Here is a 115,343-nt window from a genome sequence, read left to right as displayed (position 1 = left end):
GCGCTCGAAGTATTCGAGCTCCTCTCGGTTAGGCATAAGAAACATCGAGTCCAACACCTTGAGGTACATCAGGCGCAACTGGTGGGGAATGGTGCCTAGAATGCGCCAGTAGACCAGCGCATAAAAGCGCATCTGGAACTGTGCATCCTGGGAATAGCGGGGAAGTGGCTTCTTGCCGGTTTTATAATCCACGACTCGGACCTCGCCGGTTGGGGCGCGGTCCACGCGGTCGATGAAGCCGCGGACGGGGACTCCATTGGGCAGGACCGTGTTGACGTACATCTCTGTTTCTTGGCAATCAAAGCCCTGTGGATTTTCCATCTGGAAATAGCCCTTGAGCAGTTCCCTGGCAGCGACGAAGAAGTCGTAGGTGTCTTCTCCTGGCACGAGCTCTAAAAGCTCCTCGTCTTTGGCGGTCATCTCTGCCCAGGAAGGCTTAATCATCTTCACCGCGGCAGGATAGGTACGCTCGGCGCGCGGTAGCTTGTGCATCTCTTCCAGGACGGCGTGCACGAGCGTTCCTTTGACCTGCGCGATGGTCTTGGGCTCGGGCAACTTGTCAATCGCGCGGAAGCGATAGAGCAACGGGCACTGCTTATAGTCGGAGGCGCGCGAGGGCGACAGGGCGAGTGGGCGGGGTGTAGATGAAGTAGCCATGGTGTATCTAGCCTATCGCCGCGCGATTCGTGGCAAGCTAGGAGGTATGAGTTATACCGCAGATTTCCTAGATTTCATTGCTGCTTCTCCTTCTTCGTACCACGCTGCCGATGAGGCATCCCGCCAGCTGCGTGAGGCGGGATTTGAGGTACAGGATGAGGGAACGCAGTGGTCCGCTGCGCCTGGCGGCCACGTCATGGTGCGCGGCGGCGCGGTAGCGGCGTGGTACGTGCCAGAGGGCGCGGATAAGAATTCTGGTTTCCGCATCGTGGGGTCGCATACGGACTCGCCGGGCTTGGTCCTTAAGCCCACGCCGGACTTTTCCGCAGCCGGCTGGCAGCAGGTGGCAGTGGAGATCTATGGCGGTGCGCTGCTGCATACCTGGTTTGACCGGGAGCTGACCGTGGCCGGGCAGATTGTCACCAGGGACGGCACGCGGCACCTAGTCAATACTGGCCCGGTACTGCGCCTTCCGTCCCTGGCAATTCACCTCTACCGCAAGGACGAGTTCAAGCCGGATCGCCAGCACAACATGCAGCCGGTTTTGAGTGTGGGTGACCCGGAGGCGTCGATCTTGCAGGTAGTGGGGGAGAAGGTAGGCGTCGCCAAGCAGGATATTGCTTCCTTCAACCTGATTACGGCCGATGCTGCTCGCGGCGAAGTCTTTGGCTCCGGCGAGCAGTTCATCGCGGCCGGACGCATGGATAACCTGTCTTCCGTGCATGCCTCGTTGGAGGCGATGAAGAAGGCCGCCGAGAGTTATCGCGGAAACGATATCTTGGTCATGATGGCCTTTGACCATGAAGAGGTGGGCTCCAGCTCGCGCTATGGTGCGGGCGGTCCCATCCTGGCGGATGTACTTACCCGCACGGCGCGGGCGCTGGGGGTCAACGAGGAGGAACGCTTTCAGATGTTCTCCCGCTCGAGCTGTGTCTCGGCCGATGCGGCGCATTCGGTGCACCCAAACTACGTGGGCAAGCACGATCCCACGCACCATCCGATCGTTGGCAAGGGCCCGGTGACCAAGATCAACGGCAATCAGCGCTATGCCTCCGATGCCACCACGGTGGCGCTGTGGGAAGCAGCGTGCGAGAAGGCAGGCGTGCCAGTACAGCGCTTTGTGGGCAATAACGATGTGCCCTGTGGCTCGACCATTGGTCCCATTACGGCGACGCGTCTGGGCATCGACACCGTGGATGTGGGCGTGCCCATGCTGTCCATGCACTCGGCGCGGGAAATGGTGGGCGAGCGGGACCAAGTATGGCTCGCGCAGGCACTTGAGGCATACTTGGTGGGATAGTAACCGCAACCTCGAGGAGTCTTGAGACATGGCTTATTCTGGCCCCTTTGCTTATGGCGACCGCGTGCAGCTTACCGACGCCAAGCGGCGCCACTACACGGTCATTTTGGAAGAAGGAGGCCAGTTCCACTCCCACAAGGGCATCATTAACCATGATGACATCGTGGGTATGGACGAGGGCTCGGTTATTGAGTCCACGCTTGGCTCCTCCTTCCTGCTTTTCCGCCACCTGATGGTGGACCACGTGCTGTCGATGCCGCGCGGTGCCGCGGTGATCTACCCCAAGGATGCGGCGCAGATTTTGGTAGAGGGCGATATCTTCATGGGTGCGCGCGTGCTCGAAGCCGGCGCCGGCTCCGGTGCGCTGTCCATGTCCCTGCTGCGCGCCGTGGGGCCAGAAGGCCATGTGTATTCCTATGAGGTGCGCGATGATCACCTGGAGTATGCGGTAGATAACGTCAAGGAATACTTTGGCGAGCAGCCCGAGTGGTGGTCGCCGCGCCTCGGCGATTTAGGAGATGTCACCGCCGAGGACGTGGGCGGTCCAGTTGACCGCGTAATCCTCGATATGCTCGAGCCCTGGGAGCACCTGGAGACCGTGCGCGATCTTCTCATCCCAGGTGGTGTCTTCATGACTTACGTGGCAACGGTGCCGCAGTTGATGAAGGTCATGGAAGGCATCCGTGAGCTCAAGTGCTTTACCGAGCCCAAGGCCTGGGAATCTCTGGTGCGCGAATGGAAGGTGGAAGGCCTGGCTACCCGCCCGGAGCACCGCATGAATGCGCATACCGCCTTCCTTATCTGGACCCGCCGCCTGGCCGATGGCGTCACTCCGCCGCGCCCGCAGCGCCGCGCCCGCAAGTAGAGCTGGAAATAGGTTCACCTCAGCGCCCAAAATTTAAAGCGCAACTGCCCTCTTTCGCCGACTGGGCCGCGTTAGAGTAGTGGGCATGGATGAAGCCACGGACTATAAGCGGCAGATCAGCCAGCTTGCTGCCCGCAATCAGAAGTTGGCGGGCTTATTAAAGGAATCGCGTGGGAAGCTCGAACAGCTTTTTGTGGAGCTTAACGCGCTGGCTGAGCCGGCATCGACCTACGGCGTTTTCTTAGGCTATTCGCCTACCCACAGCGAGGTAGGAACCACCGCGGAGGTCTACACCAACGGCCGCGTGATGCAGCTTAAGGTTTCGCCCAATGTGGAACCAGGCAGCCTAGTGGCAGGCCAGCAGGTTCGCTTGGGCGATGGCTTCGTAGTGGTGGAAGGGTGCGCACCCGAGCGCACAGGCGAGCTCGCTACCGTGGTAGAGCGCTTAGGAGAACAACGCCTCATCGTGGCAAATTCCTCCGGCGAGGAAAAAGTGGTGCTGCTATCGCAGGCACTGCGCGAGGAAGCCCGCGTGGCAGCAGGCGAAATTGTGCTCGTTGATCCCAAGGCTGCTATCGCGCTGGAAAAGGTGGAAAAGACGGAGGTCTCCCAGCTCTCCCTTGAGGAGGTCCCCGATGTGCGCTACGAGGACATCGGTGGCCTGGACGAACAGATTTCCCAGATTCGCGATTCCGTGGAACTGCCGTTTATCCATCCGGACCTCTATCACCACTACGAGCTACAGCCGCCTAAGGGCGTCCTCCTCTATGGCCCGCCAGGGTGCGGTAAGACGCTCATCGCCAAGGCCGTGGCCCATTCCTTGGCGCAGCAATTGGGCAGCGAGGGCTCGAGCTACTTCCTCAATGTCAAGGGTCCAGAGTTGCTCAATAAGTATGTAGGCGAGACGGAACGCCGCATCCGCCTCATTTTTGAGCGCGCCCGCGAACTAGCCCAGCTCAGCGCTGATCGGCCGGTGGTCATCTTCTTTGATGAGATGGAATCCATCTTCCGCACCCGTGGCTCAGGCGTGTCCTCGGATATGGAAACCACGGTGGTGCCGCAGCTGCTTACGGAACTCGACGGAGTAGAAAGCCTTTCCAATGTGATAGTCATCGGCGCGACCAACCGCGAGGAGCTCATCGATCCCGCCATCATGCGCCCCGGCCGGCTGGATATCAAGATCCGGGTCAACCGCCCGAATAAAGAGGGCGCCCGCGAGATCTTTGCCCGCCACTTTGCAGAATCCGTGCCGCACCAGGGCACGCTAGAGGAACTCATCGGCGCCGCGGTGGATGAGCTCTATGCCGATCGCCCCTTTGTGCAGCTGCACTTTTCCAGCGGCGAGCGCGAGGTATTGCACTACCGGGACTTTGTCTCCGGCGCGATGATTGCCAATATCCTCTCCCGCGCCAAAAAGCTGGCTATTAAGGACGAACTGCAACAGCGCTCGGGCAGTGAGCAGGGGATAGGCGGGCGCCGTGGGGGCATCGCCAAGCAGCATTTGCTCCAGGCCATCGCAGCCGAGCGCGCCGAATCCGAGTATGTGCCTACCTCCACCAACCCGGAGGAGTGGACCAAGATCATCTCCCAAGACCATGCAGGTGCCCGCGTTGAGCGGGTGGAGCTACTGACCGCTAGGAGGAGCGCATGAGCCGCGTTGTAGGTACCGAGACCGAGTACGGAATCGCCACCCCGGAGCTGCCGGAGTATTCGCCCATCATTTCTTCCACGCACGCGGTGGTAGCTTATGCCGCGCTGCACACTGGGGCGCGCTCGCGGTGGGACTTTGCCGAGGAGCACCCGCTGCGTGATTCCCGCGGTTTCGATCTCAAGCGCTACCAGACAGTTCCCGTGGTCGATCCCAACGCCATCGGGGTGGCCAACGTGGTCACGGCCAATGGCGCGCGCTTCTATGTCGACCACGCGCACCCAGAATATTCCGCGCCAGAGTGCACCAATGCCTGGGATGCCACGCTTTACGACGCCGCAGGGGACGCCACGCTCCTGCAATCAGCAGCGGCCGTAGCAGGGCTTACTGAGCAAGGAAAGTCCGTCCTTGCCAACCACGACCCGTGCCCTGCCTTGCGTTTCTACAAAAACAACGTGGACGGCAAGGGCGCGTCTTATGGCTCGCACGAGAACTATCAGTACTCCCGTGCCACGGACTTTGACACCATGGCGCAGGCCCTTATCCCGTTCTTCGTGGCCCGCCAGGTAGTCATCGGTGCTGGGCGTATGGGGCTGGGGGAATTTGGTGAGGAGCCGGGCTTCCAGATCTCTCAGCGCGCTGATTATATTGAGCAGGAAATTTCCCTGGAAACTACGCTTAATCGCGGCATCATCAATACCCGTGACGAGCCGCATGCGGTGCACGCAGACTTTGGGCGTCTCCACGTCATTATCGGAGACGCGAATATGTCGCAGACCTCCACGCTGCTCAAACTGGGCATGACCTCGCTGGTGCTCGACGCGATTGAGCAGGGGGTGGACTTTAGCGATCTCCGCTTGCAGGATGCCGTGGCGGAGGTCCCGCGCGTCAGCCGCGATCTCAGCCTGCAACATCGCCTTGAGCTTGCCGACGCCCGCCAGCTCACCGCCCTAGAAATCCTCGCCGAATACCGCGCTCGCGTCACCCCACGCACCGCCGCAGACCACAAGGTTCTCGCGGCCTGGGACGAGGCAGTCGCGCTTCTTGCGGAAGATCCGATGCAGGCGGCGCACCTTCTGGATTGGGTGGCGAAATATCGCCTGATCAAGGGCTACCTTGACCGCGGTATCGATCCGACAGACCCAAAACTGCGGCTCATTGACCTGCAGTATGCGGAGATTGATCCGGCAAAGTCGCTACACCACGCGCTGGTGCGTAAAGGCCAGATGCGGCAGCTCTTTAGCGCTGCAGAGATTGAAGACGCCGCCAGCACCCCTCCGGAGGATACCCGCGCGTATTTCCGCGGCCGAGTGACGCAGAAATTCGGCGAGGACATCATCGCCGCGAGCTGGCAAAGCCTCACCGTTCGGGTAGGCGAGACAACCGCGGCACCCTGGGCCACGGTTCCGATGGATGAGACCACCGGCCTGACCCGCGCCCAGTGCGAGGAGATCATCGACACCGCACGTACGGTGGAGGATCTCCTCCAGGGACTCTCTGACAGCGGTATCCAGCCCGAGTACCGTAATTGATAACCAAGCAATTAGGCAGAAGCCAAAGAAAGGACTTCCTCCCTATGTCTACTCACCAGTCCCAGGTCACTGGCGGCAATGGCGGCGATGACTCCACCGGCGATGAGGAATTTACCTCTACGCAGCTGAGCATCAACACCACCGGCACCGATGAATTGCTCGATGAGATCGATGGCCTGCTAGAAAACAACGCCGAGGAATTCGTGCGCTCCTATGTCCAAAAGGGCGGGCAGTAAGGGTGAGTGACCAGCGTCCCGTCTTCGCCCGTCGCATCATGGGCATCGAGACGGAATATGGCTTAACCACCAGCGCGGGCCCAGGAGAACGCGCCCTGAGCCCCGATGAAGTGGCGCGCGTGCTTTTCCGGCCCATCGTCCAGGAACATTCTTCCTCTAATATCTTTTCCACCAACGCGAGCCGCCTGTACCTCGACGTCGGATCCCACCCCGAGGTAGCCACCGCCGAATGCGATAGCTTGAGCCAGCTTCTAGCCTATGAATGCGCCGGCGATGCAATAGTCAACCGGCTGGGCGAACAAGCAGAGCAGGCCTTTGCCGCCGAGAGTCACCCGCGCGCGGTGTACCTGTTTAAAAACAACGTGGATTCAGCCGGAAACTCCTTCGGCTGCCACGAAAACTACCTCATCAGCCGCCACATGGTGCTCAAGGATTTGGGGCTGGCGCTCCTTCCGTTCCTTATTACCCGCCAGCTCATTTGCGGCGCCGGCATGGTGCAGCCCGCAAAGGGCGATAAACCCGCCCAATTCCTGCTCTCGCAGCGCGCGGACCAGGTGTGGGAGGGCGTATCTTCGGCCACCACCCGCTCGCGTCCGATCATCAATACCCGTGATGAGCCGCACGGCGATTCCAAACGCTTCCGCCGCATGCACGTCATAGTGGGTGACTCCACTATGGCCGAGCCCACCATGGCGCTAAAGGTTGGCTCCACGCTGCTCATCTTGGAAATGCTGGAGGCAGGATTTGAGTTGCCGGAGTTCGACATCGAAAAACCCATTCACCATATCCGCGCCATCGCGCGCGATATGACGGGTTTGACCGAACTACCACTCGCAGGAGGGGGATCCGTCACCGCGCTCGAGGTCCAACAGCAACTGTGCCAGCGCGCAACCCAATGGTTGGAAGAACGCGAAGACGCCGGAACTCCCACGGCAGAAATGCGGCGCGTGGTGGATCTCTGGCAGCGCACGCTGCACGCCATAGAGACTCAAGACTTCTCCGGAGTGGACCGAGAAATCGACTGGGTCATTAAATTGGGACTGCTCGAGCGCTACCGCGCACGGCTAGGCGGTCACTGGGGACACCCCAAGCTCGCCCAGATTGATATGACCTACCACGATATCCGGCCGAGCCGCGGGCTCTACCATGTCTTGCTGCGCAAGGGCCTTATCGAACGCTGGATCACAGACTCCGAAATCGAACGAGCCATGGTCACAGCGCCTGCCACCACCCGTGCTGCGCTGCGCGGCCAGTTCCTTGCCGCTGCGCGTAGCCTCGGGGCCAACGTCACCGTTGACTGGACGCGCCTCAAGGTCAACCGCCCAGAGCCACGCACCGAGGAGCTCCTAGACCCCTTCGTAGCCGACGATGATCGGGTCGAGGCGTTGCTAGACTATATGCGTCTACACCACAGCTAGAAGCACACGAGCCGCACCAGGGAGACAACACAACACGTGGCAACGCACAACCCCGCGCCGAAACGGCATGATGAGGCGGTAGAAAGACTCACCAACCTCTCTTTCGCGCTACAGGGCGCCGCCAACTCCGGCGGTAGCCCGGACCGCACCGCCGCCTGGATTCGCCGTCATGTAGCAGGATACGGCGATAAATCAGACGAAGCCTTTGCCAAATCGCTGGCACGAGATATCGCAACCCTCCAGCGCGCCGGGGTGCCCATTGTGCATTCCGGTAGCGAAGATGGTGCGCGCTATCGCCTTGACTCGAGCAGCTACCAGCTCCCTCCGGTGGAGTTTTCCCCTGAGGAGGCCATGGTTCTAGGCATTGCAGGAGGCGTGGGTACCACCGGAGGCTTAAGCGATTTTTCCCTGTCGGGTTGGACAAAGATTGCTGCCAGCGGCGCCTCCCGCAACCTTGCAGGCGCACCGGTTTACACGGCGGTTAACGACATCACGCGACTCACCCCAGAAATCATCACCGCGGTGCTCGCTGCGGTGCGCAATCAGCTCCGCATTACGTTTTCCTACCGTGCTAATCCGGCTACTGAGCCGGTCCGCCGCGTGATGGACCCGTGGGGAGTGGTCAACCGCGATAGTCATATCTACATAGTGGGATTCGATGTGGACCGCAACGAACCGCGCGTCTTTCGCGCCCTCCGCGTCTCTGACATCAAACGCTCGCACGATCCCGCGGAGCACCCCAATCCAACTGAAGACCTACAGGTATTGGTAGAGCGTGCACTGCAACGCGGGGAAAAGGTGGATGCACGCCTTGTCATCCCTGAGGGGCAGGCGCGGGAGCTTATGGACGCCGGCAAGCAGCAGCCCGACGGCACGGTGATGCTGCGCAAGGTGGATAAGGACTGGCTCGTACGCACCGCGGCCGGCTATGCCCCAGAGGTACAGGTGCTCGAACCAGTCGGGGTACGCCAAGAGGTCATCTCCCTTTTACGCAGGGTGTCGCAATCGCAGGAGGAAGGCTAGACATGGCTGATGGATCACTAAAGCTTCAGGCGCTCGTGCGCTCTTTGAATCTGATTCCATACTTCAAAAATCACCCAGACAAGACGCCCATGGAAGCGGCCAAAGATTTGGGTATGGATCCTGGCGAATTGAAAGAAGCCCTCGATCGGCTCTTTTGTTCCGGTACTGGGCGCAATACCGAGGATCTCATTGATCTCACCTTCAGTTATCGCGATGGGGTAACCATTCACAACGATCAGGGCTTGAGCCAGGCGCTGCGCCTTACCCCGACGGAAGCCGGTGCTTTGCTCCTTACCCTGGAGTCCTTGCAGGCGATGCCCGGGCTAATCGACGCCCACGCTGTCGAATCCGCCGCCGCTAAGCTGCGCGACATCATGGATGAAAAGACAGTCGCCATCTATGAGTCGCTGTCTACTCCCGCCCCTGAAGAGACTGATATCCAGGCGCTTTTGACTCAAGCCGTCAATGAAAGAAAGCGGGTACGGCTGCGTTACTGGAGCGCTTCCTCAAATGCAGAATCCGAGAGGGTGGTGGACCCAGCCCGCATTTTCATCGTCGATTCCGAGCCTTACTTGGCCGCTTGGGAGGAAGCAAAGCAAGCGCATCGCACCTTCCGCATCGACCGCATTAGTAAGGCTCGCATCGTGGAGGAAAAATCCCAGCCGCATCTGAAAGATCTCGACTTTGATGCCGCATCACCCTTTAATTTGGGCGATGGGGACACCGTGCAACTAGCAATTAACCAAGAATTCACGTGGCTGGCTGAGTATTACGATATGCGCCTGGGTGAAGACTTAGGAAATGGGGAAGTAGCTGCAACGATGCCAATGGGATCAGTGGATTGGCTTATTCGCTTTGCCCTTGGTCAAGCTGATAGGTTGCGGGTAGTGGCTCCTCAATCCGTGGTAAACCTCATTGCGGAGCGAGGAAACACCGCGTTGAGCGGCTATACTCAGTAGCCAGTTACTTGCCCGTTTACTGCGCCTGCCCGCCGGCAGATAAGTTGGCGGTGATGCTTCCCGGCATGCTGGTGCACTAGTTGAAAAGAGGTTTCTCCATGAGCATAGGGCCTATGGAAATTGGCGCAATTGTTCTTGTCATCGTCTTGCTATTCGGTGCAAAGAAGTTGCCGGAATTGGCACGCTCTATTGGCCGTTCCGCGCGCATCTTCAAGTCTGAGGTCAATGAGATGCATTCCGAGGATGCCCAGCGTTCTCAGTCTCAGGCGCAGCTAAACCAGAAGCAGCAGTCCGATGAGGAATTCTGGAACCGACCAGACATGCAGCCGGGCCAGCAGAGCAACACCAATACTCAGCAGTAAACGCCCCTAACCTGTCGTCGCGCGAACACCCCTGCAGCGGCGGATATGCACCCGCAATCCGCGCAGTAGGGAAGTGTTCGCTTCTTTGCGTTGAAAGAGCCACACTGATGTCGTCACAGTCACAGCCTGTACCTGCCCAGAAGGCAAGCAAGAGCGTGAAGGGAAAGCTGCGCTTTTCGCGCAAGCAGAAGAACCCTACCGGGGAGATGACCTTGGTGGAGCACCTGCAGGAGCTGCGCCGCCGCATCATTATTTCCGTGCTAGCGGTTGTCGTCGGGGCCATCATTGGGTTCATTTGGTACCAACGAGCACCATTCGGGCTGTCTCCGTTAGGTGAAATTCTACGAGAGCCGTATTGTGCGCTGCCCCCAGATAAGCGCGCCTCTTTCAGTGCGGACGGCGAGTGCCGACTATTGGCCACCAGCCCGTTTGAAATGCTCCTGTTGCGCCTAAAAGTAGGTGCCTTGGCTGGCACCGTATTGTCCTCTCCGGTGTGGCTGTATCAGGTCTGGGCCTTCGTTGTGCCAGGTCTCCATAAGAACGAGCGCCGCTACACGTTGAGCTTTGTCAGCGCCGCGGTGGGTCTGTTCGTTGCCGGCGCAGTGTTGGCGTACTTCATTTTGTCCGTTGGTCTGGAATTCCTCATGGGAATCGGCGCCGAGTATCAAACAGCGGCCCTGACCGGTGAGCGATATTTCTACTTTCTCCTGGCCCTGCTGCTCATCTTCGGCATCAGCTTTGAAATCCCACTGCTTATCGTGTCCCTGAATCTCATTGGCGTACTCGAATATGAACACGTCAAAGACAAGCGTCGCATCATCATTGTCGTCGTGATGATTTTCGCCGCCTTCGTCACCCCAGGTCAGGATCCTTTCTCGATGGTGGTACTGGCTGGCTCACTGATCTTGCTCATCGAGATCGCATTCCAGTTCTGCCGCCTCCACGACAAGCGCATGCAACGCGAACGCCCCGAGTGGATGGATCTCGATGATGAGACTGCTTCGCCGCTTGGCGCTGCACCACAAGCCGTTGGAGGGCCAACTCCTGTCGAGGCGCCGAGCAGAGTAAGCCCTTCACCGGGACCTTCTCAGCCCGTTTCACATCCAGTACAACAGGCACAGCAGCAGCCGCAGCAGACGTGGACCACCGGTGGCAAGAACGCTCCGTCGACAAGCGGCGGCTTTTTCGACGATGTCCTTTAGGCACGGGTAGCCTGGGGAGTCATGACTGAAACTCATCTGGATTCTTTTACCGCAGCCCTGCCATACCCGTTGGATGAGTTCCAGGTAAAGGGCTGCCAGGCCGTGGAAAACGGTCACGGCGTACTGGTCTGCGCGCCGACTGGCGCCGGCAAAACCATCGTGGGTGAATTTGCGGTTTCCTTGGCACTGAGCCGGGGAACCAAGTGCTTTTATACGACGCCGATTAAAGCCTTGAGCAACCAGAAGTACCACGACTTGGTGGAAGAGCATGGCGAAGAAGCCGTAGGCCTGCTCACCGGTGATGTATCGATCAACTCTGACGCTGAGATCGTCGTCATGACCACAGAGGTGCTGCGCAATATGATTTACGCAGAATCCGCGGCCCTCGATCGCTTGACCCACGTGGTCATGGATGAGATCCACTTTTTGGCTGATGCCTCCCGCGGCGCAGTGTGGGAAGAGGTCATCCTCAACCTCGCGGATCATGTCTCCATCATTGGCCTATCTGCTACCGTGTCCAATTCGGAAGAATTCGGCGATTGGCTTTCTACCGTGCGCGGCGATACCACCGTCATCGTCTCCGAACACCGCCCAGTTCCGCTCGACCAATGGATGATGCTGGGGCGCAAGATTTATCCGCTCTTCGAGCCAGAATCTGGCGGCCAGGTCAACGCCGAGCTAGAGCGTAGGATCCAGCGCCTCGAAGCCGGCGATACGGACGATGGTCGCGCGGACTATAAGTCCAGCAAAGGTTTTCGCGCCCGCGCCCGTCACAAGGGCGGCGGACGCAGCGAATTCCACGGTAAGGGAAGGGGACGCTCCGGCGCCGCCCGGCAGCAGGATCGCTATCGCCCCTTGGGCCGCCCAGAGGTATTGAAGGTATTGCAATCGCAGGACATGCTTCCGGCGATCACCTTCATCTTCTCCCGTGCAGGCTGCGATGGCGCTCTCTATCAGTGCCTGCGCAGCCGCATGGTGCTTACCTCCCAAGAGGAAGCACAGCAGATTAAAGACATTGTCGATGCGGGTGTGGAAGGTATCCCTGAAGAAGATCTGCAGGTCCTAGACTTTAAGCGCTGGCGCGAAGCCCTGTCGCGTGGCTTTGCCGCACACCATGCGGGCATGCTGCCCGCGTTCCGGCACATCGTGGAAGACCTATTCGTACGCGGCCTCGTCCGTGCCGTGTTCGCTACTGAAACGCTTGCTCTCGGCATCAATATGCCGGCGCGCACCGTGGTGCTAGAAAAGCTCATCAAGTTCAATGGTGAGGCGCACGTCGATCTCACCCCAGGCCAGTACACGCAGCTGACTGGCCGGGCAGGACGCCGTGGCATCGATACCTTGGGCAATGCAGTAGTGCAATGGGCCCCCGCCATGGATCCGCGTCAAGTAGCTGGCCTTGCTTCTACCCGTACGTATCCTCTCATTTCCACTTTTGCACCGGGCTACAATATGGCGATCAATTTGCTGGGCATGCTTGGTTTCGAGGAATCTCTCCGCCTTTTGGAAAAGTCCTTCGCACAGTTCCAAGCCGATGGCTCCGTCGTGGAGGAAACTCGCGAGATTGAACGCGCCGAGCATCGCGTGCGAGAACTGCGCAACCAGCTCGATGATGCCGTGGCGTCGCTTGCACCACCTGCTAAAGACGGGGAAGATCCCGCCGAGGTTCTCATGGACTATGTCCGCCTGCGCCGCGAGCTCACAGCGGAAGAAAAGCAATCAAAAATCGATAGTGCCAACCAGCGCAACCAAGAGGTGATTGCGGTACTGGGACGCCTGCAGCTGGGCGATGTTATTGCCATGCCCGGCAAGAAGCGTCCAATTCTCGCCGCGGTTGTTACTCCCGCTAACCAAACCGCGGATCCCCGCCCGTGGATTACCACTGAGTCCGGGTGGTCGGGACGTATCGATGCAGCCGGAATCAATAACCCACCGATCCAAGTCGGTAGCATCAAGATCCCCAAGCCGGTGCGCAAGAATCCGCGCCGCAATACCCGATATGTGCAGGATGTCTTGCACCGCGAACACTTTGACCGTCCTAAGCGCATGAAGTCGCACACCCGCGCCCGGCCTAATAAGCGAGTGGGGCAGTTGCGCGACGCACTGCGTGGTCATCCAGCTCACGATTGGCCGGCTACTGACCGCGAACAGCTGGCGGGCCTGGCGCAAAAGCTTGCACGGCGCGAGCGTGATCGGGACAAGCTGCAATCCAAGGTCAATAAGGCTACGGATACCTTGGGCCGCACCTTCGAGCGCATTGTGGATCTCCTCGCTGAGATGGACTACGTCGAGTTCACCGGGGCTGGCGCGGACCGCACGCCGGTCGTCACCGAAGAAGGCGAACGCCTTGCCAAAATTCACAGCGAATCCGATCTGCTCGTCGCCCAATGCCTCAAGCGCGGAATTTGGGATGAACTCGATCCCGCTGAGCTTGCCGGCGTTGCCTCCCTGTGCTGTTTCGAAAACCGCAAGGCCACCAGTGGGCAACCGGAAGCCGCCACCGAGCGCATGGCTGACGCTATGAATGCCACGTGGCGCGTGTACACCGAACTTACCGCTGATGAGCAGCGCCATCGGCTGCCGCCCACCCGTGAACCAGAGGCCGGATTCGCTTTGGCTGTACACCAATGGGCGGCCGGGGCGCCCTTGGGCTACTGCATGGCTGCGGCCAATGAAGCCGGGGCCGAACTCACCCCGGGTGATTTTGTCCGTTGGTGCCGCCAAGTCATCGACCTGCTGCAACAAGTGGCTAAAACGGGGTACGACGGCGAAATTCAACGCAACGCCCGCCGAGCCATCGACGCGATTCAGCGCGGTGTCGTAGCCATTGGCGCCTAATATCCGCGGCGCGGACGAGTAGACTCTGGGGCATGACTGATACTCAGACTTTTTCCGCTGATGTCTACGCCCAGCGTCTGCACGCCGCACAAAAGGCGGCTGCAGACAAGGGCATCGATCTGCTCCTCATTGGTACGGGACCAGACTTTGCCTACCTCACCGGCTCCTGGGTCTCTTCCCACGAACGCTTGACGGTCTTGGTCGTGCCTCAGCAGGGCAATGCATGGATCGTCGCGCCTAATACCGATATCACCGATATCAAGGCTGCTCCAGTAGGTGAGCTGGATGTAGAGTTGCGTGGCTGGAATGACGGAGAAAATCCTTATGAGCTTGCACTGCGTGGCGCAGGCGACGGACTAGGCAAGGTAGCGCTGGGACAGTCGCTGACGGCAGACCACGTGCTGCGTTTCCAAGATCTGCTTCCACACGCCAGCTATGAACTGGCCACTTACGCACTGGCCGAACTCTTTACCCGCAAGGATGAGGCTGAGATTGCTGAGCTGCGCAAGGCTGGCCATGCCATCGACGCAGTCCACGCGCAGGTTCCGCAGCTTTTGCAGGCCGGTCGCACCGAAGCCGAGGTGGCCCACGAACTGGAAAAGCTCATCCTGCAGGAGCACTCTGTTATCGATTTCGTCATCGTCGGATCGGGCCCGAATGGCGCCAACCCGCACCATAGCTTTTCGGATCGCGTGTTGGCTGAAGGTGAGCCGGTGGTCGTCGATATCGGAGGCACTCTGCCTTCCGGCTACCACTCCGATTGCACCCGCACCTACGTAGTGGGCGGGGATATTTCCACGGCCCCGCAGGATTTCCAGGATGCCTATGCCGTGCTTGCCGACGCCCAAGCTGCCGCCCGCGCCGCAGCCCACCCCGGCAGCACCGCCGCAGACATCGATGCCATCACCCGCCAGGCGATCTCGGCAGCCGGTTGGGGCGACTACTTTGTCCACCGCACCGGACATGGCATCGGCTTGTCCACGCACGAGGAGCCTTTCATCATGGAAGGCAACGATCTCGCCTTGGAAGAGGGCATGGCCTTTTCCATTGAGCCGGGTATTTACTTGGAAGGCAAGTGGGGCATGCGCTTGGAAGACATCGTGGTGCTGACCAACGATGGCTACGAGTCCCTCAACCAAGCTCCGCGTGACGTCCGTTAATGGCTGGCGTACTAATTCTGGGTGGCCGTAGCGATATCGGCGGAGAAATCGCTAGGAGAGTAGCCCCAGGCCAAGACATTGTGCTCGCCGCTCGTGGCACCCACGGTATGGAAGGCGTGGAAGGCCGGCTCCGGGCGGCGGGTGCGCGCAGCGTCCATCTGCTTGATTTCGACGCCGCAGATTTTCCGTCCCACACCGGTGTGGTTGAGCGTGCCATAGAGCTGGCAGGCCCCCTTGAGCTTGCTGTCGTCGCCTTTGGCATCTTGGGCGATCAGCAGCGGGCGGAACGCGATGCTTCCCACGCGGTCGACATCGCCACAATCGATTATGCCGCGCAGATTTCACTGCTTACACTCGTTTCCCAGCGTATGCACCGCGGCCATATCGTCGCCTTTTCCTCGATAGCAGGCTGGCGGGCCCGCCGGGCAAACTACGTGTACGGGTCTACCAAGGCCGGTCTTGATGCCTTCTGTCAGGGGCTGGCGGACAAGCTGCACGGCAGCCAGGTAGGCCTTATTACCGCACGCCCTGGCTTTGTCATCGGCAGCATGACCGAAGGAATGAAGCCGGCGCCGCTTTCCGTGCGTCCGGCAGATGTGGCCGAGGCAGTTGTCGGCTGCATTGACCGCGATGCACGGCGCGGTAAGCCGCGTTCGCGCACCGTGTGGATTCCTCGGGCTCTGCAGGGCCTCGCGTGGGTCATGCGGCTTGTACCGCGCCCAATATGGCGGCACATGCCGCGCTAAACCTTGCGCTCTTTCTACTCTGCGCGCAGCAGGGGAGAGTTGATATCGAAGATAAAACCGCGCGGGGCGAGTACGCGCAGTACCACTTCGGCGTCGCCCTCGGCAATATTGTGAAAGACTAATCCGCCCCACGGGGTGACGGTGATGTCAACCTCTAACTGGCCGATGAGCTGCGCAAACTCAGCAGGGATGGCGCCGCGGTGCACGCCCGCCCCCAGATCTACAACGCCCGCAGGCAAATGATCATCTAACCAGCCAATAGGGCCTGGTTCTGCCAGGGCGGAGGCATCATGCTCTAGGGATTCGGTGCCTTGGAGGGCCTCCTCATAGTGGTGGGCAGCAGCCTGTGGAGTCAGTGGGGCCGAGGGGGCGTCGCCAAGCGGGGAACGCTCAAGGCGCAGGGCACCGTCCCCGTCGATGCTAAGGCTGACTGCTGCTGCGCCGGTCGGTACGTCGTCGTGGGCAATGACGGCAATCCCGGGACCGCCTTCCGCCGCTTCCAGCTCAGCCGCGATGTCCTGGGCCGTGTGCTTGGCCTCCGCCGACAAAGGCGAAGCCAGCACCGGCATCGCCGTGGCGCGCAATCGCAACTCCTGGAGCTGCTGATTGAGCGCCTCCGCATCCTTAATACCGCGCAACTCGATTGCGGAGAACCGGTCGATGTAGACATACCCATCCGCAACAGCACTGGCGCACTGCGCCAAAGTGACCCAATCCTGGGCATGGGTGCTGCCGCCGGCAACGTGGATGCGGATGCACGTGCCGTACTGGGGGTCTTCAAAAAGCGCAGGAGTAAACATGCGCACTAGTTTAACCTGCCGCGGCTGCAGCCTCGCGCATGAGTGTTGCCAGCACTTTATCAGTCTGCCTCGTTAGACTGAGGCCATGCCGTTTATGTATTTTGCTCTCTACATGGTCGCAGAGACCCTGACTTTTTGGGCCGTCTCAAAATGGATCGGCGTTGGCTGGGCGCTTATCGCACTCTTTGTCACCATGTTCTTCGGAATGTCCATCGCTGGCCTTGAAGTGCGCCGCTTGATGGGAAAGCAGGTCGAACGCACAGGGGACGGTACATACGTCGTTCACGCCGGCAATGTGGGCAAGACCGCCAGCAATGTGGGCCTTACCTTGGTAGGCGGCATGTTGCTTTCTTTGCCGGGCTTCTTGACGACGATCCTCGGAGCCCTCTTTATCTTCTCGCCGACCCGCGCCGTCTTGCGCACGGTGCTAGCGGCCTCCTTGTACCGCAAGATCGAAAACATGGGCGTTAAGATCTACGAGGCCACCCCAATGGCACAGCAGCACGACTCTTATGGCGACTTTGGCTCCTTTGGTCGTGGCCAAGCAACACAAAGTGGGCACCCCAGCATGCAGGATGCTGGCCCGCATGAAGTGTTGGATGAGGAAGAGATCCGCCGTTGGAGCGAGAACCTGGATCCAGATGACTTCGGACCCTCCGGTGGCGAGTCCAAGGGCGGAAAGAGCTAGTGGTGCTAACTCTTGCCCGCCTCGTAGTGGCGGGCCTTTCCGGTCTGCTCACGTATGCCGCCATAGAGCCCCGTGGCTGGTGGTGGGCTGCCATTGTGGGCGTGGGCTTGCTGTACGCGAGCTTGCTGCCGTGGGGAACTAGGCACGTTACCGCCCGTGTGGGCGCGCTTCTTGCAGTCGCGCATTCGCTCGTGCTGTACCTGCTGACGCTGCCATGGATCGGCGAATTAGTGGGCAGTGGGCCATACATCGCTTTGGCTATATGGCTTTCGGTATACGCGATTCTACTGGGCATTGGCGGCGCGGCAGTAGCGCGGTGGAAATACGGTTTTATTGCCTTCCCGTTCTTCTACCTCGCGGTGGAGGTGTTGCGTTCTTCGGTACCTTTCGGCGGTTTTTCTTGGGTGAAATTGGCTTGGGGACAAATCGACGGACCGCTAGCCAACCTGGCTCCGTGGGGTGGAACCTCGCTCATTACCGCAGCCACGGTTCTGTGCGGTTGCGGTCTCGCTGCACTGCTGATTCAACGCGGATGGAAAGCCAAAAGCGCCGCATTCTTAGCAGCTATCCTTCCCCTTGCAAGCGCAACGGTGGCAGGTCTGGGAATCAACCGAGACGATTCCACTGTCGGGGAAGCAAAGGTTGCCGCTATCCAAGGAAACGTACCACGCATGGGCCTAGACTTTGCCGGGCAACGCCAAGCGGTCCTTAACAACCACGTGGCTGAGACAAAGAAGCTGGCCGCACGCGACAAGGACATTGACCTAGTCATCTGGCCCGAAAACTCCTCTGATATCAACCCATTCCGTGACGGCAAGGCAGCCTCGGCGATCAGTGGCGCCGTCGATGCGATAGACGCACCTGTTTTGGTTGGCACCGCTACGCGGGATGAGGTGGGAGCCCGCAACACAATGCAGGTCTTTGCTCCCGGGCATACGGTAGGAGACCACCACTATAAGAAGTACCTGCAGCCCTTCGGTGAAACCATGCCCATGCGGGACTTCTTTGCCAAATTTTCTGACTATGTGAATCTAGCCGGTGACTTCAAACCCGGCGACGGCCCAGGCGTTGTCTCCATGGCGGGAGTGCCGGTAGGCGTGGCAACGTGCTACGAGGTCTCCTTCGATAACGCCTTTAGGGAGTCGGTGAAAAATGGTGCACAACTACTGACTACTCCCACCAATAACGCCACCTTTGGCTATTCCGATATGACCTACCAACAATTGGCCATGAGCCGATTGCGCGCCATGGAGACGGACCGAGCCGTGGTGGTGGCGGCGACCTCTGGAGTATCCGCCATTGTTCACCCAGATGGCCACGTTAGCCAGTCCACGGAGATTTTCACGCCGGACGCGTTAGTAGAGCAGTTGCCCTTGCGTAGCGGAGAGACCTTTTCCGTGAGGTTTGGTTCGCCCCTGCAATGGCTCATGGTTATTATTGGAACAGTCTGCGCACTGGTAGCTTTGCGCACAAACCGCCTGCGACGCACCCCGCGCCGCTCCGGCACAGATACATACGTAGGAGCATAAACACTGTGAGCACGCTTGAATCCTCGACCTTGGTCATCATCCCGACCTATAACGAGATCGAAAATCTTCCTCTCATTACTGGACGCGTCCGTGAGGCCGTCCCAGAGGTCCATATCCTCATCGTGGACGATAACTCTCCCGATGGAACTGGTGACAAGGCCGATGAGTTCGCAGCACAGGATGACCACATCCACGTTCTTCACCGCGAGGGCAAGGGCGGTCTGCTAGGCGCTTATATCGCCGGCTTTGAGTGGGGATTGGAGCGCGACTACCAGGTGCTGTGTGAGATGGATGCAGACGGCTCCCATGCGCCGGAACAGCTTCACCTGTTGTTGGAAGAGGTGGACAAGGGCGCGGACCTAGTTATCGGCTCCCGCTACATTCCGGGTGGCGAGACCGTCAACTGGCCGGCTTCTCGTGAGTACCTCTCCCGCTTGGGCAATATTTACATCTCCGTAGCGCTGGGCGCTGGGCTGTCCGATATGACCGCCGGCTACCGTGCGTTCCGCCGCGAGCTGCTCGAGTCCATCGACTTTGATGAGCTGTCCAAGGCCGGCTACATCTTCCAGGTCGATTTGGCCTTCCGTGCCGTCAAGGCTGGCTTTGACGTTCGCGAAGTTCCCATTACCTTCACCGAGCGCGAATATGGCGAGTCCAAGCTGGATGGTTCCTTCGTGAAGGATTCTTTGCTCGAGGTCACCAAGTGGGGCGTTGCTCATCGCGCTGAGCAGCTGCAGGACTTTGGCGGCGCGGTGTCCAAGTTGGTCAACCGTGAAGTCAAGGACGGCTCCATTCATGACCTAGGCGTTCAGGCCCGTAAGGGCGCCGGCTGGGTTTCTGACTTCGCCAGCGAGATTGGCCATCTGGCAAAGCACCAGATTGCGCAGCTGAAGAAGTAGGCGCCACCGCAACGCATAAGGCCCGTACCGTCCCTTAGTCAGACTAGGGAGGTACGGGCCTTTTTGCTGCCGCAGAACTTTAAGAGTTATTTTGCTGCTGCTCCTGCTGTTCCTTCAAGAGGCGAGCTGCGGAACGGCGGCGGGAGCGCAGGTGGTTAATGCGCTCTTCAAGCAGCTCATCGAGCTCCTCGATGGAGCGGCGCTCACGCAGCATATCCCAGTGGGTGCGTGGTGGCTTAGCGGGCTTAGACTCAACGCCTTCACCTTCTACTAGGTGGCCCAGCTTGCCGTTCTTGCACATCCATTCTTCAGGGATTTCAGCATCATCCGCGAAAGGCACCTCATAAATCTCGCCGTCTTCGGTGCGGTACTTCACCATCTGGCGCGGTGCGAGGTCGTGGTCGCGGTCGGTTTCGTAGCTGACTGCGCCCATACGGCTGCCACGGAGTACGCGATCTGCCATGCAACATCATCCTTTTCAAAGAGATCCCTGATTGAGTGCGAAGCAAAACTTCGCCTAAGAGCTACTAATTATAACGAACACCCACGCGTCTTTGTTCCCAGCCCGCCCAAAATGGACTAAAGTGTATCGGGTGATCCGTACAGCTAGTCGTGAACGCAACGTCGGTTCCTGCCAATGGTGTGGGAAGGACATTGACCAAGGCGGTAGGGGACGGCCACGGAAGTTTTGCAGCGCCTCCTGCAAGCAGCGCGCTTATGAGCAGCGAAATAACGTCAGTGGCACGGGGATTCCCGCCAATGCCGTGATCCTTACTCCAGAAAAGGCAGAGAGTTTGCGCGACGGACTTTTTGAACTACGTTGTTCCGCAGAAGATATCAATACCGCCGCGGAGGAAGGCGCTAGTGCGCAGGAGCTTGCCGGTTTGTGCGAAGAGCTTGTTGCCCTGGCGCGACGCCTAGAAGGACTTCGATAGCAGATGAAAAAGCTTTTTTATAACCGCAAGCTCGTCATCACCATCTTTGTGGTGCTGATTGTGTTGCTCACCGCCGTGGCCATTGGCCCGATGGTGTATTCGCTCCTCAAGGGCGCCGGAGTAAAGACCGAACCAGTTTCCGCCGACGGCGCAAAGGCCGCATCAACGGAGCTCGATGGCACCTGGGAGGTAGCCAAGGGACGCGCCAATAACCATACCTCGGTTGGTTTTACCTTTAATGAGGTTCTACCTGCGGAAAAGACCACCACATCGGGTTCAACCACGGAGGTCACCGGCCAGGCGGATATTTCTGATTCCACCCTGAAAACCGCCGCGGTCACTGTTGATATGGACGAGCTGACCACGGACAAGAAGGTCCGCGATCAGAACATGAAGTCCAAGCTCTTTGAGACCCAGCTTTTCCCAGAGGCATCCTTTGAGCTCACCGAGCCAGCCTCGCTTGCCGACGTCCCGGATGACGGCACCATTGGCACAGTCAAGCTCACCGGAGATCTGACTATCAAGGATGAAACGCACGAGATTTCCCAAGACTTCGACGTTCTTCGCGATGGCGATCAGATCGTCATCGGCGGCACCGTGCCAGTTGATCGCCTTGATTATGGCGTGGAGACCCCGGAGATGCTCGCCGCGAAAGTCGAGGAAAAGGGCGAGGTAAATCTCCGCATTTCCTTTGAGAAAAACTAGCGATGGTCAAGCCAGTGAATTCCCGTCAGATTATCCCGTTTATGTGGCTGCGCCTCGTCGTCGTCATCGGCTTTACCATTTTCGTAGCCGTTCAACAGATGTGGGTCATTGTGGCCATCTCGGTTCTTTTGGCGCTGTTGACTATGTGGCAGCTGTGGAGCGCTTACCGTAATTCCTAGTTGAGGCCTTCACGGCGTGGGTAGAGTTCCCCGAATAACGTCAGTGTGACGTTATATAGTGGTGTAGTTGGCACCGCCAGTAGGGCGTATTTTCGCCCAATATCAGGTTTTTCGGTCACCGAACGAAACACCGCCACCAACGGTTGACCCCCTGAATGAAGAAGTCCCGAAAGATAGATGGGGCCCGCTGTAGTAAAACCGAGCCCCAATGAGCTACAGCCGGAATCCATACCTGCGCCTGAGTCTGGCGGTCGGCGGAGGGCGCGACAGGGACCGCGGGGCGTCGCCAAGCAAAGCGTCGTAACATCGCGTGGAGGGTTAAGGGAGCTGAACCGGAAACCAATAGATGGGCCGGGAAGATGTGTAAGCACTCGGGCGCTTATGGTGGCGACGAACGATGACCCTCCCGATATCAGTATTTGTCCGATAATGTACATTATGTCATTTTAACCAGGGGTGGCATTCCCCCTTTTAGCTCCTGACTCCATACATCGATACCTGCACCTCGCTTCTGTCGTTCGCTCCTGACAACACGCGCCCGAATGAAGCTTCCCAGATGTGCCATTCCTTCACGACAATTGGGCTCTCGTCATTTCTCATACGGCGGATGACTTCTTTCTCGGCTAGGCCTCTCGTAGCACATGCGGCCTTAAGCTCTGGATCGAATTCAGCGTTCGACGGATCCGATCCCTGCGCGTGTCCACCGCTAAATACGATATAAACCACTTCCGGATGGTGTTCTACATCCAGTGGACCTTTCCACCCACGCAGGTGTGCCTCTTCAGTCCAACAGGTTACCCCTGAGCGGTCTACACATTGTCCCATCGCTTTTTCTTGAGCGCGCGTCAGCGCAACTCCTGCAAAAGACTCATCATATGAATCGTCATTCCGCGCAAACAATACGAAGAGCCGCGCGGTTCCTTTTCTTCTACTTCTTCGTATCCATGTCCACATCTTCTCACCCGGCTATCGGTTAGTTTTCAACCAAAATGCACACTAGCGCATATAACGGCCAAGCAGGTCTCTATCAGGAGCGATTCCAAGCCGGCGAACGTACCTCATCTCCACAGGGTGCGTAGAATCGACAACATGACGATTCAGCACGTAGTAGATAAGCCTTCCCGCGCAGCTCTCTTCCTCGTCCTTGAAATCAAGGACGGTGGCGAGCAGGCCACTCGCGATATGCTCACGGGGTTTGCCGGACTGTTTAAGTCCGTTAACTTCCGCTACAACGAAGGCGAGCTTTATACCGTAGTCGGCATTGGTGCTTCCATGTGGCCGCGTTTGACCAGCGCGCCTATGCCGGAACGCCTGAAGGAATTTGAGGCAATCGATGCCGCGCATAAGGCCCCGGCCACGCCGGGCGATATTCTTCTCCACTTCCGTGCGAATACCTATGACCTGTGCCATGAGATGGCCCGCCAGGTACTGGATCAGCTGGGCGATGCCGCCAGGGTTATCGATGAGACCCACGGCTTTAAGTACTTGGACCAGCGCGATTTACTAGGCTTTGTGGATGGCACCGCCAATCCCCTCGCCGAAGAGGCCTTAGATACCGTGCTGCTTGGCGACAACGCCGACTACCCTCGTGGCTCCTACGTCACCGTCCAAAAATATATCCACGACCTGGCCAAGTGGAACGAGCTGAGCACCGAGGAGCAAGAAAAGGTCATCGGCCGCACCAAGGCCGACGATATCGAGTTGGATGACGATACCAAGCCCACTAACTCGCACGTCGCCCTCAATGACCTAGAGGAAGATATTTACCGTGAGAACATGGTCTTCGGCTCTTTCGCCGCGGGTGAGATGGGCACTTACTTCATCGGCTATGCCAAGGACCCCGAAAACGTCATGGAACGCCTGCGCAATATGTTCATTGGCAAGCCGGAGGGAAACTACGACCGTATCTTGGACTTCTCCACCGCGCTTACTGGCACCAACTTCTTTGTGCCCAGTGCGGATCTGATGAAGAACTTCGACGAGCTGCCGCCGGCCTAAGGGCCGCCCGCCTTACGGCCGGCCGCCTAACGCCGGCCCCCGCGGTTGCGGTGAGCCAACCCAAATTGCACCGAGTCAATCATCCCGAGCGTCATAAGGGCCTCACGGAGGGCAAATTGGAAGGTCCATAAGCGACGGAAGACTGGGTCGAACCCAGCGGCCGCTGCTTCTCGCAGGTGCCCGTCAAAAAAGGATCGCTGCTGACGCAGGGATTCCAAGTAATGGGTGCCCACGTGGGTTTCGGACACGATGCGCAGGTTAGAGTTCTTATCCACTAGCTGGTGCATCTCCGTGGTGCGCGGATAGTCCAACCCCGGCCACACATAGGCTCGCAAGGCTTGAAGCGAGGCCTTACCGGCCTCCGTCATCGACTCGGTCGCCACGACGGATTGGATTCCCGCCCGCCCATTAGGCGTCAAAAACCGATCGACTGCGCGGATATATTCTTTGCGCTCGCTGGCGCTGAGTTGTTCTACCTTTTCTACAGTGACGATTGCGTCATAGTGCCCGTGCCATTGCTTAGGGTTCGGGACGACACCGGGAATGCGCTCGACATGGATGGAATCGTCTGCCCCCTCTAGTACGAGGGCCTCGCGCATGTGGCTCATTTGGTCCACATCACTGGTCAAAACGTCCACCGTAGCGCGCCGCTTAGTCGCCCGCATCGCCGGCTGCATTCCGGCAGCCGGGTACACCAACAGGTGGGTTCCGGCGCCGGTACGGGTGACGTCAAGCAGCCAATCTGCTGCGCGGCGCTGCGCATCTCCCAGGTCATCCCTGTCCACACTTGTGGGCTCACTCAGCGTCGTGACATCGACGAAGTGGCTCTTCGGCTCCTTGCGGCCGGCCTTGGGGCTATAACTTTCCACCGTTTCCCTTATGGTGGTCGGTACGCCACTGGAGAAAATTCCACCGACATGGCTTAAACCATCACCGGCGTAGAGCCGAACCAATTCCAGCGGCAGCTCCCCTGGCTCCGACTTACCGGCACCTAGCATCTTGGCCTTGGGGAGATAACCCACTCCCAATAGGCGGCCGAGGACCTTTACCAGCTGCGAGGAGGAAGTAACGGTCCACTCTCCTGCCATATAACTTTCCGCAAATCCCAGCCAACCGCTAGCGGCAATGCGCTCAAACAAGGCATCATGCCCCACCTTGAGATCTGGTCCGCCTTCGGCTTCTAGGTCTAGTTCTAGTCCGGCATCATCGCAGGCCTTGGCAAATTCAGCCTCTGCCCGGCGGGCTTTCATTCCAGGCCAACGAGGTGCGGGAACCGTAGCCACATTGGGCCAGGATTCTGCATCGATAGAGCTCAAATGCTCAGGGCGGGTAAAAGTCATAATGCCAGGTGCGCTCCTTGGTGGGCGGAGGAAGTCACTATCCGGAACAACCTTAGTCAGCTTTGTGCGCACCCCGGTTGAGGCGCTCCGGACAGCCGCGCCGGTTCTTCCCACGGAAACCGCAACGCAGCGGCGGAAGTTTATCAGTCATTAAGTATGCGCGTTCTGTTTGAAGTGTTTAGACTGTACGGGTACTAAACATTAGCTTTCTTAAGGAAGGTCGCATTAAATCCATGACTGATACCCCTTATCGCCCCAACGGTGGCCGCCACCACGTCGTCGTGGTTGGCGCCGGCTTCGGTGGTCTCAACACCGTTCAGAAGCTGAAGAACGCCGATGTGGAAATCACCCTCATCGATAAGAAGAACCACCACCTGTTCCAGCCGATGCTGTACCAGGTAGCAACCGGCATGATTTCCGCCGGTGAGGTTGCCCCTTCCACCCGCCAGCTGCTGCGCGATCAGGACAACGTCCACTTCGTTAACGCTGAGGTTACTGATATCAACCTGGCGGATCAGACGGTGACCGCCGAGCAGGACGAATTCTCCCGTACCTACGCTTATGACTCTCTGGTTGTCGCCGCGGGTTCCGGTCAGTCCTACTTTGGCAACGACCACTTCGCTGAATTCGCCCCAGGCATGAAGACCTTGGACGATGCCCTGGAGCTGCGCTCCCGCATCATCTCGGCGTTTGAAAAGGCAGAGCTTACCGACGACCCCGCAGAGCGCGAGCGCCTGCTCACCTTCATCATCGTTGGTGCTGGCCCGACCGGCGTTGAGCTCACCGGCCAGATTGCCGAATTGGCAAACCGTACCCTCAACGATGTCTATTCCAACTACGGCACCACCTCTGCCAAGATTTACCTGCTCGATGGTGCCCCACAGGTACTGCCGCCATTTGGCAAGCGCCTAGGCCGCAAGGCTCAGCGCACCTTGGAAAAGGAAGGCGTACAGGTTCACCTGAACGCCATGGTGACCGATGTAACCGCGGACACCGTCACCTACAAGGACATGAAGACCGAGGAGGAGACCACCCTGACGGGTGCTACCAAGATCTGGTCCGCTGGTGTGGCCGCTTCCCCACTGGGCAAGATGGTTGCAGAGCAGGCCGGCGTCGAGGCAGACCGCGCAGGTCGCGTCTCCGTCAACGAGGACCTGACCGTGGGCGAGCACAATAACGTCTACATGATCGGTGACATGATCTCCCTCAACCGCCTGCCGGGGCTGGCACAGGTTGCTATCCAGGGTGGCGCGCACGTCGCTAAGCTCATCCAGGCCAAGGTGGACGAGGAATCTACCGCAAATGAGAAGGAAGCCTTCGACTACTTTGACAAGGGCTCCATGGCCATCGTCAAGCGCTTCAACGCCGTCGTTAAGCTGGGCAAGACCGAGTTCGGTGGCTTTGCAGGCTGGGTTGCATGGCTCGGCCTGCACCTGACCTACGTTATTGGTCTGCGCAGCCGACTGGCCGTTCTGGTTAACTGGGCAACCAACATCCTCTCCCGCGATCGCGGCAACCTGGAGATCACCACCCAGCAGCGCATCGCACGCAATATCATTAACAAGAACGAGAAGTAATACCTCCTCGCTCACATCGCCGCCCCACCTGCTGGAAAGCAGGCTCTGGGCGGCGATTTTTATTTTCCCTGGCTACCTGTTGCTAGCGCCGGCGATTCCGCTACTGGGGAGCCCGAACGTCGATTTTCGCACATAGTTTCCGTGACCTTTGTTAGGCTGAGACACGCAACATGGGGTGCCGCACACGGTGCGGCTGAGAAATACCCATCGAACCTGCACTCAGTTAGAACTAGCGAAGGGATAGTTGTGGATTATGCTTTTCTGCGCGCACACGACGCTGTGCGCGAGTCCACGCCGCTTATTCAATGTTTGACCAATAAGGTCGTCAGCAACGTCACCGCCAATGCCCTGCTGGCCATCGGGGCTAGCCCGGCAATGGTCGATACGCCAGAGGAATCGCGCGAATTTGCGCAGGTAGCCAGCGGCGTACTCATCAATTGCGGTACGCCCAGCTCAGAGCAATACGGCGGCATGCGCGAGGCCATCACTGGGGCGAACTCCGCGCACACCCCCTGGGTACTTGATCCGGTAGGCGCCGGCGGCCTGAGCCGCCGCACCGACTTCATGCGCGAGGTGCTGCCACTTGGCCCGGGCGCAATTCGTGGCAATGCCTCAGAAATCATTGCCCTCGCAGGAACCGGACGGGGCGGCCGAGGCGTCGAATCTACCGATGGCGTGGAAGCCGCCCTGGATTCGGCAGTAGCACTTTCCAGGGATACCGGCGCTGTCGTGGCCATTTCCGGCCCGCGAGACCTTATCGTCCACGTCGGCGATACAACGCGTGCCGTCTACCTCGAATCAGGGCACCCGATGCTCCAAAACGTCATCGGTACTGGCTGTTCGCTTGGTGCTATCTGCGCCGCATATCTGGCCGCGTGGGAGGATCCTTTCGAAGCGATCATCGCCGCCCACGCGCACGTTGGCGCGGCGGGTAGCTTGGCCGCCGAAAAGCACCACGCCCCCGGCTCCTTTGCCGTTGCATGGCTGGATGCCCTCTACGATGTCCCAACGGCGGATATCGAGGGCCTGGTCAAGCTCACTGACGTGGAGGAGGTTTAAGTGTCTATTGACTGGACGCTCTACCTGGTCACCGATCCAGATCTGGCTGGCGGGCGAGACAACGTGGTCCCCATCGTGCAGGAGGCTGTACGCGGCGGTGTAACCGTTGTCCAGCTCCGGGACAAGGAAGCTAGCGATGAACAGATCGAGCGCACCGCACGCGAGTTGCTTGATGTACTGGGCGATGTCCCACTATTCATCAATGACCGCGTGGAGGTGGCCGCAAAACTCGGCTGCCACCTGCACATTGGGCAGGATGATATGGCCTTTCGCGAGGCCCGAGAGAAACTGGGTGAGGGCCAGCTTATTGGCTTATCCATCGGCAGTAACGAGGAGCTTGCTGCTATAGCGGACGATGCGCGCCCAGATGTCATTGGCATCGGGCCCGTGCATTCGACTGCAACGAAGAAAAACGCCCCGGCCGGCATGGGTACGGCTGCGGCCGCAGCACTCGCTCACGCCGCACGTGAGCGTGGCATCGAATCCGTCGCCATCGGCGGAATCAAGACCCATAATGCGCACGAGCTGGCGGGCAGCGACTTTGCCGGAATTTGCGTAGTCAGCGACATCATGGCGGCCGAGGACCCCGCAGCAGCCGCCGCCCACCTTAAGGAGGCTTTCCATGGCTAAAGGCATCTATCCCCGAGTACTATCCATTGCCGGTACTGATCCCACCGGCGGAGCAGGAATTCAAGCCGACCTGAAATCCATCTCTGCCGCAGGCGGCTACGGCATGAGCGTGGTGACGGCGCTGGTGGCTCAAAACACCCAAGGTGTCCGCAGCGTCCACGTACCACCGGTGGACTTTCTGCAGGAGCAGCTAGACTCCGTCATCGACGATGTGGAGATTGATGCGGTAAAGATTGGCATGCTTGCCGACGCCGCCATTACCGCCAAAGTCGCAGACTTCCTGCGCCGCCTGCCGGACGATGTTCCCGTGGTACTTGATCCGGTCATGGTGGCTACCAGTGGAGATCGTCTGCTGGAAAACGACGCAGAACAGGCCGTGCGCGATCTCTGCTCACAGGTGGACCTCATCACTCCCAACTTGAAGGAATTGGCAGTCCTTACTCACACGAACGAAGCGAGCGACCTAGAAGAGGCCATTGCCACGGCGAAGGAATGGGCGAAGAGTGCTGGTACCGCGGTCGTCGTCAAGGGCGGGCACCTCGATGCTGACATCGCCGACAATGCGGTGGTTAATGCGGATGGGGCTGTGCACCGCGTTGCTTCCAGCCGTGTGGACACGAAGAACACGCATGGAACTGGGTGTTCCCTTTCCTCTGCCCTAGCCACCCGCCTGGGAGCCGGCGATAGTCCCGCGGCAGCTCTGGTTTGGTCCACCCAGTGGCTGCATGAGGCCATTGCCCATGCGGATGCGCTTCACGTGGGCAAGGGACACGGCCCCGTGGACCACCTGCATCGCTCGCAGCGCCTTATGCAGGCGGCGTCTACCCTGCCCCAGCCGTATTTATCCGGCAGTTTGGAAGAACCGGAAAACGTTGACCAGCCGCGCGTTTCCGCGGCCGGCCCGCACACGCAACGCCTGTGGAACCTAGCCGGGGATCACTGGGAGGCCATCAAGGCTCTACCCTTTATTCGAGCTTTGGGCACGGGAGCGTTGGAGAAGGATGCCTTTGGCTTCTACCTCGACCAAGATGCCCAGTACCTGAATGCTTATTCCAAGGCATTGGCTCGCCTCGCCAGCCAAGCCCCAGAAGCGGCACAGCAGCTGCACTGGGCCGAAGGCGCGCATGATTGCTTGGCGGTGGAGGCCGAGCTGCACCGCGGGTGGCTCGAAAGCGATATCACGACCGCAGCCTCCCGGGTAACCAGCGCCTATACGGATTTCCTGATCCGCTCGACGCATACGGATGACTACGTGGTGGGCGCTGCGGCGGTACTGCCCTGCTACTGGTTATATGCAGAGGTAGGCCTCCACCTCGCAGAATTTGATTCCCCCGAACACCCCTATCACTCATGGCTTTCCATGTACGGCGGCGAGGACTTCCTCAACGGGGTTCGCGCTAGCCTCGACATCGTCGAACAAGCCCTCGCCGGGGCGGATGAGCGCACCCGCCTGCGGGCCGAGCGCGCCTATATCACCGCTAGCCACCATGAGGTCGACTTCTTCGACCAAGCCGATAGGCGTTTTTAGGCCAGCAGGTCGGAGCCAGGTCGCGAAAGAACGGCGACCAAGAAGGTGGAATGCTCCGAGAAGAGCTTCATATCCCACGAGGAGAAAGTGAAGTCGACTCGGTAGCCCACCTTCTGCGCCATGTCGAGGAAATCAGCAAATTCCCAGCCACGGCCTTCGCCAAAACCGGTGACGAGGCGACCACCGGGCTTGAGGGAATTATAGATATTGCGCAGGGCGGGCTCGCGACCTTCCTTTGCTAGAAAGCCCATCACATTGCCTGCGGACACGGCGATATCAAAGGGGCCTTCTGGCACCTCTTCCTCGCACAGATCTCCCACGAACCATTGCCCCTCCGGGAAATCGTGCTCAGCGTGCTCGATAAGAATGGGGTCTACATCGACGCCCACCACGCTGTGGCCACGGCGAAGCAGCTCGCCGCCCACGCGGCCGGTGCCACAGCCGGCATCGAGGATGGTGGAGTTGCGTTCCACCATGGCGTCGATAAGCCGGGCCTCGCCATTGATGTCTTTACCCTGTGCGGCAAGCACCTTCCATTTGCGAGCAAAGTTATGGGAGTGCTCGGGATTAGCTTCGGTTACTTCTTTCCACGTAGGCATAGATTCGATTATATTACCCGGCTTCGGTGTAAGATTTACCCGCTGCGTAAAATCGCCGCCTGCCCATTGGGAAAATACCCGCACTACCGCGCAAAGGAGGCTGAAAAGATGCCATCCGTACCTTCACCCTTTAGGGGCCGCAAGAAACCCGAGCCTCCTAGTAAGCCCACTTCCCTGCCGGTACCGCCGGAGCGCGCCATCGAACACTGCCGCGTCTTTGTGGATGGCGAGGCGCTTCCTGGAGAGTATTCCACCAGCTCCGCGCTGGAAGCCATTGAGGAGTACGGCCGCGGATTTATTTGGGTGGGACTGCATGAGCCCTATGAGTCTCAGATGACCAAGGTGGCCTCCCAGTTTGGCATCCACGAACTTATCGTGGAAGACGCCGTTATGGCCCATCAACGCCCGAAACTCGAGCGCTACGATGATCAGCTCTTCGTGGTCGCGCGTTCCGTGAACTACCGCGATCATGATGAGGTCACGGATAAGCGCCAGATCATTTCCACCGGCGAGATCCAGATGATCATGGGCTCCAACTTCATCATCACCGTGCGCCACGGCGCAAAGCTGCCCAACCTGGCTTATACGGTGGAAGATGAGCAGGACTTGGTAGAGCTTGGCCCGGTGGCCATGGCCTGGAAGATCCTGGATATGATGGTGGACCGCTACTCGGAGATTTCCCGTCTTATCAGCATCGAGGTCGATGAGCTGGAAGAAGAAATCTTCACCCCGAACCTCAAATTTGATGTAGACCGCATCTACATGTTCAAGCGTGAGGTGCTGGAGATGAAGCATGCCATTGACCCGCTCTCGGTGGCACTGAAATCCATGGTTTCTGACCACAAGGATTTAATTTCCAAACAATTGCGCTCCTACCTGCGAGATGTCAACGACCATGAGCTCGTGGTCAAGGACCAAGTATCCAGCTTCGATGAGCGCCTTACCTCGCTTATCGACGCCTCGGTAGCCAAGGTAACGATGCAACAGAACTCGGATATGCGCACCATTTCCGCGGTCGTTGGTATGTGGGCCGCGCCTACCCTGGTGGCGGGTATCTACGGTATGAACTTCGACATTATGCCGGAGCTGCACTGGGCGCTGGGATACCCCACGGCGATTATCATTATGATCTTGGTCGTTGTGGGCCTGTGGGCGTGGTTCCGCAAGAACCACTGGCTCTAATCCCTCCGGTACGCTCGTGCATTATGAGCGATATCACTGTTTACGGCGCTACCGGGCTGGTCGGCCAATTGGTGGCGCGCTTCCTTGCCTCGATTAACGCGCCCTCTGTGACTCTGGCCGGCCGGAACCGACCGGTGTTAGCCGCGCTGCGCGATGAACTCAATCCGCACTGGGACATCGCCATCGCCGCCGCCGATGATGCTGACGCTGTGGAGCGCATGGTGGAGGGCACCAAGGTGCTAATTACCGTGGTCGGCCCCTACAGCCTGTATGGCGGCCACGTGGTTGCCGCCTGCGCGCGCCATGGCGTGGACTATGTTGACCTCTGCGGCGAGGTTCCCTTTATTCGCCGCAGCATCGATTCCCACCACGCCACCGCCCAATCCACAGGTGCGCGCATCGTTCACTCCTGCGGCTTTGATTCCGTGCCCTCGGATATTGGCATGCTCAATCTCTACCAGGCGGCAGGAAAGCCGTTTGCACGGGTGCAGATGGTCGTCGACAAGCTCAAAGGCGGAATCTCACCGGGCACCATCGAGTCTTCCCTGCAGGTCTCGCACGCAGCGCACGCGGATAAAGAGGTAGCCCGCAACCTGCACAATCCTTACTCACTGGACCCGGATCCCAAGGCCGGGCCACGCTTAGACGGCCTCCAAAAAGACTTCGAAATTAAAGAGCTCGACGGCGTGGGCTGGGTAGGCCCCTTTTTCATGTCCATGTTCAATACCCGCGTGGTGCGCCGCTCTAACGCTCTGCTGGGGCGCGCGTGGGGCACGCGCCTGTTTTACAAGGAAGCATGGTGGGCAGGCACCGGTCTTTCCGGTCGCGCCCGCGCCTATGGGCTGGCGCTCGCCACCAAGCTACTTTTTGATGGCACTCAGTCGCGCCTGCGCCCACTGGTGGAAAAGGTCCTGCCCACCCCCGGACCTAAGGGCGCGCATTTCCAGGTCAGCCACCACGGCATTACCGAAGATGGCGAACGCTGGCGGGCAACTGTTTCTGCCGAGGGTGACCCAGGATATGAAGTCACCGCAATGATGCTGAGCCAGGCTGCTCTCTGCTTGCTCGATTCGCGCTCCGGTACTAGCCACGCAGGCGGCGTACTCACCCCGGCCACCGGACTTGGAAAGCCCTATCTGCAGCGGCTTTCCGCCCACGGCATGTCTTTTACCGCCGCTCGGGTGGACTAGCGCAGAATCATAGTGCGCAAGGTGGTGCGGGCGATAAGCTCGCGGCCTTGCCGCATCTCGACGCTCCACACGTGGGTGCGGCCGCCTAGCTGCACTGGCGTAGCCACGGCTTCTAACTCGCCCTTTCCTGTGGAGCGAATGAAGTCGCTGGAGTTATTAACGCCGACTGCGGGGGCGTCGGCAGCCGCCACGCTGGCAATGGAGGCCACGGTTTCTGCGATGGAGCAATACAACCCACCGTTGGCTACTCCCCAGGGTTGGTGATGCTCCGGCAGCACCTGCAGTTTCGCACGGGCCTCGCGCGGACCCACGTGGGTGAACTGCAGTCCTAGCAATTCCGCAAGGCCGCCGTTTAAGGCATTGAGAGACACCAGTTCTTCTGCATTGAGCACCCGCGTATGCGCGACGTGGAGCAAGTCATTGAGTTTTTGCGTATCCGACATAGTCCACCAGCCTAACCGTTGGTGCCAGCGCTGCGCTCTAGTGACGTAGGATAGGCAGCATGACTGATAAGAATGAACTTGCTCAGATTGGCGTCGTGGGATTGGCGGTCATGGGCTCTAATTTGGCCCGTAACTTTGCCCGCAACGGCAATACCGTAGCGGTGTATAACCGCAGCCCTGAAAAGACTCATGCACTCATTGAGGCCCACGGCGAGGAAGGCAACTTCGTGCCCTCGGAAACCATCGAGGACTTTGTGGCTTCTTTGGAGCGCCCACGCAAGGCAATCATTATGGTCAAGGCTGGCAAGGCCACCGATGCCGTCATCGATCAGCTGGCCGAGGCCATGGATGAGGGCGATATCATCATCGACGGCGGCAATGCTTTGTTCACTGACACCATTCGCCGCGAGAAGGACGTAGCCGCCCGCGGCAAGCACTTCGTCGGCGCCGGAATCTCCGGCGGCGAGGAGGGCGCGCTCAACGGTCCGGCCATCATGCCTGGCGGCCCCAAGGAATCGTGGGAGACCCTCGGCCCGATTCTTGAGTCCATTGCCGCCAACGTGGACGGCACTCCGTGTGTAACCCACATTGGTGCGGACGGCGCCGGCCACTTTGTCAAGATGGTCCACAATGGTATCGAGTATGCCGATATGCAGGTCATCGGCGAGGCTTATCAGCTGCTGCGCTATGGCGCGGGCATGGAACCGGCCGAAATCGCAGAGGTGTTCCGCGAATGGAACTCCGGCGACCTTGATTCCTACCTCATTGAAATCACCGCCGAGGTTCTGGCCCAAAAGGATCCGGAGACTGGCGCCCCGCTTGTCGACGTCATCGTGGACGCTGCCGGCCAGAAGGGCACCGGCCGCTGGACCGCCATCAACGGCCTAGAGCTCGGCGTTCCGATTACCGGTATTGCCGAATCCGTCTTCGCCCGCGCGCTGTCCTCCTCCACCGCGCAGCGCAGCGCAGCGCAAGAAGGCCAGCTTCCCGCCGGCACCATCAAGGCGCTGGACGTGGACAAGGCAGATTTCATCGAGGATGTGCGCCGCGCGCTCTACGCTGCCAAGCTCATTGCCTACTCCCAGGGCTTTGACGAGATTAAGGCTGGGTCCGAAGAATTCGGTTGGGACGTTGACCCGCGCGATCTAGCAACCATCTGGCGCGGCGGCTGCATCATCCGCGCCAAGTTCTTGGATCGCATCCGCGCAGCCTACGACAATAATGCGGACCTGCCCGCCCTCATTCTCGACCCCTACTTCAAGGGCGAGCTGGAAGACCTCATCGACCCTTGGCGCCGCGTGGTCGTCGCCGCTACCCAGCTGGGACTTCCGGCACCGGTCTTTGCGTCGTCCCTCTCCTACTACGACAGCCTGCGTGCCGAGCGCCTGCCGGCCGCTCTCATCCAGGGCCAGCGAGATTTCTTCGGCGCCCACACCTTCAAGCGCACCGACAAGCCGGGCACCTTCCACATTGAGTGGTCCGGTGACCGCAGCCTGACCCAGACCGACTAGGTTCGCATTGACTTGATTGGGGCCCTTCGGGGCCCCTTTCACTTTTCTAACAGGCGTGTTGATTCGAATGCGGCGATTCGACTCGCTGCCGATAAGATGGGAAAACGATGACTACCTTTGCCGATCTCGGCCTTCCCCAGCGCTTGGTGCACGTTCTGCACAACGAAGGCATTACCGACCCGTTTCCTATTCAAAAAGCCGCGATTCCCGACGCCCTCGCCGGCAAAGACGTACTCGGCCGCGGCCCTACCGGGTCGGGCAAGACCTATACCTTTGGCTTGCCCATACTTGCCCGCCTTGCCGGAACAGGTGCATCCAAGCCTGCTCATCCCCGTGCGCTTATCCTCGCCCCGACCCGTGAGTTGGCCACTCAGATTCACCTGCGCCTTGATGAACCAGCGGCAACGCTGGGTTTAAGAGTGCTCGCTGTCGTGGGCGGGGTAAATATCAATCACCATATCCGCTCCCTCGCCCGCCCCGTTGATGTACTTGTCGCTACCCCCGGCCGTGCCCAGGATCTAATTGACCAGGGCAAGCTGCATTTGGATGCGGTCCAGATTACTGCACTGGATGAAGCCGACCAGATGGCCGATATGGGCTTTTTGCCCCAGGTACGCAAGCTGCTGCGCCTAACTCCGGCTAAAGGCCAGCGCTTGCTGTTTTCGGCGACGCTTGACGGCGACGTCAACAAGCTGGTGGAGCAATTCCTCCACGAACCGGTGGTCCACACCACTGCGCCGGTGCAAGCTGCAGTGGATTCCATGTCCCATCACCTCTTTTTCGTTGGTGATCGCCCCGCCCGCAACGAGGTGGTGCTGCGCATCGCTGCCCGCCAAGGCAAAACCATCATGTTCATGCGCACCAAGCACGGCGTGGACAGGCAGGTCAAGAAGTTGCGGCGCGCTGGCATCAACGCGTACCCGCTGCATGGCGATAAAGGCCAAGGCGCCCGTACCCGCGCAATCGAAGGCTTCGCCGATGGCAGCATCCCAGTCTTGGTCGCCACCGATATTGCCGCCCGCGGCATCGATATTGCGGACGTTTCACTCGTTGTTCACGTCGATCCGCCCGCGGAGCACAAAGCCTATCTCCATCGCGCCGGCCGCACGGCACGCGGCGGTGCTGCGGGTACCGTGATCACTTTGGTCATGGATGAACAACGCAAAGAAGTAGACGCTCTAATTAAGAAAGCCGGGGTCACAGCTACGGAGCACGATATTTCTCACCGTGACAATCCTGCAGGTGCGCCGGTACTTAAGGAAATTTCGGGTGCTCGCAAGCCCAATGGCCCTGCCCTTCCCCCACCCGGGCAGTACTCGCCCCAGAAACCGGCGAAATCTGTCAAGAAGTCCAACTCTCAACGCCGCCGCTCGGGTGGCAACGTCGCCCGCCGCCGACGCCGTTAAGTCAAGGAGGTAAACGCTCATGCGCATCTTGAGCCCTGAGGAATGGAGTGCTCAACAGCATGAACACGAAAAACAAGCCACCGACCGCTTGGAGCGCTTCCGACATCCTGGCAGCTACCACCCTGTTTTCGATTTTCTCTTTGAGTACTACCCCGTACGCCCTTCTCACCTAAAGCGCTGGCACCCAGGTGTAGGAACTGCGCTAACGGGCACTCCTCCGCACGCTGAATGGCGGGATTACCACGCCACCTCAGACGGCATCACCGTCGACATCGGCAGCTTTCTAGAGCGTCGTGGTGACTCGGTTCGGTATATTTCTAACCTGCTTCGGCGTTCCGCTACCAATCCGGCCCACTTTGACTGCTTCGGTCTGCATGAATGGGCAATGGTCTACCACACGGATTCCCCGCGACATTCGCTGCCCTTGCGGCTTGGTGCGGACGGGACCAATCGGGTTGTCGATGAGCACTCAATTAAGTGTTCTCACTATGATGCCTTTCGGTTCTTTACCCCTCCCGCTCGCCCTCTTAACCTCACTGTCCTGCATCGTGAGGATCAGCCCGACAATGACCAGGCAGGCTGCGTACACGTCACAATGGATTTATATAAGTGGGCCTGGAAGCTGGGACCACTGGTTCCAGGCGAACTTTTCCTTGAGTGCCTGGATCTGGCGATTGAAGCGCGCATTCTTGACATGGAGGCGTCCCCTTATGACTGCCGTGATTGGGGACTTGGCGTCGTGCCCATCGAAACACCTGAGGGCAAGGCCGAATACGTCTCGAGGCAAAGAACGCTGGCGCACAAAGCTGAACCACTGCGAGAACGGCTTGTCGCTGTGATAGATCAGGCACTTGCCCCGCTAGAATGAGCCACTAACAACGGCAGTTTGCTTGGGAGGAAAACACCACATGGCACGGCATTCAAACGGGAAAAATAGCTTCGCAGTAGCGGGATGGGTTATTGCGGTGGCTATTATCGCGCTGCTGGCCATAATCGCCCTGGTTACCTTCCTTTTACGCGGCGCGGGCAACGACGACGGCGAAGACTCCGCCGCACCCGCCGCAGTGGAAACCAGCACCGAGGCTGCACCGGAAACCAGCACGGCAGCTGCTTCCAGTGCTTCCACGTCCGATGCGCCCACGAGCTCTTCTTCCTCGAAGAGCTCCGCTCCAGCGACGAGTTCCGCAGCAGCTCCCAAGCCCGACGTGACGATGGCGGCAAATACGCTCCTGCTTTTGGATACCTCCTCGGCCATGGCGCCGATGTACGGCCCTGTGTCCCAAGCCTTGGGCACCACTGCTTCTAACCTAGCCGCGGACGGCGGGGCAGTCTCGTTGTGGAACTACTCCTCTCCTATCTCTGAGACCGCCACGGTTGGCTTCCGCCAAAACCTGGGCTTTGGTGATGGCAACGCAGTATCCGGCACGCTCAGTGGCTTTGGAACTGGCGGTGTTCCGCAAACGCGCAGCGCCGTTGTAGCAGCTGTCGCGAATGCCGCCGATCAAGCCGCTGGAACTGGCGACAAGGCACGCGTAGTCGTAGTAACTACTGGCACCGAGCAGGACATGGATGATGCTCAATTCACGTCCGCTCTTAAAGACGCTGCCTCCAAGGACGTTTCTCTCAGCGTCGTTCATGTCGGTGAAGGCAATGTCGATGCCGCACTGAAGTCCGCGGCTGATAGCTTCACTTCCGTTGATTCCACCGATGAGACCCAGCTTTCGGGAGCAATCAACAAGGCCGTCGGCATTTAACGAGGAACCGATTTTTCCCAGCACCGTACGAAGTCTCGTGCGGTGCTTTAATTTTTTGCCCTTAAAAAGACTAGAGCTCTCATACACAGCCCACCCACGGGCACTCCACCCAATTTAAGCTCAAGGCCGGCACGGGTTCTAAGGCAGAGCTCGACCTCGATCCCGCGAGCCACACAGCGCGGAAAAGGACTGTCTTGCATTGTTGTCTCAAGACGATAGAGATCAAAAATCCACCCTTCTTCCCCGTGAGCTGGGAAGGAGGGTGGATTCTATGTGGTCGAGCTTAGGAGCTCTTGCGCTTGCGACGAGCAGCCAACTCGTCGAGGCCGACCACGTTGTCCTCGGCGAAGTCATCGATGCGCTCCGAAGGGAAGGAAGAAATGGTGCCGGACAGCTCCTTCAAGATGCCCGGAACCGCAATGCCAAAGACGCCCTGGCCGCCAGCGAGCAAGTCAATGACCTCATCGTTGGAACGGCACTCGTACACGGTGGTGCCATCGGAGACAAGGGTCAGCTTTGCCAGGTCATTTACGCCACGATCGCGCAGGGATTCAACTGCCAAACGGATATTCTGCAGGGAGATGCCGGTATCCAGCAGGCGCTTCACGATCTTGAGTACCAGCACATCCTTGAAGGAGTACAGGCGCTGGGAGCCGGAGCCGCGCGCCGTGCGGATGGAAGGGTTGACCAGGTTGGTGCGAGCCCAATAGTCCAGCTGGCGGTAGGTGATGCCGGCTACCTGGCAAGCGATGGGAACGCGGTAGCCCACCTCTTCGTCGGGTCCGACGTCGAAAAGCGATTCCTGTACGTAGGTGGTTTCGGACTGGGAGTCCTCGTTAATGCTCACGTAATTACTCCAATGGGGTTTGTTGGAAGTTCTAAAGATCAATTAAAAGCCAAGCACATACGCCCGTCAAGCGCTGCTTGCTCAACTGTCAAGTACAACTTTAGACTTCTCAAACCCCATTGTCACCATTAGTCACACGCGTGTCATTAATTTTTTTCGTCGTCATCCCCCGAAAGGAAATCCTTTTCGTCCATACCCAAAGACCTCATCATGGCTTCAAAATCTGCATCTGCCTGCGCATTTCCTGACGCCGAGGTCGAGGAATCATTGTTTTCGCTGGTCGATAGATTATCGCCTGCGGCGGGGGTGGAAATTTCCAGGTCGAAGTACTCTTTCACATCCGCATCGCTGGCATAAACGGACACCTGGGCAAGGAGATCTGCTTCGGCTGAAATCGGGACGTTGAAATATTCGGACACTGCAAGTGCGTCGCTTAACCGAGAATCATAAACCTCTCCGTTCGGGGCCTTGATATCTACCATGAAGGTTCCCTGGTGGTAATTGGCAATTTCAATCGCCTCTACCCCGCCGGTTCCTTCCAACACCTCGCTGATCAGATCGTGTGAGGTGGGACGGTTTGGCTGGTGTCCGTCTAAAGCGGCAGCTAGTTGCATGCCTTCAATCGGGGAGATCCACACGGGAATCAACCGGTTCTCTTCCGGCCAGCGCAGCAAAGCGCACACATCGTCTTCGGGGCCGACCTGGTGGATACCGTGGAACTCTAGGGATACATCACTCATAACTACCACTCTCCCACAAAGACGGGAGCGCGTGTGTATTAGGAGTGGTATTCGTCGCGCAGATCCGACTTCACTAGAGTTGCGTGTAAGGACACCACGAGCGCGGTCATTTGCTGGGAGATTTCCTCCGCCTTCTGATGCGCGGTATCAGAGTTGGAGTGCGCCACGGGAGCTGCCGCCTGGGAGATCAGGTCTGCCTGCCGGCGGGCGTTATTGCGCAGGGACTTAAGTTCACGGGAGCCGAAACCAAATGCCTTAAGCGCCACTGCGGCAGAGACAATGGCTACGTCGTCGGTATTGAAAAAGCCGGCGGCATCCGGGCGGATGAGGCCATATTTAACCAAGGAGGCTACATCATCTTCGCTGGCACTAGCTTGGGTAGCTACCTCTACATCGGTCAGACGGGTGACCACAGGCGCCTTAAACTGCTGCGGCGAGAGCAGGGTTTCCGCATTTCCTGCGGAAACGATGGCGGTCACCTGGCCGGAATCCATGGCTTCTAGCTGCTCACGGATAACCTTCAGCGGCGTATAGTTATCGCGCTGAGTGGTGAGAATATACCGCAGCCGGTCCACGTCCTCTTGGGTGAACCGACGGTAGCCCGAGGCCGTGCGCTGTGGACTGATGAGCCCCTCAGATTCAAGGAAGCGAATCTTAGACACCGTGACGTCTGGGAATTGCTGATTCAACGTCTCCAAAACCACGCCAATGGACATGGTCTTAGGCTTCTTAGCTTTAGGGCTGGTGCGGCGTACTGCTGCTGCCGAAGAATCTGCTGCGCTCACTGTGTCTATCTCTTAGAGGGTATGAAAGTTCTTATCGTGCCAAAAGTAGACTACACCGCCCCTCCTAGTAAGGAAGCGCGGCTAGTCTACGTAAAAAATTAGCTCTGGTTAGCAATGAAAACCAAGCGGAACTTGCCAATCTGGATTTCGTCTCCCACCTCGAGCACCTGGGAGTTGCGGGGCTCGCGGTTAACGTAGGTTCCGTTCAGGGATCCCACATCAACTACCTCAAACTTGCCGTCATCATTCTTGCGAAACTCCGCGTGGCGGCGGGACACCGTAACGTCATCGAGGAAGATGTCTGCCTCAGGGTGGCGGCCGGCGGTAGTAGTCGCCTGATCCAGCAAGAAGCGGGCACCCGCGTTCGGGCCACGCTTTACCACGAGGAGGGCCTGACCTTCCGCCAAGTTGTCGGTGCCGGCAGCGGTAGCATCATTGCCATTCGCGCCGTTTTCCATCTCCTTGAGCAGGTCTGCGCGGAATACAGATGTGGTCTCTACCTGTGGTTCCGGGGTTCCGGTGTTCTCGCTCATTGTTACCTCCGGGGATTAGTTACGAGTTACTTATAACAATACTAGCGACTCACGTGAGTCCGTGGCCCCTTCGCGGGGAATAATTTCACCGGAAAATGTTTCCGATGCCGCTCAGCACGGAATTTCCCTTGCCCGCAAGGGGGTTATCGGACACCATGTAGGTCCATGTAGCACTCGGACGAGCGAGGCCGGCGTCATCGAGGTGCGCCCCAGCGGCGTCGATAAGCACCGTGCGGAAAGTCTCCACAGACTTGTCGACGGCCCGCTGAGCCAAGTCCTTAAACTCCCTCACCGCAATGCGGTGGTACTCGTCGATCGGCGTCTCACGTGCGATGGCGCGCAGGTGGATCGACTCGCGCACATCGTCCATAAGCTCCAAGTGGTCGGCCCAGGCCAAGTCCAGGTGATAGAGCATAACTTCGCGCGCGGCCTTAATGCGTGCTTCCTCAGGGACCTCCCGTAGCTCTGCTGCGCGCTCCGGAGCGCGTTGGGATAGTTCCTGCCAGGCTTGATCAGTATCCAATAGTTTGGCTCGGCGCTCATCAATAATAATGCGCTGATCCGCCAGAAGCTGGTTATACTTCCAGGTCTGGGCATGAATTTCGAGTAGTTGGCCCTCGGTCACGCGCTGGCAGTGGGCCACGAAATCGCTCACTCGCTTGGATTCAATGCGCCCGTCTTCTGCTGGTTGGGCACGCACTGTCTCGCCGTCGCCGCCTTGCTGGACTACATCGTCTTCAAGGGAGACGAAGAATAGGGACAGGCCCGGATCACCTTGCCGGCCTGCACGGCCGCGCAATTGGTTATCCAAGCGGGCGGTGCGGTGGCGGGAGGTACCGATAACCGCCAAGCCACCCAGCTCCGCTACTGCATCATGGTCAGCTTCGTTAGCGCCGCCCAACTTAATATCGGTGCCGCGTCCGGCCATCTGGGTAGAGACGGTGACGCGTCCAATATCGCCGGCCTCGGCGACGATCTGTGCCTCCTGCTCATCATTCTTGGCGTTGAGCACATTGACGTCAATGCCGCGCTCGCGCAAGGCATCCGCCAGATCTTCCGACTCAGCTACATCCTGCGTGCCCACGAGGATGGGTTGCCCCGTGGCGTGAATGGTGGCTATTTCCTCCACGATGGCGGCGGATTTATCATCGACTGTCGCGAAAATGCGGTCTTGCTCGTCAAAGCGCTGCAGCGGCTTATTGCGGTCGATCACGGATACATGAAGACCATAGAACTGCCGCAGCTGATCGGTCGCCTCCACCGCGGTACCAGTCATGCCGCACACGAGTGGGTAACGCCGCATAAGTTCTTGCAGCGTGATGGTGTCGAGGATGCGCCCGCCTTCGGAAACCTCTAGGCCTTCCTTGGCTTCTACTGCCGCCTGGAGCCCGTCGGGCCAGCGTTGGAGGTCGGCAACGCGGCCCCGGGAGGCGTCGATAAGCTGCAGCTTGCCATCGACCACGATGTAGTGGATGTCCCGGATGAGCAGGGCCTTGGCATGCAGGGCGAGGTTGACCTTCACCAAGATGGTGCCGATATTCTCCTCCGAATAGAGTGAATCAATGCCCAATTCTTGCTCCACGCGGCGTGCACCAGTCTCGGTCAGCTGAACGGTGCGGCCGTCCTCAGAGATGGAGTAGTCCAGCTTCTCGCGCAGGCGGGAAACCACATTGGTGATGTGCCCGGTGGGGGCCTCACCCGGCCGATTACCGGCCAGCACTAGGGGCACAAGGGCCTCATCCACCAAGACGGAATCGGCTTCATCTACGAGGGCAACGTCGCCAGCGGCCTGCACCGTGTGGGAGCGGTCGGTAATTTGATTATCGCGCAACAAATCAAAGCCCAGTTCGTTGACCGGTGCGTAGATAATATCCTGCGCGTAGGCAGCGCGGCGCTCGTCCGGTGTCATGCCCTCTGTTACCGAGGCAACGTTTAAGCCAAAGAACTCCACGACAGGGCGCATCCATTCGGCGTCGCGGGCGGCGAGATAGTTATTGACGGTGACAACGTGGACGCGTTTGCCAGTCAACGCGAAACCTGTAGCCGCCATGGCGCCCACCAAAGTCTTGCCTTCGCCGGTTGCCATTTGGATGACGTCTCCGGTAAGTAGGCGCAGGACGGCCTGGGACTGGACATTAAAGGGATGCATCCCCAGGGTACGCTCGCACGCTACGGCTAAAGCCGCGAGGAACTGCGCCTTATCTGCAATTTCGCCGCCTGCTACGGCATCGCGTGCGGCTTGGGCTACAGCTGCGTCGTCCTGCTGGCCCAATGCCCGGGCCGCTTCATCGGCTGAACCCACGATGGCCTTGGATTTCTTATCGTTACGTTCGCTTTGCGAGCCCATTGCCTTCCAGAACCAATCGAACGCGCCCATACCTCATCCTCCTTATTTGGATTGCTCTTATCGACTGTAGTCAACCTGGTATGGCTTACGGGTAAAAGGCCCGTTATTGTAGTTCTCATGCAATCCGTCAACGTTAAGCTGCCTTCGAGCCGGGGTACCGAGATGGCCGGAACCATCGACTTCCCGGATTCTCCCCCGATCGCCTATGCCATCTTTGCCCATTGCTTCGCCGGCTCCCGCCACACTCCCGGCGCAGCGCGCACTGCGAAACAGCTCACTGAGTTCGGCATCGCCACTTTGCGTTTCGATTTTCCCGGCCTTGGCCAGTCCGCCGGTGAATTTGGCGATACGACCTTTAGCCAAAACGTTGATGATATCCATGCCGCTGCCGCCTGGCTGGCGGAGAACTACTCTGCCCCGCAATTACTCATGGGCCACTCGCTAGGTGGCGCTGCCGCGTTGAAGGCGGCCACCACCATGAAATCACTCAAGGCGGTAGCCACCATTGGCGCGCCCTTTGATCCTGCCCACTCCGTGCTGCACTATGCGGACAAAATCGGCGAGGTCGACGCCAACGGCGAGGTGGAAGTCATCCTCGGCGGCCGCGGCCTTATCATCTCCCGCAAGTTCCTCGAGGACTTGGCGGATACTAACCCCGAGGAGTACCTGCCCAAGCTCCGCAAGCCACTGATGGTATTGCACTCGCCCATTGACCAAACGGTGGGCATAGACAATGCGCAAAATATTTTTCTGCTCACGCGCTACCCCAAATCCTTGGTTTCCTTGGACAAGGCCGATCATCTGCTCACCAAGCAGGGCACGGCAGCCCGCGCTGCGGATCTCATCGGTGCGTGGTCCGAGCAGTTTATCGTTCCTGACTACCGGCCAGAAGAAGTAGGAACCGACGCCGCAGTTGCGCAGCCGGCCACCGGCACCAAATTCGGCGTGGTCGTCCGCCACAATGACCACAGCCTCAGTGCCGACCGCACGAAGAAGAATGGCGGCAAGGGTAAGGGCTTTACCGCCGAGGGCCTTATTATGTCCGCGCTGGCCACGGCCGCTACCCAAGCAGTCAAGGATGCCGGCAAGAGGCTTGCGCTTGACGACGTCCACGTGAGCATCACCCAAACCGGTCCCGCCAGCTTTGAGCGCCGCATAGAGCTTGCCGGAAGACTGTCAGCGGAAGAAGAGGCTGCCCTGCGCTCTGCCGCGAAGGACACCGATGTGGAGCGCATGCTCGGCAACGTCACCATCGTGGACGTGGACGCGCTCTAATGGCGGCTTTTGATTCCTCGCGCCGCTGCCCCTGCGGCACCGGCCTGACCTACGGCGAGTGCTGCGGTAAGTACCATGCCGGCACCAATGCCCCCACCGCGGAGGCGCTCATGCGCTCGCGCTTTAGTGCCTTTGTTACTGGCGACGAAGCCTATCTCCTCCGTACGTGGGATCCCGATACTCGCCCTGCAATACTCGACTTAGCTGATTCTCCCGTCCGGTTTTATCGCCTCGATATCCTGGACACCCAAGCAGGCGGATTGCTCGATGATTCCGGCGTAGTGGAGTTTGAGGCCTTTTACAAAGGCGCGGCCGTTGGCTCACAACGCGAGCGTTCTTCGTTTCGCCGTGTCGGCGGCGCTTGGGTCTACTCCAGCGGCGAGTTTTAGCGCAGGTTACACCCCAAATTTCACAGTAGAATCCTACTGATGTAATCTAGACAAGTCGCACAGTTCGACGGCGGGCTATGGCGCAGTTTGGTAGCGCACTACACTGGGGGTGTAGGGGTCGCAGGTTCAAATCCTGTTAGCCCGACAAAAAGTTCAGCCGGCACCGTGAAGGTGCCGGCTTTTTCTATTCTGCGTTTACACCGCAAGCAAGATCGCAATTCCTAAAAGAATTAAGACCGCTGGAAACAGTACGCTTTCCCACTTTTCTAGTGCTTCTGCAATGCCCGGCCGCGTGGCCACAAACCGCGCTGCCCACACTAGGGGCGCCACGAGGATTAAGAAGACCACGCAATAGATCGCTACCTCAGCCGGCGTAGAGGTGGTAAACACTGGTACATAGACGCCGATATTGTCGCCACCATTGGCAAAAGTCACCCCGGCTACCGCAAGTGCGCTCAGCCTTTTGCCCGAAACGTCCTCATCGTCGTCTTCACCCCGGAATGCTTGCCACGCTGCCCAGAGGCCCAGAAGCAATGGGATGAGCCCGAAGTAGCGAATCAATTCCTCAGGTAAAACGGCATTAAAGCCCAATCCGACAATGGCAGAGGCCGCTAGTATGCCGAGAAACCCCAAATACTGCCCGGCCAGAATCGCGGGCGCCGTGCCCTTGCGGCCAGCACCACGGGCGAAGAAGAGGGACAACACCACAATGTCATCGATATTGGTGGCCACGAATAGTCCAGCAGCCGCTGCGAGAGTAGTAAGCACTTTCCTACCTTATCGCGTCATGACACTTGTCATGAAAATGTGCTGACAGATCCTATTCATCATTTTTGCTGGCTACGGATACTTTCCAGGTATGAGAACTACAGATCCATCTACCGCACAACCGCTGGCCATAGACGTATCCGGAGTCAGTAAAACCTTTGCCACGAGATCCTTCCATCCCGTCCATGCGCTCAGCGATATTTCCTTCAGCATCGCCCAAGGCGAGATCGTAGGCCTATTAGGCACCAATGGAGCAGGCAAAACCACCCTATTCGATCTCATCCTCGGACTCACCACACCCACCTCCGGCAACATTTCCGTGCTCGGACTCACACCCCACGCTGCGATCCGCGCGGCGCAGATTGGAGCCGTGCTGCAAACCGGTGGCCTGCTACCTGAGCTTACAGTCTTGGACACCCTAAAGATGATTTCCTCTACCTTTCCCCATCCCCTTCCCATCGGAGAAGTTGCCAAACAAGCAGACCTAGACCGGATCCTGCACCGCCCAGTAGGAAAATGCTCTGGTGGCGAGCAACAACGTGTGCGATTCGCCCTCGCTCTTGTGGGCAATCCCCAAGTCTTATTGCTCGATGAGCCGACTGTTGGAATGGATGCTCATACACGCCGTGAATTCTGGTCCGCTATGCGCAGACAAGCAGACCAGGGTCGCACCATTGTCTTCGCTACGCACTTCCTCGAAGAGGCAGACAATTTTGCAGAAAGAATAGTTCTCCTGCATGAAGGAAAACTGCGCGCAGATGCTCAGGCCACAGAACTACGCGAACAGTCAGGCAAGCGCATAGTCGAGGCGAAAATCGACGGCACACCTTTGAATGCGAAAGAGCTACCCGCCGTCGCCGAGTTTTCTTTGTCTGGCGGCTACGCCCGGATGACCACCCGTAACTCCGATGTACTTGCGAATTATCTTCTCAATCACACCTCGGCCCATGACCTGACTATTCGCACACACTCCTTAGAGGACGCATTTCTTGCTTTGACGTCATCCCAGTCCTAACCCGTCTCTCCGTTGGCTACTTCGTGAAAGGAACATGCTATGACTGCACAGTCAGCAAAAACCACTGCGCGCACTTTCGGGTTTACCATCCATAACTTATTGCGCCTTCGCCGAAACCTTACTCCGCTGTTTTTCAGCACGTTCTTGCCGGTATTTTTCTACCTGCTTTTTGGCACCATGATGGATTTTGGTAATGCCTCCTTTAAAGGAGGAAACTTCGCCGCCTTAGAGATGATCAGCATGGCCCTTTACGGCGGCGTAGCAGGTGCCGTGTCTGCCGCTGGCTCCGCTGTGACAGATACCAAGACTGGGTGGGCGCGCCAATTGGCACTCACTCCCCTGCACCCACGGCAGCTTCTGTGGGCAAACCTGATATCCATCGGCTTTCAAGCACTGCTCCCCATCACCGCGGTGTTTATCACCGGTGCCCTGACACAAGCTGCAATGCAGCCACGCCAATGGGTTTTAGCCATTATCGCCTGTGTCCTGGTTTCCATTCCCTTTGGCTTTTATGGCTTGGTGTGGGCCATGGCTTTGCCCTCCGACAATTCTGTCGCAATCGCCTCGACCTCCGTTGTCCTCTTCCTCTTTGCCGCAAATGTATTCACTCCACTTACCGAGCCGCTGATGGAATTGGGCCGCTTCACTCCCCTCTTTGGCCCGGTTGTGCTCGCCCAGTGGCCCCTTGCAGAAGGCATGCAGTTTCTTAATGGGGAGGAAGGCACCGTGTCGCACCCCATGTGGGCCGCATGGTTAAACTTCGCGGTATGGACGACCATCTTTCTCACCGCTTGCCTGGTGCTGCGCTCCCGCGACAAGGCGCGCCGTTAATGGGCTCCTTTCGCGAACCGTGGCGCGGTTTTAGCCTTAATAACGCTCTTTTCGCCAGCGTATGGTTGGTCTTCCTCATTCCCGGGTTGGTGATGACCTTTGCCGCGCCGGGCACGACTCTAACTGAACGAATTGGGGCTACTGCGTGCGGTCTAGCGTTTAGTGCTGTCTACTTCTTTACTTTTGGCGCTGTGGGCTACTACCCACGCGGATGGCGGTTAGGACAGCGGGTCGGGCTTTACTGGGTGTTACTCGCGGTCATCGCAGCGATATCAATTGGTTTCTTCGGGATAATAGCCGTCAGGTTTGTGCCTTACCTGGCGGCGCTGCTCGGCTTTAACCTTCCGCTACGCCGAGCATTAGTGCTAACCCTGCTAATGGGGATCGTGCTCGCGACCACCACGTGGTTCTTCGCTCCTGAAAGCGCCGGCTGGGCCCTGATAGTCCTCTTCGCCTGGCCGATACTACTAGTGCTGCTAGGTACATTTTCCCAGCGCGAAGATAGCCGCGCTGAATTGGAACATGAATTGGACTTGGCACGCCAACGCGAGGATATCGCTACCGATGTTCACGATCTCTTGGGCCACTCTTTGACCGTTATCAACCTCAAGTCAGAGCTTGCCTGCCGTCTAATAGATTCGGATCCGAAACGGGCGCAGCAGGAGCTCCAGGAGGTGAGCGCGCTTTCTCGGAGGGGCTTGGCGGAAGTCCGCTCCACAGTAACCCGGATGCGCATGCCCACTTTTGAAGGGGAAATCCACGCGGCTCACAGGGCTCTCGACACTGCCGGCATTGTGTCGTACTTGCCCTCTGCGGCAAAAGGCGCTGGGCTTTACGACGCCGAATTTTCCTGGGCGCTGCGCGAGCTGACCACAAACGTGGTCCGCCACTCAGGCGCAGCGCACTGTTGGGTTCAGGTGACAGACCACCAACTCCAAGTCGCGGACGATGGCTGCGGGTTTGACGCTGACGAAAGTCCTTCTCGTGCCCACGGTGGGATTGACGGTTTGCGTAAACGCATAACAGATGCTGGCGGACAGCTGCTCTTTGCGCGCCGCAATGGCTGTACTCTGGCCTTGGTTACTATGAATGGCGACACGGACTTTCTTCCTCTTACTACCGCCGGAGGCTCAGGCAATGACTGATCCCATCCGAGTTCTCATTGCTGAGGACCAATCATTAGTGCGTGGGGCGCTAGTTGCCCTCTTGGAGACAGAGCCAGATATCAGCGTTGTAGCTGAGTGCGCAACGGGCGCGGAGGTTGCGGGGCTCGTCGCCAAGCATGGCGTCGACGTTGCGCTACTCGATATTGAAATGCCCGGTAAGAACGGTCTTGATGCGGCCGCTGAACTAGAGGGCACGGGTTGCCGCGGCCTGATTGTCACGACCTTTGGTCGCAGTGGCTACGTCAAACGTGCGCTGGAAACGGGCGTAGCTGGCTTCGTAGTCAAAGACACCCCACCCGAACAACTTGCCGAAGCCATTAGGCGAGTGCACGCCGGTCTAAAGGTCATCGACCCTGCACTGGCCCAAGAGACTATTTTCACGCCCGACAATCCACTAACCGCACGCGAAAAGGAGGTCACACGTCATGTCTTGGAGGGTAGCGACACCCGCCAGATTGCCGGGCACCTTCATCTGAGCACTGGGACAGTGCGCAATATTGTCTCTTCGCTCATCGCCAAGACAGGAACTGGGAACCGCTTTGAGGCAGCAACTATGGCACGTGCCCGGGGATGGATATAGAAAAAAAGGGGAGCCCGCTGCGGGTCCCCTTTATTACTTGATTTCCTATTCTGGCTTCTTTAGCTCAAGGACATTGACCATGCCCTGAAGGACTACGTCCATCACCTTGGAAGCTAGGTTGAAGTAGAAATCAGCCGAGTGGTAGCGCAAGGCTCCTACGGTACTCAACTGCGAGAGCCCGTGGATGGAGGCCCACAGCGCCGCAATCTGAGTGAAGAGAATCCATGGCGATCGTGGCCCATTCGACTCAGAAATGGCATCGCGCACCAGATTCATGATGAAGGTGAAGGCCTTACCCATATCGAATGGTTGCTCAGTATCGCCGGACTCATCGAAAGAGACGGGGACAATCGAGCGGCTTGATACCTCAATGAGGGCGACAAAGCCGACGGGGTCTTCCAGCGCATACTCCAAATATCCGAAGCCGGTTGCCTTAATATAATCCAGCCCGTGGGATCCTTCTGGCACGGCCTGGTTCTGGCGCATGATCGATAGCGTGTTGGCTTCATCCAAAGACTCTTCCAAAGAGCGCAGCAGGTGAGAATTACCATCGAAAAGATGCTCCGCATCTGCCAAATCTACGCCTGCTCGCGCAGCAGCAGAGCCAAGATGCAAGCTAGGAAGACCGTTATAGACAATTTCTTCGGCTGCACCACGGAAGATGGCTGCACGCTTTTCCTCAGCCGTAGACTTTGGCATGTCCTTTGCTGCTGTAGTAAACGGTTCCGCTGGTTCACCAACGAGTGCTAGCGGTTCAAAGGGCGCAATCTCCCCGTCACGCAAGCTAACTTCCAGCCCAGAGAATAAAGTCTCAATGCAAGCATTGAAGGTCTGCTTCTTCGCCGTGGGCGAGAGATGACGCATAATGCCGAACGTGGCCAAGTGAGTAATGCCCTGCAACTCAGACAAGAAAGTAAGTGCTTGGATCACTACCAAGCGGTGATCAAAATCGCCGCGTGCTGCAATGGCGGCTTCCCGCATGTGTTCAAGCATCCAGCGGAAAGTGGGCGGGAAGGCATCAAAGCTTCTCGACTCTTCGATGCCGTCCTCAAAGTTGGGAAAGCTCGTTGCCGTCTCGGAGTTGTTATAGGCGGCGAAGTAGGTGGGGTTATCAAGAGCCAAATTGAAGTAAGCCTTGGCAGACTCGCGAAGTTTCTGAATCGCGGACGCGTCATCCGGCAGTTTATCGAGTGCCCCGTAGGCAGCTACTAGGAGACGCTCATCCAAGAACTGGCTGGTCTGAATGTAAAGGTCGTGGTCATCTTCAAAGAAAGACTTAGCTTCTTCGACTGGAACAGCGATCTGCTCCGCCACAGCACAAACCTTTAAAGCGTCGCGCCCACCCTTAGCCAGGATACGGGCACTCTGCTCCAGCAAGCGCTGCTTAGTGGAGCCCGCATCGGAAACGGTGCCTTCAAGATTGTTCACAAACATAATCCTAGCGATTTCATGCAAATTTGCTTGGGATACGTTCACTTTTTAAGTTGAGTCACCCACAAACAGGTGGGAGCACCAATATAGACCTTTCCCGGCTTTGAGCCACTGGTCTTCATATAACTTTGGCCCCCAGCCCTTGCGGGCTGGGGGCCAAAGTAGAAAGTAGCCATTCACCCTTTAAGCGGGCGAAGCTATTTACTCGGTACCAAGCTTGCCGTCAGCTGCGTCACGAGCCTTGTCGATCTGCTCAGCCTTGTCCTCGCCGAGCTTGCCCTTAGCTGCGTCAGCTGCCTTGTCCAAGCCCTTGTCGCTGAGCTCTTCGCCCTTGTCGGAGTTCAGTGCGTCCTTTGCCTTATCGAAGATACCCATGTGGTTATCCTTTCTTCCAGTTCTAGCTTTATCTAAAAGCTGCCGTGTCCGGCAACACACCCCAACGTACCGACAATTGAGCCAACATGCCACCGAAAAGTCTCTTCGGCCACTAGACCAAATAAATTTTACCGCCCCGCACCGCGATTGTTCTCAGGGGCATCCAGACACCCCCGCAGCCAATCGAGCACCCAATAAGGCCTGCTGCTTTATCCCTACCCCAGCGAAGTATAAGCAAAATCGGGGTGCATATTTTAACTTCAGGCCAATTTTCCTCAGTCTTGCAAATGATAGCGTTAGACGGTAACGACGATTTACCAACGAAGGCTTCGCACCATGGCTTCAACTACCCCAGCGCCGCCGTCCACCCCGGAACCGGGCACGGAATTCTTTGGCTTAGTATGGCCAGGTAAAGAGGCTGCCCGAGCAGCTGCCAGATCGCCGCTGAGCCGACGTTTCACGCGTGATTCCGCGCTCAGCACAGCCTGCGACACGGACAACGCGATTATTGCGGCAGATAATCTTCCGGTTCTGCAAAGGCTCACCTCCCGCGGAGAACTCTTTGACGTTATCTATATCGACCCGCCTTATAACACGGGCAAAGACTTTGTCTACCGCGATAACTACCGATTGCGCCGCCAGATGCGTTCCGGAAGCTATGCAGAATGGCACTCGCAATGGCTGTCGATGATGCTTCCCCGACTCATCTTGGCCCGAAACGTACTTTCCGCACAAGGTTTCATTTTTGTCTCCATCGGAGAAGACGAAGTGGCCAATACGCGCAAGGTACTCGATGAAGTTTTTGGAGAGGAGTGCTTTGCCGGCCAATTGATTTGGAAAAAGGCCGGCACCGGCAAGAACGATTCTAAGTACGCGGTGGTAGAACACGAATATATTCTGTGTTACGCCCGCACTCCCGACAATCCGGGGTTCAATGTCGATCTCCACGGTCACACTTCTACCAAATACAACCATGAGGATGACAAAGGGAAGTACTCCTTGGTGCGTTTAGACTCTAAGACCCTTGGGTACCTTCCCTCCCTCGACTTCCCTATCTCTGGGCCCGACGGCAAGGAATATTGGCCGGACCAGCCGGTGGGAAAAGAAAAGGTCGCCCGTTGGCGCTGGGGACGGGATAAGGTTGAACAGCGCTTCGATGAGCTCGTCTTCCGGCGAGGTTTTGTCTATACCAAGAACTATCAGAAGGTGGGAGCGCGCCCACGCTCCATCTTGGACGGCGAGCGCTTTGGGGTGACCCGCACTGGCAGGCGCGATGCTGAAGACGTCATGGGGATAGAGGGCGTTTTCGAGTTTCCCAAACCGGTGCGCTTGATTAAGCACCTCATTTCCATTGCGGGTGGAAAGAATGCGCGCGTCCTTGACTTTTTTGCGGGCTCCGGCACCACTGCCCAGGCGGTAGTGGAACTCAATAACGACGATGGGGGCACTCGGTCTTTTCACCTTGTGCAAATTCCAGAGCCAACCTCCCCGCGTAGCGCTGCTCATCGCGCGGGCTTTTCTACCATTGCAGATATTTGCATTGAAAGGGTGCGCAAGGTTCCAGGCGCTAACTTTCAGGTCTATCGCCAGGACTAAGTCTGTGCGGTACCGGACGGGCGACCGGGAATGCCGAAGAAGTCTAGGACGCGGTCGGTAGCAAAGAATTTGCCTACCTCATTGTGCGCGTCTGCTGTACCACCAGGCCATACGTGTGAGCCTCCGGCGATACGGATGTGTTCAAGCGGTGCGGTACAGCCGCTCCACTTCATATCGAGTGCATTGTTGACCAGGCGGGTCATATCGACATTGGTAGAGCAACCATTGCGTTTACGGTCTTGTTCCAGCACGGATTCCACAGAATAGTACTTGGTCTTATGGCGCGTTCCACCGTAGTAGCCCACCACGGGGTCCACGGTGCCGTGCATATCCAATCGGCCCACGGGTGAATGAGCACAGTCTTTGAGAATATCTTTGTAGTAGGCGGCGGAAACTGTAGCCACGGATTTAAAGACATCGGGCATCTGACAAGCCAGGTAGGCGGCAAACCCGCCACCGTTCGACATCCCGGTAGCAAAAATCCGGGAGTCATCTACCCGATACGTTGCTCGAACGGCATCAATGATGTCGCGAACAAATTTCTTGTCCTCTGCCGTTGACGTCTTGGCATAGGGAGCAGGGCTCCAAGCCTTCTTTTTACCTTCTGCGAAAACAGTGATGGCATCAGCGGCATCGAGGCGGGAATAGCCGCGGAGATTCTCGGCAGATTGTCCCCAGCCTGGAAAGGCCAGGACCATGGGCCACTTTTTCTCCCCGGTGTAGTCTTTGGGCACGCTGAGGATAAAGGAGCGTCCCGAGGGCAGATTAACGGTGGTATAGCTTCCCGGCTCGGGTCCGCTCAGCGGTGCGGAGGTTGGAATCCCTAGGTTTTTCGTCTCAGTTGGGACTGCTTGAGGAGCGGAGTCGGGCGAATCGGCCGAACATGATGCGCCGGCAACCGCAAGGAAACTCACTGCTACCGCGCCTAACACGACCCGTAGCGACCTCGCGTTCATCTTTGTCGTCCCTTCTGCCATGCGGTCCATAGTTGCTTATAGCGGCCACCATAATTTAACAGTTCGTGGTGACTGCCTTGCTCCACCACCCGCCCGTTATCCATCACGGCGATGCTATCGGCTCGTGCGGCTTGGTCTAGTCGGTGTGCCACTACCAGTGCGGTTCGCCCACGGGTGACCTCTGTGGCGGCTTCTTCCAGAGATTCTGCCCCCACCGATCCGGCCTCTGCGGTGGCCTCATCCATGATGACGATCTCGGGATCTAAAAGCAATATTCGCGCCAGCGCAAGCTGCTGCGCTGCTACTGGGTCTAGGTGAATCCCCTGTGCGCCGATGACCGTATCTAGGCCCTCTTCTAGCTGCAGATACCACTGTGCGCCGACGCGCTGTAGTGCATCTTCCATTTGTGCGTCTGAGGCTTGCGGGGCAGCCAAGGACAAATCTTCGCGCAGGGTTCCTGAGAATACGTGGACCTCTTGGGAAATCATCGCTAAACGCGCCACCCGTTCGGAATCAGAAAGGGCCGATACCTCTACTCCATCGACCACGACTGTTCCGGCAGCAGGCACCCGCAGTCCGGCTAGAAGAGCAGCGACCGTGGTCTTTCCCGCACCAGAGGCTCCCACTAAAGCTACGGTGTGTCCAGCGGGAAGCTTAAGGTTTACGTCTTGCACAGCCCAGCCGCCGTCATCGTAGCTGAAGCTCACTTCTTTTAATTCGGCAACTCCACCTGGGGTCGGGGCGCCGAAGTCTGGCACCGCCCGTGGCGGATCCATGACCACCCCAACTATCCGTGACAGGGAGGCATAGCCGGATTGAACGGTATCGATGACTCGCATCAATCCCATGAGCGGACCGCGCAAGCGAATAAGAAGGAGCATGGCCGCGGTGACTGCGCCAACGGTGAGGGCCCCAGACTGCACCACCCAAAAGCTAACGACCAGACCGCAGACCAGCATGACTAGCTCAATGACCGTCATCCATAGCTGCAGGACCATCATTGTCCTTCGCGCAGCGTAGCCCTTGTCCACCACCTGTGCGGAGGCACGTTCAATACCGGCATGCATCTGGTCTTCCATGCCAAAGGCGCGCACAGTCTCTCGCCCGCGAATTGCCTCCAGGAGCCTGCGTGCCCGTTCCGCCATGGCAGCGCGTTCGTCGGTATAGCGCTGTGGAGCGCGCTGCAGGTACTGGCGCGCAGCAATGAAATATAACGACGTAACTGCGCCTACTACCAGTAAGTATTGCCAATTGAGGCTGACTAGTGCCACCCCGGTGGTTGCGATGGCGAAGACGGATTTCGCCAGCACAGGAACGGTCTCGGTTACGGCTGCCGATAGTTCTGCTACGTCGTCGGTCGAGCGAGAGACCAAATCCCCAGTGCCGGCTTCCTCCACACGGTGGGTAGGCAGGCGGAGAGCGGTAGAAACCATATCCTCGCGCAAAGCGGAGATCACGCGCTCGCTTAGGCGCGAAAGAACATAGAACCCCGTCGCGGAAAACAGTGCGGAGACCACAGCCACCAGCACCAGCGAGATACCGATGGGTGCGATGGCGCCTTGATCAATGACAGCGTCAACGATCTTTCCCAACAGGATGGGGATAGCTACATTGCTGCCGGCGCCTGCGGTAAGCAAGGCTAAGGCCGCTGCGGCTTGGGGGCGAGCACCGGGGACGTCGGAAAGCTGGCGGCCCACTTCCTTACGCACTTGGGGCCAAGAGGCCGTGGGAAACCGCATCATAGCTCCGCCCCCACTGTTGCCCACGCCGGCGAAGTGGTGAAGACAAGCGTGGGCTTAGACCCGCGGTGATGCGCCACTCGCTGCGCAATTTCCTGCTCGGTCACCGAATCCACCGCGGTAGTTGGGTCGGCCAAAACTAAAATCTCTGCGTCGGCAGCAATGGCTCGTGCAAGCGCCACGCGCTGTTGCTGTCCACCAGAAAGGTTTCGGCCGCCTTCTCCCACCTCACGGTCCAACCCGCCCGGGATATCTTCCCCTGCAGCCACGTAGAGGGCTCGTTGTGCACCCGCGCGATCCGGATGAATATTGTCCCCCACGGTCCCCTCGAAAAGCATGCTTTCGTGTGGAACAACCAGGAATCGCTCGCGCGGCAAGAATTCGAGATCCTCTGGAACAGGTTCGGGTACCACGTTGACCCCAGGAGCGAGAGCCGGAACCTCCGGTTCACTCTTCTCCACCCCGGGGGCGGCGAGGAGGGCGGTAATGCGCTCAGCGCTTGCCTGTGCAGCCGCCCACCGCGAGGCGATATTTCGGCCCAGCATCGTCATCGGGGTGATAATGAACTGCGTAAGGCCAATAACCGTAATGAGTTCACCTACGCTAATCATGGAGCGCATAGCCATCATTCCTGCACCAATACCCACCGCAATGACATATACCGAGCCCAAAATCTCCGTGGTCGCATTAAGTCGGGCTTGGGCACCATTGGCTTCTACCGTTCGCGCATAGGCGGCACCAGACACCGCGGAATAGCGCCTGCTCACTGTGGCTACAGCGCCCAGGCCCTTAAGGATCCGCAGGCCTTGGACCACATCGGTGGCCATGGCGCTAGCTTTTGCCAACGCCGCTTGGCGGACTCCGGAACGCGTACGCAGAGGCTTTGCCGCGCGCACTGAGCCCCACACCATGAGCGGCCCGCCGCACAAAATGGCAATGCCTAAAGGCAGGTTAATACGGCTAGCCATAATCGCCACATACACAATGGCGGTGATCTCAGCGACGGGAAAGACCGTCATCATTACGGCATTCTGCACTCGCCGTGCGTCCGTGGAGGCGATGGCAAGCAGCTCGCCGGCGGTGCGGGGCTCACCCGCAAGGCCCCGCGGATCCTGAATCCTATCCGTGATGGCCATGCGGACATCGTGCCCAATTACTAGCATGGCTCGCGCGTTGAGGCCGCGTCCGAACCATGCGGCTATGGCATTCAGACCAAAAGCTACCCCCAATACCACCAGCCACATGCCTAGTCGGTCAACGGATCCTTTCGACACAGCTTCATCAACGGCATGTCCCACTATCACTGGAGTCGATCCGTTAAGCAGAAAAGAGACAGCCATGCAGAGTGCGGCCGGCACAGTGAGTGCCGGACGAGAAAAGACGGTCTTTAGCAGCCACCTGGGATCTGATGGTGCAGGAAGTGTCCTCATAGGCAGCCATTCTAATTCGCGGTAGGTTAGATGGGCTATGTCGACTCGCCACCCCGATCCCAGCCACTTCCCTAGCTACCGCAAGGCCTCCACTAGACAAGGCCCCGGCTTCCGCGATGCCGCGCAACGCACCGCTTCCGCCCAGGCCTTCCGCCGCGGCGCGAGCACCTATCATGATGTGCGCCCCGGCTATCCGGACGAGGTTTCTGCCCTTATTGCTGACGCCCATACCGTGGCCGATATTGGCGCCGGTACTGGAAAACTCACTGAGTCCCTACCCAATGCTCGGGTTTTGGCTCTGGAGCCCTCCGCCGATATGGCTGGGATTCTCGCAGCCCACCTCCGCCTGCCGGTCCTTCGTGCTACGGCCGAAAACACCGCGCTTGGCGACGCCTCCTTAGACGCCGCCTGCCTCGCCCAAACCTGGCATTGGGTCGACGTGCCAGCCGCCTGTGCAGAGCTTGACCGCGTCCTCGCGCCGGGCGGGAAGATTCTCCTGGTGTGGAACACGCTCGATGTCAACGCGGACCCCTGGATCCTGCGGCTATCTCGCATCATGCACTCCGGCGATGTACATAAGCCAGGCTTTTACCCGGACTATACGGCGCCGTGGTCTTTAGACCGCGAGCTGCGCTTGACCTGGGAGAACAAACTTACCCCGGAGCAGCTTCACCAATTGATGCATACCCGCTCCTATTGGCTGCGCAATGGCGAAGCCATCCATGAGCGTATGACCCACAACCTGGATTGGTACCTCTACGAGCACATGGGATTTAAGCCGGGGCAAAAACTACGCATCCCGTACCGCACGGATGCCTTCGTGCTGGTACGGGATTCGGATTAGAGCAGGACCTGCGCCAGTAGCGAGCCCACCACGCAGGAGGTGAACACCGAGATGGCGCCAGGGACAAGGAACGAGTGGTTGATGACGAACTTGCCAATGTGAGTGGTGCCCGTGCGGTCGAAGCCGATGCAGGCCAGGTCCGAAGGGTAGGTTGGCAAGATGAAGTAGCCATACGCTGCGCCGTAGAAACCAACGATAATGGCGGGGTCAATTCCCAGCTGCAGGCCAATCGGAGCGATGGCAACCAGGGCGGCGGCCTGGGAGTTAACCAGCTTGGACACGATGACCAGTACCACCGCGTAGGCCCACGGGGCGGCCTCGACCACGGACCCGAGGTTGGATTCTAGGGCATCGATATGGGCTTCGAAGAAGGTATCTGCCATCCATGCCACGCCAAAGACCGAGAATACTGCGGTCATACCGGCCTTAAAGACTGGCGTGGACGCGATCTTCTTCGGGTCAGCCTTGCAGCTAAGCAAGATGATTGCGCCGGCAACAAGCATGACCATCTGGATAACCAGGTTCATCGACAGCGGGCTCAACTCGCCATCATCGCCTGGGACGAGTGGGCGCAGGAATTCGAACGCACCGAGCGCGACCACGCTGGCGATAGCCACGAGGAAGATAACCACTGCTCGTTTTGCTTCTGGCGAAAATTCTTCATCCATCAGCGATCCGGTGGACTGGTGAATGCTTTCTGCAAACTCCGGATCCTTCATGCGCTCCTGGAATGCCGGGTCCTCGTCCAGGTCCTTACCGCGGCGCAGCGACCACAGCGAGGCAAGAATGACACCGGCAAGCGAGGCGGGCATAGCCACCATGAGGATCTGCGGAATGGAATAGGCGTGATCGATAGCACCGGCGTTTTCCGCGATGATGGACGCTAGGGATACGGTGGCCACAGATACTGGCGAGGCCGTAATACCCATCTGAGCCGACGTTGATGCCACGGCCATGGGGCGCTCTGGGCGGATGCCCTTCTTCAGGGCAATGTCCTCGATGATCGGAAACATCGTGTAGACCACGTGGCCCGTACCGCACAGGACCGTCAGGAACCAAGTGGTTAGCGGCGCGAGGATGGTAATGCGCTCTGGGTGGGCGCGGAGAAATTTCTCGGCAAATTGCATCATCACTTCTAGGCCGCGCGCCTGTTGCAAGGTGGCGGCGCAACCGATGACCGCAATGATGGTCAGCATCACGGATACCGGCGGCTCACCCGGGGCGAGGCCGAAGACAAAGACCATGAGCATCAAACCGATGCCGGAAATAAGACCAAGTCCGATGCCACCATAACGAGTGCCCAATAGCAGGGCACTGAGGATGATGATGACCTGGAGCACGATGGCCAGAATTGAATCTGGCGCAATTACGCTGGCTAGCATGCTGAGCCTTCCATCACGAGAGAATTATTAACTGGTTATATCCTATACAGACCCACATAACCGGACATAAACGGAAAGGCGAGCGAATTCTCACACCGTGTCCGGTGCAATAATCGCTCGCCTGAGTGCTATAATCCCAGCGTAACGGGCATACTGCTAGCGCTTCTTGCCGCGCTTTTCCCTCACGCGCACTGCGATGCGGATAGGCGTTCCGTGGAAACCAAACCGCTCGCGGAACTTGCGCTCAAGGTAGCGGCGATACGCCGCGTCCAAGAAGCCCGTCGTAAATAAGACGATGGTCGGCGGCTGAGTCGACGCCTGCGTGGCGAACAATACGCGCGGCAGGCGGTTATTTTTCATCGGCGGCGGATTAGCCGCGATAGCCTCACGCAACCAGTTATTCAGCTGGCCCGTGGACACACGCTGATCCCAACTTTCCAGTGCCTCAATCATGGCCGGCTCCAGCTTCTGCAGCGCGCGGCCCGTTTCCGCAGAGATATTCACGCGCGTGACCCACGGCAAGTGGCTCAGCTGCTGATCAATCTCTCGGTCCAGGTAGTAGCGGCGATCCTCATCCATGAGGTCCCACTTATTAAACGCGATCACCAGGGCCTTACCCGCCTCGAGCACCATATTGAGCACGCGCTGGTCTTGTTCGGAGATTTCCTCAGAGGCGTCGATAAGCATAATGCAGACCTCGGCCGCATCGATAACGCCGCGGGTACGCAAGGACGCATAGTATTCATGCCCCTGTGCGTTCTTCACCTTCTTGCGCAGGCCCGCGGTATCAATGAACTTCCACAGCTGATCATCCAGCTGCACCAGAGAGTCAACCGGATCCACGGTCGTTCCCGCGACGTTGTCGACCACGGACCGCTCCTCGCTGGTGAGCTTATTCAGCAGCGAGGACTTGCCCACGTTTGGCTTGCCCACCAATGCGACGCGGCGAGGGCCAGAGGTAATCGCGGTCTGCCGAGGTTCTTCAGGGAAGACCCGCAAAATCTCATCGAGCACGTCCGCACCGCCGCGGCCATGCTGGGCGGATACGGGCCACGGATCGCCCAAGCCCAAGGCATAAAACTCCGCCATATCCGCGTACTGATTATCGGAATCGAACTTATTCGATACCAAGATCACCGGCACAGGCGATTTCTGCAGGCGGCGAGCCATGACCTCATCCGTCTCCGTAATGCCCACCTTGGTGTCCACCACCATAACGATGACATCGGCGGTTTCCATGGCTACTTCTGCCTGGCGGGCAATCGCCGCATGGATGCCCTTCACGTTGGGATCCCAGCCACCGGTGTCCTGTACCAAAAAGCGCTGACCGTTCCAGTCCGCAACGTAGGAAATTCGGTCACGAGTAACGCCTGGGTGGTCCTCTACCACCGCTTCGCGGCGGCCAAGGAAACGGTTGACCAACGAGGACTTACCCACATTTGGGCGACCGACAACGGCCACCGTGCACAGGGCTTCTTCGGTGTGGTCATCAGACTCCACGCCGAACGCACGGGAGAGTTCTTCCCACTCCTCTTCACTCAGAGGCTCTTCTGCATGCGAATCGTCGCCATAATCGGCCTCACCAAATTCCGAGTCATCGAAGTCATAGTCGAATTCCTCGGTATTGAAATCATCGGCGGCCCAACCAGGAGAGGCTTCTACCACCTCGTCATCGAACTTACCGGCTGGGTAATGGAACTGAGTCTCCGACTCTTCCTGGGGATCGTGATTAGTCATTGACAGACTCCTTTACCACGTTAATCAGAGCTTCCAGCACATCCTCTGGGCTCATATTGGAGGTATCGACTAGGGTTGCGTCTTCCGCTGGGCGCAAAGGTGAGGCCTTGCGGGAAGAATCCGCCGCATCACGGCGCTGGACATCTGCGAGCACCGTCTCGTAATCCGAAGCGATGCCCGCCTTTTCATTCTGGGTTTGGCGGCGCTGCGCGCGGACCTCGGCAGAGGCAGTCATGAATGCCTTAGCGGGGGCGTCGGCAAGCACCACAGTGCCAATATCGCGCCCTTCTACAATCGCGCGGTGCGCTTCGCGGGCAAGCTTGCGCTGCAGCGCTACCAGATTCTCGCGCACCTCCGGAATGGCTGATACGGCGGAAACATTACGGGTGACTTCGTCTTCGCGAATAACGCGCGAGACGTCCTCGCCGCCGAGGAGAACTTCAGTGGAGTCCGGGTCATCGGATACTCCCAAGGGCAGATTGGCCGTAGCCGCAATAACCGCGGCGGTATCAGCAGGGTCGACGCCTTCACGCAGCACAGCAAGCGTTGCCACTCGGTACATAGCACCAGTGTCGACGTACTTTGCATCCAGCTGCTTGGCCAGCGCACGGCACGTGGTCGACTTTCCAGTTCCAGATGGGCCATCCACGGCGAGGATGAGACCCTCATTCGGCATATTAGAAATCATTACATCTCCACCGCCTTGTACAGGCTAGTCAGCTCGCTGGAATTAAGGGCACGCAGACCTCCAGGCTTCATATCGCCCAGCTGGACTGTATGCAGCTTGGTGCGCACCAGGCGCTGCACGGGGAAGCCGGCCTCCTTCAACATGCGGCGCACGATATGCTTGCGGCCTTCATGCAGTTCAAGACGCACCAAGGAATAACCCTGGTTGGTATCAACTACCTGTGCAAAGTCGGCCTTTGCCAGTCCGTCTTCCAGCTCGATGCCTTCCTTGAGCTGTCGCACGAGCTTCCTATCGGCCTCACCCAATACGGTGGCGAGGTAGGTCTTGGTCACCTCGTACTTAGGGTGCATCAAGCGGTTGGCCAACTCGCCATCATTGGTGAGGATGAGCAGGCCTTCCGTATCGGCGTCGAGGCGGCCAACGTGAAAGAGTCGCTGGCCAGCTGCGACCTTTTCTGACACCACGTCGCCCACGCACGGTCGCCCCAGGTCATCGGACATGGTGGACTGCATGCCGCGCGGCTTATTGAGCACAAAATATTCGTGCTCCTCATTGACGTTGACGCGCACGCCGTCCACTCGGATGACGTCGACGGAGGGGTTTACCTTGACGCCTTGCTTGGCGATGATCTTGCCGTTGACCTCAACTCGGCCGGCATCGATGAGGATTTCTGCGTGGCGGCGGGAAGCGACGCCTGCCTTGGCGAGCACCTTTTGGAGGCGCTCTCCCTTGGGCTTGTCTTCATCAACCAGCCAATCGGCGCCCAATTCGCGGGCTACGGATTCTGCAGTAGCCTTCTGCTTTTTCTTTGACACATGCTGGTGACGGGCCGGCTTGGCATTGGAGACAATGATGTCACTGTCTCGCTGCTTCTTATCCGGTGTGCCGTCACGGCGAGCGGGAGGAGTCACGTACGTGTCCTTTTCTCTCGAAGATATGAAATTACCTGGGCAATCCTACCCCACGCTAGTACTCTTCGTCGATCGCCTCGACGTCAGGCAACAGCGGCGCCAAGTCAGGCAGGCGCTCCAAAGAATCGATCCCCAATAACTCGAGAAATAATTCCGTTGTCTCGTACCGGTGCGCGGCGCCCTCAAAATCATCCTGCGGCAGCTCCCGGACCAACCCGCGCAGGTTAAGGGTCCGCATTACGCCATCGACATTGACGCCGCGAACCGCCGCCACCTGCTGGCGAGTGACGGGCTGGCGATAAGCCACTACCGCCAAAGTCTCCAGGGCAGCGCGAGAAAGCTTGGTTTGGGCGCCATCCAAGAGGAATTCTTCTACCGCCCCGGCATTTTCGGTGCGCGTATAAAAGCGCCACCCCTCTTGGGTCTCGCGCAGGTCAATACCAGAACCGCGACTATCCAACTCCCGCTGAATAGAACGCAAGCAATCACTGACGACGTCCCTTTCCGCCCCCAGCGCACGCGCCAAAGACTCCACAGAAGCTGGGGAGTCGAGCACGAGCAATATGGACTCAAGACGGGAACGCAGCTGCGAGATGAGGGGAAGATCCATAGCGCCCGAGTTTACTGCAGAGGAAAAAGTCGCAGAAAATTCCCCAAATCACTTTCGCTCCCCACGGTGACTCGTCTAACATATTGTCATGGAAACTATCACTCGCACCGACAGACTCATCCTCATCCCGCTGTCCGCCGCTAATACCGAAGATACCCACAAGGTCTACAGCGACGGACGTATCTGGAGCCACCGTCCCAATGGGCGCTTTGCCGATATCCGCACCACGCGTGCACTCGCACAAGCATCCTCTCAGTCGTGGGACGCGCACCACTTCGGCCCTTGGGCCGCGTATATGCGCCACAATCCTTCGGAATTCGTCGGCGTCGGTGGTGCGATCTTCGTCGAAGAGGCCAACTTCTGGGACATCAAATACCGCCTGCGCCCCGCCCATTGGGGTGCCGGTTTTGCCACCGAGATCACCTCCGAGGCGGTGAAGAGCATCCGCCAGGTGGACCCCAACTCCCCCATTACGGCCCGCGTGACCACAAATCACCCGGCGGCCATCCGGGTCATCGAAAAGCAAGGGCTCCAACAAGTATGGGAAGGGCGCCGCATAGGCACCGAGGACAACCCCGAGGAACCAGACGTACGCGTCTACTCCGACCGCGAGCTCTCCCCCGAGACGCTGGAATTCATCCAGCAGCGGCCTTAGTCCCAGTTCGCTGCGGCAACTACCGCTGGGTCAACATCCAGGCCTGTCCACGATAGGTCCAGCTGCCCCAGCGCTTCTTCTTGTTGTGCATCAACCGCTTTGGCTTTGTACAACTCCAACAGGGCCAAGAAACGCCCCACTACCTGCATAGAAACCGTACAGTCGCGGGTTAGTGCACCAAAGCTGGTCCATTGACCTGCGCCGAGAAGCTTGAGTGTTTCCAAAATCTTGCCGGCCTGCTCTGGCACCGATACTGCTACGGCGTGCACGTGACCGGTTGCCACCTCCTCCGGGGGCTTAGGACGGAACACGCCCGCCGCTAGCTCGGCAAAACTGGCCGGCGTATGGCCGAGCGAAACTGGAGGCAAAAGCTCAGCAAACCTCTCCTCGATCGAAACCGCCCGCGGATAGCTGCGCTGCGCCTCGCGCTGCCACACGGCGAATTGGTCCGCTGCTTGCTTATAAGCCTTGTACTGCAACAGGCGGGCAAAAAGGAGGTCGCGCGACTCCAGCAGTTCCAAGTCTTCAATATCGTCGACATCACCGCGCGGCAGAAGCCGCGCCGCCTTTAAATCCAAGAGCGTAGCTGCCACCAGCAAAAAATCAGTGGTCTCATCCAGATCAGCGTACTCCCCCAACTGGCGTGTATACGCCACGAATTCATCCGTCACTTCTGACAGCGCAACGTCAGTCACGTCCATCTTCTTGGACTGAATAAGCTGCAATAGCAGGTCAAAAGGGCCTTCAAAATTCCGCAGTGCAATGCGAAAGCCCGTAATCTCCGGCTGGGTCACGATACCTTAAACGGTCGAGCGCTCAATGACCTCTTTGGCCAGGTTCCGGTACTGCTGTGTGGCCGGGGAGCTGGGTGCCCAGGTAGTAATCGGTTCGCCGGCTACCGAAGTCTCTGGGAATCGAACGGTCCGGGTAATGACTGTGTCAAAGACCTTATCGCCAAAGTAATCCACCACTCGGGACATCACTTCCCGGGCGTGCTTGGTACGGCGATCAAACATGGTCACCAGGATTCCCATGACCTCAAGATCAAAGTTAATGCGATCAGAAACCTTTTCCACCGTATCGGTCAACAGCGCCAAACCGCGCAGGGAGAAGAACTCGCACTCCATAGGGATGATCACACCCTGTGAGCAAGCAAGGGCATTGACGGTAAGCAAGCCCAAGGAGGGCTGGCAGTCAATAATGATGAAATCATAATCGCGGCGCACCGGACGCAGCGCACGGGCAAGGGTGTGCTCGCGACCGACTTCATTGACCATCTGAATTTCCGCGGCGGAGAGGTCGATATTCGCCGGCACCAGATCCAAGCCCGATACCCCGGTGTGCTGGATAGCGGAGTGAATAGAGGTATGGCTATCGAGCATCACGTCATAGATGGTGTCCTCGATATCGTCATGCGTGAGCCCGAGACCCGCCGAAAGCGCGCCCTGGGGGTCAAGGTCAACCAAGAGGACTTTACGGCCGTATTCCGCCAAGCAGGCGCCCATATTGATGGTGGAGGTGGTTTTACCTACGCCACCCTTTTGGTTACACATAGAAATGATGGTGGCCGGCCCATGTTTTTCCAAGGGTGCGGGTTCCGGTAACTCACGGATAGGACGACCGGTCAGCCCCACCTCTACGTCAGAGGCAGAAAATAGACCCTCTTCGCTCACAGTCACACCTGCTTCCTTGACGCCAAGTTCCGGACCATGACACTTGGCTTAGGGTTGATTACAACGTTGTCATTAAAGCGTACCCGCTACAGGTTAAAAGTACCGAGACTTAGTCTATATCAAGTGTTTAGCGTTGACTGGAACGGCGTTTGCGGATTGCCACCAGAGCTATGAGCGCCATGAGTACCGCCGCAGCTGCCCCTCCAATAATCCAGCCCAAATGTGAGCCGCCGTCTTCTTCTTTGGGGTCCTTTTGCTGGCGCTCATCGAGGTTTTTCGCGGCGGATTGATAGTTAGGGTCCTGCAACGTGACGATGAGTGCGGCCCCGGAACCGTCATTGCGCAGCAACTGCATGATGAAGGGATTATCAGGCGCCTCGCCCTCCGGATAGGTCAAGGTGAGGGTTCGAGAAGAGGCATCCACGTCACGCTCTACGCCTTGGATAATATTGCCCTCGCCATCGAGGTAGCGCAGCGTGACGTCATTTTCTTGCGTGTCCTTGAACTGCTGGTAGAGGTCATAGGCCTGCTTGAGGCCCATCTTCGCGGTAATAGTATTGCCTTCGATTTTCGATTCAAGGTTGACGTATTCCGCACCGTCAAGGTTGGCTTCCCCAGCAGGCTTACGCTCCGGCTTTTTACCTGGAATAACCGGCAAGTTGCTATCTTCTTTCGCCGGCGCGGGCTTGTCATCTCCGCCCTCGGCATCGTTTCCGGCTGGCGCCTTGTCACCTTGTGCCGGCTTATCAGAGCCCGGATCCGGCGCTGGCGCTGGGTTCGGGCCGCCTTCCGCGCCGTCAATTTCTTCCTGAATGTCCTCCTGTGCGACCGACCCATCGGCTACCAGCGTCAGGGTTGCATTCATGCCTTGGGCGGAGACAGGAACCGAGATTTGGCCGCCATCTGCCGGGGCGGTGATGGTAGCGGAGGTACCTGAGGCAGACACGTTCCACCCATCGCCGGAGTAGTTGGCTTCGGCCGGCACGGGCAAGCTTACAGTCGTGGTCTGGCCGGCAGGAACCGAAATGGGAGCGGCAATAGCAGCCTCTACTTCCGGAGGCAGCTGCGCGTGTGCCACCGCTGGGAAAAGCAATGCGGCAGAAATCGCCGCACCAGCTACACGAGTTGAAAACATATAGGTCCTTTCTTAGGCACGGGGGTGCGCAGTGCGCCAGACCTCGCGCAAGGAATCGGCAGTGACGTGAGTATATATTTGCGTTGTTGTCACCGAGGAATGTCCCAGCAATTCTTGCACGGTGCGCACATCTGCGCCGCCTTCAAGCAGGTGCGTCGCAAAAGAATGCCGCAAGGTGTGCGGAGAAATGGATTTTCCCAATTGCGCCCGCTGCGCTGCAGTCTTCAACACAGTCCACGCACTTTGACGGGATAAAGCCCCACCGCGGGTATTGAGAAACAGCGCCGGCGTCTTACCTTTGCTCAGCGCCGGTCGCGCCCGCACCAGGTAGGCATCGAGAGCCTGGCGGGCATGCGAGCCCACTGGCACAATCCGTTCTTTGTCTCCCTTGCCCCGCAGGCGTATTACTTCCTGCGCGGAGGACACGTCATCAACGTTGAGGGAGACAATTTCCGAGATTCGCGCGCCGGTGCCATAGAGCATCTCCAGCAGGGCGCGGTCGCGCACATCTACCGGGGTCTCAGTAGGAGTCGCTTCAATGAGGGCGGTGACCTCATCTACCGATAATGTCTCCGGCAAATGCTGCCCGGTTGACGGAGGGGTTACCTCAACCGCAACATCAACGTCCACTACGCCTTCTAACACGGCAAATTTATGCAGTCCGCGAGCAACGATGAGCGCTCGGTTGGCTGAGGACACAGCCATGTGTGAGCGCAGGTCTTTAAGATAAGCCTCCACCATCGGTCGCGTCACCGACCGCAGATCCTCTACCCCGTTATCCCCCAGCCATGCAAGGTAGCGGCGGACATCGCGGCGATAGTTGCTCAAGGTGTTGGCGGAAACGCCGCGCTCGACTGCTAGATGATTAAGCCACGTCTGCGCTATGTTTTCTAGCGCACTCACAGCTGCTTTAGGTCCGCGCCCGTGCGGCGGGAGCTCATCGAGGTCGGTCGAAGGTCGAACGGCTCCTCCACGCTGCGGGTCTGCTTGCCGCCGCGCAGCACAGCGTAGGCGGCCAAGATACCGCTGCAGGCAATGGAATTGACGATGTCACCGCGCAGCACCTTGTCGACGGCCTCGTCGAGGCCCACCCAGGCGACTTCCATATCGGCTTCTTCGTCACCGGTAGCCTCCATCCGGGGGACGTCGGAAAGCTCCGAGGCAAGGAATACGCGAACCGCCTCTTCGCAGAAACCCGGCGAGGTGACAAGGTCCGTCAGCACGGACCAGGTCTGCGCACTCAAACCGGCCTCCTCCTGCAACTCACGCTGCGCGCCGGTCAGCTCATCCTCACCGCGTACGTCGAGCAATCCCGCCGGCAGTTCCCACAGGCGCTTTCCCACGCTGTGGCGGTACTGATACACCATCGCAATACGCTCGTCTGAGTCCACTGCCACGACGGCCACAGCACCTAGGTGCTCGACTACTTCCCGGGAGGCAGAAACGCCACCGGGCATGACTACCTCGTCGCGGCGGAGGGCGAGAATGGGGGCTTCGACAAGCAGCTGCGAATCAAGCACCTTGAAATCATGCGCCATGGGCTATTCCTTTCCCGGCAAGGCGGAGTCAGCAGTTTCGGTGGCGCCATAGTCGCCCTGGCCACCATCAAGTTGTTCCTGGGTGGCCAGAATGACCGCAATGCGCTCCACTGCCCGTTCGGTGCTATCGACCGTAGACAGCTCCGCGTCCTGATCACGCACCTGAGCTAGCGCCTTATCATCCTGGGTCTGCTTGGTGCGCCCGCTCAACACCACGGACCCATTGACATCATCTAACCCGGTGGAAAATTCTGCCAGCGCGCTGGACGGGTAACCACGCAGGCCATTGCCAGAGACCACGATGATGGCCTGGGCAGGAACGATGGTGCCATCTTCGTAATCAATGAAACCCTCGTCGCGCAGCTTATGGAGCACGTCTGCGCGCTCTTCTACTGAGGCCAAAGGCTTCGTGCTCTCAGGATCCATAGACAGCGCAGTACCTAAGACCTCACCGCTGAGGGCTCCTGCAGAATCCAAGTTCTTGATATCTGCCTTTTTAGGCGCAGTATCTTTCAAGATGGGAAGCAGCTTGTCCTTAGTTTCGGGGCGCAAGAAGTCCTTGGTCAGCTTAATCTCGCCGGCCTCGGTGGCATCGGAAGACTCCAAGAGCTTCCGGATCGCGTCTACATCGCCGCCGTTGGCGTCATCGGTGGTCACGATGAGTACTGGGCGCTGAGACAAGGCTCCATCAACCATTTCCGCCCCAGAATCGGCCACGATCTTGTCGCTGGCGTCATTTTGGGTCTGCAGAATCTTATTGTCTTGGACCACCTTGCGGTGCTCCTCGCGGATCGGGTCATCATCAGCCATGCTGGTGGTCAGGTTCGGCGCAATCACCAGGGCGCCTAAGGCTACGCCTACCGCCGCGCCGAAGCCCAAGCCTGCTACGAGCTCAGTCTTTGCCATGCCTTATGCGCCCCCAAAGAGGCTAGACCAGGTTTCGCTAAGGTTGCTAGCAAAGTCTTGGCTGCCGCCAAAACCGACGATGAGGATGACCGCCGCAATGGCAACCAAGATGCCCAGCACTGCCCACAGCCAGCCGAGGTTGGAGGAAGGCGCACTGTAGAGATTGATTACCGCATCGGCGTCAACCACCTTGGTACCGGCCTTAAGGCGGGACAGCACGGCCGAGGGGTTGGTGCGGTCCGCAAAGATATCATCGAGGTCTACCCCGCCGCCGGCCTGCACAATGAGATCGGCGCCGTGGTAGTCCGCAAAGAGCAGGCCCAGGTCGGTGCCTGAATGCGTTGCCGCGGGGAAGGTCATCGCACCAATGCCCAGGTCCTGGATGCGGTCGAGGCCTTCTACCTCGCCCTCCGGGTCCGCAGGAACGATTACGCGGGCGCCGCAACGCAGAGCTTCATCGCTCACGCTATTCGGATCCCCAATAATGAAATCCGGCTTATATCCTTGGGCCAGCAAGGAATCTGCCGCTGCTCCCACTGCAATCAGCAGCGGCTCATACTCACGGATAAAGTTGCGCAGCTGCTTGAGCTGTTCGCGGTGCCGATCGGTAGGTGAAAAGAGCACAACCTTGCGGCCGGCGATTTCGGAGCCGGAGGCGGGGACGCCGAGGCCGTCGATAAGCAGCGGGCCTTCCGAGTTAATAAAGTCAATGGAATTGCCAAAGAAGGATTCCATGTGGTCAATCAGCGCGCCCTGCGCCGCGGTGAAGTTCTTTTCTGCTCGCTCACGGGTTACCACGCGGCCGGTGCCGAGCGCCTTATCGCCGCTAAAGACGGTGCCGTCCTCCCCGATACGCGCCTTCTTGCCTTCTTTGAACTCGGAAACAAAGGATTGGCCAACGCCTTCAAGGAGGGTAATGTCGGCGTCAAGCAACATGTGCGGGCCATAATTAGGGACCGTGCCGGTAGAAAACTCCGCCACATTAATGACGGCGGAGGGCTTAAGGTCTACGAGGGTCTGAGCCTCGTGGCGAGAGATATTGGCCGCATCAATTACGGCGACATCGCCTTCACTAAACTTTTTCATCCCCTTAGCGCCTGGAGTGCAATCGCGCAGTGCACCAGGCTGCTCGGGGTTACGGGAAAACAGAGCCATGGCCCTATTGTGGCGTGATTATGGTTTCGAGTGGGCGAGGCGCGCGGAAGCTTCTTCCTGTGCGCGGTCAAAAAGCTCCTGTGCGTGCGCGCGGCCGGTTTCGGTATCGTCCAAACCTGCCAGCATGCGGGCCAGTTCCTCCACGCGCTCCTCCTGTGACAGCTCGGCCACGCCAGAGGTAAATTTCTCCTTCGATACATGCAGGTGCGCATCCGCATACGCTGCGACCTGCGGCAGGTGCGTTACCACAATCACTTGATTATGCACCGCCAAGCGGGCTAAGCGGCGGCCGATCTCTACGGCTGCGCGCCCGCCCACGCCGGCATCGACCTCATCGAAGACCAAGGTGGCGCCGTCCTCGTCCGCCAGCACGACCTCCAAGGCCAGCATGACACGGGAGAGTTCGCCGCCCGAGGCAGCAGAGGCAATCGGCTTGCCATTCAATTGCAACTCGGCCGCGTCTGCGCCGGACTTTGAATACTTCGCCTGCGTAAGCTCGACCGTCAAGGTCGAATTCGGCATGGCTAAGCCGTGGAGCTCCTGCGTTACCTGCTCGCCCAGGGCCTTCGCCGCTTTCCGACGCCCCTTTGTCAGCTCCCCTGCCCGCTCAATCATTACCGCTTCAGCGTCTTTGACCTGCTTTTTCAGCTCCTCCAGGGCTTCTGTGGAGGTATCCATGGACTCCAGTTTTGCCGCTGCCTCATTGCGCCAGGCTACGACGCCATCAATATCCCCCGCGTACTTCCTAGTCAACGTGCGCAATTCCTGCTGCCGCTGGAGCGACTTTTCCAACAGGTGTGGGTCCGCCGGAAGTCCGGCTAGATACCCACCGAGCTCGCCGGAGATATCGCCCAGCTGCGAAGTAATCTCGCTAAGCCGTTCGCCCAAGGCCGCTAGTTCCTTATCGGTGGATCCCGCCAAGGCAGAAACCGCCCGGCCTAGCAGTGCCGAGGCGGCCTCCTCCAATTCCTCGGTGCCGTCGATGGAAGCCAGGGCAATTTCCGCGGACTCGCGCAGCCCATCGACGTCTTGCAGCTTGCGAACCAGCTGCACCAGTTCTTCATCCTCGCCGGGTTCTGGGGCGATGCCATCGATCTCATCGACAGCGAATTGCAGGCGGTCAACCTCTTGCGCCAGCTCGCGGCGCTGCTCCGTGCGCCGCTTATAGTCCTTGGCAAGGCTGCGCCACTCTTTGAAGGCCTCGGTATAGCGCTCTCGCACACGCGCCAATTTCGGATCCGCACGGTCTACCGCACCCAGTTGTTCCTCGGGCGCGAGCAAACGCAGCTGATCATTTTGCCCGTGGACCGTTATAAGCTCGCGCGCGAAATCGCCCAGAGTTGCAGCCGGCACCGCACGGCCGCCTAAATAGGCCCGCGATCTTCCGGCGGCAGAGACCGTGCGTGAAACGATATACTCGCCATTTTCGTCAGCATCGCCGCCGACCGACTCCACCAACTCACGGATGGATTCTTTCGACGAAGAAAAGTGCCCCTCCACTGCAGCCTTCTTCGCGCCATCGCGCACTCGAGAGGCGTCCGCGCGACCACCGGCTAAGAGCCTTAAACCAGTAACCACCATGGTCTTACCCGCACCGGTCTCACCGGTAAGCACGGTAAGGCCCGCGGATAGTTCCGCAGAGCTCTGGCTAATGACGCCCAGATCATTGATGGAAATATCGACGAGCACTACTTCTCCTTCGGCCCGCGCCACCCTTCTACGGGCAGGCGCAGCTTCGAGACTAAACGGTCAGTAAAAGGTTGGTCATCTAAGCGTACCCACCGCACCGGACGCTCGCCTCGCACTACTTCCACACGTGCCCCTGGTGGCATCGCGAACTCGCGGAAGCCATCCAAAATCACGGTGGCGGGAGTCGTGCGCATCGTCGATTCGACGGCCACTAAAGAATTGGGCGATACAACCAATGGCTTGGTAAACAGCGCATGCGCATTATTCGGCACTACCAAAATCGCATCCAAAGAGGGCCACAACACCGGACCACCTGCGGAAAACGCATAGGCGGTCGATCCAGTGGGAGTGGAGATAAGCACCCCATCGCAGCCAAAGGACGACACCGGCCGGCGGTCAACTTCCAAGATTGCGTCTAGCACGCCGGAGCGGTTTTGGTTTTCTACCGAAGCCTCGTTCAAAGCCCAGCTGCGGTTAAGAAGGGTTCCCTCCTCATCAAAGATGGACACATCAATGGTGAGGCGGTCCTCAATGCGGTAACGCTTTTCAATGACCCGCACCAAGGCCTGATCGAGAGATTCGACTTCCCACTCGGCCAGAAATCCCACGTGGCCTAGGTTGATGCCCAGCACCGGAATATCTACGGCACGCGCCATGTCGGCGGCACGGAGGAAGGTTCCATCGCCGCCCAAAACCAACACCAATTCGCACCCTGCGGCCGCATCTTCAGTGTGAGGTACATGCTTTAATCCCGGCAGTACCTTTTCGTCCGCGCACACTCGTACGGTAATTCCCGCATCTTGCAAAAGCTCTGCCGCACGCGACGTCGCTTCCAGGTTCTGTTGCCGGTTGGCATGAGGCACCAACAGGATTTCACGGGTCATTGCGGGCCTTCCTCGACTGCACGGTCAATCATTTCTTCCACTTTAGCCAGATCTGTTGGCTGACCGTCCTTTTTCAGCCACAGGAAGTACTCCACATTGCCGCTTGGCCCAGGCAGCGGGGATGCCACAGCCCCATGCATGCTAAGCCCCAGGGACAACGCAAATTCAGCGACCTCCTTGGTTACTTCTTTACGCAACTCCGGCGAACGAACCACGCCACCGCTTCCGAGGCGCTCTTTGCCCACTTCAAATTGCGGCTTCACCATAGGCAACAACCAAGCGCCGTCCTTCAGACAATCCACAATGGCCGGCAATACCAAGCGGAGGGAAATGAAGGACAAATCGCCTACCATGCCGTCGCAGGGGCCGTCGGTAAGCTCCAGCGTTAAATTCCGGATATTCGTGCGGTCTAAAACGGTTACGCGATCATCGTTTTGCAGGCGCCAGAGCAGCTGCCCATAGCCCACGTCGACAGACAGCACTTCCTGCGCACCGTGTTCCAGGCACACGTCTGTAAAGCCACCGGTAGAAGCGCCGGCATCGAGGATGCGGCCGTTCATGTCGACGTCGAACTCGGCCAAGGCACCCAAAAGCTTGTGAGCGCCACGTGAAGCCCACTTGTCTTCTTCGGCTTCCTCTACCTTGATGGAAACCTCGGGCTCTACAATCGACGCCGGCTTGTGCGCCTTGAAGCCACCCACCGTGACACGGCCGGACTTAATCATCTCCCGTGCCTGCTCACGTGACCGGGCAATCTTTCGGCGCACCAGCTCCGCATCTAACCTACGACGTTGTGGGGGCATTAATTCTCCTGCAATGCATCGCGCAACACATTGTGAGCGCGATCAAGCTGATCTACTTCAGCGGCCAAATCCGCTGCGTCTTCTCCAAGGATCTCTGCTACTTCCGCATCGATCTCTACCGGTTCCTTGACGGCTCGAAAGTCGTGCGGCTTTACCGCCATTGCGCAACAACCTTTTCCGCGCGCTCGCTACGCGGCTGAATATAGCGTGGCGGCGACGGCATGGCCCATGCAACTTCCAACACCGTGCGCAATGCCTGAACGGAGGTAGACTTTTCGTCGCCGCCCTCGAGCAGAAGGTCATGACCATCGCACCGCGCCGTAAATCCACCCTGTGCGCCGGGACGAGCGACAGAGACAGGAAGGGCCAACTCGTGCATTCCTGCACCAATAAAGTTAGGGCGTGCCTCCACGGGTGCCTCAATCAGCTCCAACTCACCAGAAACGCCGGTGAGCACGTGGAAGGTATCCATTGCTGCAGAGTTGCCACCTGCAATATCAGTATCCAGACGGTCACCCACGGCAAGTGGCTTCTTCGCGCCGATTTGCTTTGCCGCAAAAGTAAACATGGCCGGCTCGGGCTTGCCAGCGGAAACCGGCTCTACCCCAGTGGCTGACTGGATGGCGGCAACCAGGGAACCATTTCCCACAGCAAGACCTCTCTCAATTGGCAGAGAGGTATCGAGATTCGAAGCAAAGAACTTGGCTCCCTGGCGGATGGCCAAGGCACCTTCAGTCAAGTGCTCCCAGCCAACCGAGCGGTCAAAGCCTTGCACAACGGCAGCAGGCTTGTCATCGGCGCTGGAGACTACCTTGAAGCCCATCTCTCGGGCCAAGTCACGGAGGGAATCGGCACCGATGATAAGCAGCTTTGCCCCAGCTGGGACCTCTTCGGCTGCTAGTTGGAGAACCGCTTGCGCAGAGGTAACGATCTGTTCTGTACCCGCGGTGAGACCGATGTCCGCTAGCATCTCCGCCACTGCCTGTGGGCTGCGCGAAGCATTGTTGGTCACATACACTGCCGGCACTCCGCAGGTGTTGATGACGTCCACCACGTTAGAAAGGGGTCGGCCGCCTTCCCACACGGTGCCATCGAGATCGAGAAGAAGAGCGTCGTGCTTGCTGAGAACCGTCACTACTTGCACTCCTCAAGGCGCTCGGCAGCATCGGTCCAGTCGCCTTCATCAATAGAAACTGCGTGCTCAAACCAGTCCCGAGCCTCGTCCTTTCGGCCTGCTTCAAGCAGAGCATTACCGTAGGCATAAGCGAGACGGCACGCGCTTACCCCGCGGGCATCGCGGTCAGGATGTGCGCGTTGAATGGTGACAACCGCGGACTCGGCTTGCCCCATGTCTAGGCGGGCGCCGGCCAGAACAATCGCCAGCTCAATCTTGGACTCTTCATCAAGTTCCGATGCTTCCTCCGCACGACCTAGCTCCAGCGCCTTCTCCGGGCGGCCCAAACCGCGCTCGCAATCAGCCATTACTGCAAGCATTCCGGGGCCACCGGAAATGCGTCGCGCGGCACGCAGCTCAGCAAGGGCTTCCTTCCACTCGCCCGCACGATACGCAGCAATGCCATTGACCTCACGAGCAATTGCGACGCGGCCAGCGCGGTCCTTGGCGGCACGCGCATGCCGCAATGCGAGCTTAGGATCATCTTCCATCCACGTCGCGGCCATGATCATATGCTTAGCGACGGCCTCGGAGTTCTCCTTCGATAGCGACTTCAGGTCCTGCAGCACCATCGGGTCCAGGTCGTTGACATCTACCTCTGCCGGGATGTCTGGGTCACTCATGCGACGGTTAATGCGTTCCTCACGGTAACCGGAGCGCTGCGGCGAAAAAGACTTCTTCTTCCGGGAATCGCCCTTAAAATCACGGCCCTTGTTATTGCGTGGCTTACGGTCACGTCCGCCTCGCCCATTGTGATTGCGCTCCGACATTCAGCCCTACCCTTTCTTGGTTGGAACTAGCACAGAAATACCGGCCCTATTCTACAACCCGCAAACCAAAAGCCGGAATTTAGATCCTGACGGGCTGCCGCAGCGCTACCCAAACATTACTCATCAAACCAACCCAGAGGCACACCGTGACGAACCGGATGCTACCACCAGGAACAAGTAGCGCGCCTAGAGCCCCGTAGACAACAAATAGCAGGCCCCACAGCGCTTGACGACGCACCGCCTTCCTCAATGCAGCCCAACCGAGAAGAATCACTGCACACACAATCAAAACCGCACCAGTCGCAGCGTCCCACCAGCCCACAACGTCGCCTTCACACGAAATAGACAAGAGCAAAGATCCCGGCAGCGCAGTGCCGATACCGAATAAGACCCTAGTTCCAGAAACATCTAACGGTCTTTCAGAAGAGAAAGAAGACACCGCTAAATCTCCTTAAGCCGCTGCGAAAAATAGTCACGGTTAAATTCTTGCTTGTCAGCGAATTCCTTGAGCACACCCGGCCAAGTCGGATACGCATCAATAAGGTTCTCTGCGACATTCAATAGTGGGGAGAATGCAATCTCACCCCATCTAACACCTATGCCTACCCGTTCAGAGTAAGCTGTGCTGCTCAATGGGCCTAGAGCCCACTGGCTACCGGAAGCAGCATTCATCCATGTACCGCTGATAGCCAGTATTCGGGACACCTTGTCTTCGTAGCTGTCCTTGGAATTTAAGACGTCTAGCACCGCGTCGAACGGAAACTCTTTAGAGCCCTGGGTGACTTGTTCTTCCTGCTCCGGCGATAGCTCCGCGAGCATCGAAGGAATCGCAACCGCGTGAAACTCTTCTAGGCGTTTTCCAAACTGCCGATGATAGCCGTCGAACCACATGAGTTTCCTCCCAAACTATTGAGTGGATAAGTGTAGCGAAGATGCAATGAAAAAGTTTGCTCTTCAGGACACCATTCGGAATAGCCTTCAAGATGGCCTCACAGACAATCGCGGTAAAACGACAAATGAAGCCGTAGAGGCTTTGGCACTTAGTGGTGCGCTGTCTTCTACGGCTTCATCATTACGGTATTTTGTTGTTTGTTTTGTTTGGTGTCGGCGGTGACTTACTCTCCCACAACCTCCCGGTTGCAGTACCATCAGCGTGTGCAGGCTTAGCTTCCGGGTTCGGAATGGGACCGGGCGTTTCCCTGCAGCTATTGACCACCGACAAACATACGAAGCATTCCAACCCTTAGGTGTGCTTTCGGGTGTTGTGTCAGATACTGCATAGTGGACGCGGTCACGACAGTGACTGTTTCTTCTTCTTACTTTTTTGTTGAGTTACACCAATGTGTGTTGGTGTTTGTTGTGGTCAATTAGTACCAGTAGCCTTCACACCTTACAGTGCTTCCAGGTCTGGCCTATCTACCCTATCGTCTTTAGGGGACCTTAACGAAACCTCATCTTAAAACAGGCTTCCCGCTTAGATGCTTTCAGCGGTTATCCCTTCCGTACGTAGCCAACCAGCGATACCCCTGGCGGGATAACTGGCACACTAGAGGTACGTCCGTCCCGGTCCTCTCGTACTAGGGACAGCTTTCTTCAAGTTTCAACGCGCGCGGCGGATAGAGACCGAACTGTCTCACGACGTTCTGAACCCAGCTCGCGTGCCGCTTTAATGGGCGAACAGCCCAACCCTTGGGACCTACTCCAGCCCCAGGATGCGACGAGCCGACATCGAGGTGCCAAACCATCCCGTCGATATGGACTCTTGGGGAAGATCAGCCTGTTATCCCCGGGGTACCTTTTATCCGTTGAGCGACACCACATCCACAAGTAGGTGCCGGATCACTAGTCCCGACTTTCGTCCCTGCTCGACATGTCTGTCTCACAGTCAAGCTCCCTTGTGCACTTACACTCACCACCTGATTGCCAACCAGGCTGAGGGAACCTTTGGGCGCCTCCGTTACATTTTGGGAGGCAACCGCCCCAGTTAAACTACCCACCAGGCACTGTCCCCAACCCAGATCATGGGCCAAGGTTAGATGCTCAATCCGATCAGAGTGGTATTTCAACAACGACTCCACCACCACTAGCGTGATAGCTTCAAAGTCTCCCACCTATCCTACACAAACCGAACCAAACACCAATACCAAGCTATAGTGAAGGTCCCGGGGTCTTTTCGTCCTGCCGCGCGTAACGAGCATCTTTACTCGTAGTGCAATTTCACCGGGCCTGTGGTTGAGACAGCAGAGAAGTCGTTACGCCATTCGTGCAGGTCGGAACTTACCCGACAAGGAATTTCGCTACCTTAGGATGGTTATAGTTACCACCGCCGTTTACTGGGGCTTAAATTCTCAGCTTCGCAGTCAAAGACTACTAACCGGTCCTCTTAACCTTCCAGCACCGGGCAGGCGTCAGTCCATATACATCAACTTAACGTCTTCGCATGGACCTGTGTTTTTGATAAACAGTCGCTTCCCTCTATTCTCTGCGACCCCACAACGCTTAACACCGCAAGGATGCTCACGTCGTGGGGCCCCCCTTCTCCCGAAGTTACGGGGGCATTTTGCCGAATTCCTTAACCACAGTTCACCCGAACGCCTTAGTATTTTCAACCTGACTACCTGTGTCGGTTTAGGGTACGGGCCATACACACACATCGCTAGAGGCTTTTCTCGACAGTACAGGATCACCACCATCAACCCCAATGGGTCTACGCATCACGTCTCAACCACATGTGTGGCGGATTTGCCTACCACACGATCTACACGCTTACACCACCAATCCAATAAGTGGCGTGGCTACCTCACTGCGTCACCCCATCACTTGAACCACACATCAGGCCCCACGACATCAACACCACCAATCTTCAAAGAAGACTAGCAATGCATCCGCGGTGGTTAGTATCAGTGCTTCATCATGGGCGCGCATGTACGGGTACCAGAATATCAACTGGTTATCCATCGACTACGCCTGTCGGCCTCGCCTTAGGTCCCGACTCACCCTGGGAAGACGAACTTGACCCAGGAACCCTTAGTCATCCGGCGGATAGGATTCTCACCTATCAATTCGTTACTCATGCCTGCATTCTCACTCGCACACAGTCCACGCCTCCTTACGGTAACGCTTCCACCCATGCACGACGCTCCCCTACCCAAACAAAAAAGTTTGCCGCGGCTTCGGCGGTGTACTTGAGCCCCACTACATTGTCGGCGCAGAACCACTCGACCAGTGAGCTATTACGCACTCTTTCAAGGATGGCTGCTTCTAAGCCAACCTCCTGGCTGTCTTCGCGATCCCACATCCTTTTCCACTTAGTACACCCTTAGGGGCCTTAACCGGCGATCTGGGCTGTTTCCCTCTCGACTATGAAGCTTATCCCCCACAGTCTCACTGCCGTACAACACAATTAGTGGCATTCGGAGTTTGGCTGACATTGCTAAGATTGTAGTCCCGCTCAACCAACCAGTCGCTCTACCTCCACCAAGCTATAATACGACGCTGCACCTAAATGCATTTCGGGGAGAACCAGCTATCACGGAGTTTGATTGGCCTTTCACCCCTACCCACAGCTCATCCCCGCAGTTTTCAACCTACGTGGGTTCGCGCCTCCACAACCTCTTACAGCTGCTTCACACTGGCCATGGGTAGATCACCCCGCTTCGGGTCCAGGACATGCCACTTTGCACCCCATTAGGATTCGGTTTCCCTACGGCTACCCCACACGGGTTAACCTCGCGACATGCCGCTGACTCGCAGGCTCATTCTTCAAAAGGCACGCCATCACACACAAAAAGTGCTCTGACGGATTGTAAGCACATGGTTTCAGGAACTATTTCACTCCCCTCCCGGGGTACTTTTCACCATTCCCTCACGGTACTTAATACACTATCGGTCACACTGAGTATTTAGGCTTACCGGGTGGTCCCGGCAGATTCACAGCAGATTCCACGAGCCCGCTGCTACTCGGGCAACCCAACAACCCACATGCCATTGTCTTCAACTACAGGACTCTCACCTTCTCCGGCAGGCCATTCCAAACCACTTCACCTAACAACAACACACGAGCACGATGATGGTAGTCACCGTCAATTAGGGCCCACAACACCGCACACACAACCCCTACCAGGTATCACATGCACACGGTTTAGCCTCATCCACGTTCGTTCGCCACTACTAGCAGAATCATTATTATTTTCTCCTCCTACGGGTACTGAGATGTTTCACTTCCCCGCGTAAACCCCCACAACAGCTATGAATTCACTGAAGGGTAACCCCACATAACCAGGGCCAGGTTTCCCCATTCGGACATCCTCGGATCAACGCTCAATTGACAACTCCCCGAGGCTTAACGCAGCCTTTCACGTCCTTCATCGGCTCAGCATGCCAAGGCATCCACCATGCGCCCTTAATAACGAACACACAAACCACCACACACAAAAAGCGCAGGTGGCCACACAAGTGAACTTGACAAAAAATTGATTAAAGAAAAAAGAAATCACACAAACACACACAAACAAACCACACGGCCTATTCATCTGTGTTTAATGCTCGCGTCCACTATACAGTTCTCACACAACACCCCAACCACACCCCACCAACACATTAAGTGTCAACAAGAATAATGGTCAGGCTCACAAAAAAGGGGGATAATGCCCCAGACACCCAACAATGCACCAACATACAAACAACATTATTTTTCGTTTAACTGTGCATGGACAACGTGTGTCACAAAGCGCCATTCAAACACTTAGTTCGTCTCTTGAGCGTGTGTTTCACCCGGACAATTTTCAATAATAAAAGTTGGCAGTATGACACTCGCATACTCAACCAACCACAGGGTGCAACTGCACCCAGAAAAATAAAAGCTCCTTAGAAAGGAGGTGATCCACCCGCACCTTCCGGTACGGGTACCTTGTTACGACTTCGTCCCAATCGCCGATCCCACCTTCGACGGCTCCCTAACAAGTTTGGGCCACCGGCTTCGGGTGTTACCAACTTTCATGACGTGACGGGCGGTGTGTACAAGGCCCGGGAACGTATTCACCGCAGCATTGCTGATCTGCGATTACTAGCGACTCCGACTTCATGGGGTCGAGTTGCAGACCCCAATCCGAACTAAGGCCGGCTTTCAGCGATTCGCTCCACCTCACAGTGTCGCTGCGCGTTGTACCGACCATTGTAGCATGTGTGAAGCCCTGGACATAAGGGGCATGATGATTTGACGTCATCCCCACCTTCCTCCGAGTTGACCCCGGCAGTCTCTCATGAGTCCCCAACCAAATGCTGGCAACATAAGACAAGGGTTGCGCTCGTTGCGGGACTTAACCCAACATCTCACGACACGAGCTGACGACAACCATGCACCACCTGTACACCAGCCACAAAGGGAAAGACTATCTCTAGCCCGATCCGGTGTATGTCAAGCCCAGGTAAGGTTCTTCGCGTTGCATCGAATTAATCCACATGCTCCGCCGCTTGTGCGGGCCCCCGTCAATTCCTTTGAGTTTTAGCCTTGCGGCCGTACTCCCCAGGCGGGGCGCTTAATGCGTTAGCTACGGCACGAAAGTCGTGAAAAGACCCTCACACCTAGCGCCCACCGTTTACGGCATGGACTACCAGGGTATCTAATCCTGTTCGCTACCCATGCTTTCGCTCCTCAGCGTCAGTAACTGCCCAGTAACCTGCCTTCGCCATCGGTGTTCCTCCTGATATCTGCGCATTTCACCGCTACACCAGGAATTCCAGTTACCCCTACAGTACTCAAGTTATGCCCGTATCGCCTGCACGCCCGGAGTTAAGCCCCGGAATTTCACAGACGACGCGACAAACCACCTACGAGCCCTTTACGCCCAGTAATTCCGGACAACGCTCGCACCCTACGTATTACCGCGGCTGCTGGCACGTAGTTAGCCGGTGCTTCTTATCTAGGTACCGTCACAAAAAGCTTCGTCCCTAGCGAAAGGAGTTTACAACCCGAAGGCCGTCATCCCCCACGCGGCGTCGCTGCATCAGGCTTGCGCCCATTGTGCAATATTCCCCACTGCTGCCTCCCGTAGGAGTCTGGGCCGTATCTCAGTCCCAATGTGGCCGTCCACCCTCTCAGGCCGGCTACCCGTCGCCGCCTTGGTAGGCCATTACCCCACCAACAAGCTGATAGGCCGCGAGCTCATCCTACACCGAAAAAACTTTCCAACCATCACACTAAAAATGGCTCCTATCCGGTATTAGACCCAGTTTCCCAGGCTTATCCCGAAGTGCAGGGCAGATCACCCACGTGTTACTCACCCGTTCGCCACTCGAGTACCCTGCAAGCAGGGCCTTTCCGTTCGACTTGCATGTGTTAAGCACGCCGCCAGCGTTCGTCCTGAGCCAGGATCAAACTCTCCACAAAAAAATTTCAGAACAAATCCGAAACAGGCCGTGAAAAGCCCGAAACCCAACAAAAGAACAAACCACCACAAACCACAAAAGCCTGTGCTGGCGTCCAAAAAATTACTACAAAGAAAAAATAAACAGTCCCCTCAACCCGACGGGGTCAAAAATAAGGAAACCAAAAAGTTGAACACAATCACATGCCAACCAATCCATCTCAATGCAGCCGAAACACCAAACAGCATTCAAAAAAGGTATGTGTTCCACATACCCAACCGGCACACACCAACCAACAAACCACCTAGGCCTGCTGGCAGACAAACCAATCAACACACAACCATGCACACAAAAAATAAAAAGTACATTGGCACACTATTGAGTTCTCAAACATCATCCGCACACCACAAGAAAATTAACCTACCGTTAACCTCTCGTTGGCGGCCCGTACAAACTTACTCAACCAAATGAACCAAGTCAAATCATCGAACCAAGCCCGTACAAAATTCGCTTAAAAGTAACCAACCGGCTACCTCGCGGCGACTTGGATTAATGTAGTCCAACTCCGCCAAACAACACAAACCCGCAGTACAGCGTACAAAAATTGAAAAATGACGCCCTTCCAACGAGTGGAACGGACGTCATCTACTGCTGTTTAGCTCAATTTAGCGCCAGCGAAGTTCTTCTTGCCTCGCCGCAGCACCAGCCAGCTTCCATGCAGGAGGTCTTCTGCAGACGGCTCCCACTCTGCCGATTCGATGCGCTGATTATTGACGTATGCGCCGCCTTCCTTAATGGTGCGGCGAGCAGCACCCTTGGAATCCGCCAAGCCGCTAGCCACGAGAAGGTCAACAATGGTGCGCGGTTCGCCGGCGGCAACTTCGGCGACAGTGGTTTCAGAGAGCGCGCCGGCAAGGGTCTTCTCATCCAGCTCGGAAAGTTCGGCCTTGCCGAATAGCGCCTGAGCGGCAAGCTCGACAGCCTTGGTTGCCTCTTCACCGTGAACCAGATCGGTCATCTCTTGCGCCAGGCGGCGCTGAGCGGCGCGCTTATAAGGCTCTTCTTCTACCGCACGCTCGTATTCGGCGATTTCCTCCTGCGTCAGGAAGGTGAACCAGCGCAGGTAGTCGATGACTACAGAGTCACCGGCGTTGAGGAAGTACTGGTACCAGGAGTATGCGGAAGTTTTCTCCGGATCGAGCCAGAGCTTTCCGCCGCCAGTGGACTTGCCGAACTTCTGTCCGGAGGCGTCGGTAACCAGAGGCACCGTAAGGCCATGGACCTTGGCGCCATCGATACGACGGTTTAGGTCTACGCCAGAGACGATATTGCCCCACTGGTCACCGCCGCCGATCTGCAATACGCAATCGCGCTCGCGCCGGAGCTGCACGAAGTCATTGGACTGCAGGAGCATGTAGGAAAACTCGGTGTAGGAAATGCCGTCGCCCTCGAGGCGTCGCTTGACGGTATCGCGATCCAGCATCGTATTAAGGGAGAAGTTCTTACCTACGTCACGCAAAAAGTCGATGACGGACATGTTCATGGTCCAATCGGCGTTGTTGACCATGGTGGCAGCCTGCTCGCCGTCGAAATCGATGAACCGACGCAGCTGCCCCTTGATGGCCTCGAGGTTATGGGCCAAGTCTTCCTCGCTCAGCATGGAGCGCTCGCCGACGTCGCGCGGATCACCAATAAAGCCAGTTGCGCCACCCGCCAATGCGATTGGGTGGTGGCCGGCGTTTTGGAAGCGGCGCAGCATGATAAGTGGGACCAAGTGGCCAGCATGGAGGGAGTCGCCCGTGGGGTCGAACCCACAGTACAGCGCGATGGGGTTCTCACATGCCTCGCGCAGGGCCTCAAGATCGGTGGACTGATTGATCAGTCCGCGCCATTGCAGTTCATCGATGATATTCATGGGGGTCTTTCTAAAAGTCGAAGTTAAGCTGGCCATTTCTGGGCGTGGTCTACAAGCATGACTGGGATGTCATCCTCAATGGGATAGGCAATGCCCAGCCGCTCGTTGACGAGGACCTGTTTATCTTCCAGATATGTCAAAGGGCCCTTGTCTTGCGGGCAGACAAGGACCTCTAGCAACTTCGGGTCAAGACTCATGCGTCTTATCTTAGCGGGTAGAGGAAGAAGTTGGATCCCTCTACCCCACCTTCGACTTAGAGCAGGGAGGGAACGTTTGCAACCAGGGAGAAGAGATCCTTCGGGTCATCCGGGTTGGCGATGATGTCGATCTCGGACTCCAGGTCGGTGCCCTTGACAGAATCGCGCAGGTAACGCAGGGCGGAGAAGTCGTTGATGGCGAATCCGACGTCGTCGAAGAGCGTGATCTGCTCATCGTCATCGCGGCCGGTGGCCTGACCGGTGAGCACCTGGTAGAACTCGACAACCGGGAAGTCTTCCGGCTTCTGCTGGATTTCACCTTCGATGCGGGTCTGCTCTGGGAACTCTACGAAGACCTTGGACTTGTCCAGGATGGAGCTCTCCAGCTCGGTCTTGCCCGGGCAGTCACCGCCAACGGCATTGAGGTGGACGCCCGGGGCGACGTGGCGCTCAGCCAGAATCTGGTTCTGAGCCTTGTCTGCGGTACAGGTGGTGATGATGTCTGCACCCAAAACCGCCTCGTCGACGCTGGAGCAAGCAGTGATATTAAAGCCCAGTGGCTCCAAGTTGCGCTTGAACTTTTCTACCGCCTCAGGGTCGATGTCATAGATGGTGATGTCCTCAATACCCATAACGCCGCGGAAGCCAAGCGCCTGGAACTCGGACTGGGAACCCGCACCGACCATGGCCATGCGCTTGGAATCCTTGCGTGCCAGGTGCTTTGCCACCATGGCGGAGGTCGCGGCGGTACGCAGTGCGGTAAGCAGCGTCATCTCGGCTTCGAAGGTGGGGTAACCATTGTCGACGTCGGCAAGCACGCCAAAGGCAGTAACGGTCTGGAAACCGCGAGCCGGGTTGGATGGGTGACCGTTGACGTACTTGAAGGAGTACTCCTTGCCATTGGAGGTAGGCATGAGCTCGATAACGCCGAACGGGGTGTGGGAGGCAACGCGCGGAATCTTGTCGAAGCGCTCCCACTCGCGGTAGTCGGCCTCGAGGTAGTCCACCATTCCGGTAATGATGTTTTCTACGCCTTCGCGTTGAATCCAGCGCGCCATATTCTCTACGTCTACGAACTTAACTGCGTGGTTCATAAAAGTTCCTTTCTATTTCTTTGGGTGAAGGTCTGTTTGCGGTGCGGCCGGGAAGCTGGAGGTTGGCAGGTGCTTCGCCTTCCTCTCTTCCGCGATGGCGCGAATGCGGTCGCGCCATGCGTACCACATTGCCATAAAGACCGGAACGAGGAGCAGGGTCGATGCAAGTGCAAAAGTGCCGATTGGATAATCAAAGGCCATCAAGATAATAACCAGACCAATAAAGATGAGCACTGCCCAGTCTCCACCTTCGCCAAACGGCGAGCGGTATCCCGGTCGGGTGTAGCTTCCGCTCTTGGCCAGGCGCACAAATTTGAGGTGCGAGAGCGCAACTGCCGCCCAGGACGCCAATGTGCCCAAGGCTGCCAGGTTGAGCACGATTTCAAACGCCATCTCCGGCACCACATAATTGAGGAAGACGCCTACCAAGCCCACCATGGCCGCCATGACGATGCCGCCGTAGGGCACGCCAGACTTGGACATGCGAGCGCCGAACTTCGGGCCGGAGCCGGAAGTGGACATGTTGTACATAATGCGGCCGGTGGAATACAGGCCGGCGTTGAGCGAGGAAATCGCAGCGGTGATAACGACAAGCTGGAAAATCGGGGCCGCCGCTCCTACGCCAAGGGACTCAAAGAAGGTCACGAATGGGGAAACATCAGCGACGTAGTCGGTGTACGGCAGCACGAGCGTGAGTAGCAGCACGGAGCCGAAGTAGAAAATCAGGATGCGCAGCAGCACGTTGTTGACTGCACGCGGAATGTGCTTTTCTACATTCTTGGTCTCGCCGGAAGTGGTACCAACGAGCTCAATGCCGGCATAGGCAAAGACGACACCCTGGACGACGATCACGGCTGGCATTAAGCCATTAGGTAACCAGCCGCCGGTGTCAGAAATGAGACTAAAGCCGGTCGGGTCGCCACTCGGGTGGCCAAAGATGAGGACGCCGATGGCCACCAGCATGAAGATGATCAGCGCGACGATCTTAATCAGGGAGAACCAGTACTCCAGCTCGCCGAAGATCTTCACCGAGAGCATATTAAATACGAGGATGCCGCAGATGACCACGAGCGCAAGTAGCCACTGCGGGACGGCATCGAGCCACGACGTGTACTGACTAAACCACTTGATGTAGATGGCGACGGCTGTGCCGTCCGCCACCAGGGTCATGGCCCAGTTTCCCCAGTACAACCAGCCAGTGACGAAAGCGGTCTTTTCGCCATAAAACTCGCGAGCATAGGACACGAAGGAGCCGGAGCTGGGGCGATAGACGATGAGCTCGCCAAGTGAACGCAAGATGATGTAGCCGAAGAAACCACATACGAGGTACAGCACGGAGAGGAAGGGGCCCGCGTCTTGCAGGCGGCTGCCGGTACCTAGAAGAAGGCCGGTACCGATTGCGGAACCGATGGCAATCATCTGCAACTGGCGATTGCCCATTCCCTTTTGCAGGCCGTGGTCTTCCGAGGCGTAGACCGCCTTTTCATTCTCATGGGGCCCCGCTGTGGGCGGAGGCGAATTTACTGTCATAGGAGAGATCGTCCTTTCATTACGGTGAACGAGTCTGTTAGGTCACATTCCCTGCAAGAATACTAACGCACCACACTGTTACCCATGTCACCACTACCCCCATTGTGTTCAACAACGCAGTTGACAGGTTGGGAATGGGGGTCAATCTCCCACCCCCGCAGCGAGATAAAAAAGAACCGCATGGCCGAAGACCATGCGGTTTCTAAAGCGCACCGAGAATTAGCGCAGCGGCTTCTGCGCCCACGAGCGAGCAGCCGCGGCACGCTGGCGGACAGTCTCGCGCTGCTCAGCCACGCGGACACCAGCGGTGCCGCCCTTGGTGGCACGAGAGGCCACTGCCCCGTCGATGGTGAGTACTTCACGGACGCTAGGCTTTAGCCGCTTGTCGACGCCCGCCAACTCCTCATCGGTGAGCTCCACTAGGTCAACTCCCCGCTCCTCAGCGATGCGCACGCAGGCGCCGGACGCTTCGTGCGCCTCGCGGAAAGGAACGCCTTGGCGAACCATCCATTCGGCCAAGTCGGTAGCCAACGTGAACCCGCGCGGGGCAAGTTCGCGCATGCGGTCCTCGTGGAAAGTCAGCGTGGACACCAGTCCGGTCATTGCCGGCAGCAGCAGGTTAAGCTGCGCCACCGAATCAACGATGGGCTCCTTATCTTCCTGCAGGTCGCGGTTATAGGCCAGCGGCTGTGCCTTGAGCGTAGACAACAGGCCAGTGAGGTTACCGATAAGGCGGCCGGTTTTGCCGCGGGTGAGTTCCGGAACGTCCGGATTCTTCTTTTGCGGCATGATGGACGAGCCGGTCGACCATGCATCATCCAGGGTGACGTAGCCGTATTCCGGCGTGCACCAGTAGATAATTTCTTCCGAAAGTCGGGACATGTCGACGGCAATCTGGGCCAGCACGAATGCGGTTTCGGAGGCGAAGTCACGAGCCGCAGTGCCATCCAAGGAGTTCTCTGCGGCGGCATCGAAGCCGAGCTCTTCCGCAATGGCTTCCGGATCTAGCTGCAAGGAGGAACCGGCCAGCGCGCCGGAGCCGTAGGGCGATACCGCCAAGCGCTTATCCAGGTCCTGCAGTCGCTCGATATCGCGCAGAAGTGGCTGCGCATGGCCCAAAAGCTCATGCGCCAACAGAACTGGCTGTGCCGCCTGCGAATGGGTTTTGCCCGGCATGATGGCGTCCGGATGGGCAGCGGCCTGCTCAGCCAAGGCATCCACCAAGTCACTCACCTGAGCCGCGGTATCGCGAATGGCATCACGTACCCACATGCGAAACAGGGTCGCGACCTGGTCATTACGGGAACGACCAGCGCGCAGGCGACCGCCTACCTCTGGGCCCACAATCTCGATGAGCCCGCGCTCCATCGCACCATGGACGTCTTCGTCCGTGGGCGCTGGGTGGAACTCACCGGAGGCCACCTTCTCCCCTAGCTCGGTGAGGCCGGAGAGCATGGTGTTCAAGTCGCCGTCGGAAAGCAAGCCCGCTTTGTGCAGCACCTTGGCATGGGCCTTGGAGGCTAGTACGTCATATGGCGCCAGCACCCAGTCAAAGTGAGTGGATACAGAGAGGGCAAACATCGCCTCAGACGGTCCGCCGGAGAAGCGGCCACCCCATAGGGCACCCTCATTAGTCTTATGCGGTTCCATGTGCTCCTACTTCTGCGCGCTGGTGGGGAAACCACCGTCGCGGTCACGCTGGTTGGAGATCTGGGTGGACAGGCCGTGCAGCTGCACAAAGCCCTTAGCTGCGGTCTGGTCGAAGGTATCGCCAGTGTCATAAGTAGCCAGGTCAAAGGAGTACAGGGACTGGCCGGAACGGCGACCGGTGACTGTGGCGGTACCGGCATGCATGCTCAGGCGGATATCACCGGTGACGTTTTCCTGGGACTCCTCAACGAAAGCATCCAAGGAACGCTTCAGCGGCGAGTGCCAGAGGCCGTCATAGACCTCCTCGGACCAGCGGGCATCGGTCAAGCGCTTGTAGCGAGCCAACTCGCGTTCCACGGTGACATCCTCCAGCGCCTCGTGGGCCTGGATGAGGACCATGGCGCCCGGAGCCTCATAGACCTCACGGGACTTAATGCCTACCAAGCGGTCCTCCACCATATCCAGACGGCCAATGCCCTGGGCACCAGCGCGGCGGTTGACCTCTTCAATAATCTGCAGCGGGGACATCTTCTGACCATCGACTGCGACCGGGATGCCCTTCTCAAAGGAGATGATAATTTCATCCGGGGCATTACCCAGGCTCGGGTCCTCGGTATAGGCGTAGAGATCCTTCGTTGGCGGGTTCCACAGATCCTCAAGGAAACCGGTCTCTACCGCGCGGCCCCACAGGTTCTGATCGATAGAAAATGGCGAGGACGCGGACTGCTCAATCGGCAGGTTGATCTCTTCCGCGAAGGCGATGGCCTTATCGCGGGTCCACGCATAATCGCGTGCAGGGGCGATAATTTCGAGGGAAGGATCCTGGGCGCGGAAGGAAACCTCGAAGCGTACCTGGTCATTACCCTTGCCGGTGCAGCCGTGGGAGACGTGGGTGCCGCCGAATTCCTGCGCGGCCTTTACCAAGTGCTTGGTAATGAGGGGGCGGGAAATAGCCGATACCAGCGGGTACTGCTTCATGTACATGCCGTTTGCCTTGATGGTGGGAACGCAGTACTCCTCTGCAAACTCATCCTTGGCATCGATAACGATGGACTCTACGGCACCGCAGTCAAGTGCACGCTGGCGAACCGATTCCATATCTTCGCCGCCTTGGCCCAAGTCCAGGGAAACGGCGACTACGTCACCACCGGTCATTTTTGCCAGGTATGGGATGGCAACGGAAGTATCAAGGCCACCAGAGTAAGCCAATACTACGCGTGCGGACATGGTTAATCTCCTTGCTCTATTGGAAACAATTCATCTAAGTACATAATATACGCTGGTGGTGGGAATTGCCACCACCACCGTCTAAATATTCCGCGTGGTAAGTGTCACTGCCAGATCTGCACCCGTGACACCCTCGCGCGCCAAAACGAAGATGGTGTCATCGCCGGCGATGCAGCCAATGACATCGTGCAGCCCCACCCTGTCAATAAAGCTGGCAAGGTACTGGGCCGCACCGGCTGGGGTGCGCAACATGGCTATATTGCCGGAAGAATCATGGGATACCACCAGTTCATCGAGCATGCGGCGCAGCTTTTCACGGGGGCCGCCCACCTGGTCTTCAAATTGCTCCAGCTCACCGCCGACCACGTAGAAGGAACGGCCACCATCGCGCTTTACCTTCTTCGCCCCCAGCTCATCCAAGTCACGGGACAAAGTGGCTTGCGTGATGTCGATGCCGTCTGCGAGGAGAAGCTCGGATAGTTGCACCTGGCTGGTGACGCGATTGCGATCCAGAATCTCCAGGATCTTGGCCTGCCGAGCATTGCGGGTGGTCGGGGTGTTCATTACTTAGTTGATCTCCTTATTTATTTCGAGCAACCAGACGAGAAGCGCTTTCTGCGCATGCAGGCGGTTCTCCGCTTCATCAAAGACGCGCGACTGTGGTCCATCAATTACCTCAGCCGTGACCTCATTTCCACGGTACGCCGGCAAACAATGTAAGAATATTGCATCCTTATGCGCTTTGCTCATTATGGTCGAATCAACCTGATATGGCAGGAACGGCGTACGCCTATCGCGGCCATCATTTTCCTGCCCCATAGAGATCCACGTATCGGTGATGACTACGTCTGCACCTTCAACTTCATCCACGTCATCAGTAATGGTGATGTTGCCCCGCTTGCGCGCGCGGTCGACAAATTCCTGGCGCGGCTGGAATCCTTCGGGCGCGATAATGGAGACGTCCATGCCGGCCGTGGCGAAACCAATCATCTAGGAGTTAGCCATATTATTATCGCCATCGCCCAGGTAGACAGCCTTTTTGCCCTTGAGATCACCCAAATTCTCGCGACAGGTCAACAGGTCAGCCAGAATCTGGCAGGGATGCAGGTCGTCGGAAAGCGCATTGACCAGAGGAACGGTCGCAGTCTCCGCCATCTGGAGGAGGTTGTCATGGTCAAAGGTGCGCCACACGATTGCCTCCACGTACCGCGAAAGCACCGCGGCCGTATCTTGGTAGGACTCCCCTTTGCCCATCTGAGTCGTAAAAGTATCGACGGTAATGGCCTTGCCGCCCATATTCGCTACTGCGGTTTCAAAGGAAAAGCGGGTACGCGTAGACGTTTTATCAAAGAGCACCGCCACGGTCTTAGGCCCCTCTAGTGGGCGCTCTGCAAAGGGATCCTTCTTGAGCCTTTCAGCTAGGTCCAAAATGGTTGCTTGTTCTTGTGGGCTGAGATCATCGTCAGCCAGAAAGTGTCGCAGGCTCATGCTAGTTCCTCCATTATCGTCCGAAGTGTTGTCAGTGCTGTGTCTAGTTCATCGTGGGAAATAACCATGGGTGGGGTGAGGCGGAGAACATTCTCACTGGGTGCGTTGAGGATGAGTCCCCGCGCAAGCCCGTCGCGCACGGCCTGCTTAGCCACCGGTTGTGCTAAAACAATGCCGAGCATCAGGCCGCGGCCGCGTACGCGTTCTACAAGCGGCAATTTTTCAATCTCTTGCCGCAGATAGTCACCCTTATGGGTAACTTCCGCAAGAAATTCCGCATCCACGTATCCGGTGGCGCCTGCAATTGCTACTGAAATCGTCATAGGGGTGACTATAGCAATAAATACACTCGACCGTATGTTATTCATACAATTTAGAAAAATGCCTGGTTAAAGCTTCGTCAGGAGCGGAAAAATGTATGAAAAAAGGGGCGGTGAGCTAAATCTCACCGCCCCTTTTTTGGGAAAGCTATGCGCGCATCTCTGCGCCCAAGCGCTGCTTAGCCAGCTCCGCTGCCGCCGTACGGTGCTCGTTGACTTCCTCATCGGTCAACGTGCGGTCCGCTGCACGGAACAGAAGCTGGAAGGCCAAGGACTTCTTGCCCTCACCCAACTGCTCACCACGGAAAATGTCGAAGAGCTCGACGGACTCGATGAGTTCGCCCGCCCCCTCTTCCACGGTGGCGCGCACGCGCTCTGCTGGGACATCTTCATCCACCACGAGCGCGATGTCCTGGTGCAATGCTGGGAAGGAGGATAGTACCGGTGCAGGAAACTTCTCTTCCAATGGCATAGCGGTAACGTCCAGCTCCATAGCGCAAGTACGCGCCGGCAGGTTCAGCGCTTCCAGAACCTGCGGGTGAAGCTCACCGGCATGGCCCAGAACCACATCAGTGCCTGCCACCTTCACGGCAGCACAACGACCTGGGTGCCAGGGAAGAACGTTCGCTGCCTCCAGCTCGATATCCACGCCGGCGGCGCGAGCGACCTGGCGGGCGGATTCGATAGCGTCGGCGTAGCTATATGCGCGACCCTCGCCCCACGGTCCCTCATGCTCAATATTGCCAGTGGCCACCGTTGCAACGTGCAGCGGCTGCTCAGGAAGGGTATCTAGAAGTTCGGAAACAACCTGCTCGGAAGGTCGCTGCTCTACAGAAGGCATGGGCGATGCCGCGGCGCGCTTGAATGCCACTTGCTGCAGACCATACAGGGCGAGGTCGCTGCGGCCACGCGCAACATTGCGGCCGATGGCCTCCAGCATGTTCGGAAGCAGAGTCGTGGACAAGATGGCCTTATCTGCCTCAAGCGGATTCTGCACCTCTACGGTGCGGCGGCGAGCATCATCCTTGTCCAAGCCCCACACATCAAAGGTGTCGTTCGCTACGAACGGGGCCGGCAATACCTCTGCATAACCGGCATAGGCGAGGCCGTGACCAATAGCGCGGCGACGCTTCTGCGCTGGGGTCAGACCGCGACCGCCGGCCGGAGTAGGCAAGACGGTGGGAATGTCCTCCAAGCCCTCCAGACGTAGGACCTCCTCAATGAGGTCAACATCCATAGAGATATCGGTGCGCCATGTAGCGGGCGTTACCTGCAGCATGTCACCCTCATCGGCGACAGTGCAGCCGACTTCCTCGAGGCGGGAAATAACGGTCTCACGGGAATAGTCAACGCCTGCATACTCGCTAGCCTTTGCGGTGCGCAGGGCAATAGGCTCGCGCTTGGCGACGTCCCCGATAAGCGTCCGGCTTTCCTCAATGGTGCCGCCCGCCAGCTGCTGCAAGAGCGCACATGCGGTGTCTAGAGCGACCTCGACGACCGCTGGATCCACGCCACGCTCGAAGCGGCGGGAGGACTCGGACGACAACTTATGGCGGCGGGAGGTGCGCGCCACGGTGATCGGATCCCAGATAGCGGATTCGAAGACAACATCAGTGGTCTCCGCCGAGATTTCGGAGGTAGTACCGCCCATGACACCGGCCAGTGACTGGATGCCATTGTCATCGCAGATGACCACATCTTCTGCAGAAAGCTCACGCTTTACGTGATCCAGCGTCTCAAACTTCTCGCCTTCGTTGGCATTACGGACAACGAGATTTCCTTGGATAACGTTGGCGTCAAATGCATGCATCGGGGCGCCCAAAAGCAACATCACATAGTTAGTAATGTCCGTGGGCAGGTTCACGCTGCGCTGGCCGCAGAGCATGAGCTCACGCTCCAGCCAGAACGGGGTACGCGCCTGCGGGTCTATACCGCTGACTTTGCGGAGGCCGAAACGCTGCGCCTTGGTCGCGGGGTCTAGAGTGACGTCGATAAGCGAGCCCTGCGCCGCCGGAACAACAGAGGTATCAATTCCAGCAACCGACGGATCCTTGGCAATATCGGCAAATTCTAGATCGAAAGCGGAGGCAATCTCACGGCTCAAACCGCGCGCGGACAGGGCGTAGCCGCGATCCGGGGTGATGTTGACGTCAAAATCGGTATCGTGCAGCCCAATAATCGGGCGAGCATCCTCGCCCACCTTATCTGCGACGTCATCGCCCAAGACGATGATGCCGTTGGCCTGCGCGCCCAAACCGAGCTCAGCGCCAGAGCACAGCATGCCATTAGAGATGTGGTCGTAAGTCTCGCGCGCCGCAATCTTGAAGCCGCCAGGAAGCTCCGAGCCCGGAAGCGCCACAACGACATAGTCATTCAAACGGAAATTACGAGCACCGCAAATGATGCCCTGCAGCTCGCCCGTCCCATTAGCCTGGCCAACATTCACCTGGCAGTAGCGGATGGGCTTTTTGAACTGAGTAAGTTCCTCGATCTCTACCACCTGGCCGATGACCAGCGGACCGGTGCTCTCCGGAACGGCAGCATAACCTTCGGTCTCAAAACCGACGCGTACGAATCCGGAGTCCATATCAGCAGCGGAAACGTTCCAACCAGGGTTCTTAGCGCCCAGGATGCGGGTGACCCAGTCTTGGGAAATAAGCATTAGTGTGTCTATCCTTTCTGGGTTTTAAGCCTGCACGCCAAACGGCAGGGTGAAGCGGACATCGCCTTCGACCATGTCGCGCATATCGGTCAAGCCATTGCGGAACTGCAGCGTGCGCTCGAGGCCCATGCCAAAGGCAAAGCCCGTGTATTCCTCTGGGTCAACACCAACGGCGCGCAGCACATTGGGATTCACCATGCCGCAGCCGCCCCACTCGATCCAACCGGCGCCGCCCTTCTTATTGGGGAACCACACATCAACCTCGGCAGAGGGCTCGGTGAACGGGAAGTAATTCACGCGCATGCGCGTCGTGGTCTCCGGACCGAACAACACCTTGGCCAAGTGCTCCAGGGTGCCTCGCAGGTGAGCCATGGTCAGGCCCTTATCCACGGCCAAACCTTCTACCTGGTGGAAAACCGGGGTGTGGGTGGCATCCAGCTCATCGGTGCGGAATACGCGACCTGGGCAAGCGATATACAGCGGCACATCGCGCTCCAGCATCGTGCGCACCTGGACCGGAGAGGTATGCGTGCGTAGTACCTGCTTAGAACCCTCGCCGGAGACGTGGAACGTATCCTGCAGGGTACGTGCTGGGTGATCCGGCTTAAAATTCAAAGCGTCGAAGTTAAAGTACTCTGCCTCAACCTCGGGGCCATCCGCGATTTCCCAGCCCATACCGACGAAAATATCCGCAATGCGCTCAGAGAGTGCGGTAATTGGGTGAAGAGCACCAGTCTGGGTGCGGGTGGTGGGAATGGTGACGTCAACGGTCTCTGCTCGCAACTGCTCCTCGCGAGCCTTTTGCTCCAAGACATCCTTAACCTGGGCAAAGCGCTTTTCCATCTTGCCGCGGGCCATGTTGACAGCCTTGCCAGCGCTCTTGCGCTGATCCTTGGGCAGCTGCCCCAAAGACTGGCGCGCCTGCGGAATATAGCCGCCATCTCCTAGGTGCTCGCGGCGGGCTGCAGCCAGCTCATCGAGCGTTTCGGCTGCGTCGAAGGCTGCGATAGCCTTATCGGCCGCGGCCCCAAGAGCCTCTTCGGTCAATTCGATCTGCGGTGTATCGGACACGTACTTCGTACCTTCTTCTCGCGCGAAAACTAACGCGTGCAATCTTACTCTGTCCCGGCTAGTCCGACCGCCCCAGGGACCCCCTTTTCATTCGGGGATCTGCTTAGCTGTGCTCTTGGGCTTTTGCTGACTCATAAAGACAGATACTCGCCGCGGTCGCTAGGTTGAGTGACTCTGCGCGCCCACGTAGCGGAATACGCACCCGCATATCGGCTTCTTCCAGTAGCTCGCCCAACCCGTGGGCCTCGTTGCCAAAAAGCCACGCCGTCGGTTGGGACAAATCTGCCTCTGCGAGGTCTACTTCCCCATCAGCGGCCGTCGCCACAATCTGCATGCCCGACTTGCGCAGCTGCCCCAAAACGTCTTTGATATTGGGATCCCTCGCTACCGGGACATGAAATAGCGAACCGGCCGAAGCGCGCGCTACCTTGCAGCTGAGGGGATCGACCGTCTCGCCCGCAAAAATTACTCCATCTGCGCCCATGGCGTCGGAAGTCCTAATCAACGTGCCTGCATTGCCCGGCTCCGAAGTGAGCACGGGAACAGAGACCAAACTCGGCTTGCCGTTAAGGATTTTGCCCGCGGACCACAGCACTGGCTTGCATAGCGCGAAAAGCCCCGTGGTGGTGGCGGTATCAGATAAATGCTTAGCCGCCTTATCGGTAATGGGATGGACGTACACCCCCATGTATCCACAGGCGGTAATAATGTCACCGAAGCGTTCTGCGGCCTTTTCAGTGACGAAAACATCGACAGCCGCGCCTGTAGACACCGCGGCATCGACGGCGTTTTCTCCCTCAATCAGGAATTGCTTCGCCTTCTTCCGGTTAGCCGCACGGTGCAGCTTGGCTGCATTAACAATGCGCGGGGTGCGTTCAGTAAAGGCAGAGTCAAAATCCAAATTCATGGCTCCTACCCTACCTACTAGTTGCCTAGCCCCAGACTCAGACCCAGCTGCGTATGCAAAACAAAAAATCCTGTTGCCGGTATGGCAACAGGATCACAATGTTGAGTGCTACTTAGCTAGTGGCACGCCGCGGGCGTCCTTGTCGTAATCACCGGCGCCGGCGATGATCATAATGAACTCAATGAAAACCCAGATTCCGACGATGGCCCAAAACGCGAACCCGAGCAAGAACCAGAAAGTAGCCCAGCCCAAGATATTAAGCACCAGCTGCGCTACACCGAAGGTCGTGCGGCCGGTATAGAAGTTATGTGCGCCGAAGGAGCCCAAGAAGAAGCACAGAAGCAAAGTCGCGATCCAAGACTTTTGCTGTCCTTGCGCCACATACTGCTGCTGCACTGGATAGGAACCCATATTCGGTTGTGGTGCATAGCCTTGGTTGTACTGCGGCTGGTAACCGGCTTGCTAGTTGTAGGGGTTGTACTGCTGGCCCTGGTTGTTGTCATAGGAGTGGCCAGAATACTCGCCGCTTTCTGGTTGGTAGCCACCATTTGGGTTTGTCACAGGGAATCTGCTCCTCGGTCTCGGGGTCACTCGTGGTCTGGACTCAATGTAGCATGCGAGACCGAGCTCATTAGACAGATAGAGTATAAAACGAACAAAGCCCGCTTCGCCCGGCACATAAACCGGAGAAACGGGCGTTGTGTCCCTAGTAACTAGGCAGCCTTAGGAGCGTTGACGTCCTCAGGCAGAGCAGCCTTAGCAGCCTCGCACAGTGCGGAGAATGCCTCGAAGTCATTGACAGCAAGCTCAGCCAGAATCTTGCGGTCAACCTCGATCTCAGCCAGGCGCAGGCCGTGGATGAGACGGTTGTAGGTGATGTCGTTCATGCGGGCAGCAGCGTTGATGCGCTGGATCCACAGCTTACGGAACTCAGACTTACGAGCGCGACGATCGCGGTAAGCGTAAGTCATGGAGTGCAGCCACTGCTCCTTCGCCTTACGGTACAGGCGGGAACGCTGGCCGCGGTAGCCCTTAGCGGACTTCAGAATCGCGCGACGCTTCTTCTTTGCGTTAACTGAGCGCTTTACTCGTGCCACAGTGATACTTCCTTAATTCAAATTGTGATGGCGGATGTGGGTTGATTCGGCGCTATTATGCGCGGCCGAGCAGGCGCTTGACGCGCTTGGTGTCAGGCTGTGCGACTGCCTCGGTGCCCTTCAGACGGCGGGTACGCTTGGACGGCTTGCCCTCCAGCAGGTGGCGGCGGCCAGCCTGCTCACGGCGCAGCTTGCCGGAACCGGTCACCTTGATACGCTTTGCGGTGCCCTTGTGGGTCTTCTGCTTCATGAGTATTAAGTCCTTAAATCCTACGTGGAATCTGGTCTACTTCTTGCCCTTGCGAACCGGACCCAAGACCATGGTCATATTGCGACCATCCTGCTTGGGGCGGGACTCAACAACGCCAACTTCAGCGACGTCATCAGCCAAACGCTCCAAGAGGCGGAAACCCAGCTCCGGACGCGATTGCTCACGACCACGGAACATGATGGTCACCTTGACCTTGGATCCCTTCTCGAGGAAGCGAACTACGTTACCCTTCTTGGTCTCATAATCGTGATCATCGATCTTCGGGCGGAACTTCTGTTCCTTAACCACGGTCTGCTGCTGGTTCTTACGGGCTTCGCGAGCCTTCTGAGCCTGCTCGTACTTGAACTTGCCGTAGTCCATGATCTTGGCCACTGGGGGCTTTGCCTTCGGGGCTACCTCAACCAAGTCAAGGTCAGCCTCGTATGCAAGCTTGCGAGCATCATCGGTACGGACGATGCCCACCTGTTCACCACCGGGGCCTACCAAACGGACCTCGGGTACTCGGATACGCTCATTGATGCGAGCTTCAGCGCTGATTGTGGTTCTCCTCGATTAGGGGGTGTATGAGTAAGTAGTTCACCTACCGGGACCACAAACGAATCAAACCCGGTCTGCCAAAGACAGCCGGGAGTTCTCACAGTGCCAAGCACGAGTGCTTGGTTACCTTTACCTTTATCCTACGAACGGTGTTCGCGGCATCGGGTGGGAGAGACTCCGCTTGTGACCCACGAACCTCGAAAAGGCATCATGGGCGGTAGTGGCTTTGAGGATAGCAGCTTCTACCCTTTCCACCAAATCGCAACTCGCCTAGCTGTCCTTGCATTGGACAGCTGGTTTGATATTGCCCTTCTCTACGCCTTTATCGACAATGTCCACTAACTCATGGGCGAGATACTTTACCGCTGGCTCGGCTTTGGCATAGTCCTCGCCATCGGTAACCACAGATAACGCGACGCCGACGCGCTTTCCGGCCACCTCATGAACACCAAATTGGCGGTAGGTGTACTCATTGTCGTCCTCGTCCAAGCCCCAGCCACTCTTGGCGCGGGTTCGCTTCTCTTTCGACAGGCCAATTTTCTGCCAGGACACAATGTCTTTGAGCACCTTGTGGACGTAGTCCGCCTCCTCAATGCAAGGCAATTCAGCACCGAAGACTGCTTGGTCTTTCAATGACCACGTGGAATAGCCAAAAGCGGTGTCATGGATATCCGCGTGTGATCCATAGTCTTCGAGCAATTCCTCTACTGCCTTATTGGCGGAGCCTTCGCGCCATTTCACCTGCGACCATAGGGCGTAGGCGGCATCGTTATCGGATTCCTTGATTGCCAGGTCGACCAAACTCTTATTCGCGCCGTCTTTCAGTGCGGCGATGGCGATAGGGACCTTTACCGTGGACCAGACGGGACCCTTACCCTTATCGCCCACAGCAATAGTGTCATCGCCAGCCGAAATAGCAACCCCAACCTTGGCGTGGTATTTCTTTGCAGTCTTGTCTACTGCACGATCAAGCTGAGAGCGCACTAAGTCTGGGTCGGGCGCTGGAGAGGACGTCGCGGGTGCTGAGACGTTCTCGGACTCAGGATCACCAGAGCAAGCGCTCACCGTAAACAGAGCGAGCGCTGCCAACAGGCTGGCGCCGAGGCGGTAACTATTCACAGTGTCCCTACTTCAACATGTCCTTTAGGTAGCTACCGGTATAGGAGCCCTCCACCTGCGCGACATCTTCCGGGGTGCCCTGCGCGACAACGGTGCCACCGCCGGCACCGCCTTCCGGTCCCATATCCACGATCCAGTCCGCAGCCTTGATGACATCGAGGTTGTGCTCGATGACGAGCACCGAATTTCCCTTGTCTACGAGGCCCTGGATGACCAACATCAGCTTGCGGATGTCTTCAAAGTGCAGACCGGTGGTCGGCTCGTCCAAGATGTAGATGGTCCTACCGTTGGTGCGCTTTTGCAGTTCCGAGGCGAGCTTAACGCGTTGGGCCTCACCGCCAGACAGCGTGGTAGCGGCTTGTCCGAGACGGACGTAGCCCAAGCCGACGTCGACAAGCGTGGCAAGGTAGCGGTGAATCGAGTTGATGGGCTCGAAGAAGTCCGCTGCCTCAGAAATGGGCATGTCAAGAACCTCGGCGATGTTCTTTCCCTTGTAGTGCACTTCCAGGGTCTCGCGGTTATAGCGAGCGCCCTCACACACCTCACACGGAACATACACGTCCGGCAGGAAGTTCATCTCGATCTTGATGGTGCCATCGCCTTGGCATGCCTCGCAGCGCCCACCCTTGACGTTGAAGGAGAAGCGGCCAGCCTTGTAGCCACGAACCTTGGCCTCCTGGGTTTCGGCAAAAAGGCTTCGGATCTTGTCAAAGACGCCCGTGTAGGTCGCTGGGTTGGAACGCGGAGTGCGGCCAATCGGGCTCTGGTCAACCTGGACCAACTTATCCAAGTGCTCCACGCCCTCGACGCGCTTGGCCCGGCCGGGGACCTGGCGGGCGCGGTTGAGCTTATTGGCCAAGGTCTTGGCCAAAATCTCATTAACCACGGTGGACTTACCAGAACCAGAAACACCGGTAATGCATGCCAACACTCCCAGCGGGATTTCGACGTTAATGCCCTTCAGGTTATTCTCGCGTGCACCCACCACTTTCAGGGTGCGGTCCTTGTCGATCTCGCGGCGGTGATCCGGGACAGCGAGCACCTTCTTGCCAGAAAGGTACTGGCCAGTCAGGGACTCCTCTACCTTTTCAATTCCCGCCGGTTCGCCTTGATAGACCACCTCGCCACCATATTCACCGGCACGCGGGCCCACATCGACAAGCCAATCGGACTCTCGGATGGTGTCTTCGTCATGTTCGACCACGATGAGGGTATTGCCAATATCGCGCAAACGCTGCAGGGTCTTAATAAGGCGCTGGTTATCGCGTTGGTGCAAACCAATGGAAGGCTCATCGAGCACATAAAGTACGCCGGCCAAACCGGAACCAATCTGCGTGGCCAAACGGATGCGTTGTGCCTCGCCGCCCGAAAGCGTGGACGCACCGCGATCCAAGGTCAGGTAATTCAGACCGACGTCCAGAAGGAAGCGCAACCGAGCCTGGGTTTCCTTGAGTACCGCACCGGCAATGATTTCCTCGCGGTGCCCCAGCACCAAAGAGTCCAGGAATTCAGAGGCATCTTCGATCGAAAGCGCACACAGCCCCGCAATGGACTGCTCACCGTGAGTAGTAGAGGCCAAGCGGACAGCCAAGATCTCCGGCTTCAAGCGCGTGCCTTTACAGGTGCTGCACGGCACGCGGCGGGTGTACTGCAGCAGGCGATCCTTTTGGGACTGAGAATCGGTCGTTTCCAGTTTGCGGTGAATGAAACCGGTCGCGCCCTCAAACGGCGCGGTCCAATTGCGCTGGCGCCCGTAGCGGTTCTTGTACCGAACCTGCACCTCCTCGTCCGTGCCATAGATGAGCGCATGGCGCTGCTCCTTGGTCAATTCGCTCACTGGCGTCTTAGGGTCAAAGCCCATTGCCTTGCCCAGACCCTCCACTAGTTTGACAAAGTAGCGGGAGTTGGGAGAGGAGTGCCACGGCTGAATCGCATCAACCGCCGGGGCATCCGGATCCGGAATAAGCAGGTCAACATCGACTTCCAGCTTGGTACCCAAACCATCACACACCGGGCAAGAACCAAACGGAGCATTGAAGGAAAAGGCACGGGGCTCATACTCTTCAATGGTCAAGGTGTGGCCATTGGGGCAGGCGGCCTTTTCCGAGTACGTGTGGGTGAGCTCTTCCCTATCTACGAACTCGATGGTGACCAGACCATCGGCCAAGCGCAGGGCCGTTTCCACCGAATCCGTTAAGCGTTGCTTCTGCGAGGCCTTCACCTGCAGGCGGTCAACCACTACCTCAATATTGTGCTTGATCTGCTTCTTTAGCTTGGGAGGATCACTGAGCTGATGGGTCTCTCCATCCACTCGCACGCGGGAATAACCCTGCGCCGAAAGATCCTGAAAAAGATCCACAAACTCGCCCTTGCGCTTGCGCACTACCGGTGCAAGCACCTGGAACTTCAGCTTTTCTTCTAGTTCCAGCACCGCATCCACGATCTGCTGCGGCGTTTGGCGCTCAATTACCGCATCGCACTTTGGGCAGTGCGGCGTACCAGCACGGGAAAATAGCAAGCGCAGGTAGTCGTAGATCTCCGTGATCGTGCCCACCGTGGAGCGTGGATTATGGTTGGTGGATTTTTGATCAATGGACACCGCGGGTGACAGGCCATCAATAAATTCCACGTTGGGCTTATCCATCTGCCCTAAAAACATGCGGGCATAAGAACTCAAGGATTCCACGTAGCGGCGCTGGCCTTCAGCGAAGATGGTGTCAAAGGCCAGCGAAGATTTACCGGAGCCGGATAGGCCGGTAAAAACAACCATTTTATCGCGGGGGATATCGATATCCACGCCCTTGAGGTTGTGCTCGCGGGCACCGCGCACCACCAAACGATCAGCCACTGTGCTCAGACCTCCAGTACTAGGGATTGCAATCTTCCCTCGAATGTACCCGTAGGCTGGGACACATGACTAACGAGCTTCAGCTACATCAGATTTCCGTGTCCGAGATGGACAATAACTGCTACCTCCTTCAGGCGGGCGAAGAGGGCTTGCTTGTCGACGCCGCCGATGACGCGCCCGCAATCCTCGACATGGCCCGCAAGGCCGGAGTGAAAATTACCGCGGTGCTCACGACCCACCGCCACTGGGACCACGTGCGCGCACTCGAGGAGATTTTGTCCGAAACGGGTGCTACTCACTACGCCTCCTTCCTTGATTCCCCCGCCATCCCGGCTGAGGTAGACGTGGAGCTGCGCAAGGGCGATTCCATCGAGTTCGCGGGTCTTCAGCTGCCAGTCATCATCTTGCGCGGCCACACCCCCGGCGGTGCAGCCCTAGTTGCAAGCATCGATGGCGTCACCAATCTCTTCGTAGGCGATTCCCTCTTCCCCGGTGGCCTGGGCAAGACTACCTCTGAGGGAGACTTCGTCCGTCTATATAAGGACGTCACCGCGCGCATCTTTGATGAGTTCCCCGACAATACGATCGTGCGCCCGGGACACGGCAAGTCCACGACCTTGGGCGAGGAGCGACCCAAGCTTGGTGACTGGTGGGAACGCCGCTGGTGATCCAAAGGCGGTTTTCCGCGTACAATGGTCTAGCACACGATAGGTCTAGAACAACGAGCTAAGGAGCTTTAAGGACTATGATTCGCAAGCTTGCCCGCCCCATGCTGGCATCCGTATTTGTATGGGAAGGCGTAGACAACCTGCGCAACGCGTCCGAGCATGTCAAGGAGACCGAGGGTTTCCTCAAGACCGTGCGCAAGGCCGTTCCTTCTGAGTACCAGGGCTACATCCCCAATGACCCAGAACTAGTTACCCGCGCCATTGGCGGCGCTAAGGTAGGCGCCGGCTCCACCTTGGCTCTGGGCAAGGCACCGCGCACTTCCGCTGCGGTACTGGCCGCCGCAACCCTGCCTAACCTGATTGGCAAGAATAACTTCTGGGCAGCAGACAACAAGGAAGACAAGGAATCCCGCCGCAACGGATTCGTTACCAACACCGCTTTGCTCGGCGCCCTATTTATCGCTACCCAGGACACCGAGGGCAAGCCTTCCCTGCGTTGGCGCGCACAGAAGGCCGGCAAGCGCACGAATAAGAAGATTCAGCAGGCGCTGCCTACTAAATCTGAATCCGAGCAGAAACGCGAAGAGCTCTCTGCCCGTGCTAACGAGCTGTCTTCCAAGGCCGGCGACTGGATCAACGAGACCTCTGCCAAGGCACAGGCTTATGTAGACGACAACAAGGATGACTGGCAGTCCACCGGCCGCGGTCTGCTGGATACCGCCAAGTCCTATGTTGACGATGCGAAGACCTACGTAGAGGACAACAAGGACGATTGGCAGGAGTCTGGCCGCGGCTTGCTGGGCAACGCCAAGTCCTTCATCGAGGACTCGGTCGACAACGCCAAGACTTACGTTGAAGACAATAAGGGTGACTGGCTCGAGACCGCACAGGCTAATCGCGACATCGCCCGTACCCGTGCTGTGAAGGCAGCTACCAAGGCTCAGGCACGTGCCGACAAGGCCGTCGCCAAGCTGGATGGCGCCAAGTCCAAGCGCGCAAACAAGAAGGCTTCCAAGCACGCTGACAAGCTGCAGCAGGAGGCAAATAAGAAGATCGAGGCAGCTATCAAGAAGCTGGAAAAGCGCTCTAAGTAGCCACATCTTCTTCAGCCGAGCATCTCGGCGATGACTCAACGGCCCAGCCTTATGCTGGGCCGTTGTTCTTTGTCACAGCAGGGTCTAAACTCATCTCTCCCCCTCGCCGGACAGCGTGCCCGGTACCTTCCACCCCATCAACGTCCAAACACCAAGGAGTCACGTGAACTCAGCATCCAATAAGCACGCGGCGGCCGCAGGTTCCTCGGAGCGCGAAGCCATCGCAACGGAGCAAGATTATGTGGACGGCCTTTTCTCCCGCCTCGACGATGAGGTGGCCGCGGCAAATGAACGGCTCAATGAGGTGCAGGCGGACGTAGATCCCTCCACCCCGGACGCGGATGCCTTGGTGCGCCGCGAAACGGAATACCACGGGCTCCAAGCCAAGCTGGATCGTCTCAATGTGGCACAGATGGGTTTGGTCTTTGGCCGCATCGACATCGATGCCCCAGGTGACAATCCCACCCCGGAAGGCCTAGATCGCCGCTACATCGGCCGCATGGGACTCGATGCGCGTGAAGATGACTATCGCACGCTACTGCTTGACTGGCGTGCCCCCATGGCACGGCCCTTCTATCTCGCTACCACCGCCCAGCCAGAAGGCGTGCACACCCGCCGCCAAATCCGCACCAAGGGGCGCACCGTCACGGGCATTCATGATGAGGTCCTCTCCGGCCCCGGCGTGCGTGAAGAAGAGGCCGGCGTAGCGAGCGAATCCGCTCTCTACCACGCTATGCAGCGAGCCCGCACGGGTCACATGGCTTCCATTGTGGAGACCATTCAGCGGGAGCAGGACGAGATTATCCGCGATAACACCCGCGGCGTAATGGTGGTAGAAGGCGGCCCCGGCACCGGCAAGACCGCAGTTGCGCTGCACCGCGTTGCCTATCTGCTCTATACCCACCGCGAGCTGCTTTCTACCACCGGTGTACTCATCGTTGGCCCCAATAGCAGCTTCTTGGACTATATTTCGCGCGTGCTCCCAGAACTGGGCGAGACCGGCGTGGTGCTCTCCACCATCGGCGGACTCTTCCCTGGAATCGAACCGGAACACAAAGAAGACCTCGTGGCTCGGGAAATCAAGGGCAGCGACGCCATGGTGGAAATCCTCTCCACCGCGGTCAAGGACTACCAGCTGCTTCCCGACGCCCCCCGCGAACTAGCAGTCGACGGCCTTACCTTAAGCGTCACCCCAAAAATGGTGAAAAGCGCCCGGACACGTGCACGCCGCTCGCGCAAGCCGCACAATGAGGCTCGCGGTGCCTTCATTGAGCATTTAGTAGAAGACCTTGCCCAGCAAATGGCAGAAAAGGTAGGTGCAGATCCGCTTGGCGGAAAGAATCTTCTTTCGCGCGCTGATATCGATCAATTCCACGATGACCTTGCTGAGGACGCGGCCGTTACTGCCTTGATCGATGAGTTTTGGCCCGAACTACACCCCACCGATGTACTTGCTGCTCTAGTCTCCTCACGCGAGCGTATCGCTTCTGCCGCCCACGGATATGACGAGGAAACCCAAGAAGCGCTCTACCGCGCAGAGGGGCGAGCATGGACGGGTTCGGATGCGGCCTTGCTAGACGAGCTTGCCGTCCTCATCGGCCTACCCAACCCTGAAGAAAAGAAGGCAGCCGATGATGCGGCGTGGCGCGACCAAGTGGCTGATGCGGAAGACGCATTGGATATCTTGTCCTCCTCCGAGTCCACAGATAATGACGATGACATGTTTGAAGCAGAAATCCTCTCTGCCCACGATGTCATCGACGCCGAGACCTTGGCGCACCGCCAGGAGGTACGCGATAAACGCACCACTGCCCAACGCGCCCGCGAAGACCATACGTGGGCTTATGGTCACATCATCGTGGACGAGGCCCAGGAGTTAACACCTATGGAGTGGCGAATGCTCTTCCGGCGCTGCCCTTCCCGGTGGATGACTTTGGTGGGTGATACCTCCCAGACTGGTTCCCCGGCAGGTGTTGATGACTGGGGCGAGGCCCTCGAGCCCTTCGTAGCCCAGCGCTTCCGTCACCACTTCTTAACCGTCAACTATCGCACCCCGCAGCCCATCACGGATTTGGCCAATGGACTGTTGGAAATGATTAACCCTGAAGCCATTCCGGCGACAGCCATCCGTGATGGGGTGCAGGTGCGTCGGCTTGAGCAAGGCAACTACACCCCTGGTGTACACAGCGAAGAGGACGGCAGGCTCACAGCGGTTATTGACGCCGCCACGGCGGAGCGCTACAAGGGCCTCGAGTTTGACCACGTGGTCGTGCTCGATCCGCAGCGCATCGTAGATGCCTCCCCACAGGGATTGCAGAACCTCTATGTCTGCATCACTCGTGCCACTCAGTCGCTCACGCTCGTTGGTGACTGCGGCGAAGTTCTTTAGGCTCCCGTAAGCTTTATGCCATGGCCTTATCTGACATCATGCGCAAAGCTGAAAGCTCACTTAACTCCATTACTTTGAAGCGCTCCCAACGGCGTGGATGGCGGCCCCTGATTGTGGGATATACAGGATATGGCACCACCGAACAGGTGAGGATCTTCGGCCGCGTACTCATGCACGATCCCGATGAAGGCAAGAAAGATACGTGGGGTGAGCGCGGCTACCAGCAGTTTCTTACCATTCAAGTAGGGCACCACGACGTTTCGGTAACTATCGGGGAAAAGACTGTCACCGGCACCACCGATCGAAACGGATACATTGACTTACTAGTCCATGACCACGAATTAGAGCCCGGGTGGCATACGGCAACGATTGAGGCCGCAAACGCGAATGCCGTGGAGGTCCAGCTACTTATCGTTGATCCGGCGGCCAAGATCGGCATCATTAGCGATATCGATGACACGGTGCTTGTCACGTGGCTGCCGCGTGCGCTCACCGCGGCGTGGAATTCCTGGGCCAAGCGCCCTAGTAAGCGACAGGCCGTTCCCGGAATGGCTGAATTCTATGCTCAGCTACAGCAACGCTTCCCCCAAGCCCCAGTGTTTTATCTATCTACGGGCGCTTGGAATACCTTTGGCTCGCTGAAGAAATTCCTGTCTCACCATGGTTTCCCCGCGGGTCCCATGCTGCTGACGGACTGGGGCCCAACGGAAACGGGACTTTTCCGCAGCGGGCAGGAGCACAAGCGTGTTCAACTGCGCAATCTACTCATTGCCTACCCGGATATGCAATGGATTCTCATTGGCGATGACGGACAGCATGATCCGCTCACCTACGGCGATGTGGCTAACGAGCATCCGGACCGGATCCACTCTGTGCTCATCCGCAATCTGAGCCCGCAAGAGCAGTTGCTCTCTCACGGCTCCCTGAGCCCTTTGGCCGATGCAAATGAGGAGGGCCACTTCTCTATCCCTTTGATTCAGGGCGCGAACGGCGACGCCATTGCCGCTGCATTCAACGCTGCACACCCAGCGGAGTAAACAGCACTTAACGACGAAACCCGCCTTGGCCTTCCAACAAGACCAAGGCGGGTTTTAATCACCGCAGTTAGCTGACGGTGTGAACGATCATTACATCGCAGTCAGACTGGCGAGCAACGTCTGCCGGCACGGAGCCCAGCAGGCGACCGGTCAGGGAGTTGATGCCGCGGTTGCCCACGATAAGCAGGTCAGCATCGTTGTCGTTGACGATGGACATCAGGGCCTGCACTGGGGTGCCCGGGCGAACAGCGGTTTCGACCTTGGAAGCGCCGAACTTCTCAGCGTGTGCCTTAGCATCCTTGAGGTTTGCCTCCGCCTTCTCATCGCCCAAAATGGTTACGGAATCCTGGCGCAGGGTCTTGGAAGCCTGCTCCTGGTTTTCGTAGTAAGCACAACCAATAATCAGATTGGAATCGAATGCGGCGGCGATCTTAGCTGCTCGCTCTACAGCGAGGAGAGAAGACTTAGAACCGTCAGTACCGACAACGATCGAGTTGTAGTCGCTCATGATGACCTTTCTTTGTGGGTGTGTACCCGGAGTGTTTATTTAGCCTACAGAGGCATTACTGCCAGTGTAACAACGAAAAAAGATTAACGTTTCTCGCTGGTATTAACTACGACGACGTCTACCTTTGACTTGTGGGTTAGTTCCGTTGGGACAGAACCAAAGACTCGACCACGAACGGAATTCACGCCGCGGTTTCCCACCACGAACAGGTCCACGTCATAGTCCTGACCTACTTCCAACAAGGCTTTTACTGGGTCTCCAGATTTCCCTACGATTTCAATGTGTTCCGCACCCTCCGACTCGGCGATACGGGTGGCATTGGTTAGGTAGGTACCGGCCATGTCCTCACTTACAACGGGCAGACCGGCTTCGTCGCCCCTCGGAGCACCAAGCATGGATCCAGCGTGGTTATAAAAAGCTGAGATAATAATCAGCTTAGCGTCGTACGCCCGTGCCATGGACGCCGCAGCGCGGACCGCGCGCAGGGAGGTTTCAGAGCCATCGGTGCCGACGGCAATGTTTTTATAAGTAAGCATTATTCTCCTTGCAGTTGAACTATTTCACAGTGACAACTAAACGGCGCTTCTGGCACTTATTCAGTATAACTAGCGCAGCCCTTTAGAAAAGTACCCACGGAGCCAATCATCACTTTCAGGGGGAGAAAACTAAATTCCCGCTTCCTTCAATCCACGCAATTCCTTCTTTAGATCAGCAATCTCATCGCGCAGACGACCAGCCAGTTCAAATTTGAGCTCGCGCGCGGCGGCACCCATTTGGGCCGAGAGGTCGTCGATAAGCGCCTGCACCTCATCGGTAGCCATGCTGGAAATATCCCGCTTCTCCACCACTGCAGAGGGGTCGGAGTTGGCCTCCTCTTCCCCGCCGTCTTCATAGACTTGGTCAAGGATATCGGCAATCTTCTTCCGCAAAGGCTGCGGATCGATGCCGTGTTCCTTGTTATAAGCTATCTGCTTTTCGCGGCGTCGCTCCGTCTCCTCGATTGCCTCTTGCATCGAATCGGTGATTTTATCGGCATACATAATCACCTCGCCAGAGACGTTACGGGCAGCACGGCCGATGGTCTGGATGAGCGAGGTGGTAGAGCGCAAGAAACCTTCCTTGTCCGCATCCAAGATGGCAACGAGCGATACCTCGGGGAGGTCAAGTCCCTCACGCAGGAGGTTAATGCCCACCAGCACATCAAACTCGCCAAGGCGCAATTGCCGCAAAAGCTCGACGCGCTGCAAGGTATCGATATCCGAGTGCAAGTAGCGCACCTTAATCCCCTGCTCCAGCAGGTAATCGGTGAGGTCTTCTGCCATGCGCTTAGTCAGCGTCGTCACCAGCACTCGCTCTTGCTGCGAAATGCGGGTGCGTACCTCATCAATAAGGTCATCAATCTGGCCCTTAGTGGGTTTGACGGTAACCTTCGGATCCACCAGACCAGTCGGGCGAATAACCTGCTCCACGTACTCACCGTCCGAGGACGTTAGTTCAAAGTCGCCAGGGGTGGCGGACATGTAGACGGTTTGTCCCACGCGTTGTTCAAACTCATCGAAGGTCAGCGGGCGGTTATCCACTGCGGAGGGCAGCCGGAAACCGAACTCCACCAGGTTGCGCTTGCGGGACATATCGCCCTCGAACATGCCGCCGATCTGTGGGACCGTGACGTGGGACTCGTCAATGATGGTGAGAAAATCCTCTGGGAAGTAGTCCAGCAGCGTTGCCGGAGCGGAGCCGGCCGGACGGCCATCGACGTGGCGGGAGTAGTTCTCGATGCCGGAGCAAAAACCTACCTGCTCGATCATTTCTAGATCGTATTCGGTGCGCATGCGAAGTCGTTGTGCCTCGAGCAACTTGCCGCGGTTTTCCAGATCTTCCAGGCGCTCGGCCAATTCCTCCTTGATGGCAGCCACAGCTTTTTCCATGCGTTCGGGTCCTGCCACGTAGTGGGTCGCGGGGAAGATACGCACCTCGTCTACTTCCTCGATGACATCGCCAGTGACGGGGTGAATGTAGTAGAGAGAATCAATATCATCGCCGAAGAATTCAATGCGCACCGCACGTTCCTCATAAGCCGGAATGATATCGACCGTGTCGCCCTTGGCACGGAATGTACCGCGGGTAAATCCCACGTCGTTGCGTTCGTATTGGATATCCACCAGCAAACGGAGGAAGCGGTCCCGGTCTAGCTCCTCGTCCACGGAAATAATGACCGAGCGATCCAAATAGGACTGCGGTGTACCCAAGCCATAAATGCAGGACACGGAGGACACAACCACCACGTCCCGGCGGGACAGCAGAGCCGAGGTGGCCGAGTGGCGCAGGCGCTCTACGTCCTCGTTGATGGACGAATCCTTCTCAATATAGGTATCCGTCTGCGCAATATAAGCCTCTGGCTGGTAGTAGTCATAATAAGAAACGAAGTACTCCACCGCGTTATGCGGCAAAAGTTGGCGCAGCTCGTTCGCTAGCTGCGCTGCCAGGGTCTTATTTGGTGCCATCACCAGCGTGGGTCGCTGCTGCTTTTCGATCAACCACGCAGCTGTGGCGGACTTACCTGTACCGGTAGCACCCATGAGTACTACATCGCGCTCATCGCGGTTGAGGCGCTCATTGAGCTCTTCAATAGCAGCGGGCTGGTCGCCGGCCGGTTCGTATTCAGAGACAACCTGAAACTCGCCTGGGGTGCGCTCGACCTCGCTGACGACGCGGTGCTCGGAATTTGGAATAAGAGGATGTTCAGCAGCAAAAGCCATGCCCACTACTCTACTGCTTATATGGCACGGCTAGCTATGTTCACGGCAAGGAGTCCTGCGCGGTGCGCAGCCACTCTTCCAGCTCGCCGGTGGTCTCCCACAGCGCATAAACAGAAGACGTCTCTGGGCGCATCGCACTATTGATGCGACGGCGCAGCCATGCTTTAGACTGCGGCGTATACAGGGGCGCAAGATCCTCGCGGTGGATTCCTTCCGGCAGCGCATCAGCTTTCAGCTTCAACAAGGCGCCCAGTGCGATCATGGTTTCTGCGTCATCGGAGTCCATGGGCTCTTCGGCGCATGACTTCTGAAAGGCCTTGAGATCGAAAGAGCCATCACGCAAGCTAGCGAGCAGTTCTCGCGCCGCGTGATTGTCAAAAGGCCCAGTATCCCACGTTCCCACGGCGAGTAGCTTAAGACGCGAAAGTTAACGCAACTTCGAAACTGCGTAAACTCTAACCACCCAACGGTTAAAGTTTGGGTGACCCCGCGTCTATGACTCCGCTTCTATACGGTTCATGACCTCGGCCGCTCGCGCGCGCAGCTGCTCCAGCGTGCCGTTGTTGTCAATGACGTGCGTGGCTGCGGCTAGTCTCACCTCATCAGGTACCTGCGCTGCTATGCGACGGCGCGCATCGTCCTCTTCCAGCCCGCGTGAAGCAATGAGGCGGCGGACGCGCTCTTCAACGGCCACGTCGACCACGATGACGTAGTCCATATCCTTGTCTAAGCCGTTATCCACCAAAAGCGGCATATCGTAAGCGGCAAAGTCATAGCCTTCTTCACGTGCCTCCGCGAACTGACGCTGCGTTTCCTCTTGGATGCGTGGATGGGTAATGGAGTTCAGCAACTCAGTGTGTTCCTTGTCCGCAAAGGCTCGCTTCGCTAACTCTTTGCGGTTGAGGCTGCCGTCCGCCAGTATAATGTCTTCTCCGAATGCTGCCGCCAGCTCCGATAGAGCTGGCTTGCCAGGCTTGACGACGTCGCGCGCAATGCCATCGGCGTCTACCACGCGCCACCCTCGTTCACGGCAGATCCTCGCGACTGTTGACTTACCACTGCCAATACCACCTGTAAGCCCAATGAGTTTCATGGCAGCCACCCTACGCCAAAAGGAGCCCCACCATATGAAACGGTGTGGGCCCCTCTGTCGATTATAAGTGTCAGCAATCCTTTATTCCGCTGCTTCCTCCGGCTTCGGCGGAATGCGGAGCAAGTCATCACTCGGGGTAACCGGGCCGGCTTCACCGGAGACCGCGCCGAACTTGGTGGCGTTAGTAACCACAACCGGAGTAATCAGGTTATAGCCCTTGGAACGGATGAAATCCGGGTCAAAGCTAATCAACTTATCGCCCGCGGAAATGCGTTGCTTCTTTTCCACGTGAACTTCGAAGCCTTCGCCTCCCAGCTCTACGGTGTCGAGACCTACGTGGATGAGCAGTTGCACGCCGTTGTCGAGGCTAAGGCCTACCGCATGTCCGGACTTTTGCACGGTGAGCACCTTGCCGTCGGCAGGCGCATAGACGGTATTGCCAGTTGGCTGCACTGCCATGCCAGGCCCCAGCTTTGCACCTGCGAAGATAGGATCTGGGACTTCCGAAAGGTCAACTGCCTCGCCCTCCAGGGGGGAATCTAACACGATGTCGGCCTTGCCAGCCTGCTTGGCGGCAACACCAGTAGCAGCAGTGCCCGCAGCGCTGGCAGCAACGGCGCCACCCGCATTCGAGGGCTCTCCCTTCCCGGCCTTGGTGGACTTGAACTCCGAACGAGCAGCTACGTCATCCACGGATTCGCCCTGTTCGCGGGCGATGCGCTCCAAGTCTGCCTGCTTTTCTTCTGCTGTGCGGTAGCCGAAGAACAGGGTCAGGAAGAAAGAGGTAAGGAATGCAGCCGTAATACCAAGGACGTAGCCCAGCTGCGGCGTCATAGCGCCGGTGGTCAACGCAGAGGTAAAGACGAAGGCCTCAGCGCGGACATCGAAGATACCGATGATTGCGCCGCCTACCGCACAACCTGGCAGCAACCGGTAGTAGCTGCGGCGGAAGCGCAACAAGATGCCATAGAGGGAAGGCTCAGACACGCCACCGAGGATGCCCGCTGCGAAGGCACCGATAGAAACCTGGCGCATGGCATTGTTCTTTTCCCTGAAGGAGATAACCATGACCGCGCCCACAACGCCGAAGCAGGCGAAGTTCCACGCGCCCATCGGACCCTGAATGAAGTCGTAGCCGTAGGTCGCGATGTTCTGAATCATGATGACATTCAGCGGCCAGTGCAGGCCCATCGGAACGAGGAACGGGTACAGCAGCGGAATGACAATAGCCAAGATGAACGGCGAGAAACCATTGATTTGGTACAGGACCCAGGAAATGCCATAGCCTACGCCAATGCCGAACGGGCCGAGCAGGAAGGCCGTTGCCGGAATCATAATGAGCAAGGAGAAGAACGGCACGAAGACCATATGAACTGCGCTCGGAATGATCTTCTTTAGCCCCTTTTCCACCCAGTACAGGCCGATTGCAGCCAAAATAGGCGGGAATACCTGGGAGCCGTAGGAGTTGATGACCAACGGCAGGCCAAACACGTTGACGGTATCGCCTTGCTCACCCAGCGACATAAATTCGGGGGTCAAAAGTGCCGCGGGAATAGCCGCGGAGACCCACATATTCGCGCCCAGCTTTTGGGCCGCGGTCGCACCGACCATTACGGGCAAGAAATAGAAGACCGACTGGAACATGGCATGAGCCAGACGGAAGCCTTCTGGTTGCTCCTCCAGCGGTGCGCGGAAATCCTGGATGTGCGCCGTGTCCGCCAGGATGAGCAGCATGATAATCAGCGAAGCGCCGAGCAATGCCCACAGGACCGGGCGGAAAGTATCAGAAAGGAACTCGAAGCAGTAATCTACCCAGTCATACTTACCGCGAACACCGTCATACTCCTTCTTGGAGGACGCTTCTTTATCGCCGGAAGCATGCACACCGGGCTGCTTGATGATCTCGTTGTAATAGTCAGCGACGCCGCCGCCCATGACTACCTGGTAGCCGTGAGCACCCTGGGGCACGGTACCAAGCACCGCTGGGTCGCTATCGAGCTTTTCTTGGTCAACTTTCCCCGCATCGGCAAGTTGGAAGCGCAGGCGCGTTGCGCAGTGCGTCAGCGACGTGATGTTGTCGGCGCCGCCGATACTTTCAACGATGTGGGTGGAAGTGTCCTTAATAGATGCCACTTCTTACTCCTCAGTTCAAATACCACTTATAACCAGTACTGCACTGGCTATAACGTCAGGTTTGAGTATAAGAGGATTCCCACATGAACAAAAGCCCGTTTTGTGGACTTGCCAGGGAGTTTTTCTACTTGCCACTGCTTGTCCGCTGGTCAACCACCTAGAGGCAACGATCATCCCGGCAAACGATTGCACAAACTGTCTAAAAGATCACAAAAGCCGCGCCCACCCCATCTAGGTGATGAAGTGGGCGCGGCCGTGAGCCAAGCCCTAAGGCCTAGCGGAAACTAAGCGGAAGCTTTAGTTGCCAGCGAGCTTGTCGCGCAGTGCAGCGAGCTGCTCGTCGGAAGCCAGGGAGCCGCCAACCTCTGCCTGAGTCTCGGATGCCGGAGCTGCATCGGAGGAATCAGAGGAGTAGTTGGAGGACTCTGTAGACTCAGCAGCCTCAGCGGCTGCGGCGCGGTTGCGCTCGATCTGAGCGGTGTGCAGGTTGAAGCGACGCTCGGACTCTGCGTAGCGTGCCTCCCAAGCCTGACGCTGCTCGTCGAAGCCTTCCTTCCACTCGTTGGTCTCAGGGTCGAAGCCCTCAGGGAAGACGTAGTTGCCCTGCTCGTCGTAGGAGTCAGCCATGCCGTACTTGGACGGATCGAACTCTTCGGTGTAGTCCTCGTCTGCCTGCTTAACGGACAGGGAGATACGACGACGCTCGAGATCGATGTCGATGACCTTGACCATAACCTCCTGGCCAACGGTGACAACCTGGTCCGGAACCTCGACGTGGCGCTGAGCCAGCTCGGAAATGTGAACCAGGCCCTCGATGCCCTCCTCGACGCGAACGAAGGCGCCGAACGGAACGAGCTTGGTGACCTTGCCCGGAACGATCTGGCCCACAGCGTGGGTGCGGGCGAATACGCGCCACGGATCTTCCTGGGTAGCCTTCAGGGACAGGGAAACGCGCTCGCGGTCCAGATCGACGTCCAGAACCTCAACGGTTACCTCGTCACCAACGGTAACAACCTCAGATGGGTGGTCGATGTGCTTCCAGGACAGCTCAGAAACGTGAACCAGGCCGTCGACACCGCCGAGATCGACGAAGGCGCCGAAGTTGACGATGGAGGAAACAACGCCCTTGCGGACCTGGCCCTTCTGCAGCTGGTGCAGGAACTCGGAGCGAACCTCGGACTGGGTCTGCTCGAGGTATGCACGGCGGGACAGGACAACATTGTTGCGCTGCTTGTCCAGCTCGATGATCTTTGCTTCCAGCTCCTGGCCGATGTACGGCTCCAGGTCACGGACGCGACGCATCTCAACCAGAGATGCAGGCAGGAAGCCACGCAGGCCGATATCCAGGATGAGGCCGCCCTTGACAACCTCGATAACGGTACCGGTAACAGGCTCTTCCTTGGCCTGCAGCTCCTCGATGGCGCCCCATGCGCGCTCGTACTGTGCACGCTTCTTGGACAGGATCAGGCGACCTTCCTTGTCCTCCTTGGTGAGAACAAGTGCGTCAACCTCATCGCCGACCTCAACAACCTCGTCCGGGTTGACGTCGTGCTTGATGGACAGCTCGCGGGAAGGGATAACGCCTTCGGTCTTGTATCCGATGTCCAGCAGTACCTCGTCGTGGTCAACCTTGACGACGGTACCCTCGACAATGTCACCATCGTTGAAGTACTTGATGGTGGCGTCTACAGCTGCGAGGAAGTCCTCTGCGGTTCCGATATCGTTAATCGCAACCTGCGGGGTGTTAGAAGATGGCATATTGAAAAAATGCTCCGAATAAATGTAGGAAATCGAAATTGGACAACTGCGCGTCTCTCGAAAAAAGCTTGCTAAGCTGCGCAAATGCAGCTAAAAAGAGGAATATTCGATCCCGCCTCGTGATTGCTTAAAGCCTTCCTACAGGGACTTAGAACAACCCGTGGCATAGACACGCCCGTCCAACACTACATCTGTCCAGCTAAAAGGGCAAATACACGGACCAACTATTTCGCAAAGGAATTTCTCCCACCGTGACTTCCCCCTCGCACGCAAACCAGGCCTACTGGGATAGCGACGCCGCCAATTACCACGCCGAGCACCCCGACTACCTTTCTTCCTTTTACTGGTGC

The 115,343-nt window shown here is 57.9% G+C and carries 104 protein-coding genes, 1 tRNA gene, 3 rRNA genes, 1 pseudogene and 1 riboswitch (2 of these 110 only partly in view); of the genes and pseudogenes, 45 read left to right on the top strand and 64 right to left on the bottom strand.

What is annotated here, in order from left to right; all coding sequences use genetic code 11:
- Nucleotides 1-657: the 5' portion of a RecB family exonuclease gene (locus ACKFRX_RS06785; RefSeq protein WP_408927565.1), read on the bottom strand. Its footprint begins 174 nt before the window's first position; 657 of the gene's 831 nt are visible here — the first part of the coding sequence; its start codon is at nt 655-657; the stop codon falls past the left edge of the window.
- Between the two features lie 46 nt (nt 658-703).
- On the opposite strand from ACKFRX_RS06785, the gene ACKFRX_RS06780 reads away from it, so the two are divergent.
- The 13 genes from ACKFRX_RS06780 (at nt 704) to ACKFRX_RS06720 (ending at nt 15,946) form a co-directional block, all read left to right on the top strand.
- Nucleotides 704-1,957 (top strand): M18 family aminopeptidase, encoded by a 1,254-nt coding sequence (locus ACKFRX_RS06780; RefSeq protein ID WP_408927564.1) that lies wholly within the window; start codon nt 704-706, stop codon nt 1,955-1,957.
- Nucleotides 1,958-1,985: 28 nt separating this feature from the next.
- Nucleotides 1,986-2,822: a tRNA (adenine-N1)-methyltransferase gene (locus ACKFRX_RS06775; RefSeq protein WP_239193930.1), complete on the top strand. Its 837-nt coding sequence runs from the start codon at nt 1,986-1,988 to the stop codon at nt 2,820-2,822.
- A gap of 85 nt (nt 2,823-2,907) precedes the next feature.
- Nucleotides 2,908-4,473 (top strand): proteasome ATPase, encoded by a 1,566-nt coding sequence (gene arc / locus ACKFRX_RS06770; protein ID WP_408927563.1) that lies wholly within the window; start codon nt 2,908-2,910, stop codon nt 4,471-4,473.
- On the top strand, nt 4,470-6,002 hold the full coding sequence (gene dop, locus ACKFRX_RS06765) for a depupylase/deamidase Dop (protein WP_408927562.1): 1,533 nt from the start codon (nt 4,470-4,472) through the stop codon (nt 6,000-6,002). The genes arc and dop overlap by 4 nt, the downstream gene beginning before the upstream one ends.
- 44 nt (nt 6,003-6,046) lie before the next feature.
- Nucleotides 6,047-6,238 (top strand): ubiquitin-like protein Pup, encoded by a 192-nt coding sequence (locus ACKFRX_RS06760; protein WP_005329640.1) that lies wholly within the window; start codon nt 6,047-6,049, stop codon nt 6,236-6,238.
- A gap of 38 nt (nt 6,239-6,276) precedes the next feature.
- Complete coding sequence (gene pafA / locus ACKFRX_RS06755; protein WP_408922254.1) at nt 6,277-7,656, top strand: Pup--protein ligase; 1,380 nt, start codon at nt 6,277-6,279, stop codon at nt 7,654-7,656.
- 36 nt (nt 7,657-7,692) lie between these two features.
- Nucleotides 7,693-8,679 (top strand): helix-turn-helix transcriptional regulator, encoded by a 987-nt coding sequence (locus tag ACKFRX_RS06750; RefSeq protein ID WP_408927561.1) that lies wholly within the window; start codon nt 7,693-7,695, stop codon nt 8,677-8,679.
- A 2-nt stretch (nt 8,680-8,681) separates the two neighbouring features.
- Complete coding sequence (locus tag ACKFRX_RS06745) at nt 8,682-9,638, top strand: helix-turn-helix transcriptional regulator (protein WP_408927560.1); 957 nt, start codon at nt 8,682-8,684, stop codon at nt 9,636-9,638.
- Nucleotides 9,639-9,736: 98 nt separating this feature from the next.
- On the top strand, nt 9,737-10,000 hold the full coding sequence (tatA, locus tag ACKFRX_RS06740; RefSeq protein WP_034668719.1) for a Sec-independent protein translocase subunit TatA: 264 nt from the start codon (nt 9,737-9,739) through the stop codon (nt 9,998-10,000).
- Nucleotides 10,001-10,107: 107 nt separating this feature from the next.
- Nucleotides 10,108-11,202, top strand: a complete 1,095-nt coding sequence (gene tatC, locus ACKFRX_RS06735; RefSeq protein ID WP_408927559.1) for a twin-arginine translocase subunit TatC — start codon at nt 10,108-10,110, stop codon at nt 11,200-11,202.
- Between the two features lie 21 nt (nt 11,203-11,223).
- Nucleotides 11,224-14,040 carry a DEAD/DEAH box helicase gene (locus ACKFRX_RS06730; RefSeq protein WP_408927558.1) on the top strand — a complete coding sequence of 939 codons (2,817 nt, stop codon included), beginning with the start codon at nt 11,224-11,226 and terminating at the stop codon, nt 14,038-14,040.
- Between the two features lie 32 nt (nt 14,041-14,072).
- A complete protein-coding gene (locus ACKFRX_RS06725) occupies nt 14,073-15,200 on the top strand; it encodes a Xaa-Pro peptidase family protein (RefSeq protein WP_239282487.1) in 1,128 nt (375 codons plus the stop codon).
- Nucleotides 15,200-15,946, top strand: coding sequence for an SDR family oxidoreductase (locus ACKFRX_RS06720; RefSeq protein WP_250411018.1), 747 nt, complete (start codon nt 15,200-15,202; stop codon nt 15,944-15,946). The genes ACKFRX_RS06725 and ACKFRX_RS06720 overlap by 1 nt, the downstream gene beginning before the upstream one ends.
- 14 nt (nt 15,947-15,960) lie before the next feature.
- Here the strand turns inward: ACKFRX_RS06720 and ACKFRX_RS06715 are convergent, their stop codons facing one another.
- On the bottom strand, nt 15,961-16,746 hold the full coding sequence (locus ACKFRX_RS06715; protein ID WP_005324767.1) for a hypothetical protein: 786 nt from the start codon (nt 16,744-16,746) through the stop codon (nt 15,961-15,963).
- Between the two features lie 85 nt (nt 16,747-16,831).
- Between ACKFRX_RS06715 and ACKFRX_RS06710 the strand changes: the two genes are divergently transcribed.
- The 3 genes from ACKFRX_RS06710 to ACKFRX_RS06700 are packed head-to-tail and all read left to right on the top strand — an operon-like array spanning nt 16,832 to nt 19,862.
- On the top strand, nt 16,832-17,434 hold the full coding sequence (locus tag ACKFRX_RS06710; RefSeq protein ID WP_005324766.1) for an FxsA family protein: 603 nt from the start codon (nt 16,832-16,834) through the stop codon (nt 17,432-17,434).
- On the top strand, nt 17,434-18,963 hold the full coding sequence (gene lnt, locus ACKFRX_RS06705) for an apolipoprotein N-acyltransferase (RefSeq protein ID WP_005329610.1): 1,530 nt from the start codon (nt 17,434-17,436) through the stop codon (nt 18,961-18,963). Before ACKFRX_RS06710 ends, lnt begins: the two co-directional genes overlap by 1 nt.
- Before the next feature lie 5 nt (nt 18,964-18,968).
- The gene (locus ACKFRX_RS06700; RefSeq protein WP_005324764.1) at nt 18,969-19,862 is read left to right on the top strand and encodes a polyprenol monophosphomannose synthase; all 894 of its coding nucleotides are present in this window, start codon (nt 18,969-18,971) and stop codon (nt 19,860-19,862) included.
- Nucleotides 19,863-19,941: 79 nt separating this feature from the next.
- Here ACKFRX_RS06700 and ACKFRX_RS06695 read toward each other — a convergent pair whose 3' ends face one another.
- Nucleotides 19,942-20,325: an RNA polymerase-binding protein RbpA gene (locus tag ACKFRX_RS06695; RefSeq protein ID WP_005324763.1), complete on the bottom strand. Its 384-nt coding sequence runs from the start codon at nt 20,323-20,325 to the stop codon at nt 19,942-19,944.
- A gap of 130 nt (nt 20,326-20,455) precedes the next feature.
- Between ACKFRX_RS06695 and ACKFRX_RS06690 the strand changes: the two genes are divergently transcribed.
- From ACKFRX_RS06690 to ACKFRX_RS06675, 4 genes are all read left to right on the top strand, one after another.
- Nucleotides 20,456-20,797 carry a hypothetical protein gene (locus tag ACKFRX_RS06690; RefSeq protein ID WP_034655353.1) on the top strand — a complete coding sequence of 114 codons (342 nt, stop codon included), beginning with the start codon at nt 20,456-20,458 and terminating at the stop codon, nt 20,795-20,797.
- A gap of 3 nt (nt 20,798-20,800) precedes the next feature.
- Nucleotides 20,801-21,502: a YceI family protein gene (locus tag ACKFRX_RS06685; RefSeq protein ID WP_005324760.1), complete on the top strand. Its 702-nt coding sequence runs from the start codon at nt 20,801-20,803 to the stop codon at nt 21,500-21,502.
- A gap of 14 nt (nt 21,503-21,516) precedes the next feature.
- Nucleotides 21,517-21,681 (top strand): hypothetical protein, encoded by a 165-nt coding sequence (locus ACKFRX_RS06680; protein WP_040425296.1) that lies wholly within the window; start codon nt 21,517-21,519, stop codon nt 21,679-21,681.
- A 1,089-nt stretch (nt 21,682-22,770) separates the two neighbouring features.
- Entirely contained in the window at nt 22,771-23,679 is a 909-nt protein-coding gene (locus tag ACKFRX_RS06675; protein WP_005324758.1) for a Dyp-type peroxidase, read from the top strand.
- A 26-nt stretch (nt 23,680-23,705) separates the two neighbouring features.
- Here ACKFRX_RS06675 and ACKFRX_RS06670 read toward each other — a convergent pair whose 3' ends face one another.
- A complete protein-coding gene (locus ACKFRX_RS06670) occupies nt 23,706-25,019 on the bottom strand; it encodes a class I SAM-dependent methyltransferase (RefSeq protein ID WP_408927557.1) in 1,314 nt (437 codons plus the stop codon).
- A gap of 233 nt (nt 25,020-25,252) precedes the next feature.
- On the opposite strand from ACKFRX_RS06670, the gene ACKFRX_RS06665 reads away from it, so the two are divergent.
- From ACKFRX_RS06665 to ACKFRX_RS06650, 4 genes are all read left to right on the top strand, one after another.
- Nucleotides 25,253-26,596: an NAD(P)/FAD-dependent oxidoreductase gene (locus ACKFRX_RS06665; protein WP_005329603.1), complete on the top strand. Its 1,344-nt coding sequence runs from the start codon at nt 25,253-25,255 to the stop codon at nt 26,594-26,596.
- A gap of 161 nt (nt 26,597-26,757) precedes the next feature.
- A riboswitch (TPP riboswitch) is annotated at nt 26,758-26,855 on the top strand.
- A complete protein-coding gene (gene thiM / locus ACKFRX_RS06660; protein ID WP_408927556.1) occupies nt 26,843-27,655 on the top strand; it encodes a hydroxyethylthiazole kinase in 813 nt (270 codons plus the stop codon). Its footprint overlaps the riboswitch before it by 13 nt.
- Nucleotides 27,656-28,285 (top strand): thiamine phosphate synthase, encoded by a 630-nt coding sequence (gene thiE / locus ACKFRX_RS06655; RefSeq protein ID WP_005329593.1) that lies wholly within the window; start codon nt 27,656-27,658, stop codon nt 28,283-28,285. It abuts the gene before it with no gap.
- Nucleotides 28,278-29,813: a bifunctional hydroxymethylpyrimidine kinase/phosphomethylpyrimidine kinase gene (locus ACKFRX_RS06650; protein WP_408927555.1), complete on the top strand. Its 1,536-nt coding sequence runs from the start codon at nt 28,278-28,280 to the stop codon at nt 29,811-29,813. The genes thiE and ACKFRX_RS06650 overlap by 8 nt, the downstream gene beginning before the upstream one ends.
- Here ACKFRX_RS06650 and ACKFRX_RS06645 read toward each other — a convergent pair.
- Nucleotides 29,810-30,412 (bottom strand): bifunctional 2-polyprenyl-6-hydroxyphenol methylase/3-demethylubiquinol 3-O-methyltransferase UbiG, encoded by a 603-nt coding sequence (locus ACKFRX_RS06645; RefSeq protein WP_005324750.1) that lies wholly within the window; start codon nt 30,410-30,412, stop codon nt 29,810-29,812. The two genes, ACKFRX_RS06650 and ACKFRX_RS06645, sit on opposite strands and share 4 nt — an antisense overlap.
- A gap of 108 nt (nt 30,413-30,520) precedes the next feature.
- Here ACKFRX_RS06645 and ACKFRX_RS06640 point away from each other — a divergent pair, with 108 nt between their 5' ends.
- Both ACKFRX_RS06640 and ACKFRX_RS06635 read left to right on the top strand, forming a co-directional pair.
- A complete protein-coding gene (locus ACKFRX_RS06640; protein WP_005324749.1) occupies nt 30,521-31,594 on the top strand; it encodes a magnesium and cobalt transport protein CorA in 1,074 nt (357 codons plus the stop codon).
- Nucleotides 31,595-31,617: 23 nt separating this feature from the next.
- Nucleotides 31,618-32,784, top strand: a complete 1,167-nt coding sequence (locus ACKFRX_RS06635; protein ID WP_408927554.1) for a saccharopine dehydrogenase family protein — start codon at nt 31,618-31,620, stop codon at nt 32,782-32,784.
- Here the strand turns inward: ACKFRX_RS06635 and ACKFRX_RS06630 are convergent.
- Nucleotides 32,781-33,227, bottom strand: coding sequence for a PaaI family thioesterase (locus ACKFRX_RS06630; protein ID WP_408922222.1), 447 nt, complete (start codon nt 33,225-33,227; stop codon nt 32,781-32,783). The two genes, ACKFRX_RS06635 and ACKFRX_RS06630, sit on opposite strands and share 4 nt — an antisense overlap.
- Before the next feature lie 59 nt (nt 33,228-33,286).
- Between ACKFRX_RS06630 and gndA the strand changes: the two genes are divergently transcribed.
- The 4 genes from gndA to ACKFRX_RS06610 all read left to right on the top strand — a co-directional run bounded on the left by gndA (nt 33,287) and on the right by ACKFRX_RS06610 (nt 37,898).
- Nucleotides 33,287-34,738: an NADP-dependent phosphogluconate dehydrogenase gene (gndA, locus tag ACKFRX_RS06625; protein WP_150851504.1), complete on the top strand. Its 1,452-nt coding sequence runs from the start codon at nt 33,287-33,289 to the stop codon at nt 34,736-34,738.
- Nucleotides 34,739-34,845: 107 nt separating this feature from the next.
- Nucleotides 34,846-36,144, top strand: coding sequence for a DEAD/DEAH box helicase (locus tag ACKFRX_RS06620; RefSeq protein ID WP_408927553.1), 1,299 nt, complete (start codon nt 34,846-34,848; stop codon nt 36,142-36,144).
- Nucleotides 36,145-36,163: 19 nt separating this feature from the next.
- Nucleotides 36,164-37,012, top strand: a complete 849-nt coding sequence (locus ACKFRX_RS06615) for a hypothetical protein (RefSeq protein ID WP_005329571.1) — start codon at nt 36,164-36,166, stop codon at nt 37,010-37,012.
- A gap of 40 nt (nt 37,013-37,052) precedes the next feature.
- Nucleotides 37,053-37,898 (top strand): hypothetical protein, encoded by an 846-nt coding sequence (locus ACKFRX_RS06610; protein ID WP_408927552.1) that lies wholly within the window; start codon nt 37,053-37,055, stop codon nt 37,896-37,898.
- A gap of 283 nt (nt 37,899-38,181) precedes the next feature.
- Here the strand turns inward: ACKFRX_RS06610 and ACKFRX_RS06605 are convergent, their stop codons facing one another.
- From ACKFRX_RS06605 to secA2, 5 genes are all read right to left on the bottom strand, one after another.
- A complete protein-coding gene (locus ACKFRX_RS06605; RefSeq protein ID WP_179386489.1) occupies nt 38,182-38,745 on the bottom strand; it encodes a MerR family transcriptional regulator in 564 nt (187 codons plus the stop codon).
- A 146-nt stretch (nt 38,746-38,891) separates the two neighbouring features.
- Entirely contained in the window at nt 38,892-39,485 is a 594-nt protein-coding gene (locus ACKFRX_RS06600) for a bifunctional nuclease family protein (RefSeq protein WP_408927551.1), read from the bottom strand.
- Between the two features lie 38 nt (nt 39,486-39,523).
- Nucleotides 39,524-40,270, bottom strand: a complete 747-nt coding sequence (locus ACKFRX_RS06595) for a MerR family transcriptional regulator (RefSeq protein WP_005324733.1) — start codon at nt 40,268-40,270, stop codon at nt 39,524-39,526.
- Between the two features lie 98 nt (nt 40,271-40,368).
- Complete coding sequence (odhI, locus tag ACKFRX_RS06590) at nt 40,369-40,803, bottom strand: oxoglutarate dehydrogenase inhibitor Odhl (RefSeq protein ID WP_005324732.1); 435 nt, start codon at nt 40,801-40,803, stop codon at nt 40,369-40,371.
- Nucleotides 40,804-40,888: 85 nt separating this feature from the next.
- The gene (gene secA2 / locus ACKFRX_RS06585) at nt 40,889-43,180 is read right to left on the bottom strand and encodes an accessory Sec system translocase SecA2 (protein ID WP_408927550.1); all 2,292 of its coding nucleotides are present in this window, start codon (nt 43,178-43,180) and stop codon (nt 40,889-40,891) included.
- 87 nt (nt 43,181-43,267) lie between these two features.
- Here secA2 and ACKFRX_RS06580 point away from each other — a divergent pair, with 87 nt between their 5' ends.
- From ACKFRX_RS06580 to ACKFRX_RS06570, 3 genes are all read left to right on the top strand, one after another.
- Nucleotides 43,268-44,425, top strand: a complete 1,158-nt coding sequence (locus ACKFRX_RS06580) for an alpha/beta hydrolase family protein (RefSeq protein ID WP_408927549.1) — start codon at nt 43,268-43,270, stop codon at nt 44,423-44,425.
- Nucleotides 44,425-44,814 carry a YchJ family protein gene (locus tag ACKFRX_RS06575; RefSeq protein ID WP_408927548.1) on the top strand — a complete coding sequence of 130 codons (390 nt, stop codon included), beginning with the start codon at nt 44,425-44,427 and terminating at the stop codon, nt 44,812-44,814. Before ACKFRX_RS06580 ends, ACKFRX_RS06575 begins: the two co-directional genes overlap by 1 nt.
- 71 nt (nt 44,815-44,885) lie before the next feature.
- Nucleotides 44,886-44,959: transfer RNA gene (locus tag ACKFRX_RS06570), tRNA-Pro, on the top strand.
- Nucleotides 44,960-45,009: 50 nt separating this feature from the next.
- Here ACKFRX_RS06570 and ACKFRX_RS06565 read toward each other — a convergent pair.
- A complete protein-coding gene (locus ACKFRX_RS06565; protein WP_250413136.1) occupies nt 45,010-45,582 on the bottom strand; it encodes a cadmium resistance transporter in 573 nt (190 codons plus the stop codon).
- Nucleotides 45,583-45,673: 91 nt separating this feature from the next.
- Between ACKFRX_RS06565 and ACKFRX_RS06560 the strand changes: the two genes are divergently transcribed.
- From ACKFRX_RS06560 to ACKFRX_RS06545, 4 genes are all read left to right on the top strand, one after another.
- Nucleotides 45,674-46,597, top strand: coding sequence for an ABC transporter ATP-binding protein (locus tag ACKFRX_RS06560; protein ID WP_408927547.1), 924 nt, complete (start codon nt 45,674-45,676; stop codon nt 46,595-46,597).
- A 39-nt stretch (nt 46,598-46,636) separates the two neighbouring features.
- Entirely contained in the window at nt 46,637-47,428 is a 792-nt protein-coding gene (locus ACKFRX_RS06555; protein WP_408927546.1) for an ABC transporter permease, read from the top strand.
- 362 nt (nt 47,429-47,790) lie between these two features.
- On the top strand, nt 47,791-48,573 hold the full coding sequence (locus ACKFRX_RS06550; RefSeq protein ID WP_408927545.1) for a sensor histidine kinase: 783 nt from the start codon (nt 47,791-47,793) through the stop codon (nt 48,571-48,573).
- Nucleotides 48,566-49,174, top strand: coding sequence for a response regulator (locus ACKFRX_RS06545; RefSeq protein ID WP_408927544.1), 609 nt, complete (start codon nt 48,566-48,568; stop codon nt 49,172-49,174). Before ACKFRX_RS06550 ends, ACKFRX_RS06545 begins: the two co-directional genes overlap by 8 nt.
- Before the next feature lie 45 nt (nt 49,175-49,219).
- Here ACKFRX_RS06545 and ACKFRX_RS06540 read toward each other — a convergent pair whose 3' ends face one another.
- Together ACKFRX_RS06540 and ACKFRX_RS06535 are read right to left on the bottom strand one after the other, a co-directional pair.
- On the bottom strand, nt 49,220-50,608 hold the full coding sequence (locus ACKFRX_RS06540; protein ID WP_408927543.1) for a hypothetical protein: 1,389 nt from the start codon (nt 50,606-50,608) through the stop codon (nt 49,220-49,222).
- 198 nt (nt 50,609-50,806) lie between these two features.
- Entirely contained in the window at nt 50,807-50,980 is a 174-nt protein-coding gene (locus tag ACKFRX_RS06535) for an antitoxin (RefSeq protein ID WP_408922667.1), read from the bottom strand.
- 336 nt (nt 50,981-51,316) lie between these two features.
- On the opposite strand from ACKFRX_RS06535, the gene ACKFRX_RS06530 reads away from it, so the two are divergent.
- Nucleotides 51,317-52,576, top strand: a complete 1,260-nt coding sequence (locus tag ACKFRX_RS06530) for a site-specific DNA-methyltransferase (RefSeq protein WP_408927542.1) — start codon at nt 51,317-51,319, stop codon at nt 52,574-52,576.
- On the opposite strand, the gene ACKFRX_RS06525 is transcribed toward ACKFRX_RS06530, so the two are convergent.
- Genes ACKFRX_RS06525 through ACKFRX_RS06515 form a run of 3 tightly spaced genes read right to left on the bottom strand, consistent with a single transcriptional unit; the run spans nt 52,573 to nt 56,701 of the window.
- Nucleotides 52,573-53,490 carry an alpha/beta hydrolase family esterase gene (locus ACKFRX_RS06525; protein ID WP_408927541.1) on the bottom strand — a complete coding sequence of 306 codons (918 nt, stop codon included), beginning with the start codon at nt 53,488-53,490 and terminating at the stop codon, nt 52,573-52,575. The two genes, ACKFRX_RS06530 and ACKFRX_RS06525, sit on opposite strands and share 4 nt — an antisense overlap.
- Nucleotides 53,491-53,528: 38 nt before the next feature.
- Nucleotides 53,529-55,271 carry an ABC transporter ATP-binding protein gene (locus ACKFRX_RS06520; RefSeq protein ID WP_408928272.1) on the bottom strand — a complete coding sequence of 581 codons (1,743 nt, stop codon included), beginning with the start codon at nt 55,269-55,271 and terminating at the stop codon, nt 53,529-53,531.
- Nucleotides 55,271-56,701 (bottom strand): ABC transporter transmembrane domain-containing protein, encoded by a 1,431-nt coding sequence (locus tag ACKFRX_RS06515; RefSeq protein WP_408927540.1) that lies wholly within the window; start codon nt 56,699-56,701, stop codon nt 55,271-55,273. The genes ACKFRX_RS06520 and ACKFRX_RS06515 overlap by 1 nt, the downstream gene beginning before the upstream one ends.
- Before the next feature lie 37 nt (nt 56,702-56,738).
- Here ACKFRX_RS06515 and ACKFRX_RS06510 point away from each other — a divergent pair, with 37 nt between their 5' ends.
- Nucleotides 56,739-57,545 (top strand): class I SAM-dependent methyltransferase, encoded by an 807-nt coding sequence (locus ACKFRX_RS06510; RefSeq protein WP_408927539.1) that lies wholly within the window; start codon nt 56,739-56,741, stop codon nt 57,543-57,545.
- Here ACKFRX_RS06510 and ACKFRX_RS06505 read toward each other — a convergent pair.
- From ACKFRX_RS06505 to scpB, 5 genes are all read right to left on the bottom strand, one after another.
- On the bottom strand, nt 57,542-58,927 hold the full coding sequence (locus ACKFRX_RS06505) for an anaerobic C4-dicarboxylate transporter (RefSeq protein WP_150850987.1): 1,386 nt from the start codon (nt 58,925-58,927) through the stop codon (nt 57,542-57,544). The genes ACKFRX_RS06510 and ACKFRX_RS06505 overlap by 4 nt on opposite strands.
- Nucleotides 58,928-59,083: 156 nt before the next feature.
- Nucleotides 59,084-60,664, bottom strand: coding sequence for a ribosome biogenesis GTPase Der (gene der / locus ACKFRX_RS06500; RefSeq protein WP_005324682.1), 1,581 nt, complete (start codon nt 60,662-60,664; stop codon nt 59,084-59,086).
- A complete protein-coding gene (gene cmk / locus ACKFRX_RS06495) occupies nt 60,657-61,352 on the bottom strand; it encodes a (d)CMP kinase (protein ID WP_250409718.1) in 696 nt (231 codons plus the stop codon). Before cmk ends, der begins: the two co-directional genes overlap by 8 nt.
- On the bottom strand, nt 61,352-62,263 hold the full coding sequence (locus ACKFRX_RS06490) for a pseudouridine synthase (RefSeq protein WP_005324678.1): 912 nt from the start codon (nt 62,261-62,263) through the stop codon (nt 61,352-61,354). Before ACKFRX_RS06490 ends, cmk begins: the two co-directional genes overlap by 1 nt.
- A gap of 55 nt (nt 62,264-62,318) precedes the next feature.
- A complete protein-coding gene (gene scpB / locus ACKFRX_RS06485; protein ID WP_200436151.1) occupies nt 62,319-62,873 on the bottom strand; it encodes an SMC-Scp complex subunit ScpB in 555 nt (184 codons plus the stop codon).
- Between the two features lie 88 nt (nt 62,874-62,961).
- Here scpB and ACKFRX_RS06480 point away from each other — a divergent pair, with 88 nt between their 5' ends.
- Nucleotides 62,962-63,528, top strand: a complete 567-nt coding sequence (locus ACKFRX_RS06480; protein WP_408922234.1) for a GNAT family N-acetyltransferase — start codon at nt 62,962-62,964, stop codon at nt 63,526-63,528.
- On the opposite strand, the gene ACKFRX_RS06475 is transcribed toward ACKFRX_RS06480, so the two are convergent.
- The 35 genes and pseudogenes from ACKFRX_RS06475 to uvrA all read right to left on the bottom strand — a co-directional run bounded on the left by ACKFRX_RS06475 (nt 63,525) and on the right by uvrA (nt 101,554).
- Complete coding sequence (locus tag ACKFRX_RS06475) at nt 63,525-64,322, bottom strand: segregation and condensation protein A (protein ID WP_408927538.1); 798 nt, start codon at nt 64,320-64,322, stop codon at nt 63,525-63,527. The genes ACKFRX_RS06480 and ACKFRX_RS06475 overlap by 4 nt on opposite strands.
- Before the next feature lie 6 nt (nt 64,323-64,328).
- Entirely contained in the window at nt 64,329-65,201 is an 873-nt protein-coding gene (locus ACKFRX_RS06470) for a ParA family protein (protein ID WP_040425292.1), read from the bottom strand.
- A gap of 127 nt (nt 65,202-65,328) precedes the next feature.
- The gene (locus ACKFRX_RS06465) at nt 65,329-66,336 is read right to left on the bottom strand and encodes a hypothetical protein (RefSeq protein WP_408927537.1); all 1,008 of its coding nucleotides are present in this window, start codon (nt 66,334-66,336) and stop codon (nt 65,329-65,331) included.
- Nucleotides 66,337-66,348: 12 nt separating this feature from the next.
- The gene (gene xerD, locus ACKFRX_RS06460) at nt 66,349-67,239 is read right to left on the bottom strand and encodes a site-specific tyrosine recombinase XerD (RefSeq protein ID WP_150850794.1); all 891 of its coding nucleotides are present in this window, start codon (nt 67,237-67,239) and stop codon (nt 66,349-66,351) included.
- Nucleotides 67,236-67,874, bottom strand: coding sequence for an NUDIX hydrolase (locus tag ACKFRX_RS06455; RefSeq protein ID WP_005324666.1), 639 nt, complete (start codon nt 67,872-67,874; stop codon nt 67,236-67,238). Before ACKFRX_RS06455 ends, xerD begins: the two co-directional genes overlap by 4 nt.
- A 3-nt stretch (nt 67,875-67,877) precedes the next feature.
- Nucleotides 67,878-68,780, bottom strand: a complete 903-nt coding sequence (locus tag ACKFRX_RS06450) for a copper transporter (RefSeq protein ID WP_408920013.1) — start codon at nt 68,778-68,780, stop codon at nt 67,878-67,880.
- A 3-nt stretch (nt 68,781-68,783) separates the two neighbouring features.
- Nucleotides 68,784-69,935 (bottom strand): putative cytokinetic ring protein SteA, encoded by a 1,152-nt coding sequence (gene steA, locus ACKFRX_RS06445; RefSeq protein ID WP_034668711.1) that lies wholly within the window; start codon nt 69,933-69,935, stop codon nt 68,784-68,786.
- Between the two features lie 18 nt (nt 69,936-69,953).
- A complete protein-coding gene (recN, locus tag ACKFRX_RS06440) occupies nt 69,954-71,624 on the bottom strand; it encodes a DNA repair protein RecN (protein WP_408927536.1) in 1,671 nt (556 codons plus the stop codon).
- The gene (locus tag ACKFRX_RS06435; protein ID WP_408927535.1) at nt 71,624-72,508 is read right to left on the bottom strand and encodes an NAD kinase; all 885 of its coding nucleotides are present in this window, start codon (nt 72,506-72,508) and stop codon (nt 71,624-71,626) included. The genes recN and ACKFRX_RS06435 overlap by 1 nt, the downstream gene beginning before the upstream one ends.
- Nucleotides 72,505-73,311 carry a TlyA family RNA methyltransferase gene (locus ACKFRX_RS06430; protein WP_408927534.1) on the bottom strand — a complete coding sequence of 269 codons (807 nt, stop codon included), beginning with the start codon at nt 73,309-73,311 and terminating at the stop codon, nt 72,505-72,507. Before ACKFRX_RS06430 ends, ACKFRX_RS06435 begins: the two co-directional genes overlap by 4 nt.
- Nucleotides 73,311-73,472, bottom strand: a complete 162-nt coding sequence (locus ACKFRX_RS06425; protein ID WP_200436158.1) for a hypothetical protein — start codon at nt 73,470-73,472, stop codon at nt 73,311-73,313. The genes ACKFRX_RS06430 and ACKFRX_RS06425 overlap by 1 nt, the downstream gene beginning before the upstream one ends.
- Nucleotides 73,463-74,446: an HAD-IIA family hydrolase gene (locus ACKFRX_RS06420; protein WP_284768962.1), complete on the bottom strand. Its 984-nt coding sequence runs from the start codon at nt 74,444-74,446 to the stop codon at nt 73,463-73,465. The genes ACKFRX_RS06425 and ACKFRX_RS06420 overlap by 10 nt, the downstream gene beginning before the upstream one ends.
- Nucleotides 74,446-75,255 carry a tetratricopeptide repeat protein gene (locus ACKFRX_RS06415; RefSeq protein WP_236587086.1) on the bottom strand — a complete coding sequence of 270 codons (810 nt, stop codon included), beginning with the start codon at nt 75,253-75,255 and terminating at the stop codon, nt 74,446-74,448. The genes ACKFRX_RS06420 and ACKFRX_RS06415 overlap by 1 nt, the downstream gene beginning before the upstream one ends.
- A gap of 441 nt (nt 75,256-75,696) precedes the next feature.
- On the bottom strand, nt 75,697-76,146 hold the full coding sequence (locus tag ACKFRX_RS06410; protein WP_179386465.1) for a hypothetical protein: 450 nt from the start codon (nt 76,144-76,146) through the stop codon (nt 75,697-75,699).
- 211 nt (nt 76,147-76,357) lie between these two features.
- Nucleotides 76,358-76,475 (bottom strand): 5S ribosomal RNA (rrf, locus tag ACKFRX_RS06405).
- A 128-nt stretch (nt 76,476-76,603) separates the two neighbouring features.
- Nucleotides 76,604-79,671, bottom strand: a 23S ribosomal RNA gene (locus ACKFRX_RS06400).
- 454 nt (nt 79,672-80,125) lie between these two features.
- Nucleotides 80,126-81,643: ribosomal RNA gene (locus tag ACKFRX_RS06395) — 16S ribosomal RNA — on the bottom strand.
- The 16S, 23S and 5S rRNA genes sit together here, the layout of an rRNA operon.
- A gap of 633 nt (nt 81,644-82,276) precedes the next feature.
- Entirely contained in the window at nt 82,277-83,536 is a 1,260-nt protein-coding gene (gene tyrS, locus ACKFRX_RS06390; protein WP_005323249.1) for a tyrosine--tRNA ligase, read from the bottom strand.
- 23 nt (nt 83,537-83,559) lie between these two features.
- Nucleotides 83,560-83,733: a Trm112 family protein gene (locus ACKFRX_RS06385; RefSeq protein ID WP_005323252.1), complete on the bottom strand. Its 174-nt coding sequence runs from the start codon at nt 83,731-83,733 to the stop codon at nt 83,560-83,562.
- A 56-nt stretch (nt 83,734-83,789) separates the two neighbouring features.
- A complete protein-coding gene (locus tag ACKFRX_RS06380) occupies nt 83,790-84,827 on the bottom strand; it encodes an ornithine cyclodeaminase (RefSeq protein ID WP_005323253.1) in 1,038 nt (345 codons plus the stop codon).
- 12 nt (nt 84,828-84,839) lie between these two features.
- Complete coding sequence (locus ACKFRX_RS06375; protein WP_408927533.1) at nt 84,840-86,357, bottom strand: amino acid permease; 1,518 nt, start codon at nt 86,355-86,357, stop codon at nt 84,840-84,842.
- 219 nt (nt 86,358-86,576) lie between these two features.
- Nucleotides 86,577-88,007 carry an argininosuccinate lyase gene (gene argH / locus ACKFRX_RS06370; RefSeq protein ID WP_408927532.1) on the bottom strand — a complete coding sequence of 477 codons (1,431 nt, stop codon included), beginning with the start codon at nt 88,005-88,007 and terminating at the stop codon, nt 86,577-86,579.
- 6 nt (nt 88,008-88,013) lie between these two features.
- Nucleotides 88,014-89,234 carry an argininosuccinate synthase gene (locus tag ACKFRX_RS06365; protein ID WP_049378720.1) on the bottom strand — a complete coding sequence of 407 codons (1,221 nt, stop codon included), beginning with the start codon at nt 89,232-89,234 and terminating at the stop codon, nt 88,014-88,016.
- An 81-nt stretch (nt 89,235-89,315) separates the two neighbouring features.
- Entirely contained in the window at nt 89,316-89,798 is a 483-nt protein-coding gene (locus tag ACKFRX_RS06360) for an arginine repressor (RefSeq protein ID WP_005327871.1), read from the bottom strand.
- A gap of 3 nt (nt 89,799-89,801) precedes the next feature.
- Nucleotides 89,802-90,722: pseudogene (gene argF / locus ACKFRX_RS06355) on the bottom strand (ornithine carbamoyltransferase).
- Nucleotides 90,719-91,045: an aminotransferase class III-fold pyridoxal phosphate-dependent enzyme gene (locus ACKFRX_RS06350; protein ID WP_408927531.1), complete on the bottom strand. Its 327-nt coding sequence runs from the start codon at nt 91,043-91,045 to the stop codon at nt 90,719-90,721. The pseudogene argF and the gene ACKFRX_RS06350 overlap by 4 nt, the downstream one beginning before the upstream one ends.
- Nucleotides 91,046-91,190: 145 nt before the next feature.
- A complete protein-coding gene (gene pheT / locus ACKFRX_RS06345; protein WP_408927530.1) occupies nt 91,191-93,704 on the bottom strand; it encodes a phenylalanine--tRNA ligase subunit beta in 2,514 nt (837 codons plus the stop codon).
- A gap of 24 nt (nt 93,705-93,728) precedes the next feature.
- Nucleotides 93,729-94,775, bottom strand: a complete 1,047-nt coding sequence (pheS, locus tag ACKFRX_RS06340) for a phenylalanine--tRNA ligase subunit alpha (RefSeq protein WP_005327862.1) — start codon at nt 94,773-94,775, stop codon at nt 93,729-93,731.
- A 103-nt stretch (nt 94,776-94,878) separates the two neighbouring features.
- Nucleotides 94,879-95,682, bottom strand: coding sequence for an RNA methyltransferase (locus ACKFRX_RS06335; RefSeq protein WP_005323262.1), 804 nt, complete (start codon nt 95,680-95,682; stop codon nt 94,879-94,881).
- Nucleotides 95,683-95,790: 108 nt separating this feature from the next.
- Entirely contained in the window at nt 95,791-96,078 is a 288-nt protein-coding gene (locus ACKFRX_RS06330) for a TM2 domain-containing protein (RefSeq protein ID WP_408927529.1), read from the bottom strand.
- Nucleotides 96,079-96,395: 317 nt separating this feature from the next.
- Nucleotides 96,396-96,779, bottom strand: a complete 384-nt coding sequence (gene rplT / locus ACKFRX_RS06325; protein WP_005323264.1) for a 50S ribosomal protein L20 — start codon at nt 96,777-96,779, stop codon at nt 96,396-96,398.
- Nucleotides 96,780-96,834: 55 nt separating this feature from the next.
- The gene (rpmI, locus tag ACKFRX_RS06320) at nt 96,835-97,029 is read right to left on the bottom strand and encodes a 50S ribosomal protein L35 (protein WP_005323265.1); all 195 of its coding nucleotides are present in this window, start codon (nt 97,027-97,029) and stop codon (nt 96,835-96,837) included.
- Nucleotides 97,030-97,065: 36 nt separating this feature from the next.
- The gene (infC, locus tag ACKFRX_RS06315; protein ID WP_080970442.1) at nt 97,066-97,587 is read right to left on the bottom strand and encodes a translation initiation factor IF-3; all 522 of its coding nucleotides are present in this window, start codon (nt 97,585-97,587) and stop codon (nt 97,066-97,068) included.
- Between the two features lie 270 nt (nt 97,588-97,857).
- A complete protein-coding gene (locus ACKFRX_RS06310; protein ID WP_408927528.1) occupies nt 97,858-98,706 on the bottom strand; it encodes a hypothetical protein in 849 nt (282 codons plus the stop codon).
- Nucleotides 98,707-98,713: 7 nt separating this feature from the next.
- Nucleotides 98,714-101,554, bottom strand: coding sequence for an excinuclease ABC subunit UvrA (gene uvrA / locus ACKFRX_RS06305; RefSeq protein WP_408927527.1), 2,841 nt, complete (start codon nt 101,552-101,554; stop codon nt 98,714-98,716).
- Nucleotides 101,555-101,619: 65 nt separating this feature from the next.
- Between uvrA and ACKFRX_RS06300 the strand changes: the two genes are divergently transcribed.
- The 4 genes from ACKFRX_RS06300 (at nt 101,620) to ACKFRX_RS06285 (ending at nt 106,742) form a co-directional block, all read left to right on the top strand.
- A complete protein-coding gene (locus tag ACKFRX_RS06300) occupies nt 101,620-102,222 on the top strand; it encodes an MBL fold metallo-hydrolase (protein WP_005327847.1) in 603 nt (200 codons plus the stop codon).
- A gap of 77 nt (nt 102,223-102,299) precedes the next feature.
- Nucleotides 102,300-103,316 (top strand): DoxX family protein, encoded by a 1,017-nt coding sequence (locus tag ACKFRX_RS06295; protein WP_005323270.1) that lies wholly within the window; start codon nt 102,300-102,302, stop codon nt 103,314-103,316.
- A 163-nt stretch (nt 103,317-103,479) separates the two neighbouring features.
- On the top strand, nt 103,480-105,705 hold the full coding sequence (locus tag ACKFRX_RS06290; protein WP_408927526.1) for a HelD family protein: 2,226 nt from the start codon (nt 103,480-103,482) through the stop codon (nt 105,703-105,705).
- Between the two features lie 20 nt (nt 105,706-105,725).
- Nucleotides 105,726-106,742 carry an App1 family protein gene (locus tag ACKFRX_RS06285; RefSeq protein ID WP_408927525.1) on the top strand — a complete coding sequence of 339 codons (1,017 nt, stop codon included), beginning with the start codon at nt 105,726-105,728 and terminating at the stop codon, nt 106,740-106,742.
- A 67-nt stretch (nt 106,743-106,809) separates the two neighbouring features.
- Here the strand turns inward: ACKFRX_RS06285 and ACKFRX_RS06280 are convergent, their stop codons facing one another.
- The 7 genes from ACKFRX_RS06280 to rpsA all read right to left on the bottom strand — a co-directional run bounded on the left by ACKFRX_RS06280 (nt 106,810) and on the right by rpsA (nt 114,993).
- Entirely contained in the window at nt 106,810-107,250 is a 441-nt protein-coding gene (locus ACKFRX_RS06280) for a universal stress protein (RefSeq protein ID WP_005323273.1), read from the bottom strand.
- 83 nt (nt 107,251-107,333) lie between these two features.
- Nucleotides 107,334-107,786, bottom strand: a complete 453-nt coding sequence (locus tag ACKFRX_RS06275; protein ID WP_005323274.1) for a universal stress protein — start codon at nt 107,784-107,786, stop codon at nt 107,334-107,336.
- A 129-nt stretch (nt 107,787-107,915) separates the two neighbouring features.
- On the bottom strand, nt 107,916-110,009 hold the full coding sequence (gene uvrB / locus ACKFRX_RS06270; protein WP_408927524.1) for an excinuclease ABC subunit UvrB: 2,094 nt from the start codon (nt 110,007-110,009) through the stop codon (nt 107,916-107,918).
- 40 nt (nt 110,010-110,049) lie between these two features.
- Nucleotides 110,050-110,412 carry a DUF4259 domain-containing protein gene (locus ACKFRX_RS06265; RefSeq protein WP_005323276.1) on the bottom strand — a complete coding sequence of 121 codons (363 nt, stop codon included), beginning with the start codon at nt 110,410-110,412 and terminating at the stop codon, nt 110,050-110,052.
- Between the two features lie 90 nt (nt 110,413-110,502).
- Nucleotides 110,503-111,102 carry a dephospho-CoA kinase gene (coaE, locus tag ACKFRX_RS06260; RefSeq protein WP_408927523.1) on the bottom strand — a complete coding sequence of 200 codons (600 nt, stop codon included), beginning with the start codon at nt 111,100-111,102 and terminating at the stop codon, nt 110,503-110,505.
- 81 nt (nt 111,103-111,183) lie between these two features.
- Nucleotides 111,184-113,235: a glucose PTS transporter subunit IIA gene (locus tag ACKFRX_RS06255; protein WP_408927522.1), complete on the bottom strand. Its 2,052-nt coding sequence runs from the start codon at nt 113,233-113,235 to the stop codon at nt 111,184-111,186.
- Nucleotides 113,236-113,532: 297 nt separating this feature from the next.
- Complete coding sequence (gene rpsA / locus ACKFRX_RS06250) at nt 113,533-114,993, bottom strand: 30S ribosomal protein S1 (protein ID WP_005323279.1); 1,461 nt, start codon at nt 114,991-114,993, stop codon at nt 113,533-113,535.
- A 251-nt stretch (nt 114,994-115,244) separates the two neighbouring features.
- On the opposite strand from rpsA, the gene ACKFRX_RS06245 reads away from it, so the two are divergent.
- A protein-coding gene (locus tag ACKFRX_RS06245; RefSeq protein WP_005323280.1) for a class I SAM-dependent methyltransferase crosses the window boundary here: on the top strand, nt 115,245-115,343 show its beginning. 633 nt of this gene lie beyond the right edge of the window; only the first 99 of its 732 coding nucleotides appear in the window; its start codon is at nt 115,245-115,247; the stop codon falls past the right edge of the window.

The organism is Corynebacterium tuberculostearicum (assembly GCF_046097465.1).
GTDB lineage: Bacteria > Actinomycetota > Actinomycetes > Mycobacteriales > Mycobacteriaceae > Corynebacterium > Corynebacterium tuberculostearicum_I.
The sequence above is the reverse complement of the archived record's forward strand: the minus strand, read 5'-3'. Positions and strand labels throughout refer to the sequence as shown.

Coding starts and splice junctions, on each gene's coding strand:
- ACKFRX_RS06780 (WP_408927564.1), top strand. CDS start 704: ATGAGTTATACCGCAGATTTCCTAGATTTCATTGCTGCTTCTCCTTCT.
- ACKFRX_RS06775 (WP_239193930.1), top strand. CDS start 1,986: ATGGCTTATTCTGGCCCCTTTGCTTATGGCGACCGCGTGCAGCTTACC.
- arc (WP_408927563.1), top strand. CDS start 2,908: ATGGATGAAGCCACGGACTATAAGCGGCAGATCAGCCAGCTTGCTGCC.
- dop (WP_408927562.1), top strand. CDS start 4,470: ATGAGCCGCGTTGTAGGTACCGAGACCGAGTACGGAATCGCCACCCCG.
- ACKFRX_RS06760 (WP_005329640.1), top strand. CDS start 6,047: ATGTCTACTCACCAGTCCCAGGTCACTGGCGGCAATGGCGGCGATGAC.
- pafA (WP_408922254.1), top strand. CDS start 6,277: ATGGGCATCGAGACGGAATATGGCTTAACCACCAGCGCGGGCCCAGGA.
- ACKFRX_RS06745 (WP_408927560.1), top strand. CDS start 8,682: ATGGCTGATGGATCACTAAAGCTTCAGGCGCTCGTGCGCTCTTTGAAT.
- tatA (WP_034668719.1), top strand. CDS start 9,737: ATGAGCATAGGGCCTATGGAAATTGGCGCAATTGTTCTTGTCATCGTC.
- tatC (WP_408927559.1), top strand. CDS start 10,108: ATGTCGTCACAGTCACAGCCTGTACCTGCCCAGAAGGCAAGCAAGAGC.
- ACKFRX_RS06730 (WP_408927558.1), top strand. CDS start 11,224: ATGACTGAAACTCATCTGGATTCTTTTACCGCAGCCCTGCCATACCCG.
- ACKFRX_RS06725 (WP_239282487.1), top strand. CDS start 14,073: ATGACTGATACTCAGACTTTTTCCGCTGATGTCTACGCCCAGCGTCTG.
- ACKFRX_RS06720 (WP_250411018.1), top strand. CDS start 15,200: ATGGCTGGCGTACTAATTCTGGGTGGCCGTAGCGATATCGGCGGAGAA.
- ACKFRX_RS06715 (WP_005324767.1), bottom strand. CDS start 16,746: ATGTTTACTCCTGCGCTTTTTGAAGACCCCCAGTACGGCACGTGCATC.
- ACKFRX_RS06710 (WP_005324766.1), top strand. CDS start 16,832: ATGCCGTTTATGTATTTTGCTCTCTACATGGTCGCAGAGACCCTGACT.
- ACKFRX_RS06695 (WP_005324763.1), bottom strand. CDS start 20,325: ATGGCAGATCGCGTACTCCGTGGCAGCCGTATGGGCGCAGTCAGCTAC.
- ACKFRX_RS06685 (WP_005324760.1), top strand. CDS start 20,801: ATGAAAAAGCTTTTTTATAACCGCAAGCTCGTCATCACCATCTTTGTG.
- ACKFRX_RS06675 (WP_005324758.1), top strand. CDS start 22,771: ATGACGATTCAGCACGTAGTAGATAAGCCTTCCCGCGCAGCTCTCTTC.
- ACKFRX_RS06670 (WP_408927557.1), bottom strand. CDS start 25,019: ATGACTTTTACCCGCCCTGAGCATTTGAGCTCTATCGATGCAGAATCC.
- ACKFRX_RS06665 (WP_005329603.1), top strand. CDS start 25,253: ATGACTGATACCCCTTATCGCCCCAACGGTGGCCGCCACCACGTCGTC.
- ACKFRX_RS06650 (WP_408927555.1), top strand. CDS start 28,278: ATGGCTAAAGGCATCTATCCCCGAGTACTATCCATTGCCGGTACTGAT.
- ACKFRX_RS06645 (WP_005324750.1), bottom strand. CDS start 30,412: ATGCCTACGTGGAAAGAAGTAACCGAAGCTAATCCCGAGCACTCCCAT.
- ACKFRX_RS06640 (WP_005324749.1), top strand. CDS start 30,521: ATGCCATCCGTACCTTCACCCTTTAGGGGCCGCAAGAAACCCGAGCCT.
- ACKFRX_RS06635 (WP_408927554.1), top strand. CDS start 31,618: ATGAGCGATATCACTGTTTACGGCGCTACCGGGCTGGTCGGCCAATTG.
- ACKFRX_RS06630 (WP_408922222.1), bottom strand. CDS start 33,227: ATGTCGGATACGCAAAAACTCAATGACTTGCTCCACGTCGCGCATACG.
- gndA (WP_150851504.1), top strand. CDS start 33,287: ATGACTGATAAGAATGAACTTGCTCAGATTGGCGTCGTGGGATTGGCG.
- ACKFRX_RS06620 (WP_408927553.1), top strand. CDS start 34,846: ATGACTACCTTTGCCGATCTCGGCCTTCCCCAGCGCTTGGTGCACGTT.
- ACKFRX_RS06615 (WP_005329571.1), top strand. CDS start 36,164: ATGCGCATCTTGAGCCCTGAGGAATGGAGTGCTCAACAGCATGAACAC.
- ACKFRX_RS06610 (WP_408927552.1), top strand. CDS start 37,053: ATGGCACGGCATTCAAACGGGAAAAATAGCTTCGCAGTAGCGGGATGG.
- ACKFRX_RS06600 (WP_408927551.1), bottom strand. CDS start 39,485: ATGAGTGATGTATCCCTAGAGTTCCACGGTATCCACCAGGTCGGCCCC.
- odhI (WP_005324732.1), bottom strand. CDS start 40,803: ATGAGCGAGAACACCGGAACCCCGGAACCACAGGTAGAGACCACATCT.
- secA2 (WP_408927550.1), bottom strand. CDS start 43,180: ATGGGCGCGTTCGATTGGTTCTGGAAGGCAATGGGCTCGCAAAGCGAA.
- ACKFRX_RS06580 (WP_408927549.1), top strand. CDS start 43,268: ATGCAATCCGTCAACGTTAAGCTGCCTTCGAGCCGGGGTACCGAGATG.
- ACKFRX_RS06575 (WP_408927548.1), top strand. CDS start 44,425: ATGGCGGCTTTTGATTCCTCGCGCCGCTGCCCCTGCGGCACCGGCCTG.
- ACKFRX_RS06560 (WP_408927547.1), top strand. CDS start 45,674: ATGAGAACTACAGATCCATCTACCGCACAACCGCTGGCCATAGACGTA.
- ACKFRX_RS06555 (WP_408927546.1), top strand. CDS start 46,637: ATGACTGCACAGTCAGCAAAAACCACTGCGCGCACTTTCGGGTTTACC.
- ACKFRX_RS06545 (WP_408927544.1), top strand. CDS start 48,566: ATGACTGATCCCATCCGAGTTCTCATTGCTGAGGACCAATCATTAGTG.
- ACKFRX_RS06540 (WP_408927543.1), bottom strand. CDS start 50,608: ATGTTTGTGAACAATCTTGAAGGCACCGTTTCCGATGCGGGCTCCACT.
- ACKFRX_RS06535 (WP_408922667.1), bottom strand. CDS start 50,980: ATGGGTATCTTCGATAAGGCAAAGGACGCACTGAACTCCGACAAGGGC.
- ACKFRX_RS06530 (WP_408927542.1), top strand. CDS start 51,317: ATGGCTTCAACTACCCCAGCGCCGCCGTCCACCCCGGAACCGGGCACG.
- ACKFRX_RS06520 (WP_408928272.1), bottom strand. CDS start 55,271: ATGCGGTTTCCCACGGCCTCTTGGCCCCAAGTGCGTAAGGAAGTGGGC.
- ACKFRX_RS06515 (WP_408927540.1), bottom strand. CDS start 56,701: ATGAGGACACTTCCTGCACCATCAGATCCCAGGTGGCTGCTAAAGACC.
- ACKFRX_RS06510 (WP_408927539.1), top strand. CDS start 56,739: ATGTCGACTCGCCACCCCGATCCCAGCCACTTCCCTAGCTACCGCAAG.
- ACKFRX_RS06505 (WP_150850987.1), bottom strand. CDS start 58,927: ATGCTAGCCAGCGTAATTGCGCCAGATTCAATTCTGGCCATCGTGCTC.
- der (WP_005324682.1), bottom strand. CDS start 60,664: ATGACTAATCACGATCCCCAGGAAGAGTCGGAGACTCAGTTCCATTAC.
- cmk (WP_250409718.1), bottom strand. CDS start 61,352: ATGATTTCTAATATGCCGAATGAGGGTCTCATCCTCGCCGTGGATGGC.
- scpB (WP_200436151.1), bottom strand. CDS start 62,873: ATGGATCTTCCCCTCATCTCGCAGCTGCGTTCCCGTCTTGAGTCCATA.
- ACKFRX_RS06480 (WP_408922234.1), top strand. CDS start 62,962: ATGGAAACTATCACTCGCACCGACAGACTCATCCTCATCCCGCTGTCC.
- ACKFRX_RS06465 (WP_408927537.1), bottom strand. CDS start 66,336: ATGTTTTCAACTCGTGTAGCTGGTGCGGCGATTTCTGCCGCATTGCTT.
- ACKFRX_RS06455 (WP_005324666.1), bottom strand. CDS start 67,874: ATGGCGCATGATTTCAAGGTGCTTGATTCGCAGCTGCTTGTCGAAGCC.
- ACKFRX_RS06450 (WP_408920013.1), bottom strand. CDS start 68,780: ATGGCAAAGACTGAGCTCGTAGCAGGCTTGGGCTTCGGCGCGGCGGTA.
- steA (WP_034668711.1), bottom strand. CDS start 69,935: ATGGCTCTGTTTTCCCGTAACCCCGAGCAGCCTGGTGCACTGCGCGAT.
- ACKFRX_RS06435 (WP_408927535.1), bottom strand. CDS start 72,508: ATGACCCGTGAAATCCTGTTGGTGCCTCATGCCAACCGGCAACAGAAC.
- ACKFRX_RS06430 (WP_408927534.1), bottom strand. CDS start 73,311: ATGCCCCCACAACGTCGTAGGTTAGATGCGGAGCTGGTGCGCCGAAAG.
- ACKFRX_RS06425 (WP_200436158.1), bottom strand. CDS start 73,472: ATGGCGGTAAAGCCGCACGACTTTCGAGCCGTCAAGGAACCGGTAGAG.
- ACKFRX_RS06415 (WP_236587086.1), bottom strand. CDS start 75,255: ATGTCGGAGCGCAATCACAATGGGCGAGGCGGACGTGACCGTAAGCCA.
- ACKFRX_RS06410 (WP_179386465.1), bottom strand. CDS start 76,146: ATGTGGTTCGACGGCTATCATCGGCAGTTTGGAAAACGCCTAGAAGAG.
- tyrS (WP_005323249.1), bottom strand. CDS start 83,536: ATGAATATCATCGATGAACTGCAATGGCGCGGACTGATCAATCAGTCC.
- ACKFRX_RS06385 (WP_005323252.1), bottom strand. CDS start 83,733: ATGAGTCTTGACCCGAAGTTGCTAGAGGTCCTTGTCTGCCCGCAAGAC.
- ACKFRX_RS06380 (WP_005323253.1), bottom strand. CDS start 84,827: ATGAACCACGCAGTTAAGTTCGTAGACGTAGAGAATATGGCGCGCTGG.
- ACKFRX_RS06375 (WP_408927533.1), bottom strand. CDS start 86,357: ATGACAGTAAATTCGCCTCCGCCCACAGCGGGGCCCCATGAGAATGAA.
- argH (WP_408927532.1), bottom strand. CDS start 88,007: ATGGAACCGCATAAGACTAATGAGGGTGCCCTATGGGGTGGCCGCTTC.
- ACKFRX_RS06365 (WP_049378720.1), bottom strand. CDS start 89,234: ATGTCCGCACGCGTAGTATTGGCTTACTCTGGTGGCCTTGATACTTCC.
- ACKFRX_RS06360 (WP_005327871.1), bottom strand. CDS start 89,798: ATGAACACCCCGACCACCCGCAATGCTCGGCAGGCCAAGATCCTGGAG.
- ACKFRX_RS06350 (WP_408927531.1), bottom strand. CDS start 91,045: ATGACGATTTCAGTAGCAATTGCAGGCGCCACCGGATACGTGGATGCG.
- pheT (WP_408927530.1), bottom strand. CDS start 93,704: ATGCTTATTTCCCAAGACTGGGTCACCCGCATCCTGGGCGCTAAGAAC.
- ACKFRX_RS06335 (WP_005323262.1), bottom strand. CDS start 95,682: ATGAATTTGGATTTTGACTCTGCCTTTACTGAACGCACCCCGCGCATT.
- rpmI (WP_005323265.1), bottom strand. CDS start 97,029: ATGAAGCAGAAGACCCACAAGGGCACCGCAAAGCGTATCAAGGTGACC.
- ACKFRX_RS06300 (WP_005327847.1), top strand. CDS start 101,620: ATGACTAACGAGCTTCAGCTACATCAGATTTCCGTGTCCGAGATGGAC.
- ACKFRX_RS06295 (WP_005323270.1), top strand. CDS start 102,300: ATGATTCGCAAGCTTGCCCGCCCCATGCTGGCATCCGTATTTGTATGG.
- ACKFRX_RS06285 (WP_408927525.1), top strand. CDS start 105,726: ATGGCCTTATCTGACATCATGCGCAAAGCTGAAAGCTCACTTAACTCC.
- ACKFRX_RS06280 (WP_005323273.1), bottom strand. CDS start 107,250: ATGAGCGACTACAACTCGATCGTTGTCGGTACTGACGGTTCTAAGTCT.
- ACKFRX_RS06275 (WP_005323274.1), bottom strand. CDS start 107,786: ATGCTTACTTATAAAAACATTGCCGTCGGCACCGATGGCTCTGAAACC.
- uvrB (WP_408927524.1), bottom strand. CDS start 110,009: ATGGCTTTTGCTGCTGAACATCCTCTTATTCCAAATTCCGAGCACCGC.
- coaE (WP_408927523.1), bottom strand. CDS start 111,102: ATGAAACTCATTGGGCTTACAGGTGGTATTGGCAGTGGTAAGTCAACA.
- rpsA (WP_005323279.1), bottom strand. CDS start 114,993: ATGCCATCTTCTAACACCCCGCAGGTTGCGATTAACGATATCGGAACC.